Source organism: Pseudopedobacter beijingensis (assembly GCF_042678145.1).
Lineage (GTDB): Bacteria > Bacteroidota > Bacteroidia > Sphingobacteriales > Sphingobacteriaceae > Pseudopedobacter > Pseudopedobacter beijingensis.
In genome coordinates, this window is sequence record NZ_JBHUDG010000002.1 from 115,343 (window position 1) to 230,685 (window position 115,343).

The following is a 115,343-nucleotide window of genomic DNA, read 5'->3' on the forward strand; positions in this document are numbered from 1 at the left end:
TTTTCCTTCCCGGTCTTCTTTAACTACGTAACCTCTGTTTTGTATGGTAGAAATGGTAGGCGCATAGGTGGACGGACGTCCAATGCCCAGTTCTTCCAGTTTTTTTACCAAAGAAGCTTCGCTGTATCTTGCAGCAGGTCTGGTAAATCTTTCAGTGGCCGACATTTCGTTCAGGTTTAAGGCCTGTCCAATTGATAATGGAGGTAAAATCGCATTATCAGTTTTGTCATCTAAATGCGCATCGCTTTCTTCGTCTTCAGACTCGAGGTAAACTTTTAGGAAACCATCAAATTTCAATACCTCACCATTGGCAACCAGTTCTTCTGGTCTGGTAGATATATTAATTTTTGCTGTTGTTTTCTCAAATTGAGCTTCGCTCATTTGCGAGGCTATCGCTCTTTTCCAAATTAATTCGTAAAGCCTTTTTTCGGAAGCATCGCCATCGATAGAGTGCCATTCAAAATGTGTTGGCCTAATCGCTTCGTGTGCTTCCTGCGCCCCTGCTGTTTTGGTTTTAAAAACTCTTTTATGGTAATATTTATTCCCGTAAGCACTGTTTATCTCACGTTCCGATGCATTTAAAGCTGTTTCAGAAAGGTTAACCGAGTCTGTTCTCATATAGGTAATCTTTCCTGTTTCGTAAAGCCTTTGTGCAATAGACATGGTTCGCGAAACAGAATAACCTAACTTTCTACCCGCTTCCTGTTGCAAGGTTGATGTGGTAAATGGTGGCGCTGGATTTCTTTTTGTAGGTCTTACATCCAGATCCTTTACTTTGAAAATAGCGTTACGGCAATCGTTTAAAAATGCTTCCGCTTCTTTTTCGGTAGCATATCTTTGTGGCAGTTCTGCTTTTAATAATTCCCGACCTTTTCCGGTAGAAAAGATAGCAACAATTTTATAAGCTGATTCTGTCTCAAAACCATTGATTTCACGTTCTCTGTCTACAATGAGACGCACTGCAACAGATTGTACTCTACCAGCAGATAATGATGGTTTTACCTTTTTCCAAAGTACGGGAGAAAGTTCAAAACCAACTAACCTGTCCAATACACGTCTGGCTTGTTGTGCATTTACCAGATTGTAATCTATTCTTCTGGGATTCTCTATTGCTTTGGTAATCGCAGGTTTGGTAATCTCGTGGAAAACAATACGTTTGGTATTGTCTTCTTTAAGACCTAAAGATTCAAAAAGGTGCCATGCAATGGCTTCCCCTTCGCGGTCCTCATCCGATGCTAACCATACTGTTTCTGCGTTTTTTGCTAGTTTTTTCAGTTCGGCAACTACCTGTTTTTTGTCAGCCGGTATTTCGTAATGTTGTTTGAAATTATTATCGACTTCTATAGCACCATCATCCTTCTTCAAATCCCTAATATGTCCATAACTGGACTTAACCAGGAAATCTTTTCCTAAATAACCTTCGATTGTTTTTGCTTTTGCCGGTGACTCAACAATGAGTAAGTTTTTCGCCATTAATATTCTGATTTTACCGCAAATAAAGTATAATATATTTTTTATCCCAAAAAATAACTCAATTAAAAGCAAATAGTAGGTTCAATCTGGGCATTATGATATAATTACAACAATTATCTATGCTCATTTAAAGTCATGGTGTAAATATAGCCATGAATAATTATGCCACTCTGTATGTTCTTTTCTATTTGCCGATCTTCTTTTTTTACCAAGCCTATTTGTTTGGCATAAGTTTCCAGCGTGTATTCTTCGTCAATCAGGTTGAAGTCGTCTATTTGTAATACATCTACAACATCATATTGCTGGTTGCCTATTTGTCTGCCTTGTTCTATATTATCTATTCTATAGATCTGTTTATCAAGTGTATTCCTTGAATTTCCGTTCCAGCTAGCATATATTTCTGGCGGAAATATAATTTTTATATGTGTAAGGTTGTCTGAGGTTTCTTCTCCCGACCTTAAATGTATACTTCTGGTAAAGTTTTTTTGATATATCCACAGCTGCTCATTCTCATTCTTTTTATAGCGTTCTACCCGGTATACCGGGTCTCCCACAGTATTTAAAAAAGAAGAGGTTATACTATCTTTTAGCTGAAATCTGTAATTGGTGCTCTTGCCTGTGAATTTATCGTAAAATGTTGAATCTACATCGTAAATCCAGACCATTTTTTCTTTCAGGGGAAAATAATCAAAACCCAAATCACGTTTAGGGGCATCTTCTTTTTTACATCCGAAGAGTAATAAAGTTGCTGTAAAAAATAGAGTTACCCTAAACATAGTTTTTTATAAATGAGGAACTAAGATAAAATAATACTGTTGATGTTTGAAATAAATGCAGAAATATCTTTGTAAGAAAGTAATGTGTGATTGCTTTGTAGGCCGTCATGTGCTTTTTAGCACCTCAAAATTAAATATTGTTTCATCTACATTCCTTTTTGCGGGTTCTGTTTTTAATAACTTTAATTCAATGTCTATCGTAATTAAAGCTAACTAGCAGGGTTTAAAAAAGAATTAACTGATCAGAAGGGACATTTTATGAGTTGATTAGCATTCTGTACAATTGAAATAGAGCTGTCGCCACAATAACTCCCAATACGATATATCGGAATGTTTTTTCTGATGTTTTATTCAAAATGAGTTTTCCTAAATAGCTACCTAAAATACTTATCAGTACCAAAAAGGGAATGAGGATTAGATTTTCTTTTTTGAAATAACCATTACTTGTGTATACAATAGCCCGGCTGAGATCGACACCTAAGTCTATAAATGCAGAAGTTGCAATAAAGGCATCTTTAGATAGATGAAATGCGGATAGAGTAATTCCTCTGATAGCACCTCCTGTTCCTGCTACACCAGCAATAAAGCCAGAAGCAATACCTCCGGCATAAAGGTTGGCATTGCTTTTTTTTAGTTTTTTATCAAAATTAATAATCAAGTAAATAGAAAGAATAATCAGGATGATATTCATTGCCAGTTCTATCTGTTCTGTAGGAAACCATGTGGTGATAAACGCACCTATAGTCACAAAAATAACCGCAGGTACACCTAGTTTGATTACAATGTCTTTTTGGATTCCTTTTCTGAAAAGCGCAATCTTGGAAAGATTACTAAAAACGTGAAATATGGCCGTAATACCTAAGACTGTTTTGAAATCAAAATAAAGTGAAGCGACAGGTACAAATAGTATGGAAGAACCAAAGCCTGAAATAGTACCCAGTACTTCTGCAATGAAAGCCAGAAATATAAATACAAAGTATTTTTCCATGCTTTTAACCTAAAGAAACGGTTTTCATATAAACTTTGTGTTGATTACATCAAAAAACCACCTCCTAAAAGATCATTTCCTTCGTAAAATACTGCGGACTGTCCGGGGGCAATACCAGTAACTGAATGATGAAAATTTACTTTCATTACATCACCTTCCTGATGGATGTGACTTAAAGTTCCCGGGTCTTTATACCTGATTTTTGTGACTGCTTCCAGAGGTTCAGGAATAGAATCGTATTTTATTAAGTTAAGGTTTCTTACTATTGCTTCTCTTTTTTGGAGATCGGCTTCATCACCTAAAACAACGGTATTACTTTCTGGCAATATCTGCGTTACAAACATGGGTTTTCCTAAGGCGATTCCTAAACCTTTTCTTTGGCCAATGGTATAAAAGGGATAACCTTGATGTGTGCCTACTTTGGTCCCGTCTACTAACACAAAATCTCCGCCAGCTACTTCTGTTTCTAATTCAGGAACGCGGTGTTTTAAGAAAGAACGGTAATCGTTCTCTGGTACAAAGCATATTTCGTAACTCTCGCTTTTTTTTGCTAGTTCTTCCTGTCCCATGTCTAAAGCCATTTGTCTGATCTCTGCTTTAGTAAAAGAACCCAGAGGGAACTTTGTACGAGCCAGGTTCTCTTGCGAAACTCCCCAAAGTACGTATGATTGGTCTTTGTTTTCGTCTTTACCTTTAGATATTACATGTCTGCCATTATCTTGCAAACGGATATTGGCATAATGTCCTGTAGCAATAAATTCGCAATCCAGTTTGTCGGCGCGCTTTAGTAATGCTTCCCATTTAATATGGGTGTTACATAAAACACAAGGGTTTGGGGTGCGTCCGGCCAGGTACTCATCTACAAAATTATCAATTACATAGTCGCCAAACTCGTTACGGATGTCCAGGATATAGTGCGGAAACCCATAGCCCACCGCCAAAGATCTGGCATCGTTTATAGAATCTAAGCTACAACATCCGGTTTCCTTAGAGTTTGCACCGGAAGAGGCATAATCCCATGTCTTCATGGTTAGGCCAATAACTTCATATCCCTGTTCGTGAAGCATCACTGCCGCTACCGAACTATCTACACCACCACTCATGGCTACCAATATTCTTCCGTGTTTACTCATGATAATTTTTTTGCAAAGATAAAGCTTTAGCTACAGAAATTATATCCTGGTAGTCAAGAAGAAGTAAAATGTATGTTGGATATAAGTTTAGGTGAGAATGCGGCTGTCTCATAAACAGGAATGTTATATTGAGGCTGAGTATATTGTAATATAAATCAATATAAAATGACTTTTGAATTGTATTTCGGTAATCAAGCTAAAGCAGGTTCAACCGTTCTGCTTAAATTCCACATCAGCACAATTCGGTTGGCAGAGGTTACCTAAGTATAATCTTTCAAAGAATTGTGCGTAGCGGAGAGTTTTTGGTTCCTTTTTGCGGGAACATGCGAAGCATTCATGAATACTTTTTAAAAAACAAATAAAAACCATGAATAAAAGGAACTTGACCTGGTCGGTCAAGAGGACGGAGAGGTAAGATCGAAAATGCTTGATTGTGAGCTTTTTGTAAATAACGTCAATGGTAGTGGAGTCGAAATATGCCTTGAATCGCACTATACAGGGTTCGACTGAGTTTATCCTGAGCCCTTCGGCGGGCTCAGCCTGACAAAAAAAAACACTAATTTGAGACAGCCCTATTCTCTGCCTTAGTATTAGCCAATAATCAAATGGGGAAGATTTTCCTCCTCAAAAAAAGGTCTTATTGCTCTTTCTGCTTCTTTAATGATTTCGCTTAATGTGAGGTTACTTTCTGCATATTTATGAATCTCCTGAGTGGAAGGTTCTTGTGTACGAATGGCTGTTAATGCTTCTTTGTAAGCTTCCAGCTTGAGACCTTCGTCTTTTAATCTACCTACTTCTGCAATAATCCAGCTTAAAGAAAAGAAGTAATGTTTGTCCAGTAATATGGGGTTGTCCACCGTGATGAGATCAGGCAGCTTAGTAAATGATGAGTTTACAATTTTTGGCGTCATGTATTTTTCGAGATGAATGTCTGCTGAGGCCCTTGAAGCGTATTGAAACACACCCATAAATGCCGCAGGATAGATAGAAAGCCAGCGTAGCTTCCGTCTCATTTCATGAACATCGTCTTCAATATCATCAAATTTAAAGTCTCCGGATTCACTAAAGTCATTTAGTTTTTCGATGATATTCAGGTAGCAATTCTTTATATCAGCAACTTCCTCTTTCTCTTCCTGATAAGGGATTTCTGCTAGTTTTTTTCTTGTTTTTGCGATGCGTTCACCGCTTAACCACCCTTTTTCTGTCAGTATATCATTTAAGATGTTTTCTTTTTTAAGGGCTTCCGCTACAAAATAGTTTTTTATTTCTAGGCTGTCCTTATTGTTCGTGTTTATCTCTTTTGCAAAAGTATCATAATAATCTATCTGTCCTAAAGCATCTTCAACCATTTTGAAGTGGGTATTCAATTTATCAAACAGCTCTTTGTTGGCTATTTTTTTATATACTCTGCAAAGAGCTTCCAGCATAAAGAAAGGAGTACGCAGGTTATTGGTGTATAGCCACCTTGCCGGGTTTTCTTCTCCACGGGCTTTTTGTAAAAGGTCTTCAACTACGGAAAGGTGATGTTTGAAAGTTTGCTGGAGAATTTCCATATAAGTGATGTTGTTGTTTACTGGATGTATACTGTTTTGATGTTAACAAATTCTTTGATGCCTAAATAACCTAGCTCACGTCCATAGCCTGATTGGTTGATTCCTCCAAAGGGAAGTCTGGGGTCCGATTTTACAAATGTATTCACAAAACAAGAGCCCGCCTGAACTTTGTATTTAGCCAGATATTCCCCTTTCTTCAGATCTTTTGTGAAAATTGCGCCACCCAACCCAAAAACGGTATCATTAGCAATCTGCACCGCCTCGTTTTCGTCTTTTGCGGTGATAATAGATGCAACCGGACCAAATATTTCTTCATGGTAAGCCAATATACCTTTTTTTACATGAGTAAGAATGGTTGGCGGGTATAAAGCACCTTTTTCTTGGGGAATATATCCACCCAAAATACATTTAGCTCCTTGTTGTATAGATTGTTGTACCTGTTGATGCAGTTCATCCCGCAGATCTGCCCGAGCCATTGTGCCCAAATGATTTTGTTCATTTGCAGGGTCTCCAAAGCGTTTGGCCTCCATTTTCTCTTTAAATAATCTGATAAACTGCTTTTCTACGGTTTTTTCTACAATAAATCGTTTGGCCGCAATACAGCTTTGACCATTATTGATAAGTCTGGAGTTTACGCATATTTCTGCGGCGAGTTCTAAATCAGCATCTTTAAGGATAATATAAGCATCAGAACCTCCTAACTCCAATACGGTTTTTTTGATTAGGCTTCCTGCTAATTGGGCCACTTTTATACCTGCTTGTGTACTTCCGGTAAGTGTAACAGCTTTTACCAGTGGGTTTTTAATAGTGTCTTCTATTCTGCCGCCTGATACCAACAAAGTTCTGAAACTGTTAGCAGGAAATCCTGATGCTGCGATAATTTCTTCGATGGCTAGTGCACACCCCGATGCATTGGACGAATGTTTCAATAAGCCAACGTTTCCGGCCATTAAGGCCGGTGCGGCAAACCGGAATACCTGCCAGAACGGAAAATTCCAGGGCATAATGGCTAACACTATACCTATAGGCTGATAGCTGATATAGCTTTTTTGAGCTTCTGTTTCTATGATTTCGTCCTGTAAAAAAGATTCGGCATGTGTAGCATAGTATTCACATACCGATGCACATTTTTCTATTTCCGCAATTCCATCTCTCAAAGGTTTTCCAATTTCGCTAACCATGAGTTCTGCTAATACTTTTTTTTGAGATAATAGTTTGGTAGCTATATTTTTCATCCATTGTGCTCTGTCTTTAAATGTAGTTTCGGACAGATTTTTCCATGCTTTTTGGGTAGCATTTACAATGGATTCTACTTTTTTAGGGTTGTATTCCGTATAGCTTTTGATTAGCTTTCCGGTATATGGATTGATACTTTTTAAAGACATTGTTCTACAAATTACTAACTGTATATACAATGGTTAAAATAAAGCCTTTGTTTTTAAAAAAAGGATATTTATTCGAATTATTTGTGATTTTCCATTATTCGCTTTTACCTTTTTTCTATTATGCAATCCTAAATATGGAGGAGGTTGAGTCTGTATCAGAAATATAGTTTATGGTTTTTCCGATGAATAGGGATTACCTCTCAGGATAACAATCCATACAATAATGATGGGGTTTTTAAAAGTAAAGATTGTAGCTACTGGTTTCCTTTCCTTTTTAAGGAGCAATAACTGCTAAAACTTTTTCAAGGTCTTCCGGGGTGTCTATAGCCAGAGTTTCAGAATCCGTAAAAGAAACTTTAATGCGGTATCCGTTTTCCAGCCATCTAAGCTGTTCTAAAGATTCTGCTTTCTCCAGAGAACTTACAGATAGTTTGGCAATTTGTTTCAACACATCCACGCTGTACCCATAAATGCCTATATGTTTATAAAAAGTGTGATGTTTTAGCCAATCTTTTTTATCGTAATTTCTTAGGAAAGGCACAGTTTCACGACTAAAGTACAAGGCCTCGTTTTTAGTGTTCAATAATACTTTAGGAGTATTGTGATTGAAGAGTTCTTCCTGCGTTTTGATTTTTTTTACTAAAGTAGCCAGTTGAGTGTCTGCGGAATTGAAGCAGGCAGCTACCAGATTAATTTGGTTAGGGTCTACCAGTGGTTCATCACCTTGTATGTTAATAATAGCATCATAACCTGTGATTTTTTCGGCAACTTCTGCACATCTGTCCGTCCCGCTTTGGTGCTCAGAAGAAGTCATAATGGCATTTCCGTTAAAAGCCTTTACCGCATTGTAAATTCGTTCATCATCAGTAGCTACCACTAAATCGTTAAGGGTAGTGGCAGAGGCCGATTTCTCGTATACTCTTTGGATCATGGTTTTTCCGGCAATATCAACCAAAGGTTTACCCGGAAATCTGGTTGATGCAAATCTGGCTGGTATTATCCCTAATATCTTCATTGTAGGCAGTGTTTTCTGGTTTAATCTAATATAAACTTAAAACAGACCGTGAAATTCACGCTCTATACTATTGATAATAAAACCTAAATCATCGTTATTGTTTGCAAAATCTAATTTATCCTTATCCAGGATTAAAAGCTTTCCGGAATTGTATCCCTTTATCCAGGCATCGTATTTTTCGTTAAGCTTTTGAAGGTAATCCAGTCTGATGCTGGCTTCGTATTCACGCCCCCTTCTCTGTATGTTTTCTACTAATGTAGGAACCGATGCTTTTAAATAAATCAATAAATCAGGAGCTTTTATATAGGCCGTAATATTGTCAAAAATAGCTCGGTAATTGTTGTAGTCTCTGGACGTCATCAGACCCATTTCATGTAGGTTTTCTGCAAATATGAAAGCATCCTCATAGATGGTTCTGTCCTGTACTACATTTTTGGTATCGGCCTGTATATCTCTAATTTGCTGGAACCTGCTGTTCAGGAAATAAATCTGCAGATTAAAACTCCACCTTTTCATGTCGTTGTAAAAATCCTCCAGATAAGGGTTGTTATCTACCGTTTCAAAAAGAGCCTCCCAATTATAGTTTTTGGCGAGCATTTCGGTAAGAGTGGTTTTTCCTGCACCAATATTACCTACAACAGCAATATGCATATTTCCTGATCTTTTACTTTTTATTAAAATGATTTGAAACCAATGATTTCTCTAACATCTTTAAGCGTTTTAGAAGCGCTTTCATGCGCTTTATCCGCACCTAATTTTGCTACTTTTCTAAGATAATCATTATCAGCAGAAATAGCAGTTATTTTTTCACGGATAGGTGTCGTAGAAATAACCATGTCTTCTGCCAATTGTTTTTTGAAATCGCCATATCTTATAGCGCAGGTATTGTACAGGTTTTCGAAATGGGCAAGCGTATCCGCAGTGGAAACCAGCTTCATCAGATCAAACAGGTTTTGTATTTCCTGAGGCTTTTGTTGATTTTCTTCTGTGGGACCACCATCCGTTACTGCTTTCATTACCTTTTTTCGAATGGTTTCTGGAGAATCCGAAAGATAAACAGCATTCATCTCACCTTCAGATTTTCCCATTTTCCCTTTTCCGTCTAAGCCAGGTATTTTTACCAGTTCGTTGGAAAAGTTAAAAGCAAATGATTCTTTAAAATAGTCTACGTTATACATACGGTTGAAACGATTTCCGAAAGTACGGGTCATTTCAAGATGTTGTTCCTGGTCTTTGCCTACAGGTACTTTAGTCGCATGGTGAATGAGTATATCACAAGCCATCAGTACGGGGTAAGTTAGCAAGCCTGCATTTACATTATCAGGGTTTGCTCTCACTTTATCCTTAAAAGAAGTAGCCCTCTCCAGTTCGCCTAAATAGGCGTTCATATTCATGTATAAATATAACTCGGCAACTTCCGGTAAATCAGACTGAACGTATATAGTCGATTTTTCAGGATCCAGTCCTGCAGCTAAATATTCAACCAATACATTGCGTACCGTTTCCTGAAGATTGTTTGGCGTAGGATGCGTGGTTAATGAATGTAAATCTGCGATAAAGAAAAAGCAGTTATACTGCTCCTGCATCTTTACAAAGTTATTTAAAGCACCGTAGTAATTTCCTAAATGCAGTTTTCCTGTCGATCTTATTCCGCTAACAACTGTTTCCATAATGAGGCGAAAGTACGGAAAATTTATATTTTTGATTATATGAAACCGAGATGTTTGAATAAATGTTGACAGCTTTGCATCTACAAATATTTAAATGGGCCAGAGTTTATTTGCTTACCGTAAAAAGATAAAAACAGAAGAATGAAAAGAAAACTTAGGGTTTTGCATAGGTATTATTACCTGTTTCAGCTGGCAGTTTGGTTTTTTATACTTTATCCTTTTCTGTATTTTTTTTCACAAAAAAAATCCCGTTACAAATCCCTTAATTTTATTCGGAGAACAAATGCCTATATGGCGTCCCTTTTTTCGGGGATTATCTATAAAGTTCATTATAAAACAATATTAAACTGGGATAAAACCTATATCTTTTGTGCTAACCATAGCTCTAACCTGGATATTTTTGCATTGAGCGCAACTTTAAAAGGGAATTATTTTTTTATGGGAAAGCATGAGCTGCTGGATAGTATTTTTACCAGAAGGTATTTTCAGACCATCGATATTCCAGTAGATAGAGAAAGTAAAATTGGCGCATACAGAGCATTGAAAAAAGCAGAACAGCGTTTGCAGGATGGGTTAAGTCTGGTGATTTTTCCGGAAGGAGCCATAGAGGATCATTACCCGCCTCGCTTAATGCCCTTTAAAAACGGAACCTTTAAATTGGCTATTGAAAACAAAGTGGCCATTGTTCCTGTTAGCCTAAGAAATAATTGGGAGTTATTATGGGATGATGGAAAGAAATATGGAAGTAAACCAGGTATTAGCCATATTTATGTTCACGAACCTATAGAAACAATCGGGTTGACATTAAAAGATGAAGAAAATCTTAAAAATAAAGTCTTTGAAATCGTACATTCGAAACTGAGTTATAATAAGTAATCAAGAGGTATTCTGGATTTAATAGTCATGGAAATAGATAAGCAAACAGTAGAAAAAATAGCGCATTTGAGCAGATTGGAACTCAGTGAGGAAGAAAAGGAACGTTCAATTATCGAGTTAAATAAGATTTTGTCTTTTATGGACAAGCTGAACGAGGTAGATGTAACAGGCGTAGAACCCTTAATTCATTTGAATGAAGAAATTAACGTGTTAAGGCCCGATAAAGTGGTGCAGGAAATTTCAAAAGAAGATGCGCTTTCTAATGCTCCGAAAAAGAATGATGACTATTTTATTGTTCCAAAAGTGATAAAATAGAGGCTTTTTGTAACATTTAGGTTAAAAGTTTAGTCAAATACATATTTGAAGCCTGTGAGGCACAGTATTTTTAAGATGACGGAAGAAATCATTAAAATTAAAAACATAGGAAGAAAGTATGTCATTGGTACCGAAGTGATACATGCGCTTAACTCGGTAAGTCTGTCTATACAGAAAGGTGAATTTGTAGCTTTAATGGGGCCTTCGGGATCTGGAAAATCTACATTGATGAATATTTTGGGATGTTTGGACACGCCCAGTCAAGGCGATTACATACTCAATGGTACCAATGTAAGTCACATGACGGAGAACCAATTGGCTAACATCAGAAACAAAGAAATAGGCTTCGTTTTCCAGACATTTAACCTGTTGCCGCGTTCATCGGCACTGGATAATGTGGCATTACCCTTGATTTATGCAGGTATAAATAAAAAAGAGAGAGATGAAAGAGCAACTCAAGCGCTTATTAATGTAGGACTGGAGCACCGCTTACACCATAGACCGAACGAACTTTCTGGCGGTCAGCGACAAAGAGTGGCTGTTGCCAGAGCTTTAATTAACAACCCTTCGATTATACTGGCAGATGAACCTACCGGTAACCTGGATACCAAAACATCTATCGAAATTATGGGCTTACTGGAAAATATTCATTCGGGAGGCAATACCATCATTTTGGTGACCCATGAAGAAGATATAGCCCAACATGCTCACAGAATTGTAAGAATGCGAGATGGTTTGGTAGAAGACGATAGTTTAATCAAAAAAACTTAATTTATTTGCGGTCGTAAATGATTTGAAAGAAATACAGGTGTTGTTTGCCACCTCATGGTAGACCTCATACTGCTTAAATTAAAAGTTTATTTAGCATAGATGAAGATTTATACAAAGACGGGAGATAAAGGGCAAACCTCATTGATTGGAGGAACCCGTGTCTCTAAATCTGATCTAAGGATAGAAGCTTATGGAACAATAGACGAGTTGAATAGCTATATCGGTTTGATTAGAGATCAGGAACAAATTGATCATCATACTAAGGAATTACTGAAGGAAATTCAGGATCGGTTATTTACTATTGGTGCGATATTGGCTACCGATCCGGAAAAGGGGCATAAGAAACTCCCGGATTTAAGGGAAGAAGATGTTTTATTATTGGAAACAGAGATGGATAAAGCTTCTGAAAAATTACCTGTATTAAAACATTTTGTACTTCCCGGAGGTTTTGCTGCATCATCATTTTGTCATCTGGCAAGATGTGTGTGTCGTAGAGCCGAACGTTTGGTGGTTGGTTTAGCAGAAGTTTCACCGGTAGAGGATATTGTTATAAAGTATCTTAACAGACTTTCTGACTATATTTTTGTACTTTCGAGAAAATTGAATATAGATAACGGTATAGAAGAAAATAAATGGATTCCTAGAATATAAAAATGTGGATAACTTTTTTAGGAACTTTTAAATATTAAATTAGTTTTGCGAATAAATTAAAATTCTAAATATATGTATTGGACGTTAGAGTTAGCATCACATTTAGAGGATGCACCATGGCCTGCTACTAAAGATGAGTTAATAGATTATGGTATCCGTTCTGGTGCTCCTGTGGAAGTTATAGAGAACTTACAGGCATTGGAAGATGATGGAGAACCATACGAAAATATAGAGGAGATTTGGCCAGATTATCCGACTAAAGACGACTTCTTCTTTAATGAAGATGAGTATTAGGCAAGGAATCTTAAACATTCATTTTAGCCACAAGGTACATCACAAGATGTCAGGTGATTGTCTGAAAAGAAGGTTTTTTAAAGTCGAAGTGTAGGTCATTTCGGTGACTTAACAGAGTTTATTCCGATTTGTTGGAGAAAACTTGAAGCTTTTTGAGAAAGTTTTGGACTTCGCTCAGGCTGGCAGTAACCTTTTAGACGTTTCCTTTTTTGATTGCTGTACTTTGTGGCTTTTCACTTTTTGTGGTTTTTAGAGCTGTCAGCTCTAAAACTCAATGAAATAGAGTTGACACAATGTCTGGTGTTTTTATAAGTGAAATTCTCACCATAAAATACATGACCCAGGTGAGCCTTGCACTGAGTGCAAATGATTTCTATCCGTCGTCCGTCTACATCCGGAATTCGTGTAACAGCCCCTCGTATTTCCTCATCAAAACTAGGCCAGCCAATCAGCATCAAACTTGTTGGAAGAACGATATAACGGAGCATTACATCTTTTACAAAGGTATGTGCCCTGTTGTTTATGGTATAAGTATTTGCCAGAGTAAGGAGCTTCTGTACCTTTGTTAACTATTATCCGTTCTTCCTCTTTAGTGAGATTGTTGTAAGCTGATTGTTTTTCGTTAGCAGGTGTTTTATCCTGTGCACAGGCGTTCAGGCCTATACCTAACAGCAAAAAATAAAAGAATAGTCGCATCGCTTTTATATTCCAATCAAATAACAAAGTTAACGTATAAAAAATGGAAACGGTATTTCTTTACTGAAACTTATCAGAAGATGGAGGTACAGGAACAGAAGGAAAGAAAAAAGAAAAGGAGTTGTATGAAAAATAAAAACGTTGTCATTTCAGTGAGTACAGCAAAGAGAAAACTCTTCTCTAAGTATTTCTGAAAAAGATCCCTCAACTACGTTCGGGATGACAAGGTCCTTTTAATACAACCCCTTTCTGATAAAATATTTTAAAGAACAGTTATTTACCTAATAATTTAGCCATAGCAGCACCAATCTCTGCCGGGCTTTCTACTACAGTAATACCACATTCTCTCATAATTTTCATTTTAGAAGCAGCAGTATCATCTGCGCCACCAACAATAGCACCCGCATGGCCCATTCTACGTCCCGGAGGCGCAGTTTGACCAGCAATAAAGCCCACTACAGGTTTAGTGCCATGTTCTTTAATCCAATGAGCAGCCTCAGCCTCCATTCCACCACCAATCTCACCAATCATGATGATACCGTGGGTCTCAGGATCGTTCATTAATAATTCTACAGCTTCTTTAGTAGGAGTTCCAATAATAGGGTCACCACCAATACCTATAGCAGTAGTAATACCTAAACCAGCTTTTACTACCTGGTCTACCGCTTCATAAGTTAAAGTACCAGATTTAGAAACTACACCTACGTTACCTTTTTTGAAGATAAATCCAGGCATAATACCAATTTTGGCCTCGTCAGCGGTGATAATACCCGGACAGTTAGGTCCAATTAAACGGCAATTTTTATCGCTGATGTATTCTTTAACCTGAATCATATCTTTTGTAGGGATACCTTCAGTAATACAAACAATTACTTTAATACCAGCCTCTGCAGCTTCCATAATAGCATCTGCAGCAAATGCCGGAGGTACGAAAATAATGGATACATCTGCACCCGTTTTTTCTACCGCATCTTTTACAGTATTAAAAACAGGTTTGTCTAGGTGTGTTTGACCACCTTTACCCGGCGTAACACCTCCAACAACATTGGTTCCATATTCGATCATTTGGGTAGCATGGTAAGTACCCTCGTTACCGGTAAAACCCTGAACAATAACTTTTGAATCTTTATTTACAAGTACACTCATGGTTGAATTTTTGTATGGGCAAAACTAAGATAATCGCATTGAATACCAAAAGATTTCTAAGAATAATGCGAAGAAGTGGGATTTACATGACCAACCTTATTAGTTCATAGTCCATTGTTCATAGTCGATAGTTCATCATTTCAAACATTAAGCATTAAAAACTCAACATTCTAATCCATTCATCATTCATAGTTAATAAAGCTAGGAGTCTGATAGTTCATAGTTAAGGATAATTCATCATTCATAGCTTAATAGTCCATCATTTCAAACATTAAGCATTAAAAACTCAACATTCTAATCCATTCATCATTCATAGTTAATAAAGCTGGAAGTCTGATAGTTCATAGTTAAGAATAGTTCATCATTCATAGTTTAATAATTCAATCACTTAATAACTAACTACCCGCCAGGCAAATCACAAATTCACCTTTCACGGTTCCATTCATAAAATGCTGTTTCACTTCAAGTAGGCTTCCCCTTACTGTCTCCTCGTACATTTTAGTTAATTCCCTGGAAACAGAAACTTGTCTGTCCTCCCCAAAATATTCGATAAATTCATCCAACGATTTAAGTAAGCGGTGCGGCGATTCATAGAAAATCATAGTTCTTTTTTCAGATGCCAATTCTTTTAATCGGGTTTGCCTTCCCTTTTTGACAGGTAAAAAACCTTCAAAAACAAAACGATCATTGGGAAGTCCCGAGTTTACCAATGCCGGTACAAATGCAGTTGCCCCCGGTAGGCATTCTATCTCGATCTCATTCTTTATGGCCTCTCTGCTAAGCAAATATCCCGGATCTGATATTGCAGGAGTACCCGCATCAGAAATCAATGCTATAATTTTTCCCTCATTCAGGAATCTGATGATCTCGTTAACAGCCTTATGCTCATTATGCTGATGATGAGAGAATAATTTCTTATCTATACCAAAATGCTTAAGCATGGGCGACGAGTTTCTGGTGTCCTCTGCTAAGATAATGTCGGCCTCTTTCAATACTTTTACCGCTCTGAATGTCATATCGTCTAAATTGCCAATAGGCGTGGGTACCAGGTATAGTTTTCCTTTCATATTACTGTCGTTGCTCGTTTGTCGTTCATCGTCTCTCGTTTATCGTCTGCCGTTCATCGAACAACAAACAACGAATAACGAACATCGAAAGACGAATATCGAACAACGAAAAAACAAATTTAAATTCTATTTTTGTCAAAAAAACAAAATATGCTGCAAGTTAATTATATCCGCGAAAATAGAGCGCATGTCCTTGAACGTTTAAGTGTAAGAAATTTTGGTCAGCCCGAATTGGTAGACGAAATTATAGCTATAGATGAAAAGAGACGTTCTACGCAATCGCAGGGAGATGCATTACAGGCAGAAGCAAATGCCGCAGCTAAAAAAATAGGCGAGTTAATGAAAGCTGGCCAAAGAGAAGAAGCAGAAGCCATAAAAGCCAAAACTACGGCTGCAAAAGATGATATTAAAAGGCTAAGCGAAGAGTTAGCGGCATTAGAACAGGAAATGCATGATAAGATTGTGCAGTTACCTAATCTTCCGCACTCATCTGTTCCAAAAGGTATTGCTGCTGAAGACAACGAAGTGGTATTAACCCATGGCGAAGCCCCTGATTTACCAGAAAATGCACAAGCCCATTGGGACTTGGCTGCAAAATACGATCTGATAGACTTTGAATTAGGTACTAAAATTACCGGAGCAGGTTTCCCTGTATATAAAGGTAAAGGTGCAAAGTTACAACGCGCACTCATTAACTTTTTTTTAGCAGAAGCTGATAAAGCAGGCTACGAAGAAATGATGGTACCTCATCTGGTAAACGAAGCCTCAGGTTTTGGAACCGGACAATTACCAGATAAAGAAGGACAAATGTATTTTGTAGGATTGGATAATTTATATCTAATACCTACCGCAGAGGTACCTATTACCAATCTTTATAGAGACGTAATTTTAAAAGAAGAGCAACTTCCTGTAAAGAACTGTGGGTATACCCCCTGTTTCAGAAGAGAAGCTGGTTCTTACGGAGCCCATGTAAGAGGTTTAAATCGTTTGCATCAATTTGATAAGGTAGAGATTGTACAGGTGGTACATCCGTCTCAATCTTATGATGTGTTGGAGCAAATGAGCTTACATGTACAAGGTCTACTCCAAAAATTAGGTTTGCACTATAGGGTGTTAAGATTATGTGGCGGTGATATGGGATTCACATCTGCCTTAACCTATGATATGGAAGTTTGGAGTGCTGCGCAGCAACGCTGGTTAGAAGTTTCTTCTGTATCTAACTTTGAAACTTACCAGTCTAACCGTCTGAAATTACGCTTTAAAGGAAATGAAGGCAAACCACAATTGGCGCATACCTTAAACGGTAGTGCTTTAGCTTTACCCAGAATTTTAGCTTCTATATTGGAAAATAATCAGACAGAAGATGGAATTAGAGTACCAGAGGTGCTAATCCCTTATGTAGGATTTGATATTATTAAATAGTTATTTCCCCGGACTGATGTAAAAACGGAAGTCTGGGGAAATACCTTTTCAGGTATTTTGGTATACTAGTTCTTTGAGTCATTAGTTGAATTAGTTTGGAATGACTTGATGGATATCCGAGTGGCTATATTGTTCTTTTATCCTTATTCTGTACCCTTTGTTAATTTATTTTTTTCATAACCCACTCAACTATTGCATCACAATAAATTAAATTAAACTCAAAGAGTTCCTGGCTGGAATATGCTTTTTCTATCTCGCCTCTTAATATGGCTTTTGACCGATTGAGTCTTACTTTAACATTACTTTCGCTGATGTTCAATAAATCTGCAGTTTCCGATATGTTAAGGCCGTTTATCTCCCGTAATGAAAACACAACTCTATAGTCGAAGGGAATCTTACTAAGAGCTTCTTCTATTATACGCGCCAACTCCCGATTTTGAATGACTTTTCCCGTATCATTATTTGAATTACTAAACATAGGCTTTGCGTTGTCATTTATATCCTGTACCATTTCATTTTTGAAACTCGATTTTTCTTTCTTTCTGTAGCAATTATTCATCATGATACGAATAATCCAAGTTTTAAAGTCCGAACGTCCTTCAAATTGCGATAAACTTTTATATGCGCCAATAAAGGTTTCCTGTATGAGGTCTTGCGAGTCTTCATGATTATAATTATATGATCGACCTACTTTATACAGAAACGGGTTATACCTCCTCACTATAATTTCATAAAGAGATTTTTCTCCTGCCAGAATTCGTTCAATGATATCTGTTTCGCTAAGTTTTTCCGAGGTTGTTATCATGTCACTAGGGAATGATTGATTTTAAAGTGTTATATCTAAAATACATAATAAATTAAGGTAAGAGGTTGTTTTAGGATGTCTTAACTTTTTAAAACAACCTCTTTGCATTTGTAAGGGGGTATCCCGTAGTTTATGCAATTTATTTAATGAACTTCGATATTCTTGCCATAGAAAAAGCTGAGATTGCCATCACAAGATCGCGAATAGCTACATCTACATAATGGAATTCGATTATTAAGCTTAAGGCAATAGCTGTGAGCCATGCAGCTACAATGTATCCTCCAATTTCGGCTTTTCTCAGGACAATTATACCTGCTATAATTTCTATTACTCCCACAATCATCATGAAGGTAGAGGTGGAAACAGGAAGCAATGTTATTATAGATGGATTTAGATACTGATCCCAATGGGTAAGTAAATTCGTGAATTTATCTGCTCCTGCGACAATGGGAACAATTACAAATGTAGCTTTTAACAGGTTAAGCGTTTGCAATAATGACTGTTGAGAATTTTTACTTTCCATTTTATTTATGTTTTTATATACCCTTAGGGTAAGCGAGGAAAGAAAAAGTTACAAAAAGAGTAGTTTTTTGAATGCTGTAATTAAACTTTTCTATTCGGTATCAATGGCTTAACAAACAAATAATTGTTATACTAATCTTATTCTGGTTTGAGATTCTTTCGAAACCAAGGGATGATATATCAAATCATATCCAGAGCGGGAGTATACAGTGATTGGACCAAGATTGTAGCAAGCCCTGTATATAAATGGACTTTTGCGGACTTTCACAGAGTTTAGCGGACTTTTATGGACTTTAGGTGTTCTAGAAGAATAGTATGTTTAAGAAATACTGAATATAGTTAGATCTAATTTACTAAAAAACAGGTTTTAAAAGAAAGAGTGGTTAGTTCGTAAAGTTAACGAGATCATTTTTGTGTATTGTTATATGAAAAAGAACTACCCGGCTTATTATCAGTTTGTTTTGAGTGGTTATACTATGCTGATTTGAGTGGGAATGGTATATAGCTAGCCTTTTAAGGGGACGGATTATTTCCTTAAAAGGCTAGTCATAAAAAGTATGACCTTTTAATTATTTACCAACTTTTTCGAGATGATAAACGATGTAAGCAGTACTTCCGTTGTTTATTGGAAATGGCGAACTGAGCACCATATGTGTTTTATCTTTTATATCGATTTCCATTTGGTAACCTTCTCGTATGTTTCTTGCCTTTTCTCCGTCAGGAACCTTCTTGAACTGGAAAAGAGGTTTTGTGCCATTGTCTATTAAATCCCAATAAATATTTTCACTATTACCGTTAGTAAGAGTGATATAACCTTTTGCGCTGCCATATAACTTCCATGAACTACCTTTAAAAGATTCGTATGGAGCCATGTCAAAAGCATTCCTGATAGTATAATCAAAAGGGAAACCCTCTGTATACACGTCTGTTACTGTCCATAAACCACTGATGTTTTGTTTGGATACGCTTGTGGTTTGTTGTTGAGTGGCACCTTGTTTTGAAGCGCAAGACATTAGTCCTGTAGTAAGAATAAAAGACAGGCTGAGTAGTTTGATTAAATTTTTCATATTAGATATCTGTTGTTTAATTACCTCTATAACGTTTAAAAGGCGTAATTGATTGTTCTGAATACAGCTTTTTGTAAATAATAGGGTTTGATGAGTTGTAAAGCTACTCCTGAAAAGAATAAAGTTTTTTTCTTGCTCTTATCTGATTTAGAGTAATTACTTTATTACTATTTGTTGAACAAACAAGCAAATAGATGTTCTTTAACCAAGCCACCCATAGAACGTATTTTTCCGAATAATCCATTCTGATGATAAGCCGTTAACTCTTTTCCCAGGCTGATGATTTTTTCTTCGGGTGCCAGTTTTTCTTTTCCCATGATATAAAAAATTTCTTTCAGTCTTTTCTGTCCCAGTCTGGCCCGGTGTCTTATAATAGATCGTTCTTCCTGTTGGTATTGCAGCATAGACGTTTCGCTCACGAGTCCTATTCCCATAAATACAATCTTATTATTTTCTTTAAAGAAGTGGGGGAGATAGAACTTTAATCTTCCTTCATAAGATTGCTGATCAAAATCTATAGCGCGGATACGATACTGGTTTCCTTCTATGTCTGGCGTAATATCTACTACATAATTATAAGAGCGCATATCTCCTAAAAGCCGTACAAAGCACCTTTCATTAAACTTGACAAATTCTTTGCATATTCTGGTTTTATTGAAGACGGTGTCTTTAACTGCCTGTTTAATAAAAATATCACCGGGCATACCAGCTATATGCTCTTCTATAAGTGTGTCGCCATCAGTAAGATAATTGATACGGTTGGGAGATAGTACATGTTCAAGTTCCAGTCCGTAAACACGTGAGGCATCAGCTACTTTAACGTAAAAATGGTCGTAATTGTCGTTAAATCTGTTAATGATGCGCACACGAAAAGGTTTGGAGTTACCAAAAGAACAGTAATCTATCCGGGCTACAGAAAGGTGTTCCATAACTTCCATGCGGCCTGATGCTCTCAATAAAGCATAAATGTATTCTAATCCTGGAAATAGATCCTGCATTTCGGACTCGTCGTAATACACGGTATGCCATAATGTATCTACACCATTATTATCTAAAAGTGGAACTGACAGATTAAAACGTAACATGTCACTATACCTGACAGGTAGCTTTACCTCTCTATCATATTTTTCAAGGTATTTTCTAAGCGTTGCATTTACCGGGTAGCTAAACTTTTTCTTGGAGGGAACGTCTTTTCTGTCTTCAAGTACCATATTCAAATATAAGGTACATTTTTTAGTACATGATAAAAAATGTCTGATACTGATAGCTCTTTTTTCGGAATGATGAGCAAGTGCAGTTTTAGTGTGAAAAAGGATATGGATTTGACATCAGTAAAAAAGCTGTATCAAAAAAAGAACTTGCCATCCCGATCGCAGTGGAGGAGGCTGTTCCATGCGCACTTAAGAAGGAAATTTCTCTTTGATACAGCTCTTTGGCTAATTGTTTATTGAGTTATTAGCTTTTTTAATTACTTAATTTCGAAAGTAGCATTGATAGAGTACTGCAATTTTATTTTTTTGAACTCAATATCTGATGACTCTTCACCAGCACCGCTACTATCCATTGCTTTTGCTGCCATCAGAAATTCTCTTACAGGTTGATTATAATCGCTATTATAATCCTGTATAATCAATACAGAACCCAATTTGTCACCTAAAGCATCTGTTAATGCTTTTGCTTTATTCTTAGCATTCATTAAAGCTTTTACCCTTAAATCGTTTTTTAATTGAACAATGTTAGAGTGGCTATAACTATCTATATGCGTAGAAGCAATTCCTTTTGGGTCTACAGATTCTATAATCTGATTATAGCTGTTAAGATCTTTTACTTTTAACTTGTATTGTTTGCTGGCTAAGAAGCTAGGGTCTTTCTTTTTGTTCCAATAATCTGTACTACTGGATACATTGTTAATCATAAAATCTTCTTTTGCTATACCAGCTTTGGTTACGGCAGTTTGCAGTTGTTTTTCTAACTCAACAATTGTTGTTTTACGTTTGTTGTCTCTAAAATACTCTTTCAATGAAATAGAGATGTAAATTTCATCGGGAGTAATCTCTGTTTCTGCAGTTCCGTTTACTTCAACTTTTTTTCTAAGATCAATGTTCTGAGCGAATGCTGAGATACTTGTACAGGCAATGATTGCCGCAATTATTAACTTTTTCATAATACTTCTTATTTTATGTTTTCTGTAAGATGCAAGCATTATACAAATTCCATAAACTTTTTTATGTTTTTTTAGAAAATACGCTATAGTCTTGCCTTGTGCGACAGTATAGGCCCGTAAAAACGACAACTATTGTTTAACGAATTGTAAATCAGCATTTATTTTTACTTCATCGCTTACCAATACACCGCCTGTTTCCAGAGCGGCATTCCAGTTAAGTTCCCAGTCTTTTCGGTTTATCTTACCAGATACAGAGAAACCGGCTTTTTCGTTACCCCAGGGATCTTTTCCTATTCCGCCAAACTCCACTTCCAACTTAATCTCTTTTGTAATATTCTTAATGGTCAGTTTTCCCTTGAGTTCGTATTCGTCATCATCTTTCTGTTTAAATGAGGTGCTTTCAAATATCATTTCGGGATATTTTTCAGCATCAAAAAAATCTGCACTTTTAAGGTGGTTGTCCCTATCGTTACTATTGGTGTCTACAGATGCTGTTTTAATTTTTGCCGTAATACCTGCGGTCAAAAGATCTTGCCCATTGATATGAACGTTAAAGTTTTTAAACTCGCCTTTCACATTACTGATCATCATGTGCTTTACTTTAAAAGTAAGCTCGCTGTGTGATGGGTCTAAAACCCATGAAGCTTTATTTTCCATAATTATTGTTTTTAATGGATATATTTAACAATATAAATCACCTGTTTGTTTCTTTGAGGGAGAGAAATTAGTTGTGTTTTTATTGTTTTGTTTTTGGAAAATAATAGCAAGGTATTGAAGATATGGACTGTATCAAAAGTAATTTGTTCATAGAAATCAACATCACAAATGTCGAATTATGGAAATGATAATTTTTATGATACAGCCCAGTGTTTGTATGGGGTTTGTGATACTTTGAAATTATCTTAAACTATCGGATACTCTACAAAATTCCTTTCCGTTTCGAAAAGTCTTACGTATAAATCCAGTTCAGCAGCTATATGCGGTCTGATTAGATTCCAGATAACAATAGCAATATTTTCAGCCGTTGGATTTAGATTTTTGAATTCTTGTGTGTCCAGATTAAGATTTCTATGGTCAAATCGTCTGACAACTTGCTCATGTATAATATCTGATAGTATTTTCATATCTATCACATATCCGGTTTGTTCATCGGGGTAGCCCACAACCTTTAATTCTAAAATGTAGTTATGCCCGTGGTAATTGGGATTATTACATTTTCCAAAAATCCTTTCATTCTCTTCAGCAGATAAATCGGGATTATTTAATCGGTGTGCAGCATTAAACTGCTCTCTTCTGAAAACCGCAATTTTCTTTCTCATAAAACAAATTTATGAAAGTATACGTATTAATAGGGATAGAAATGTAGGAGATATGTTTGTTTGGCGTAAAAATTATTTTTATTTTGTCTAAATAGCAGAATTTAATGCCAAATTGCGTTTCGTTAATAAAATATTACTGATTTCTTCTTGGTATGGCGAGTAAAACAATATTAGTTTGGTTTAGGAATGATTTACGCATTCACGATAATGAAATATTGATAGAGGCTACGTTAAAAAGCTCGCAAATAATTCCTGTTTATATTTTTGATCCGAGGTATTACACAGAGACTCCTTTTGGCACAAAAAAGACAGGTGTTTTGAGGGCGAAGTTTACGATAGAGAGTGTTTCTGATTTAAGATCATCATTAAAAAATCTTGGTGCAGACCTTTTAGTATTTAAAGGAATTCCTGAAGAAATATTACCAGAACTTGTTAAGCAATACAAAGTAGATGAAGTCTATCATCATCGAGAAGTAGCTTCAGAAGAAACAGATATATCCTCAGCGGTTGAAGATGCGCTGTGGAAGCAACAGATTAACCTCAAACATTTTATAGGTCATACGCTTTACCACAAAGAAGATCTGCCTTTCCCGATAAAAGATATTCCTGATTTATTTGCGAAGTTCAGAAAAAAAGTAGAACGTGAAGGCGAGATTAGAGAACTTTTTGCAACACCCGACAGGATAAACATTCCTCAAGGCTTAACAGAAACGCAGATACCCAATCTGGCCGACCTTGGCTTCACCGATGATATGGTAGAGAGTCAGGAAGAAGCTATGAAAGGCGGAGAGACAGAAGGTCTTAAGCGACTGAATAATTATTTGTGGAAAACAGAAGACCTTCGTAATTATAAGCAGAAAAGAAACTTATTAACCGGATTTAACTATAGTTCCCAATTATCGCCATGGCTGTCTTTAGGATGTATCTCGCCACGGGAAGTGTACTGGGAACTGAAAAAATACGAACGTGAAAGAGGTGCTGCGGATAGCATCAGTCTGATGATTAATGAGTTGTTGTTTAGGGATTTCTTTCGGTTTATGTTCAAAAAACACAGTACAGCCTATTTTATAGATAATGAGGCCGAGCTTGTTCTTAATGAAGCTCAAACAGAGCTTTATCAGAAGTGGTGCAATGGCAATACAGGGGTCGAAATTATAGATGCCAATATGCATGAACTTAACCAAACAGGATTTATAGCTAATAAAGGAAGACAGTTGGTTGCATCCTATTTTATTTACCAGTTGAATCTTCCCTGGGTTTATGGGGCGGCTTATTTTGAAGAAAAGTTAATAGATTATGCTCCTGCCAGTAATTGGGGCAATTGGTCTTTGTTTGCGGGTATAGGCACTCCGCAGAAAGAAATAAAACCGATATTGGATATAGAAAAGCAATCTAAAGAATCAGATCCTAGAGGAGAGTATATCAAAACCTGGCTCACCGAGCTTACAGAACTTTCTTAGGAGAAAATAAAAAGATTCATTCTATTGGTTGTTGAGGTGTTATACAACTTTATTTAGATATAAGAAATTGTTTTTGTCTTTGATAAGGGAATATCAAAGTGTCTTGGTTTTAGGATAAAATATGTCTTCACTTATTTAAATTCATCCTCACCTATTTAATAATAATTTTGTTACCTATCCCATAAGTCGTACTTATTAGTATACCAGATATAATTTTATACATCGTTCAAACATTTTAGGTGTTATTTTGTCAATAAAAAGTATAAAAACATAATACTTTTTAAAAATACACTAAGGGCACCTGAAAATATAGTATTTTAACACTTTAAATTGGTGGTTTACAAACGTAATTTATACTTTTGCCAAACCAACAGAGTATGGACGAAATGGATAGTTTATCATATTTAAGTAACGCAGACTCAGCATATATAGATTCATTATACCAATCTTATAAAGAAGATCCACAATCAGTAGATTTCGGCTGGCAAAAATTTTTTGAAGGGTTCGATTTTGGTTTGCAATCAGATCAGGATGGTAACGTACCTCAACCGGTTATTTCTGGGGCAACTCCAGATCATGTTTTAAAAGAAATTAATGTACTTAACATGATCAATGGTTTTAGAACCAGAGGGCATTTATTTACCAAGACCAATCCGGTTAGGGAAAGAAGAAAATATTACCCTGGCAAAGAACTGGAGACTTTTGGATTAAGTGATGCAGATTTAGATACCGTGTTTAATGCGGGAGTAGAATTGGGGCTTGGTCCGGCAAAGCTTCGTGACATTTATCAACTGCTGAATGAGACTTATTGTGAGTCTATCGGTGTTGAATATAGGTACATGCGTAACCCGCTTAAGTTTAAGTGGTTTGAGGAGCGTATGGAACTGTCGAGAAACAAACCGCAATTTGATGTAGAGAAGAAGAAAAGAATTCTTCAGAAATTAAATCAGGCCGTTGTTTTCGAAAGCTTCTTAGGAACTAAGTTCTTAGGACAAAAAAGATTCTCTCTTGAGGGGGCAGAGGCCCTGATTCCTGCCTTGGATTCTGTAATTGAAAAAGGAGCAGAGTTAGGTATTGAAGAGTTTACAATAGGTATGGCTCACCGTGGGCGTTTAAATGTTTTAACAAACATCATGGGGAAAACCTATAAAGATGTATTCTCTGAATTTGAAGGAAAGTATAATAAAGATCTTCCATTTGGAGGTGACGTTAAATATCACTTAGGTTTTTCAACCGATGTAGAAACTTCTTCCAATAAAAAGGTACACTTGAGTTTGTGTCCTAATCCATCGCATTTAGAAACTGTAGCTGCCGTAGTAGAAGGTATTACAAGGTCTAAAACAGATATGAAATATGGAAAAGACTACACTAGAATTGCTCCTATTGTTATACATGGTGATGCTTCTGTGGCTGGACAAGGTTTGGTTTATGAGGTATTACAAATGTCTAAATTAGATGCATATACTACAGGTGGTACTATTCATTTGGTTATCAATAATCAAATAGGTTTTACGACTAACTATAAAGACGCCAGATCTTCGACATACTGTACAGATATAGCAAAAGTAACGCTATCACCTGTTTTCCATGTCAATGGAGATGATGTAGAGGCATTAGTTTATGCTATTAACATGGCTGTAGAATATCGTCAGCGTTTTCATAACGATGTTTTTATAGATATTCTTTGTTATAGAAGATATGGGCATAACGAGTCTGACGAGCCAAGGTTTACACAACCCTTGCTTTATAAGCAGATCGAAAAACACCCTAACCCCAGAGAAATTTATGTAGATAAATTAAAAGCTCAGGGAACTGTAGATGCCAATCTGGCAAAACAAATGGATAAAGAGTTTAGGGAGTTGTTACAAGAGCGCTTAAACGAATCTAAAGAAGATCCGGGAGCTCCTGTAAATCCAACATATTCCGGTGCTTGGAGCGAATTACGATTGTCTACCAAAGAAGATTTTCTGGAATCTCCGGATACGAGTGTAGACGAGAAAACATTTGTAGAAATAGCTAATAAGATTACTACACTTCCTACCGATAAAAAATTCCTTTCTAAGGTAGACCGTTTGTTCTCTGACAGAAAGAAAATGATTGAACAAAAATCATTTGATTGGGCAATGGGAGAGTTAATGGCTTATGGAACTACAGTTAACGAAGGAAGAAGAGTAAGGATCTCCGGGCAGGATGTGGAGAGAGGAACATTTTCACACAGACATGCGGTTCTGCGTGTAGAAAAATCAGAAGAAGAGTACACACCATTACATCATATAAAAGAAGGACAGGGGTCATTTGAAATATATAACTCTCACCTTTCGGAATATGGAGTATTAGGTTTTGAATATGGTTATGCAATGGCAAATCCGTATTCATTAACTATTTGGGAAGCACAATTTGGCGATTTTGCTAATGGAGCGCAGATTGTTATAGATCAGTACATCTCTTCGGCAGAAACAAAATGGCAAAGAGGAAATGCGCTGGTAATGCTGTTGCCACATGGTTATGAGGGGCAAGGACCGGAGCACTCTTCGGCAAGGATCGAACGCTTTTTAGAGCTGTGTGCGGAGGACAATATGCAAATAACTTATTGTTCTACGCCTTCTCAACTGTTCCATGCCTTACGCAGACAGTTAAAAAGAGATATCCGTAAACCGTTGATTAACTTCTCTCCAAAATCTTTATTGAGAAATCCTAAATGTGTATCGCCTTTAGAAGATTTTACAAAAGGTAAATTCAGAGAGGTAATAGATGACGCAGGTGTAAAAGCAAAAGACGTAAAACGAGTAGCAATCTGTTCTGGTAAAATCTACTACGATTTGCTGGAAGAAAGAGAAAAGAATAATAGAAAAGATGTTGCTTTAGTTAGGTTAGAGCAAATTTATCCTACTCCATTTGAACAGCTGAACGCACTTCGTGAGAAATATAAACAGGCAGAATTTTATTGGGTACAGGAAGAACCTGAAAATAATGGACCTTGGCCTTTTATTTGCCGTGTATTCAGAAAATCGGAATTTAATTTTGAGGTAATTTCAAGAAGAGCAAGCAGTAGTCCGGCAACAGGTTTTGCAAAACAACATGCGGCAGAACAGAATGAAATTATTTCAAAAGTATTTGATGTAGATGGTGCCAAAAAAGAATCGGCTACAGTAAAAAAAGGAAAAACTAAATAGTATTATATTATCACATATATAACGTATTATGAGCTTAGAAATAAAAGTGCCTGCCGTAGGAGAATCCATCACAGAAGTGATTTTATCAAAATGGATAAAGTCAGATGGAGATCAGGTAGAAATGGATGAAGTTATTGCAGAGCTTGAATCAGATAAGGCTACTTTCGAGCTAACAGCAGAAAGTGCCGGTGTTTTAACCACGGTTGCAAAAGAAGGCGATACTTTAGAAATAGGTGCTGTTGTAGCTAAGATAGATGATTCTGGAGCAGCAACTACTACTAAAGCAGAAAAGGCACCTACAACAGAGCAAAAAGAAACATCAGCGCCAGTTCAGGGAGAAGCTAAAACCGTAGAACTAAAAGTTCCTTCGGTAGGCGAATCTATTGCAGAAGTAACTTTAACCAGATGGATTAAAGGTAACGGGGAGCAAGTGGAAATGGATGAAGTTATTGCCGAGTTGGAATCAGATAAAGCTACTTTTGAATTACCTGCTGAAGCTGCGGGAGTATTAACTACCATCGCTAAAGAAGGTGATACTTTGGAAATAGGAGCTTTAGTAGCTACTATTGCAGCAGGAGCAACTTCAGGAGGTGCTACTCCAGCACCAAAAGAAGTTCAGGTAGAGTCTGCTCCTAAAACAGGATCTTCAAGTTATGCAGATGGAACTCCATCACCGGCAGCAGCTAAAATATTAGCTGAAAAAGGAATTGATCCTAAAGCTGTTCAGGGTTCAGGAGTTGATGGTCGTATCACAAAAGAAGATGCTAACAAAGCACAGGTAAGTGCTCCTCAAAAAACTGCTACTTCTGCACCAGCAGTAACGACATCAAATGTTGCTGCAAGTGGAGATAGAAATGAACGTCGTGAGAAAATGACGTCGTTAAGAAAAACAATAGCTAAGCGTTTGGTTTCAGTTAAAAATGAAACAGCTATGTTAACCACTTTTAACGAGGTAAACATGGCGCCAGTTATGGAGCTTAGAAAAAAATATAAAGACTCTTTTAAAGAAAAACACGGAGTAGGTTTAGGCTTTATGTCTTTCTTTACCAAAGCAGTTACCGAAGCATTGAAAGATTTTCCTGCTGTAGGGGCAAAAATAGACGGTGATGAGATTGTTTATAGCGATTTTGCAGATGTTTCAATTGCAGTTTCGGCACCTAAAGGTTTAGTTGTTCCGGTGATTAGAAATGCAGATAAGTTATCTTTAGCTGGAATAGAAAAAGAGGTAATTAACTTGGCAACCAAAGCCAGAGATAATAAGTTAAGTATTGAAGAAATGACCGGAGGGAATTTTACCATTACTAACGGTGGTATCTTTGGTTCGATGATGTCAACACCGATTATCAATGCGCCGCAATCCGCTATTTTGGGAATGCACAATATTGTGGAAAGACCCGTGGCAGAAAATGGACAGGTGGTTATCAGACCAATGATGTACCTTGCATTATCTTATGACCACAGAATAATAGACGGAAGAGAGTCGGTAGGATTTCTTGTAAGAGTAAAACAGCTATTAGAAGACCCGGCAAGATTACTATTGGGAGTTTAAAATAAGTTGTTGAAATCATAATAAAAAACCTTCGGATATTTTAAATTCGGAGGTTTTTTGCTTTACGGGATGCGAACCAATACTTTTTGTAATATCTTATTTGAAACCATATTTCCCGTTTAAATAATCAGGTAATTTTCAATAGCTTTTGAGCGAAGAATCCCTATTTAATTCTTAATTTTGGCTTTATATGTATCTAGAGAAAGTTTCAAACCAACATACGGCAGAAGAGTTTATCAAATTTCCGGTAAAGCTTTATAAAGAAGATTCAAATTATATAAGGCCTTTAGATAAAGATATTCAGTTTGTTTTTGATAAAGAGCAGAATAAGTACTTTAGGCATGGAGAGTGCGAAAGGTGGCTGTTAAGAGATTCTTCCCATAATGTGATTGGTAGAATTGCAGCGTTCATTAATAGAAAAACATTAAATACTTATGATCAGCCTACAGGAGGTTTAGGCTTTTTTGAGTGTATAGAGAATAAAGAAGCAGCTTTTTTACTTTTTGATACTGCTAAACAGTGGTTGGAAGATAAAGATATGGAAGCAATGGATGGCCCTATTAATTTTGGAGAAAGAGATAAGTGGTGGGGTTTGCTTGTAGATGGTTTTTATGAACCCTGTTACTGTTGCAACTATAATCCGAAATATTATCAGGATTTTTTTGAAGAGTATGGCTTTCAGCTGTATTTTAAGCAATTTACCTATTATAGGAAGGTTGGAGATAAATTGGCCGACAAGTACCTTAATAAAGCAAATCGTATATTTCAGGACCCTGATTACACATTTGAACATATCAAACTGAAAAATCTAGCGAAATATATAGAAGATTTCAGAACTGTATATAATAAAGCATGGGTAAAACATGCCGGGATAAAGGAAATGAGTTTAGCACAGGCTAAGGTAATTATGAACCAGTTACGACCAATTTTGGATGAGAAAATAGTATGGTTTACTTATTACAAAGGTGAGTGTGTTGGTTTTTTTGTGAGTATTCCTGAGCTCAACCAATTATTCAAACATGTTAACGGAAAACTGGATTGGATAGGTAAACTTAAATTGCTTTATCATAAATGGAGAGGTACTAACAAAACAATGTATGGTATTGTCTTTGGTATTACGCCCGAACACCAGAGAAAAGGTGTTGAAGTTGCTATGATTGTTAAAGCAGCAGAAACCATTCAAGATACTGATAAAGTATTTTATAAAGATTTTCAGATGAATTGGATTGGAGACTTTAATCCGAAGATGATGAATGTGGCAGAACAAATTGGAGGGCGTGTTTATAAAACGCACCATACTTACAGATATCTTTTTGATAGAACAAAAGAGTTTGAACGTTATCCGATGCTGTAACATATTTGTGTAAAATGTAAGTAAGTTTGGGTAAAACAGATTGAGTAATAAGATTATATCTTTTAATAGTAAAACAAAATCATCCCTGTAAGTATTATTTTTATTTTGTCTAAATTAGCGATAAGATAAGGATAATGAAAGAAGTAAACAGACAAGCACAGAAAGCAAAAATAGTATCCTGGTTAAAAAAGGTAGGCTTTTTAGGTTTTCTATTTTTCCTGATTAAGGGATTGATATGGCTTGTTATATTTTATTTCATAGGAACCAATATTTAAAAAGAATATTTTTTAGTAATGACAAAACTCTCAGTAAACATTAACAAAATAGCGACGCTAAGAAATTCGAGAGGGGGAAATAACCCTGATGTTTTAAAAACAGCTTTAGATTGTGAACGTTTTGGTGCCGAGGGGATAACAGTACACCCACGTCCGGATGAGCGTCATATTCGTTATCAGGATGTCTATGATGTTAAAGCTGCAATAAAAACAGAATTTAATATAGAGGGAAATTGTCAGGAAGAAAAGTTTGTAAAACTGGTTTTAGACAATAAACCCGCACAAGTAACTTTAGTTCCCGATGCTTTAGGGCAGATAACCTCAAATCATGGTTGGGATACTATAAAACATCAGTCTTACCTGCAAGATATAATTGGTGTTTTTAAAGAAGCAGGTATCCGGGTTTCTATTTTTGTAGATCCGGTATTGGAAATGGTTGAGGCAGCCAAAACAACTGGGACAGACCGAATAGAACTTTATACAGAGGCCTATGCTACGGGGTATAAAGCAGATCGGGAGCAGGCAATTGCGCCGTATGTAGAGGCGGCTAAATTAGCGAATAAGTTAGATCTAGGGTTAAATGCGGGACACGATCTTGATTTAGAAAACCTGAAATATTTTGCAGATAATATCAGCGGCCTGTTAGAAGTGAGTATTGGTCACGCTTTAATCTGTGATGCATTGTATTTAGGTTTAGAGAATACTATCCAGAGATATTTGTATCAATTAAGAAAAGGATAGATACCAGAAAGTTCTATAAAACAAAAAAGCCTGAATTAAATTCAGGCTTTTTTGTTTTATAGCTTATTGATTAAAGTCCAAATTTTACAGTATATACTGCTGTTAATTTAGCAGGCATAGGTGTATTGGTTGTGCTGTGTGCTTTCCCTTTAATGGTATAGCTAAATGTGTTTTTAACGAAATCTTGAATATTAATGTTTCCCCCTGTTACAGGAATATCAATAGAATATTTGTTAGTTGAATAATCAGTATTTGTAACGCTGGCTAAAACTTTTGATTCTAACCCGGCAGAACTTATTTCAACAGATAGTTTTTCTAAAACTTTAAAGTTTACATCCGGATTTTGTTCCTTTAATTCAACTTTGATAGACTTTAGTGTTACGCTTTTTATTCCGGAATATGAACTTAAGTCAATAGCAGAAATATTATCAGTACCGGCAATTTTCTGTTCACCAGTAGTTTCAATTTTTGGGATATCAATATTAATTGTTCCTGCAGGGATGTCTACATCCGCTTGAATGGCATCTTTTATTTTACTGCATGAGGTTAGTGCTATAAAAGCTATAACCATTAATCCCAGGATAGAATGTTTTTTGTGAGTTCTCATTTTTTTTTGGTTTAAATAATATTTTACAAAAGTAATATAAAGTATTTTACTTTAATACATGTTTTTTGTGAAAATTTATTTATTTAACACCTTGGCTATCAGTGCTGTTTTAAAAATATAAGATTGAAACTTCTGTCCGTTTTTTCGGGCCAACGTAAAACCTTGATTATATAAGCAGTTTTTTAAAATACGAATTACTTAAAGCGTTTTATTTTAGCTATTTTTGCCCGAAAAATTCAGATATTCAATGAAACTTAACGCAGATTATCAGGAACAGTTTTCTAAGCGACATATTGCTACAAACGAATCTGATACACAAGAAATTTTATCGGTTATTGGGGTGAGTTCGGTAAATCAGTTAATTGATGAGACGGTGCCGGAAAATATCAGATTGAAAAAGAAATTGAACCTGCCCAAGGCGAAAAGTGAAGCTGAGTATTTGGCCGCATTAAAACAAACAGCATCTAAAAATAAAATATTCAAATCCTATATTGGACAAGGATATTACGGGGTAATTACTCCAGGCGTTATTCAAAGGAATGTATTGGAGAATCCAGGATGGTATACACAATATACCCCCTATCAGGCGGAAATTGCACAAGGGCGTTTACAAGCTTTATTGAATTTCCAAACCATGGTTTCTGACCTTACAGGTATGGAAATAGCTAATGCTTCTTTGTTGGACGAAGCTACAGCAGCAGCAGAGGCTATGTTTATGCAGTATAGCCTTAGGAAAAATGCTGCCGCACATACATTTTTTGTGTCGGAAGAGTTATATCCTCAAACTATTGACGTATTAAAAACGAGAGCGGAGCCTTATGGAATAAACCTGTTGATAGGCGATCATCAATTGGTAGCGCTAACAGATGATATGTTTGGAGCTATAGTACAATATCCGGCAGGAGACGGTGAGATCTATGACTATAGTAACTTTGCAGAACAGGCACATGCTAAAAACGTAAAACTAACTGTTGTTGCTGATTTAATGAGCTTGTCATTGTTAACTCCTCCGGGAGAATGGGGAGCAGATATTGTAGTTGGTTCTACACAAAGGTTTGGAATTCCAATGGGATTTGGTGGACCACATGCAGCTTATTTTGCAACAAAAGAAGTTTACAAACGCTCTATGCCTGGAAGAATTATAGGGGTAACTATAGATTCGGCAGGTAATTATGCCTTAAGAATGGCACTGCAAACCAGGGAGCAACATATCAGGAGAGATAAAGCTACATCCAATATATGTACAGCGCAGGCACTTTTGGCCATTATGGCTGGGATGTATGCACAATACCATGGGGCAAGCGGAATAAAAGCAATAGCTACAAGAATACATTCTTTAGCGGTATTATTGTCAGATGCATTAACAAAGCTGGGTTATAAACAGGAAAACACCATGTTTTTTGATACGTTAAAGTTTAACGTAGGAAATCTGGTGGGCCCGTTACATGCCGAAGCTTTGAATAATGAATCGAACCTTAATTATAAAGGAGAGGAAATTACTATTTCTATAGACGAAACAACAACCTTACAGGATGTAGAAACCCTGGTTAGGTTTTTTGCAAAAGTAAAGGGTAAAACCTTGAATGATATAGATCTTGAGGATATAAAGGAAAATATAGGAACCAACATACCAGAGATTTTACAACGTACTTCGGAATACCTGACTCATCCGGTATTTACAAGTTATCATTCAGAGCATGAAATGTTAAGGTATATTAAATCATTAGAAGCAAAAGATTTGTCTTTATGTCATTCTATGATAGCCTTGGGATCGTGTACAATGAAACTTAATGCGACCTCAGAAATGGTAGCTATTACCTGGCCGGAGTTTAGCAATTTACATCCGTTTGCGCCAATAGATCAAACTGGCGGCTATATGGAGGTTATCAATGAGCTAAACCAATGGTTAAGTGAAATTACAGGTTTTGCACAGATGAGTTTGCAACCCAATGCTGGTGCGCAAGGTGAGTATGCAGGTTTGATGGTTATTAGAGCTTATCATTATGATCGAGGAGATGCACATAGAAATGTGGCATTAATTCCTGCATCAGCACACGGAACAAACCCTGCATCTGCAGCTATGGCAGGTATGAAAATAGTAGTAGTGAAATGTGATGAGAGGGGAAATATAGATGTAGAAGATTTAAAAGATAAAGCCATAGAGCACAAGGAAAATTTAAGCTGTTTAATGGTGACTTATCCTTCTACACATGGTGTTTTCGAAGAATCTATTATAGAAATTTGTGACATTATCCATGAAAATGGAGGTCAGGTTTATATGGACGGAGCTAATATGAATGCACAGGTAGGTTTAACCTCTCCTGCTTCTATTGGAGCTGATGTATGCCATCTGAATTTACATAAAACATTCTGTATTCCTCATGGAGGAGGAGGGCCGGGAATGGGGCCAATTGGAGTGGCAAAGCACTTGGTTCCGTACTTGCCGGGACATAGTGTGGTAGATATCGCGCAGCAAAAATCAATACATGCAGTATCGGCAGCGCCATTTGGTTCTGCACTGATCTTATTGATATCTCATGCTTATATTGCCATGATGGGAGCAGAAGGTTTAACGGATGCAACCAAACATGCTATTCTTAATGCTAATTATATTAAATCTCGGTTAGAGCAACATTACCCTGTATTATATTCAGGAGCAAATGGACGTTGTGCTCACGAAATGATTTTAGATTGCAGACAATTCAAGAACTCTGGTATAGAGGTTGCCGACATAGCCAAACGTTTGATGGATTATGGTTTTCATGCTCCAACAGTTTCATTTCCAGTAGCAGGAACTTTAATGGTTGAACCTACGGAATCTGAACCAAAACAAGAACTGGATCGTTTTTGTGATGCAATGATTTCTATCAGGAAAGAGATTAATAAAGTAGAAGCAGGAGAGTCTAGTAAAGACAATAATGTGTTGAAAAATGCACCTCATACAGTAGCAAAAATACTTGCGAGTGATTGGAGTTATGATTATACAAGAGAAGAGGCTGCATTTCCGCTACTTTATGTTTCAAAATCAAAATTCTGGCCGTCAGTAGGACGTGTGAATGATACATACGGAGACCGAACTTTGATTTGTTCGTGTCCACCAATAGAAGAATATGTATAAGAATCAAAAAATCCCGAGAGTTCAATCTGTCGGGATTTTTTTTGACTAAAATTTCATAAATAGAATATATTTTAACTCAGGATAACTGTTCTTTATTTGAATGCTTTTGTGTACATTGCATGTGCAGAAATAAATCCATGAAAAGCTTCGTATCTTTTCTTTTAACTTGCTTTTTATCACAAGGCTTTAGTCTTTCGCTTTCAGCGCAATCCTCTAAAAAAGTAGATCTGCAATTAAAATGGTATCATCAGTTTCAGTTTGCAGGCTATTATGCAGCCAAAATTAAAGGTTTTTATAAGGACGAAGGTTTGGATGTAGATCTTATAGAGGGAAATATCAATAAATCGCCTTTATTAGAAGTAGTTAATGGACATGCAGATTTTGGAGTAACCGGAGCGGATATTTTATATGATTATATAAGAGGAGTACCTGTTGTGGTTACCTCTGTAATCTACCAGCATACGCCTTATGTGTTTATGGTTCTAAAGCAATCAGGAATACGCAGCCCGGCTAATTTATATAAGAAGCGGGTAATGGTTTCTAATGATCAGGGGTGGCTTTTACTAAGAGCATTGTTTTTTAGAGAGGGTGTGCAATTAGATTCTGTTAAATTACTAAAGCATTCATGGAATAACAAAGATTTGATTGCAGGAAAGGTGGATGCTATATCTGCCTATTCTACAGCAGAACCTTATCAGTTTACCAAAACAGGACATGATGTTTTTCTGATTAGTCCCAGAGATTACGGGTTGGATTTTTATGGAGATTTAATTTTTACCACAAAAGACTATGCCAGAGAAAATCCTGAAGTAGTAGAGGCATTTAACAGGGCAAGTGCTAAAGGTTGGGAGTATGCATTACATCATAAAGAAGAATTGATTGCATATATCCTTGCGCTTCCAGGTGTTAAAGAGAGAGGTATAACACAGGATAATCTGGAATTTGAGGCCAAAGAAACGGAAAAACTTATTTTGTCTAATCTGGTGGAAATTGGACATATTAATATAGGTCGGTTTCAAAATATGTTAGATGTTTACAAAGAACTAAAGATGGTCTCTCCTACAGCATCTATAGAAGGTCTTATTTTTAAGAAGAACGATTTAGATTGGGAACGGGTTAGTTTAATTATCATCATTAGTGCCGCATTAGGAGCTAGTTTGTTGTTACTTATTTTTATTTGGAACAGGCGTCTGGTAAAAACAGTGGACAAAAAAACCAAAGAGTTACAGATTGAGATAGAAAGTAGAAAAATAGCAGAAAAAACAGCCAGACAAAGTGAAGAGCGATTAAAGCTTGCCATGAAAAGTGCTAATATTGGTTTGTGGGAATGGAATGTAAATACCCATGAATTTACATTAAGCAAAGAGTGGTGTTTCTTGTTGGGAATAGATCCATCTAAGCTGCCTATGCGTAAAAATATTTTTGATTTTATATATCCAGAGGATATTCCTGCTCTACGTAAGGCCTTTAATACAAGTCGGGTAGAATTAAAACGATTGAGCATGTACGAACTGCGTTTGCTCAAAGAAGGAGGGGGAGATATTAATGTATTGGTTTCTTTCAGGATAATTAAAGTTGGAGGAAAAAAGATCAAGAAGCTTTCGGGGGTAGTTGTTAATATAGATAATATTAAGAAACATGAACAAGTATTGCGGCAGTTATCAGAGGAATTGATGTTGAAAAACCGGGAACTTAAAAAATTTGCCTATATCACTTCCCATAACTTGCGTGCACCAGTCGTCAATATAGTTTCTTTAATGGAGATGTTTGATAGTCGAGAGTTGCAAAAGGAGAATAAGTTGATTTTTGATAACCTGGATTTATCTGTAAACAGGTTGAGTAATACGTTGAATGATCTGATAGAGATTATATCAAGTTCAGCGAATGAAACTCCTGAATTTTCTACTTTGGATTTTAATTTAGTTTTTGAAGATACCTGTAATTCTATTAAGGTAGACTTAGAAAGAGTTTCGCCTCTTATAGTCAAAGATTTTCAGGTGAGTAATCTTACTTATTCAAGGGTATATTTAGAAAGTGTTTATCTGAACTTGGTAGTTAATGCTATAAAATATAGAATGGAAGGGCGTAGTCTCTGTATAAATGTTTCTACCTTTGAAGACCATGATTATGTATACCTGAAGATTACGGATAATGGGATAGGTATAGACCTTAAGAAAAATAAACACCGCTTGTTTGAATTATATCAGCGGTTCGAACCTCAGATAGAAGGGAAAGGAATGGGATTGTTTTTAGTTAAATCTCAAATAGAATCTTTATCAGGGAAAATAACTGTAGAGAGTGAAGTAGGTGTAGGAACTGCGTTTACAATAGCATTTTTGAAGAAAGTTTAACTGTCAAATAAATGTAATTAGTTTTTTATTTCATATATAGATGTTGTAACATCTATTTCTTGTGTTTATGTTTGTGCCACATAACAAAGAAAATAAAAATGAAAGTAAAATCATCACTAATAGCTTTAATCGCTGTATTTACAGTATTTACAGCAAAAGCACAGGTTTATAAATTAGATACAGAAAAATCTACTATCGAGTGGATAGGGCGTAAAGTGACGGGAGCTCATACGGGAACTTTGAAGTTTGGATCTGGATCAGTTAATTACAATGGAGCATTAAAAGGGGGGAATTTCATTATAGATATGACTTCTATTAAAACTACCGATTTGCAAGGTGAATGGGCAGAGAAATTAGAAGGTCACCTTAAAAATGAAGATTTCTTTGCAACAGATAAATTTGCAACAGCAAAATTTGTAATTACCAAATTAGGAAAAGCAAATGTAGAGGGAGTACAAAACATAGTAGGTAACTTAACTATAAAAGGAATTACCAAGGAGTTGTCTTTTCCAGCAACTGTTAAAGTTAACAATGGTGTACTTACAGCAACCGCAAAAAGCGTGAAAATAGACAGAACAAAATATGATATAAAATATGGGTCAAAAAACTTTTTTGATAGCTTGGGAGATAAAGCAATCGATAATGATTTTGAATTGAATATCAGTATAGTAGCTAAGAAATAATTAGCAATCAGTACATGAGTTTTAAAGCCCGCATATCAATGCGGGCTTTTTTAGTTTATAAGAAGTATTATTGAAATTTCGATTTTTTTAAATAGTTTAGTTGACATTTATTAAAACTTCGTGATGATTTTCTTCCGTAGCTTTTTGTTATTGCTGGTATTTCTATTGTCTTCTCTGAGTGAAAATGCGTATTCACAGGAAGATGAAGTAGTACTGCAATTAAGATGGAAGCATCAGTTTCAATTTGCCGGTTATTATGCTGCGCAAAAAAAAGGATTTTATAAAGAGGAGGGGTTAAATGTAAATATTAAAGAGCACAATGAAAAATATAAAGTACTCGATCAGATGTTGTCAGGAGAAGCCCAATACGGCGTTTTGGCCAGTGATGTTATGCCTGATTATATGTCAGGTAAAAAAGTGAAAGTTCTGGCTAGTATCTTTCAGCATTCTCCTTATGTTATTATCAGTACCAAAGAACGGAAGGTAGCCAGAGCTACGGATATGTCTGGGAAAAAAATTATGGCTGCAGAAATGGGAGAGATTATTGTTAAATCTCTTTTGTTTAATGAAGGAATAGCACCAGACTCGGTCCAGATAGTCCCTTATGACAGAAATAAGTTTCTTTCTGCACCCGATGTAGATGCGATAGTAAGCTATAAAACTGTGGTCCCTTATCTTTTTGAACGACAAAAAGTAGATATAATTACCATAGAGCCATCGGATTATGGAATTGATCTTTATGGAGATATATTGGCTACAACGGAAAATGAAATAGATAATAATCCAGATAGGGTTGAGAGATTTACCCGCGCATCTTTAAAAGGATGGGAATACGCTCTTCAAAATCCAGACGAGATGATTGAATATATCTTGAGCCTTCCAGGAGTACAGGAGAGGGGTGTAGACGAAGAGCTGCTTAAACAAGAATATCAGGTTATGTTGGGGCTGATAAGACCTAATTTGGTAGAGATAGGACACATGAATAGAGGCAGGTGGCAGTTTATAATGAAGCAATTGTCTTTGATAGGTGTTCCTAATGTTCGCAAAAATGTAGATGATTTGCTTTACTTTCCAGATCAGCATAAATTAAAACATGCGAAATGGTCAATTTACATTGTATCTGTTTTGGCATTGTTTGCATTGTTTTTTATGATATGTAATGCAGTTACCCGAAGGCGTCTTGCTAAAGAAAAAGAAAGGTCTGCTCAGGTTGGTAATAAAAGCAGGTTTAATGAAGAAAGTATAAAGTTGATTCTCGAAAATGCGGGGATTATTCTTTGGGAGTGGGATGTTAAGACTGGAAAATATGAACTTTTCGGAATATGTGATCAAGAGAATAAATCTATCCAGGATTTTGCAAGCATGTTGCATCCTGATTTATTACCCAAGTTTGAACTCTTTCTGGATTTACTTCCCGATAGTTTTTCCGAAGAAATATGTCTTAAAATAGATGGGTATTATCAGTGGAGACAATTGACTATAAAAGCCAGAAAGTACGATCAGGACAATCGCCCAATGGTTTTTACTGGTATGGTCATAGATATATCAGAAGTAAAGAAAAAGAAAGAACGTCTTGATAAATTGTCAGCAGAGTTGGAGGCGAGTAAATCGGAGCTTGAAAAGTTCGCCTATATCACATCTCATAATCTTCGGGCACCTATTGTTAATCTGGAATGCTTAATCGATTTCTATGATTTTAAAGCCAAAGACACAGATGCTAATCACGATATTGTGCAAAAGATAAAAACATCCATTAATCGTTTAAAAATCGCTTTAGAAGAATTGGTTAACGTAACCACTTCAAAATAATATAAATAAGTTTGTTTTTTTAATGTATTTTTTAAAAAAATACATTAAGATTAATTAAAAAATATTTTATTAAAAAACATTCTTAATTCCTATATCGTGCCAAGTTCTAATAGAAGTTGAATTAAAAAAAATAACTAATTATAAATAAATTATATGTGATTGTAGGGCTAAGTTCCTGATTTGTCAAACAACAATTTATTGTTTTTTTAGTTATCAATATATGATATGGTTATGTATATTTTAGTAAAGCAATAAATCTATCCGAATAAAAAAATAAAACTTTTAAAAGAAATATCCGTTTAAAGAGAAATATCCGAAAATAGAGAGGAATGACGAATGAAGTTTTGAACATATTGATTATTGATGATGACGAAATAAACAATTTCATAGCGGCAAAGTTGATCGATAAGATACATCCGGTTGCTCATATCTCTATTTGTTTAAACGGTAAAGAGGGGATAGATTTCTTAGCTTCACGTATTCATAAAGAGGAAGAATTACCAGATATTGTTTTTTTGGATATAAATATGCCTGTAATGAACGGGTGGGAGTTTTTAGAGGAATTTGAAAAGATAAAAAATAGTATTAAGAAGAGAATTATGATAAACATGTTGTCTTCTTCTGTTTATAATGATGATATAACTAAGTCACAAACCTTTACAACTGTAAATAAGTTTATATCTAAGCCACTTACCACAGATAAAATAAAAGATTTATATAATAGCCTCGGATATTAGAGAAATAGCAAAGTTAGTGCTTCTAGGAGTTCTTCGTCTAAAAGAGGATATCTCAAAGAGGTTTCGTTATCAACTCCGTTCAAAAATTACTTTAAATGTTGGTGATGATCGCGAGTTTCTTTTGATACACCCTCTTGTATGCCTTTTAAAAAAGAGCAGTCAATAAAATTTTCTAAACTTCTGTTATCTGGAACCCATCATGTTCGTTACCAGATACTTTTCCGGAAGTAATACCCTTAGAATGATAGAATAAACATATCCAGTCATTGCTAACAGCCTGTTTTCCATATTCGGTCCTAAGATCACGGGCTAATCTACCATCAAAGTCATATTTTGCAATAAAATTCCTTTGCAATTGTTCGGGTTCAGGTAAGATATCTCCACCATAAAAATAGTGTTTACTTTCTGATTCAATATGGAAAACCTGGTGAAATTCGCAATGTCCTCCGGTAAGCTCATAGGATATTTCATCAGTTAACTTTCCGGAACCTTCTACAAAAACAATTTGCCCGGAACGTTGGATAATATCAAATATTTGAGTCCGGTAAGAGCTGGAATCTTTGGAGAATGCAGTTTCCCATTCATTTCTGTTGATAATATATTCTGCATTAGGAAAAGAAGGTTCCAATTGTCCGTTTTTGTTCCATACCATGCCGCCACTATGATCATAATGCAGATGACTCATCAGTACTTTAGTAACGTCTTCGGGAACAAAACCCGCTGCTCTGATATTTTCATGGATGATAAGATTCCCTTGTTCGTTATTAAAACCCAATCCGGTGTCTATCACTAAAAGCTCGTTTGGAGTTTTGAGTAAAAAAGGGTTCACATGTATAAATAAAGAACCCGGTCTATCACTTGTTTTGTGAATGAGCGGATCAAAAGGTATAAATTTCTTGGAAGAGTCTACAGAATATGATCCTTCCTTTAAAGCATATAGTTCCAAAACAGATAAATTATTTTAAAATCCCTAAAATCAATGGCTTATAAATCGTGTTATGATGATGCCGCCGATTGTTGTATATTTACTGTGTTACACAATGCAAATATATGGAAAAAAGGTGGGCAGAGCACTTAACAACAGATATAGATACGGTTAACAAGCTTGCAGAAGAATTAAATATAGACGAAATTCTTGCCCACATGTTGGTGAGCAGAAGTGTAACCACGTTTTCAGAAGCAAAAGAGTTTTTTAGACCCGAATTAAGTCACTTGCATGATCCTTTTTTAATGAACGGGATGACTGAAGCCGTTGACCGTATAGAAAGGGCAATTGCTAATGGCGAATCTATCCTGATCTATGGAGATTATGATGTTGATGGAACCACTTCTGTAGCCTTAGTATACCTGTTTTTTAAAAAATATACATCTCATATTAACTATTATATCCCAGACCGTTATTTAGAAGGCTATGGAGTATCCACCAAAGGAATAGACTATGCTGCTGAAAATGGATATACACTGGTGATAGCTTTGGATTGTGGGATAAAAGCTGTAGAAAAAATAGAATATGCCAAATCAAAAGGAGTAGATTTTATTATTTGCGATCACCATTTACCGGGAGATGAGATTCCGCAAGCAGTAGCAGTATTAGATCCTAAACGAAAAGATTGTGAATATCCTTATAAAGAGCTTTCAGGGTGCGGATTGGGATTTAAATTAACACAGGCTTATAGCATTAGGAAAAATATAGAAGAAAGTGAAGCATTACAATACCTGGATTTGGTTGTAGTGAGTATAGCTTCAGATATAGTTCCTATTACGGGCGAAAATCGTGTTTTAGCGTATTACGGACTTCAAAAACTGAATACAAACCCGTGTAATGGTTTAAAAGCATTGATAGAATTATCCGGAAAGACAGATTTTTTCACCATTACCGATATAGTGTTTTCCATTGGTCCCAGGATAAATGCTGCGGGGCGTATAGATGATGCAAAACATGCCGTAAAACTTTTGACGGCAAACTCAACACAATTAGCAGAAGATGCCGGTTTCATCATCAATTTAAAAAATGCCGAGCGTAAAGAGTTTGATACCAATATAACCGAGCAGGCATTGCAAATGATTGGCAATTCTCCGGAAATGATTAGCAGAAAATCCACCGTAGTTTATCATCAGAACTGGCATAAAGGAGTGATAGGGATAGTTGCGAGTAGATTAACAGAAAAATATTATCGTCCAACTGTAGTATTAACAGAATCAAATGGCCATGTAGCCGGGTCTGCCCGTTCTGTAATTGGTTATGACCTTTACGAAGCATTGTGTGCATGTAGTGATTTACTGGAGCAATTTGGTGGACATAAATATGCAGCCGGACTTACCATGAAGCCCGAAAATGTAACCAAATTTAGCCAACGCTTTGAGGATGTAGTGGCATCAAGCATAACAGAAGATATGCTTATACAACAAATAGCCGTAGAAAAAGCGATAGAATTAAAAGATATAACCCCTAAATTTTTTAGGATACTCAACCAGTTTGCACCTTTCGGGCCGCAAAATATGACACCTATTTTTATGACAAGAAACGTATATTCGTATGGGTACGGAACTGTTGTAGGCAATAATCATTTGAAAATGAGTATCAGGCAAAAAGATAGTATCGTATTCGATTGTATAGCATTTGGATTGGGAGACTATTTTGAGCAAATAAACAGAGGGACGCCATTTGATGTTTGTTATACCATAGAAGAAAATGTTTGGAAAGAAAGGCGCAATATTCAACTGAATATAAAAGGAATAAAAACCTATTGATTTGTATTTATGATACTAAGAGCAGAAAACCTGATCAAAAAATATAAGCAAAGAACGGTGGTAAACAACGTTTCTTTCCATGTTTCACAGGGAGAAATAGTTGGTTTATTAGGTCCAAACGGAGCAGGGAAAACGACATCTTTTTATATGATAGTTGGGTTGATAAAACCTAATGAGGGGCATGTTTATCTGGAAGATGTAGAAATAACCGAAGACCCTATGTATAGAAGGGCACAAAAAGGTATAGGTTATCTGGCTCAGGAAGCATCTGTATTCAGAAAGCTATCTGTAGAAGATAATATTAAAGCAGTGTTGGAAATGTCCACTCTTTCAAAAGCAGAACAGAAAGATAAATTAGAACAGCTGATAGACGAGTTTAGTTTACATAAAGTAAGGAAAAACAGAGGGGACCTTTTATCTGGAGGCGAACGCAGGAGGACAGAGATTGCAAGAGCACTTGCGGCAGATCCTAAATTTATTTTGCTGGATGAACCTTTTGCCGGAGTAGACCCCATTGCGGTAGAAGAAATCCAGGCTATAGTAGCGCGATTAAAACACAGAAATATAGGCATATTAATCACAGACCACAATGTTAATGAAACTTTATCTATTACCGATAGAGCTTATTTATTAACAGAAGGAAAGATTATGCTTTCTGGAACACCGCAGGAAATAGCCTCTAACGAAATGGCGAGGAAATTCTATCTGGGACAGCATTTTGAATTGAAAATTAAAAAGTTTGAAGTAGAAGGGCAATTGAAAACGGTAGGGAGACCTGATGAGGAACATGATTAGATGCTGGGAAATAAAGTATAGTAGCAAAATTCATTAAGATATAACAGAGGTAATTAGCAAGTAAGATTTAAGAAGTCATAAACCCTCAATACGTATAAAATGACCATAGTAAATTCATTTCTTACCTGGATAATGAAAAAGCGGATGCATCAGATTGAGCTTTTTATGAAATATCCAGACGAAGTGCAGGAAGAGTGGTTTCATACACTCATCCATTCTGCAATAGGAACCGAGTGGGGAAAGAAATACGAATACAGATCAATAGAAACTATTGAACAATATAGAGAAAGGGTACCCATCCAAACCTACGAAACGCTTAAACCCTACATAGAAAAAATGTTAAAGGGAGAGCAGAATGTACTATGGCCATCAGAAATAAAATGGTTTGCCAAGTCATCAGGAACAACAAGCGATAGAAGCAAGTTTATTCCGGTTTCTCAGGAATCATTAGAAGAATGCCATTTTAAAGGCGGTAAAGATATGCTGGCAATTTATTGTAATAACCAGCCAGAAGCTAAGATATTTACAGGGAAAAGTTTGGTTCTGGGCGGCAGCCACCAAATCAATCAGTTGAGCCCAGACTCTTTCTATGGCGATTTGTCTGCCGTTCTGATAAAAAATATTCCCATTTGGGCAGAATTAATGCGTACTCCAGATATGTCCATAGCGCTGATGGATAATTACGAAGAGAAAATAGAACGGATGGCTAGGGTAACTATGAATGAGAATGTTACCAATATCGTTGGAGTTCCTACCTGGACCATTGTACTAGCCAAAAGAGTGCTGGAACTTACTGGAAAATCTAATTTGTTAGAGGTTTGGCCTAATCTGGAACTCTATATACATGGAGCCGTAAATTTTGAGCCTTATCAGGAACAATTTGCCTCTTTGGTTCCCAATCCGTCAATGTATTATTTAGAAACTTACAATGCTTCGGAAGGTTTTTTTGGAATACAGGATCACAGTACAGAGAAAGATTTGTTATTGATGCTTGATTATGGTATCTATTACGAGTTTATCCCCATGGAAGAAATAGATAAGGAATACCCTAAGGCACTTTCTTTACATGAGGTAGAGTTAGATAAAAATTACGCTATAGTAATTAGTACTAACGGGGGGCTTTGGCGCTATATGATTGGTGATACCGTTAAATTTACTTCATTAAATCCTCACCGTATAAAAATTACTGGAAGAACCAAACATTTTATAAATGCCTTTGGCGAAGAAGTGATTATAGATAATGCAGAAAAAGCATTAACAAAAGCTTGTGCAGAAACCAATGCACTTATTCAGGATTATACTGCTTGTCCAATTTATTTTAAGGGTAAAGATGTAGGAGGACATGAATGGGTTATAGAGTTTGAAAAACACCCGAATGAATTTGATCGTTTTATAGATATTTTGGATAATACCCTCAGAGAGGTAAACTCCGACTATGATGCTAAACGATTTAAAGATATGGCTTTAAAACGCCCGACAGTTCACAAAGCACCCCAAGGCACATTTTATAACTGGCTTAAAAGTAAAGGTAAGTTAGGAGGGCAGCACAAGGTTCCGCGTTTAGCCAACGAGCGTAAATATGTAGAAGAAATACTTGAACTTATGCGGGCCTGAAAAAATATTTTTTCTCTTGTAACCTTTTATAACAAACAGTCATCTATGGATATAGAAACTGTATGAAATTGCAACACAAGTACTCACTCGAAGATATAATATCAGGATGCCAGAAAGCAGAAAGACGTTCACAAGAAGCGTTATATAAGCTCATGGCCTCCAAAATGTTTGGAGTGTGTATGCGGTATGCCAAAAATCAGTTCGAAGCAGAAGATATGTTGCAGACAGGTTTTATAAAAGTCTTTCGCAATATTGATAGTTATAGAGGAGATGGTTCATTTGAAGGCTGGGTACGGCGTATTATGGTGAACACTTCAATCGAATTCTATAGAAAAAATTTGAAAACTCTGGGAGATGTAGATGTTAATGATTTTACAGAAAGCGTGTCTGTAGAATTTGAAATTAGCAATCTGAACGCAAGAGATCTTATGTGCTTGGTACAAACCTTACCAGACTCGTACCGAATGGTATTTAATATGTATGCTATAGAAGGTTACTCGCATAGAGAAATTGGGCAGATTATAGGTATAACAGAAGGAGCATCAAAAGCTCAGTTAAGCAGAGCCAGGGCAATTTTGAGGGATGAAATTAAAAAAATGGAGGGACAATCATATGAAAGCAATGTCGGATAACGAATTCGATCATGTATTCAAGTCCAAATTTGAAGAACTAGATATACAACCATCCAAAGATCTTTGGGCAGGCATTAGTAAGTCATTAAATGAGGGAAATCAGCAACAAATAAAAAGAAGAAAGTTTCCTGTAGTTTGGTTGGCCGCTGCCAGTGTGTTATTTTTTGGAATAGGGGTCAAGCTATTTATGCCGAAAGAAGAGACCATTAAATTAAGTTCATCTAAGCAGATAGAAGAAGAAAGTAAAGATGTAGAACAACTTAGAAATCTTCATATAAAAATCGAGAAAGAATCGCTCCATCATTACGATAAAGAAGCCAATGAGAAACGCTATCTGGAAATGATGGCGGCACTGGATAACGACGAATCTCTTAAGCCAAAATCCAAAACGGAGAAAGTAGCAGTAGCCATGCCGAAACAGGTGAAATTTCTAGCAGTTGCAGAATCAAACCAAGATCAGCAGATAAGCCAATCAACACTCGAAAAGGCTATAGATGATATTTTGGCTGAGCAAGAGGAGAAAAATGTGATGATGGCTGCTATTGGTGAAACAACAGGAACAGAATCAAAAGATAAAATTAAGAATGTAAGCGATCTGTTGAATTTTGTGATCAGTAAAATAGATAAGCGGGAAGAAAAGATAGTTAAGTTGAGTAAGACAGAGGAAAGTGATATGGAAGTAACAGGAATAAACCTAGGTCTTTTTAAGTATAATAAAAAGTATTGATGTGTATGAAAAGAATATTTATAATAGCAGCATTTGCTTTGACAGCCGTTTTGGCAAAAGCACAGGAAGAAGTTAAGGTAAAACGCAAGCACAAAATAGAAATTGGTTCTGAAGGAGTTAGTGTAAGAATAGGTGTAAACGATAGTTTAGAAGCTAAGCGGAAATCTAAATATCCAAGGGTCTATTATGGAATCAACTTTGAACATTTCGACCTGGGAATGAGTAAATACCATAATGGTAGTAATTTTGACTTCCCGGATAATTATAAGTTTCTGGATCACGAGCAATGGAAAACGCACACCTTTGGATTTGATGCTTTGCAGTTTGGAGTACGCTTTAATCCTAATTTTAAGATTATGATAGCGGCAGGTCTGGATTGGAATCATATCCGATTGAAACGAAAAGATATCACTATTCTGGCAGATAATCCGGTATTGGATTATGTTGTAGACCCAACATTGGATTTGAAAAAAAACAGGTTTAGCAGCAGGTATTTACGACTTCCACTTTATTTTGAATATAGATCATATTTGTCTAATGATAAAAAATTTACGCTGGTAGGAGGGCCTGAAGTAGGTTTCCTGATAGATGGAAAGCTGAAGCAAAAATCTCAGAATGGAGACAAAACAAAGATTAAAGACAATTTTAACTTTGAGAAATTCAGATATGGAGCCAATATAAGAATGGGATATGGAGCAGCGGGTTTGTTTTTTAAATATTATTTCAACGATATTTTTGCCCGTAATCAGGCTCCCGGCTTAGAAGATTACAAAAACCTATCATTTGGGTTAACCTTCGGATTTTAATAAAACCTTAAAATCCAGATAAAAGCTTTGTATTTTATACAAGGCTTTTTTGTTTTTGTATATTTACCGCCTTTAGATATCACGGTATATGGATTCTTTCATTAAGTTTACAGATGTTCACAGAAATTACAGTCCAGAACAACATTCAGGAGTATCTGGTATTAATCTGGAAATAAAAAAAGGTGAAATTGTAAGTATTGTAGGAGAAAGCGGTAGCGGCAAAACAACGCTGCTGAAATTGATATACGGCTATCTGGTTCCGCAGGAAGGAGAGGTGACTTATTTAGGGAAGCGTATATTGGGGCCGGCAGAGAAGTTAATTCCCGGACATGATGATATGCGTATGGTAACTCAGGAAGTTACTTTAAATCTTTATGCAAGGGTTTTTGACAATATATCTGGACAACTTTCCAATACCGATCTGAAAACTAAAAAGGAGTTGACCTTGCAAACAATGGAGTTCCTGCGGATAGATCATCTGGCAAATAAAAAGATTGTGGATCTTAGTGGAGGCGAGCAGCAACGCGTAGCTATAGCCAGAGCGATAATAACAGAACCTACCGTATTGTTATTGGACGAGCCCTTTAGCCAGATAGACACCATTTTAAAAAAACAATTGAGAGATGATATTGAACGTTTATCAAAGTTTTTGAACATAACGGTGATTATGGTGTCTCACGATCCGTCAGACGCTTTATCTGTAGCAAATAAACTGGTAATTATTAAAGACGGTAAAATTGTAAGACAAGGCTGTCCTAAAGAAATATACGCTAACCCTGAAAGTGATTATGTGGCAAAGCTATTGGGCAAAGCCAATATCTTAGAAGGTTTTTCTTTTTTGGAGTCCGGGAAAATATTCGCTGCTTATCCACAAGATATAAAAATAGAATCATCAGCAAGCGGAATCTCTGTAAAAGTGAAAGCAGTACATTTTAATGGGATATACAACGAAATCACTTTTATTTTAGAAGAAAAGCAACTGATAGCCTATGATTTTGATTTTATGGAAATACAGCCTCATACAGAAGTAACCATCAGCTTTAAAAAGCTGAAACCTTTAGACAAGCTTGCTTAGTTAGGATTTTCGGAACTTCGTTTTCTTTATATTCCGTTTTCTGTGATGAATATCTTGTGCTTATATAAAATACTCAAACAAGGTTTCATCCTGATTAATCTCCTTAAAGTCGAAATTGTAATGTGCCATTCTTTTCACTAAGGATGCATAGTCTTTAGCGGTTTTTAGTTCTATTCCCACCAATGCCGGCCCTCTTTCCCTTTCGGTTTTCTTGATAAACTCAAAACGCGTAATATCATCATCCGGACCCAAAACCTCATTTACAAAAAGTTTTAAAGCCCCAGGTCTTTGTGGGAAACGGACAATAAAATAATGTTTAAGACCTTCGTATAGCAGAGAGCGTTCTTTAATTTCACCCATGCGGTCTATGTCATTATTTCCACCGCTAATAATGCAAACTACCCTTTTTCCTTTAATCTGATCTTTATAATGATCCAGACTGGCAATAGAAAGGGCACCTGCAGGTTCTACTACAATGGCATCCTCGTTATATAGTTTTAAAATTGTGGTGCATACTTTACCTTCAGGGACATTGCTTACATCATCTACAAGTTCTTTACAAGTTTCAAAATTTAGCTTACCTACACGTTTGACGGCAGCACCATCAACAAAGCGACTGATTTTTTCTAATGTAACCGGTTCGTTGGCTTCTAATGCAGCCTTCATAGAAGCCGCTTCTGCTGGTTCAATACCGGCAATAAAAACCTGCGGTTTATTCTTTTTAAGATAGAGCGAAATACCGGAAATCAGTCCTCCTCCTCCAATTGGAGCAATAACCATATCAACACCAGGAAGATCCTGTAAAATCTCAACTCCAACTGTACTTTGACCTTCTATAATGGTGGCAGAGTCAAAAGGAGGAACAAAAACCATATCATGTTTTTTTGCATAAGCTAAGGCTTCCTGCTGACAATCGTCAAAAGTATCTCCTGTTAAGATGATTTCAACTTTGTCCTTACCAAACATGTTGGTCTGGTTTATTTTCTGTTTAGGTGTAGGCTGAGGCATGAAAATAATGCCTTTAATACCTAAACGCTGACAGGAATAGGCCACTCCCTGAGCATGATTGCCAGCACTGGCGCATACCACTCCTTTTTTTGCCTGTTCCTCTGACAATGCGCTGATAAGATTATAAGCACCTCTTAACTTATAGGATCTAACAACCTGTAAATCTTCTCTTTTGAGGTAAACCTCACACTGATATCTTTCAGAAAGCCTTTGGTTATATTCCAGAGGGGTTTTCTTAACAATTCCCTTTAATCTTTCGGCTGCGGCAAATGGATTGATAGATATCATTTTACTTTAATTTGATAAGAGGGTAAATGTAGTGAAATCTAAATTTTTATAAGAAATTTTTGAACCGGGAAAGTCATGGTTTTACCGGCTCAAAAATACCAATTTATAGGTATTGATACTCAATCATGATAAGTTTAATTTTGGTTGGTACATTACTTATGAATACTTAAATAAGGAAATAATGAAAAAGTCATTTCAAAATTTTGCTTTAACGGGATGCATTCTTATACTAGCTTTTGCTTCATGTAAGAAAAACTCTCCATCGGAACCAGAAAAAGCTAAAAGTGAAACTGTAAAAGAGAACGTGGCAACAGAGCTTGCGAAAAAAACAGAGGTAGCTACGTTTGCAGAAGCATTTAAAAACATTGTATTAACAGATGATGAGGTTAACGAAGGCTTAACCATATTGGCGCCTACGAATGAGGCGCTAAAAGATTATAGGCCTCGTACAAGTTTTTCTAAAAACAGTATCAAGCTACTTGCGGATACCAATGTAGAAAAGCTTACTCAGGAACGATTGAAAGATCATATTGTTAAAGGTATTTTAACCAAAGCCGATTTTACCCACGGAAAAATATTAATAAGTTTAAGTGGTAAAGAGTTAAAAGTAACGGTAGAAGGGGATAAAATCAGCATCAATGGGGTCGAGCTTACGCTTGTTTCTTCCTCGGGGTCTCAAATGATATACACCATTCCTGAGGTATTGACAAATACAGAGTCTAAAATATATTTACCGGTGAAAATTTCATATACTATTGACGATACTATTAATGCAGGAATTACTAATATAGCCTATGTTGGAAATACCTCATTAATAGCGTCTGTTGAAGATAATATGTTTAAAGAAGAATTTGTGTATAATGAGGGTAAGATTCAAAAGGCTACTCGTTTTCAAAAAAATGGAGCAAGCTGGATTAAACGATATGATGTTAATTATGAGATTAATGGGGAAGGAGAAATCAGCAGGATGAATATAATGAGGGCAGATACACTTAATGATTACATGTTGGTTTCTTACAATTCTTCTCAAAAAGTTAGCTTGATTAAATACTATAATACTCATGCTGCTTTATCTCACAGGGAAGCTAATTATGAATATGACGTGAAAGGGAACGTTGTGAAATTTACTGATTTTTATCCGGGAGGGGATAAAGGAGTTGTAGGTTATCAATATGACAACAGAAATGGAATATTTAAACATGTTAAAAATCAAGCTTTGTTAATCAACTCTCTTTTGTCGGACGGAATTTTTTATATGGGGAATAATGTAGTCAAAAATCAGGTAGATAATCCGGGCATGATTACATTTGAAAATACCAATTATGAGTATAATGATTGGGGATATCCTGTGAAATATATAAAAAATTCTTCTACATCATCGGTTCCGGTAACAATTACTATAGAATATGATGTAAAATAATCTGACATAATCTACTAGATTAATTAGAGGTGTGTGTAAATAAAAACCGGCATTTTTGTCGGTTTTTTAATACCATTATAATTTTAAACTACTGATTATGGAGAATATCTTAACTTTAATTGAGTCTGTAACTTACAGAACTAGCTAATTTTGTGATAGCAATTCTACAAACCGTGATACATGATAGTGTTTATCAAAGCAGATCTGAGAGTTGCCTTCCGAAGAAAACCTGTTATTTCTCTTGTCTTGCCTTACAACCTCAATCTTTCGGTCTGACATTCCCGATACGTGTATTTGAATAGGAGTTTTATCCGTCTTCTATTTTTTGAAATGTTTGTCAAAACAGAAATAAATAGTTAAATTGGTACATAAGTTTATCCTCCGGGAGTTATTAAAAATCAGAGTAGTTCCATCTTTCGTTCATCCTTCGTTTGGAGATGCTTTAAAGAAGCTTTGAAGTTTTATTTATAAAAGCTCTCAGAATTAGGTGAAAGGCAATTTTTTTCTTTTCTATTTAGGCAATCTACGGATTTATGAATGCATCTTTTATGCATAAAGAGTATAGCTCTCATTACGTGCTTTATAGTTTTGGAGCAATATAGTGTTGTTTAAGCTATAGTTGTTGGAAGAGTACTTAATAATCGACACTGTATATGGGATGTGTTAGTAGGAGCAGCTGTAGGGGGATTTCTACAGAAGGCGGAATTTTGTAGTGGATGAACTCAAATAAATCACTCGGGCTGTCAGTATTTTTTGTTAATTTTTTTTATTACCTCCCCATCCCAACTATAATATTCTGTACTGTAGTTTTTACTGGCTATTTTGTATGTTCCATCTTCATTTTCTATGGGGTCATCATTTTTATCAAGTTCATATTGTATGTCTTTATTTTCGATTACAATAAGGTTTTCAATAGGAACGCCAATGTCTTTTGGATAGGGGAACACATTTAGCCTTCCGGTTTCAAGATTAAAGATGTTTTCAAAACTTCCGTCGACGACTAACATAACTTTACCATTACCAAGTTTTTTGGGAATGAATACAGTAGATGATTCATACCAACTTGATTCACCAGAACTACTTCCTTTGGCTAATAAAATTAACCTAGTCCCGGTGTCTATGATAAAATAATTTTCGGTAAGTCCTGGGCATTCTTCACTATTAGTCGTATATCTTAAAACTTTAGAAGCTGATATTAGAGTGGTGGATGAAATCTCGGTAACAGATGGCATGCTTATTAAGGGAAGTCTTAATGTTTCTATTACTTTGTTGTCCTTCAGATTAATACGATTAATAGCCACTATTCCTGATCCTAATTGAATCTTTTCTCGTACTCCTGCAACTAATTTATATCCTTTTTGTTTATTCTCAAATTCTCCAAAAACTAAATCCTGAACATCAATAAAGCCTATTCGCTTATCTTTTGTTTCTACTTTATACCATTCAATACCTTTTGATAAATTAGGACGGTTCCCAAAAATAGTCAAACGAGTAAGCACAGGGAGTTTAGCAATAGCTAAACTGTTGGTGTCCGGTTGACTATAAATATAGCATGAATCTGAAAACGTATATCTTTCGGATTTTTCCAGCAAAGCTTTATCTGTGAATTCACTCATCTGTAAAGAATCCCTTAGTTTTTTAACAGAATCTTCCGCAAAAGTATTATCTGATACAATACTTTTTGTCTGATTGTTATTACACGAAAATAGAAATAAGAATATACTGAAATGAAAAAATAAACTTAGTTTCATGCTGTTGCATTAATTATAGATAAAAGTACATTTTTCTTAACAAAAAAACCGACGCTATAAACGTCGGTTTCAATATATCAAGTCGTAACTTTAAACCTATAACTTAAAACTTACAACTCAAATTAGATATTCTCTGCTAACCAGTTACCTACTTCGCTGGTTTTATAAGCTTTGTTAGTACCTGCTAAATCTTCAGTAACAATTCCGGCAGCTAAAGATTTGTTAACTACTTCTCTAATTGCTTCTGCTTCGTCTTTTAAACCGAAAGCATCTTCGAACATCATAGCAGCAGATAAAACAGTAGCTAACGGATTAGCGATGTCTTTTCCTGCAGCTTGTGGATAAGAACCATGTATTGGCTCATACAATGATGTATGAACACCTTTAGATGCAGAAGGCATTAATCCCATAGAACCAGAAATAACAGAAGCCTCATCAGTTAAAATATCACCAAAAAGGTTTTCTGTAATCATCACATCGTAAGAGTTAGGCCATTGTACCAAACGCATAGCAACAGCATCTACAAATTCGTAAGATACTGTAACTTCCGGATAATCTTTTTCCATTGCCTGTACAGTTTCTCTCCATAGGCGAGAGCTTTCCAGTACGTTCGCTTTATCTACACAGCATAATTTTTTACCTCTGGTCATCGCTAGTTCGAAACCTAGTTTTGCCAAACGTTGAATCTCTTCTCTGGTATAAGTACAAGTATCAAAAGCAGTATTCCCATCGTCTTTTCTACCTCTTTCACCAAAATAAATACCACCGGTTAATTCACGTAAGATAATTAAGTCGGTACCTTCAATTCTTTCTCTTTTTAAAGGAGAATTGTCAATTAAAGAAGGGAAAGTGAAAGTAGGACGTACGTTTGCGAACAAACCTAATTTTTGACGCATTTTCAATAGTCCTTGTTCAGGGCGAACTTTAGCTTTAGGATCGTTATCGTATTTAGGATCGCCAATAGCACCAAAAAGTACAGCATCAGCGGCCATACAAACTTCATGTGTTTCGTCCGGATAAGGCTCTCCACAAGCATCAATTGCAGAAGCTCCTGTTAATGCTTTTGTCCAGTTAATTTCATGATTAAATTTTTTAGCAATAGCATCACAAACCTTAACTGCTTGGTCTACTACTTCCGGTCCGATACCGTCACCCGGTAAAAGGGCAATATTTAACTTCATTTTATTGTATTTATTTTATGATCAAGTGTGATACTTGGATTAAATTATATTCAACATTTTCTGTGTAGCAATAATAGCACAAACCGTTTGGTCAGAATCTAAACCTCGTGTGGTAAACGTTTTATTGTCTGTTTCCCACATTATTGTAGTTTCGCAAAGGGCATCGGAATTACTTCCAGGGGCAATCCTTACACTGTAATCTGTAAGATTAGGTAAAGTTAGCTTTTTCTTCTTATAGACCTTGTTTAATGCATTCATGAAAGCATCAAACTGACCATCACCTTGTGCGTTTTCTTCAAAAACCTCATTTTCTATGCGAACGGAAATGGTTGCAGAAGGACGTAAACCCTTAGAATGGGTTAAAACATAAGATTCAACAGTAACTTTTTCGGTATAAGAAGAGCTTTTGTCCAATACATCAGAAATAATATAGGGAAGGTCTTCTTTGGTTACAGTTTCTTTTCTGTCTCCCAATTCTATAACACGTTGCGTAACCTTTCTTAAATCTTCATCGTTTAATTTAAGGCCAAGTTCATTTAGGTTCTTCTCTATATTGGCTTTGCCAGAGGTTTTCCCAAGTGCGTACTTACGTTTTCTACCAAAACGTTCGGGTAATAAATCACTAAAGTAAAGATTCTTTTTATTGTCTCCATCGGCATGTATTCCCGCTGTTTGCGTAAATACATTATCTCCGGTAATAGGCTTATTATGAGGGATGCGAACACCAGAGAATGTTTCTACCAGTTTACTTACCTTATAAATGGAAGACTCTTTGATATTAATCTCAATTTCGGGTAAGAAATCGTGAATTACGGCAACAGCACTTTCGATTGGTGCATTTCCAGCTCTTTCACCCATTCCATTAACAGTTAAATGCAATCCGTTAACACCGCATTTAACTGCTTCCAGTATATTGGCAGTAGCTAAATCGTAATCGTTATGCGCATGAAAATCAATATGCAAATTCGGGTAGCTGATTCTTACTTTGGATATAAACTGGTTGGTTTCCCAGGGAGTTAAAATACCAAGAGTATCTGGTAACATAACCCGTTTTACGGGTTGAGTGCTTATAAAGTCAAGATATTGAAAAACGTAATCCTGCGAATTGCGCATTCCATTACTCCAATCCTCTAAATAAACATTGGTGGCAATTCCGTTTTCCTGAGCAAGTTTTATAACCTGTTCTATTTCCGAAAAATGTTGTTCCGGTGTTTTCTTTAATTGATAGATCAGATGGTTTAATGAGCCTTTTGTTAAAAGGTTTTGCACTTTTACACCTGCTTTAAGCATCCAATCAATAGACACTCCTTTATCAACAAAAGTAAGTACCTCAATTTTGTCCAGGTAATTGTTTTCCTGAGCCCATAAACAGATGTTTTTTACAGCCTCGAATTCGCCATCCGAAACTCTTGCAGAAGCAATTTCTATACGATCTACCAGAAGCTCTTCCAGCAAAAGTTTAGAAATGGTTAATTTCTCTGAAGCGGAAAATGAAACTCCTGATGTTTGTTCTCCGTCTCGGAGAGTGGTGTCCATTATTTCTATTTTCCTGTTACTCATATATGTGTTTATTGTAAACACAGAGGACGCAAAGATCACAAAGTTTTAAACTTTTCTTTGTGCTCTTTGTGTCCTTTGCGGTTAATTCAATTTCAATTAAAATGGTCTTGTTTCAGCAAAAGCTTCGATTTCAGAAGTCATGCTTTTCAAGTAATCTATATCGTCAAAACCGTTTAACATATTTCCTTTTTTGTAGCTGTTGATATCAAATTTCTCTGACTCGCCAGTTGCCAATAAAGTAATGGTTTGCTCTGGAAGGTTTACTTCTAATTCAGTTTCCGGATTATCGTAAACTACAGCGAATATTTTCTCTAAAAACTCAGGGCTGATCTGAACAGGTAATACACCAATGTTAAGACAGTTATTTTTAAAGATATCTGCAAAGAAACTGGATACTACACATCTGAAACCATAATCGTACACAGACCATGCAGCATGCTCTCTGGAAGAACCTGAACCGAAGTTTTTACCACCAACTAAGATTTTTCCCTTATAAGTGGCATCGTTTAAAACGAAATCTGCTTTAGGAGTGTCGTCTGAATTGTATCTCCAGTCACGGAAAAGGTTGTCACCAAACCCAACTCTTTCTGTTGCTTTTAAGAAACGAGCAGGAATAATTTGATCGGTATCCACATTCTCGATAGGAAGAGGAACCGCTGTACTTGTTAATATATTGAATTTATCGTAAGCCATTTTTTTTAGCCTCACCCCAACCCCTTTCCTAAAGAGAGGGGCTTATAAAGGGTATTTAATGTTTGTAATTATATTATTTACGTTTGCTGCTTTTGCTTTAAGCCTATTGCTTTCTGCTTCAATTCAGCTTAAATTAAAGTTCTCGGATCTGTAACTTTTCCAGTAACAGCAGCAGCAGCAGCTACTAAAGGACTAGCTAACATAGTTCTGGAACCAGGACCTTGTCTTCCTTCAAAGTTTCTGTTAGAAGTACTTACTGCGTATTTTCCAGCAGGTACTTTATCATCGTTCATGGCCAAACAAGCAGAACAACCAGGCTGACGTAATACAAATCCAGCTTCTGTTAAGATATCTAAAATACCTTCTTCTTTAATTTGGGCTTCTACGATATGTGATCCGGGAACTAACCATGCAGTAACATTATCAGCTTTTTGTCTTCCTTTTACAATAGAAGCAAAAGCTCTGAAATCTTCGATTCTACCATTTGTACAGCTTCCAACGAAAACATAATCTACTTGTTTACCTATCATAGTATCACCTTCGTTGAAACCCATATAGTTTAGAGATTTCTCATAAGTAGCTACGCCGCCTTCAACTTGTTCTGCATTTGGAACAGACTCAGAGATACCAATTCCCATTCCCGGGTTAGTACCGTAGGTAATCATGGGCTCAATATCAGAACCTGCATAAGTATGTTCGATATCAAAAACTGCATCTGCATCAGTTTTCAATGTTTTCCAATACTCCATTGCTTTGTCCCAAGCTGCTCCTTTAGGCGTAAACTCGCGATCTTTGATATAATTAAATGTTGTTTCGTCAGGAGCAATCATACCACCACGAGCACCCATTTCTATGCTTAGGTTACACACAGTCATACGGCCTTCCATACTCATTTTTTCGAAAACTTCACCTGCATACTCTACAAAGTATCCTGTAGCACCAGAGGTGGTTAATTTAGAAATGATGTATAAAGCAACGTCTTTTGGTGTAACGCCTTTATTCAGACCTCCAGTGATGTTGATCCTCATTTTCTTAGGTTTTGGTTGCATAATACATTGCGTAGTCAAAACCATTTCCACTTCTGAAGTACCTATACCGAAAGCGATAGCTCCGAAAGCACCATGAGTAGAAGTATGAGAGTCTCCACAAACGATTGTAGCGCCAGGCTGCGTAATTCCATACTCGGGACCTACAACGTGAACGATACCATTTTTTTGGTGTCCTAATCCCCAGTGGCTAATGCCATAATGGTTCGCATTTTCTTCCAACGCTTTTAATTGGTTAGCAGAAAGTGGATCTGCAACCGGTAAGTGCTGGTTAATTGTTGGCGTATTGTGGTCTGCGGTAGCAAACGTACGTTTAGGATAAAGTACAGAGTTTCCTCTGTTTTTTAAACCTAAGAAAGCTACCGGACTCGTTACTTCGTGTATTAAATGTCTGTCAATGAAAAGAACATCTGGTCCTCCTTCAATTTTACGAACCACGTGGCTGTCCCACACTTTGTCGAATAACGTATTGCTCATCTTTATGTTGTGTTTTCTTTTTTTACTGATTAAATAAACTTATTTACTGCATCTAAATACGCTTGCGCCGATGCTTGTACAATATCTGTATGGAAACCATAGCCTATGTACGTTTTTTCGTTATAAACTAAAGTCATGGTTACTTTACAGTTGTCATTACTTCCGCCGTGGATAGAGTCGATATGCAATTCTTTTAAGTTGATATCTTTTCCGATGATGGCATTTACCGCATTGATAGTGGCATTTACCGGTCCGTTTCCTGTTGCAGAAGCTTCTTTTACCTCGTTTTTATACTCAATCTGAATGGTTGAAGTAGGTACCAAAGGATGTCCGCATTGTACTTGTAATAGTTTAATGTGGATGCCATCTTTATAATTGTTATCTCCTTCACCCATCAACGACAATAAGTCGTCATCATTAATCTCTTTCTTTTTATCTGCTAAAATTAAGAATCTTTCGTAAACTTCTTCTAAATTAATCTTATCTGCTACATATCCTAAACGCTCTAAATGGTGTTTTAATGCATGACGGCCACTTCTTGCTGTCAATATGATTTCAGATTGATCAATACCCACATCTTCCGGATTGATAATTTCGTAATTCTCTCTAAACTTTAATACACCGTCCTGATGGATACCTGAGCTGTGTGCAAATGCATTTTTACCTACAATAGCTTTGTTAGGTTGTACAGGCATACGCATCATCCGGCTAACCATAGCGCTTAACTGTGCAAACTTTTTGCTGTTAATATTGGTGTATTTACCCAAAGAGCTGTGTGTTTTTAGTACCATGGCTACTTCTTCTAAAGAAGTGTTACCCGCTCTTTCTCCAATACCGTTAATGGTACACTCTACCTGTCTTGCACCATTCATGATACCGGCAATAGAGTTGGCCGTTGCCAAACCTAAATCGTTATGGCAATGCACCGAAATAATAGCCTGATCAATGTTTTTAACGTTTTCCATTAAATACTTGATTTTAGCACCATATTGGTCTGGTAAACAGTATCCGTTGGTATCCGGAATATTAACTACTGTGGCACCGGCAGCAATTACAGCCTCTACCATTTTTGCCAGATATTCTATGTCTGCTCTTCCCGCATCTTCTGCATAAAACTCAACGTCTTCAACAAACTTTTTAGCATATTTTACTGCGTCAGACGCTCTTTGCAGAATGTCTTCTCTTGTACTGTTAAATTTGTATTTAATATGCATATCAGAAGAACCTATACCAGTATGTATTCTAGGTCTTTTAGCATATTTTAAAGCCTCCGCAGCTGCATCTATATCTTTTGTGTTAGCTCTTGTAAGCGCACAAATGATAGGATCTTTTACTGCTTTTGATAGTTCTACAACACTTTGGAAATCACCAGGGCTTGAAATGGGAAATCCAGCTTCAATAACATCAACACCCAGTAACTCAAGTTCTTTAGCAATCTCAATCTTCTCGTTCGTTGTTAACTGGCAACCAGGTACTTGCTCTCCATCTCTAAGAGTGGTGTCAAATACATAAATGCGGTTCGGATCGTGTATCATATTTTCTTCTATTTTTTAGAGGCCTAAGCCTAGTTTTACTTTTTTGGTGGAAGGATTGTATTGTCATCCCTCTTTGTATCTGAAAGCCGATTACTCGACTGTTGATTTCAATTTTAATTTAATAACCGAAGCTTTAAGCATCTTCAGCAAAAATGTTGATGTCTTCAATTATTTTTACATGACCTTTATCTAACAAAATCCTTTTTTCAAGTGTATTGGGTAATGCCGATTCGTAATGTCCCACGTAAATCAATGTCATTCCGTTACTACATAACTCATCTACCAACTGGTTGAAATATTTAGTTTGTTGTTGATCTAATCCCTGACAAGGTTCATCCAGAATTAATAATTCAGGATTTTTGATAATTGTTCTGGCTAATAATACCAATCGTTGTTTACCTAATGGCAGTGTGCTCAGGGTTTCATTTTTGATATCGGTTAGGCCAAAGTAATTAACCAAATCGTCAACCTGTTTAGCTTTGCTATAAGGCAATTCCAGCTTTAGTCCAAAGTTATCGTAAAGACCGGAAGCGACGGTTTGCCAAACAGTAGAAGAGGTGTCGAAATACCAATGAAGTTCAGGAGAAATAAGACCTATACGTTGTTTAATGTCCCAAATACTTTCTCCGCTGCCTCTTCTGTTGCCAAAAAGATAAAGTTCGTTAGCGTAGGCTTGTGGGTGATCTCCATTTACTAAGCTTAATAAAGTAGATTTACCCGAACCATTATGACCTTGTAAAAGCCATCTTTCACCTTTGTTAACTTCCCAGTTTATGTTTTTTAAAACCTGTTTTTCACCGTAGCTGATATTGATATTAACCATATTTACAATGCTATCTGATGAATAATCAGGAGAAACCTTTAAGAAGTCGGGCATCTCTCTTAAAGTTTGATTTGTTTCTGATTGCAACTCTTGTAGAGAACTAACTTCTGTGATTTTGCCATTTTCTAATAATGCAAAACGATTAATGGCAGCAGGAAGCTCGCTATCGTTACAAATCAATATCAAATTTACACCATCTGCTACAATCTCGTCTAAAAGCTGATTTAAGCTTTTACGGGAGTTTACATCTAATCCGGTATAAGGTTGATCGATAATTAAAAGCTGTGGTTTAAGCCACAATGCTTTTATCAGTTGAAGCTTTTTATGTTCTCCGCTTGATAATTCTATCAATTGGGTGTTTCTTTGAGCAGAGTAGCCCAAAGCATTGATTATTTTTTCTGCTTCTGCAAAATCTAAATTATTCTCTTTACCGAAAAGTTTTAAATCCGCTTCAACAGTTAATGTTTCTTTAACCTGTAAACTGGTATAGCGTTGTTGGTAATAGAAATTAGCAACACCTTCTACATTTTTAAATTGATACCAGCTTTCTACATAAAGTACCTGTGCCGGATGTTTGCTATTGCTATCAAAGTTAATCGCTATGTCTCCGGGTGCATTTTGTAAGCCGGCAATTATTTTAGCTAAAGAGGTTTTTCCACTCCCGCTAATGCCATTTAATAACCAATTGTCTCCACGATTTATGGACCAATTCAAATCCTTTAACACAATTTTGCTTTTGTATTTTAGATTCAAGTTTTGGATATAGACGACTGGTTCAGACATTTTAATTTTGTTTTAGCCTCACCCCAACCCTCTCCGAAGGAGAGGGTTGGGGTGAGTGCTATATGTTAATTTTTGCAATAAAGTCACTCTGTCCCAAAGTCCCCTCTCTTTCGGAGAGGGGGTTTAGGGGTGAGGCTTTTTATGCAGTTTTGATAGCTTTCATAGCAGTCATTGCTTTACGCAATTTTCTACCTACTACTTCAACCTCATGATCACGTAAAACTTCGTTGATAGCAACTAATTCTGCATTGTCTACAGAACCGTCTTTACCATCATTGAAGTTTTTACCTACTAAGTCAGTATCAACAGTTTTCATGAAATCTGCCAATAGAGGCTTGCAAGCCTGGTCGAATAAATAACAACCGTACTCAGCAGTATCAGAGATTACACGATTCATCTCGAATAATTTTTTACGAGCAATTGTGTTCGCAATTAGAGGAGTTTCGTGTAGAGACTCATAGTAAGCAGATTCTGCTTTGATACCTGCTTCAACCATTGTTTCGAAAGCTAATTCAACACCAGCTCTTACGAAAGCAACCATTAAAGTATAGTTGTCAAAGTATTCTTGCTCTCCAATTTTAACTTCTCCGGCTGGAGTTTTTTCGAAAGCAGTCTCACCTGTTTCTGCTCTCCATTTTAATAGGTTTGCATCTCCGTTAGCCCAGTCTTCCATCATGGTTTTGCTAAACTCACCAGACATGATATCGTCCTGATGTTTTTGGAATAATGGACGCATGATGTCTTTCAATTCTTCAGAGATTTTGAAAGCAGCAACTTTAGCAGGATTGCTCAATCTGTCCATCATACCGCTCACACCACCGTGTTTTAATGCTTCGGTGATTACTTCAACACCATATTGTACTAATTTAGAAGCGTAACCAGCATCAATTCCTTTTTCAATCATTTTATCGAAAGAAAGGATAGATCCTGTTTGTAACAAACCACAAAGAATAGTTTGCTCTCCCATTAAATCAGATTTTACTTCGGCAACAAAAGAAGATCTTAACACACCTGCTCTATGGCCACCAGTACCCACACAATAAGCTTTAGCTTGTGCTAAACCTTTACCTTCAGGATCGTTCTCTGGGTGAACAGCAATTAAGGTAGGAACACCAAAACCTCTTAAATACTCAGCTCTAACTTCAGAACCCGGACATTTAGGCGCAACCATAATTACAGTGATGTCTTTACGAACTTGCATACCTTCTTCCACGATATTGAATCCGTGAGAATAAAGTAGGGTAGAACCTTGTTTCATAAAAGGCATTACTGCATTTACTACCGCTGTATGTTGTTTGTCAGGAGTTAGGTTTACTACTACATCTGCAGAAGGAATTAACTCTTCGTAAGTACCAACTTTGAAGTTGTTTTCTGTAGCATTTTTCCATGAATCTCTTTTACCTTCGATAGCTTCTTTACGTAGAGCGTAAGAAATATCTAAGCCGCTATCTCTTAAGTTTAAACCTTGGTTTAAACCTTGAGCACCTGCTCCAACGATAACAATTTTTTTGCCTTTTAAAGCATTTATGCCATCTGCGAATTCAGAGTTTTCCATAAACTCACAAACGCCCAATTGGTTCAATTGCTCTCTTAATGGTAAGGTGTTAAAATAATTTGCCATTTTTTAGTTGTTATTACTGTATTAAAATTCTACTGTTTCTTTATTAAATTCTTTTGAGCTAAAGCATAACCCAAATGGATGTTGTCATGTCCGGCAGTAGTTGTAAGTATTTCTTCAAAAGATGTCATTTCTACTTTATAAGTTAAGGTAGCAAACGATTGTACTTTTTTAAAAACACCTTGCTCATAATCTTCCCGAATAGACTCGATGGTTGATATAGCAAGAGACTTTAACTCATTAATCTCTTCAGCATTTATATAACGGGAAGGTTTTGTATCCCTTTTATAATCATCGTTATACTTTACCTCAGTTGCATCATTTTTAATTCCGGTGCGAACATAGCAAAGCGTTTGTGTACTTACAACTATGTGCCCAAAATTCCAGATGATATTATTCCTGAAACCTTCAGGAATTTGGTTGAGTTCTGCTACTGAAAGAGAGTCTACCAACTGAATAAATGCCTGTCGTGTTTGGATAATGAAATTAAAAACTTGCTCTGTCATATCATTACATCGTAAACACTTTATCTCTTTTATTCAGGTATTCGTTTTCCGAAGCATGTTCACCAGGAAGCCTGTTTTCAAATTGTTTCAGTTTGGAGTGGAACCCCTCACTATTTTTAATAATAGCAACTTTTCCACTTCTCACAAACTCAATTAAACCATAAGGTTGCAATACCCCAATCAATTTATCAGTTTCTTCCCTGTGTCCGGTAGTTTCAAAAACAGTGTAGTCTTTTCTGATAACTACAGCTCTGGCTCCATGTTCTCTTAACAAGCGTTCCACACTGGCTTTTTCTGCAATAATATCTGTAGGTACTTTATAAAGTGCCAATTCTTGCCAGATGATTTCTTCGTTCTTATTAAAATATACTTTCAGAACCTCTACTTGTTTTTCCAGTTGTCTGGCTACTTTTCTAACCACTTCCTCCGTTTCATGTATCACAATAGTAAATCTATGAATGCTGTCCACTTCAGAAGGAGAGGTGTTTAGGCTCTCAATATTTAGCTTTCTACGGCTAAATATAATCGCAATTCTGCTCAGTAAACCAACTTGGTTTTCGGTATAAACTGTGATGGTATATTCCTGCTTTTCTATTTTTGCGTCCATAATGATTTACTAATTATTTAAGCCTGATTTCACTTACGCTGCATCCTTGAGGTACCATAGGGAAAACATTGTTTTCTTTGGTAACCATAACCTCTAAAAGGTAAGAGCCTTTGTGGTTTAACATCGTTTCTAAAGCAGATTGTAACTGTGCTCTTTCAGAAACTTTTTGCCCGTCTATATAATAGCTTTTTGCTAAAGCAACAAAGTCAGGACTGGTGATATTTACGAAAGAATATCTTCTGTCGTGGAAAAGCTCTTGCCATTGTCTAACCATTCCTAAGAACTGGTTATTTAAGATAACAATTTTAACATCTACCCCGCTTTGCATAATGGTACCCAATTCCTGAAGTGTCATTTGGAAACCACCATCTCCGATGATAGCAACAACGGTTCTGTTCTGTGCGCCAAATTTAGCTCCAATAGCAGCTGGAAGCGCAAACCCCATAGTGCCTAATCCACCACTGGTGATATTACTTCTGGTATGATTGAACTTAGCATAACGACAAGCTACCATCTGGTGCTGGCCCACGTCAGTTACAATTACAGCATCTCCATGAGTAAGTTTATTCAGTAAATTAATCACTTCGCCCATAGTCATCTCACCTTCTTTCGGGTTGATTTCTTTGTCTATACATTCAGAAACTTCTTCTTTTTCGTAATCTCTGAACTTTTGTAACCAGGCTGTATGTTTCTTTTTATCAACCAATTCGGTTAAAAGTGGTAAAGTTTCTTTACAATCTCCCCAAACCGGAACGGTTGTTTTTACGTTTTTGTCAATCTCCGCCGGGTCAATATCTAAATGGATCACTTTAGCCTGTTTAGCATATTTGTCTAAACGACCGGTTACACGATCGTCAAAACGCATCCCAATAGCAATGAGTACATCACATTCGTTGGTTAATACGTTAGGGCCGTAGTTTCCATGCATACCTAACATACCTACATTTAATTCGTGGTCTGTAGGGATTGCACCTGCTCCCATAATTGTCCATGCAGAAGGAATACCTGCTTTTTCTACAAAAGCTTTAAACTCTGCCTCTGCATTACCTAATAATACACCTTGTCCAAATAAAACAAAAGGTTTTTCAGCTTTATTGATCAATTCGGCAGCCTGTTCAATATATTCTTTTCTTACAATTGGAGCAGGTCTGTAACTTCTGATATGGTCACATTTTTTATAACCGTAATATTCTGTCAGTTGTAGCTGTGCGTTCTTAGTTATATCAATCAATACCGGCCCCGGTCTTCCTGTTCTTGCGATGTAGAAAGCCTTAGCCATAACTTCTTCAATTTCGGAAGCATCGGTAATTTGATAATTCCATTTAGTTACCGGTGTGGTGATATTAATCACATCAGTTTCCTGGAAAGCATCTGTTCCTAATAAGTGGGCAAATACTTGTCCGGTGATAGCAACCATTGGGGTGCTATCTATCTGCGCATCTGCCAAGCCTGTAATTAAGTTAGTAGCACCGGGTCCGCTGGTAGCGAAAACTACACCTACTTTACCCGATGTTCTGGCATAGCCTTGTGCGGCATGCGTAGCACCCTGTTCGTGTCTAACCAGAATATGTTGTAGCTTATCTTCGTAATCAAATAAAGCATCGTATATAGGCATAATAGCACCACCGGGATAGCCGAATATTGTATCAACATTTTCCTCGATAAGGCACTTAAGTACAATTTCTTGACCTTTTAGCTGCTGAGCTGCTACTGTAGCAGTTTCTTCTGAACTAGTGGTCAGTAACACATCCTTTTGTTGCATTTTCTACACTTTTAAAATATTTATACAATACCCCTCTTTTAACCGGAGGTTCTGGTTGTTTCCATTCTGCTCTTCTGGCTGCTAATTCTTCGTCAGAAAGCAATACATTAATGGTGTTGGTAGTGGCGTCAATTTCAATAATATCCTCATCCTGAATTAAGGCAATATTACCACCTTCATAAGCTTCAGGTACAATGTGACCTACAACGAAACCATGCGTACCACCAGAGAAACGTCCGTCAGTAATTAAAGCTACAGAAGCCCCTAAGCCAGCACCTATAATTGCTGATGTGGGTTTTAGCATTTCTGACATTCCCGGCCCACCTTTAGGTCCTACATAACGAATGACCACAACATCCCCAGCTTTAACTTTTCCAGAGGAAATCCCCTGTATTAATTCTTTTTCACCATTGAATGTACGGGCTGTTCCTTTAAAACGCTCCCCTTCTTTACCCGAAATCTTGGCTACAGAGCCTTCACTAGCGATGTTTCCGTAAAGCATTTGCAGGTGTCCGGTTGCTTTGATAGGGTTTTCCAGAGGGAAAATAACTTTTTGATTCTCAAATTCGATATCTGGTACAGACTCTAAGTTCTCAGCAATCGTTTTTCCGGTTACTGTTAAACAATCTCCATGAATTAATCCTTTTTTCAAAAGATACTTCATCACCATAGGAACACCACCAATATTGTGAAGATCTTCCATTAGGTATTTTCCGCTTGGTTTTAAATCTGCCAATACCGGAATTCTATCACTAACATTCTGGAAATCTTTTAGCGTTAATTCGAGACCTACAGAATCAGCCATAGCAATCATGTGTAATACGGCATTGGTACTTCCTCCTAAAACCATAATTACCGTAATTGCATTTTCAAAAGCTTTTCTGGTTAAGATATCGCTTGGCTTAATGTCTTTTTCTAATAAGATTTTGATGTATTTTCCTGCTTCTTTACATTCATCTATTTTTTCCTGGCTTAATGCCGGATTAGATGAGCTGTAAGGTAAGCTCATGCCCATAGCTTCAATTGCTGATGACATGGTATTAGCAGTATACATTCCACCACAAGCTCCGGCTCCGGGACAAGCGTGTTCAATAACTCCCTGGTAATCATCATCAGATAAATTGCCTGCTAGTTTCTGGCCCAATGCTTCGAAAGCAGAAACAATATTAAGCGCTTCTCCTTTATATTCTCCAGGGTGGATAGAACCACCGTACACCATAATAGAAGGGCGGTTTAATCTGGCCATTGCAATTAAAGAACCAGGCATATTTTTGTCGCAACCAGGTACGGTAATCAAACCATCATAAAAATGTGCTCCAGTAACAGTTTCTATTGAGTCTGCAATTAAATCTCTGGATACCAAAGAATATCTCATACCGGTTGTACCGTTGGTAATACCGTCGCTTACTCCAATGGTATGGAATGTTAAACCGACCAGACCATTATCCCAGACGCCTTTTTTAACTTCGGCAGCTAAGCCGTTTAAATGCATGTTGCAGTTGTTTCCGTCGTAACCCATGCTGGCAATACCAACCTGTGCTTTAGACATATCAGCTGTAGTTAAGCCTATGGCATAAAGTTGCGCCTGAGAGGCGGGTTGTGTTTTGTCCTGAGTAATTGTCTTACTGTACTTGTTTAATTCCATTATATAATCACTTTGTAACTTAATTTATCTAGTACTAATTTTTTATACGCTCTTTGTAATGTAGCCCCAACGCTATCTTCGAAATTTAATCGGAAAGGGATATTGTCCACCGAACCGATGCCTACAACTTCTGCAGCGGTGCTGCATAGAAATGCACTGTCTGCATCTATGAATTCTTCTGGGGAAATGTTTTTTTCTACGACTTCTATCTCTAAAGAATGTGCTATCTTAATGATGGTGTTGCGTGTAATCCCTGGCAATATGTAATCCGATACTGCAGGAGTATAAATAATACCGTCTTTTTCGCAGAAAAGATTTGCACCCGGTGTTTCAGCAACATACCCACGTTCATCAAGCTGTATGGCATCATCGAATCCTCTATTAACAGCATCTGTAGTGGCAATAATAGAGTTTATATAATTGCCTGTGATTTTAGCATTAATAGGGGAGGTTGTAGGGCTGGGTCTTCTGTGCGGTGATATACAGGTACTTAATAGTTTATTGCCATTATAAAAATCCCACTCCCATGCAATAATGGTAATTTCAGCCGTGTCATTCACCTTCAGATCCATGCCTCTGCCTGTTGTTACTATTGGCCTGATATAGGCATTGTCTAGCTTGTTAAGCTCTAAAAGGTGGTAGCTGGCTCTTATTAAATCATAAATATCAGCTTTAAAAGGAATGCCTATTTTTTCGCATGACTTTAGTAATCTTTCAAAATGTTCTTTTGCTTTGAATATCTTGATACCATGATCCGTAATGTAGGAGCGCATTCCTTCGAATACCCCAAAGCCATAATGTATACTTTGACTGAAAATATCTATACCGGTAGAATCAGATTCTACAAATTTTCCTTTCGAGTATATGAATTTTTTCATTTTGTTACAATTATCGCTTTGTCAAAAAAAATGCCTTCTAGTTTTACAGAAGGCATTTCCAAATATCATTTATAGCTTATTTAAAACATGCCTTGCTACTGCCACTCAAAATTAAGAGTAAGACCACTATGTTTAATATGAGAATGAGACCAAGCATGTTTGTTAAAATATTTCTTTTTTAATGTTTGATAGTTGTAAGGTAGTGTATCCCTGATTGATTGTCAATACCTTATAAAAAAAAAATAAAAAAAAATTTAAATTTACATTTATTGTATAGGTGTAGTTTTTGTTTTGTTTTAATTATATTACGCAGAATAATATTCTTATTGATTTGAACCAAACATCAAAACGGTATTCGGTATAATTGCTATGCATACATAATAACTGATCCGATTTCTTCCTGAAATGGGTTGTGTGCTCAAAAAAGTTGATGAAAACACTACTTTGAGGACATAAAAAAAGGTCAGCTTTTCAGCTAACCTTTTTTGTGTTTTTATGTTCAGAATACTATTTCTCAATAGCGCTTTCTGCAAGCAATATAATCTTGTTGTTTATAACTTCAATAACTCCTCCAGTGATACTGAATTTTTGTTCGGTGTTTGCTGCAGTTCTAACCACTACTTTACCTTTATCCAAAGTAGAAATAATAGGGGCGTGGTTTTTTAATACTTCAAATGAACCTTGTGTTCCAGGTACTGTTACCGAAGTAATATCACCGTCAAATACCTTTTTGTCTGGAGTTAATATTTCTAAAATCATATTCTTTAAGTATCTAGTAGAAAGTATTTAGTATCAAGATTCAAGATAATCGAAAACGTCCCGATACTTGATACTAACTACCTGATTCTATTTAAGCAGTTGCCTCAGCTAATAATTTTTTACCTTTTTCTATAGCGTCTTCAATGCTTCCAACTAAGTTGAATGCTGCTTCAGGATATTCATCCACTTCACCATCCATAATCATGTTGAAACCTTTGATAGTATCTTTAATGTCTACAAGAACACCTTTTAAACCTGTAAACTGCTCAGCAACGTGGAAAGGTTGAGATAAGAAACGTTGTACCCTTCTTGCTCTGGCTACAGTTAATTTATCTTCCTCAGATAACTCGTCCATACCTAAAATGGCGATAATATCCTGAAGTTCTTTATAACGTTGTAAGATTTCTTTTACTCTTTGTGCACAAGCATAATGCTCTGGACCAACAACTGCAGGAGTTAAGATTCTGGAAGTAGAATCTAACGGATCCACAGCAGGGTAAATACCTAGCTCTGCAATTTTACGTGAAAGTACTGTTGTGGCATCTAAGTGAGCAAAAGTTGTAGCAGGAGCAGGGTCAGTTAAGTCATCCGCAGGAACGTAAACCGCTTGTACAGATGTAATAGATCCTCTCTTCGTCGAAGTGATACGCTCTTGCATCGCACCCATCTCTGTTGCTAATGTTGGTTGGTAACCTACTGCAGAAGGCATACGACCTAAAAGCGCAGATACCTCTGAACCCGCTTGCGTAAAACGGAAGATGTTGTCAATAAAGAATAATACGTCTTTTCCTTGTCCATCATCTTCACCATCACGGAAATATTCTGCAACGGTTAAACCAGATAAAGCAACACGTGCTCTCGCACCAGGAGGCTCATTCATCTGACCGAAAACGAAAGTACATTTAGAGTCTTTCATTAATTCTTTGTCAACTTTAGAAAGATCCCATCCGCCTTCTTCCATAGAGTGCATAAAGTCATCACCGTATTTAATAATACCAGACTCTAGCATCTCACGAAGTAAGTCGTTACCCTCACGAGTACGCTCACCCACACCAGCGAATACAGAAAGACCACCGTGTCCTTTAGCGATGTTGTTAATTAGTTCCTGGATTAATACGGTTTTACCTACACCCGCACCACCAAATAAACCAATTTTACCACCTTTTGCATAAGGCTCAATTAAGTCAATAACTTTAATACCTGTAAACAAGATTTCGTTTTCAGTAGAAAGGTCTTCAAATTTAGGAGGTGCATTGTGGATAGACTTACCATTAGTTTTGTCTAATTCTTCAATACCGTCAATAGCATCACCAACAACGTTGAATACACGTCCTTTGATGTTCTCACCAATAGGCATTTTGATTGGAGCGCCTGTATCAACTACATCCATTCCTCTCACTAAACCGTCTGTAGAGTCCATCGCAATTCCTCTTACCCTATCTTCACCAAGATGCTGTTGAACCTCTAAAACAATTTTTTGACCATTTTCTTTACGAATTTCTAAGGCATCGTAAATTTTAGGTAGCTTAGAACCTTCGGCAGAGAAGCTAACGTCTACTACTGGGCCAATGATTTGTGCTATTTTTCCAATGTTTGGCATGTTATATGACAATTTTTATTAAAATCACTTGTTTTTAAGCCTTTTAAGGCTTTTACTTTGAGTGTGCGAAATTACATTTTATTACTTTAATTCAAAACCAATTTTCAATAAATATTTTATATTTTTTAAATAAAACAGGCTTGCATTAAAAAATAGAGTATAAGTAAAGATAATTATGGCTTGAATCTTGCTATAAAAACTAAAAAAATATCTACTTATGAAAAACTATATTTACACGATTTCTAGTAGTCCATTGCTTAGATTCTTTAAAAGAATTTTCATTGGACTGAAAGGTCTTTTATTCCGAAGGACTGGTTTTCTAAAGCTCAAAGATGCAGATAGAATGATGTTTATTTGAGTTAAATCTCAATTGCAAAATTCTTGTTACGATTTTTTATTTTTTAATTTTTATTTATTATGTTAGCATAATAAGTTGTCAATTTAAAACCTACAATCAATTACTATGGTAAAAAAACTAATCTTTGGGATGCTTTTTACAGGTATTTCTTCCGGAGCCGCCTTGGCGCAGGGCTTTCAGGTTAATTTACAGGGGCAAAAGCAAATAGGAATGGCGGGCGCAGGGTCAGGGTTAGCCTTAGACGAGGCCGCTGTTTATTATAATCCGGGTGCTGTCAGTATGTTGCAGCGTAATGCTATTTCTGCGGGTATAAGCCCCGTTTTCTTCAAGTCGGCATTTTTGCAATCGGGTTCAAATACTGTAGAGTATAATAAAGACGAAATTGCTACGCCTATTCAGGTTTATGGAGTGTGGGGGCCAAAGTCCGGAAAATATAAACTAGGTTTAGGGGTGTATACGCCTTTTGGAGGCTTAAATAATTGGGGAGACGATTGGAGCGGAAAGTATACAATCACTTCTTTAGACTTAAAAGCAATTTATATACAGCCTACTTTAAGTGTTAAACTTTCAGAAAATATAGGCGTTGGTGCTGGTTTTGTGTTCAATCACGGTATCGTAGATTTGAAAAGAAGAGTGCCTATTTCTAATAATGCAGGCGAAGCCGGTAGTGCACAATTAAAGGGCAGCGGAAACGCTTACGGTTGGAATGCTGGTATTTACATGAAGAGTGATAACGGTATTTCGGCAGGTATCTCCTATAAATCTAAAGTGGTAACAAAAGTTGAAGATGGAGACGCTATGTTTGATGTGGCTAATTCTTTAAAACCTACATTTCCTACTAAGTTTAATTCAGAGTTGCCTTTACCAGGGACATTAACGCTGGGGTTGGGGTACGAAGCGAGTAAGAAAACTTTACTGGCCTTAGATTTGAGTTGGACAGATTGGAAAGTATACAAAAGCCTGGATTTTAAATATGATAATAATACAAGAGTACCCAATACTTCTTCTCCCAGAAATTATGGAGATGGCTATTCTGTGAAATTTGGTTTTCAACACACCACATCTGAGAAATTTGCTTTTAGGGCAGGAGCCGGTTACGTGTTTACTCCGGTAAAGTTAGGTTATGTGACTCCGGAAGTGCCCGATGCGGATAGAATTGTGCTTACAGCGGGTTTAAGTTATAGCTTTACCCCGAAATTTGGTGTGGATGTTTCCTTTATGTATGAAGGACTGAAAAAACTGACAGAGACCAATTATGAAACACAGTTGTCCGGTACATTTAAATCTGATGTTTATATTCCGGGAATATCCCTGGCTTATAGATGGTAATTGTTTTTTACGTATTTAAACCAGAATAAAATGAAAATTAAGAATATACAAACCTGGATCTATAGTCTGTCTTTTTTAGCTGTAGTTTCATGTAAACCCACTATTGATACACCAGAACTTTCTAAAGGGAGTGCCGATTTTTCCAAGTACATTGCTGTAGGTAATTCCCTGACTGCAGGATATGCAGATAATGGACTCTATTTAGAAGGACAGAAGGTGGCTTATCCTAATTTAATAGCTGCACAGATGAAAGCCGTAGGTGGTGGCAACTTTACATCTCCTTTCTTTACAGATGCGCAATCTGATGGATCTGGTTATGTTAAACTAACAGGTTTTAATGCTGACGGCACTCCTATTGTAACTCCAGTGGCAGATAAGTTAGCATATAGAAGTCAACAGCCACTCCTGTTAACCAAACATACAGAGGAGGTGCAAAATTTGGGAATTCCGGGAATGAGGTTAGATTTAGGATATGCTGCACCAACCTTTAGCGGAGCTAATATGTATTTCGAAAGATTATTGAATAGTAATCAAGTCGATAATACCACTTATTTTGATTTCATACAAAACAGAAATCATACATTTTTTTCCTTTTGGTTGGGTAATAACGATATTTTGGGCTGGGCAACCGCAGGTGGCGATGCAGGGACAGATCCTACTAAGCAAAGGACAGATAAAACACAATTTGCTCAATTATACACAGCCTTTATTACCAGCTTAACCAGTAAAGGACAAAAAGGAGCGGTAGCCACAATTCCTGATGTAACATCAGTTCCGTTTTTTAATACCAAAACAGTTGCTTTAATTAATGCTGGACTAAAAGCCAATCCGCAAACGGCTAACTTACCGGGCATATTTATCAATGCTTTAAACCCCTCGACCAATACTTATCAGGCGAGATTAGCTACCGCAGAAGATTTAATCATATTAACTTTTGATACTGGGGTAATTGGTAGTGGGCCGGGTTATGGCTTAGATCAAAATTTACCTATAGAAAATAAATATGTTCTAGATAAAGAAGAGGTTCGTATTGCTAAAGATTATGTGACCAGTTATAATAACTCTATAAAACAAATAGCAGAAGCTAAGGGTTTGGCACTGGTAGACACTTATACAATATTGAATGACATAAAATCAGGTAAGGATTATGATGGGATCCATGTTTCTTCATCTTACATTACCGGAAATGCGTTCTCTCTGGATGGCGTACATCTTACCCCGATTGGAAATGCTGTTATAGCTAATGAATTTATCAAAGCAATTAACGCAAAATACAGTTCAACTATACCACCTGTAAATGTTGCTAATTATTCGGGAGTGAAATTTCCTTAGTCTACCAATACAACAATTTCAAATTTATGAAAGGACACTTGATTGCAGTGTCCTTTCTTTTTTTAGCTGTATTTTGAATTCCAGTATTACATAATGTAATTGTTCCTTTCCGTTCAAAAGATTAATTTCGGAACATGAAGAGAATTTTAGTAACGGGCAGTAATGGCCTGTTAGGTCAAAAACTTACTGATGCCATATTGAAAAATAATCAATTTGAGCTTATAGCTACTGGAAAGGGTAAGAACAGACATCATATTCAGGCAGGATATATTTACGAAGAAATGGATATTACCGATAAAGAAAGCATCGCCTCGGTAGTTTCAAAACATCGTCCCGATGCTATTATTAATACAGCAGCAATGACAAACGTAGATACCTGCGAAACCGAGCGGGATACTTGTTGGTTATTAAATGTTACTGCAGTTCAATATCTGATAAATGTTTGCAGGTCAGAAAATATCCATTTAATTCATCTGTCCACAGATTTTATTTTTGATGGAGCTGATGGCCCTTATACAGAAGATGCGACTCCCAATCCGCTATCGTATTATGGCGAATCTAAATTAGCAGCAGAAAAGCTATTGGAAAAGTCAGGGATAAACTATGCAATATTAAGAACCATTATTGTTTATGGTATTGTGAACGATATGAGCAGAAGTAATATTATACTTTGGGCAAAAGGAGCTTTAGAGAAGGGAAATCCTATTAATGTGGTTAACGATCAATGGAGGATGCCTACTCTGGCAGAAGATCTTGCTGATATTTGTCTGCTAGCCGTAGAAAAACAAGCTCAGGGAATTTACAATGCTTCAGGGAAAGATTTAATGAGTATATTGGAACTCGTGGAAAGAGTGGCAGATTATTACGGGTTAGATAAATCGCTGATCAATCCAATATCATCAGAAAGTTTAAATCAGGCAGCAAAAAGACCGGTTAAAACGGGGTTTGTTCTGGATAAATCTATTAAAGAATTAGGTTATACGCCTCATACGTTCGAGGAAGGTATCCGTATCATGGAAAAACAATTAAAAGATATTTCATAAATTTTTTGTAATTATACAGTAATTAATAACGCATCATAAAAAATAAATAATATGGCATTAAAAGTAGGAGATAAAGCTCCAAATTTCACATTGCTGAATACAGAAGCTAAAGAAGTAAGTTTAAGCGATTTTGCTGGCAAAAAAGTAGTCATTCACTTTTTTCCTTTAGCATTTACGGGAGTTTGTACAACCCAATTGTGTACTCTAAGAGATAATTTTGGTTTTTATGAAGGAATAAATGCTCAGGTTTTAGGTGTATCTGTAGATTCTCCTTTTACCCTGGCCAAATTTAAAGAAGAAAACAACTATCAGTTTCCACTGTTGTCGGATTTTAATAAAGAAGTATCCAAATCATTCGGAGCTTTTTATGAAGACTTTGTGTTAGGATTGAAGGGAGTGGCTAAACGTTCTGCATTTGTTATTGATGAGAATCAAAACATCATATACGCCGAAGTTTTAGAAGATGCTCACCAGTTACCAAATTTTCAGGCCATTGACGAACTGATAAAAAAATAAGAAAGAATGGATGGATCAATAAACATAATTTTTATCATAGTAGGGGCTGTAATAGCTATATCTCTATTCTTTTATATTTTACCGGTAAATCTTTGGTTTACAGCACAGCTTTCTTCAGTAAGGATTAATCTTTTGAATCTGGTACTGATGAGGTTAAGACGTGTTCCACCTTCTTTGGTCGTAAATGCAATGATTACCTCTACCAAAGCCGGTTTAAATATTACATCTAACGAAATAGAAACACACTATTTGGCTGGTGGACATGTGAATAATGTTATTAAAGCATTAATATCCGCAGATAAAGCAAATATTTCACTGGATTTTAAGTTGGCTACAGCAATTGATTTGGCCGGTAGAGATGTATTTGAGGCAGTACAGTTATCAGTAAATCCAAGAGTTATTAATACACCTCCGGTTGCAGCGGTAGCCAAAGACGGTATTCAGTTAATCGCTAAAGCAAGGGTAACGGTAAGAGCAAATATCAACCAATTGGTTGGTGGAGCCGGAGAAGAAACTATTTTGGCAAGGGTAGGCGAAGGTATAGTAAGTACTATTGGTTCTTCTAATAGCCACAAAGAAGTTCTAGAAAATCCAGATACTATATCCAAAGTGGTTTTAGCCAAAGGTCTAGACTCCGGAACAGCTTTTGAGATACTTTCTATCGATATTGCAGATATAGATATTGGTGAAAATATTGGTGCCAAACTGCAAACAGACCAGGCAGAAGCCGATTTAAAAGTAGCAAATGCAAAAGCAGAAGAAAGAAGAGCTATTGCTGTGGCTTTTGAGCAAGAGATGAGAGCAAAAGCACAGGATGCCAGAGCAAGAGTAATTGAAGCAGAAGCACAGGTTCCTTTAGCTATGGCTGAGGCATTCAGAAATGGTAATTTGGGAATTATGGATTACTATAAAATGCAGAATATCCAGGCAGATACGGAAATGAGAGGTTCTATTGCCAAGCCGGGATCTTTAGGCAAAACTGATAAGAAGTAATTGACAGTAGGGCTGTATCAAAAATAAGAAACCTTGTCATCGTAAGTTTGTAGGAGGAGAAATCTCATTCCTAAACGCTCCTGAAAGATCCTTCGACTCGCTCAGGATGACAAATTATTTTTGGTGCAGCCTCTTTTTATTAAGTTATCTTTCTTCGCTTTATTAACAGCGTTCTTTCCTAAGATGTCCTTCTACCTTGGGGAGAAGGTGCCTAAAGGGCGAATAAGGGAGGATATTTCGTCATCCTGAATTTAATTAGCTAATCTTCAAGTCCGGCTAGTTACTGCTCGCTACTATTATCTTGAAACCAGTGCAATACTTCAAAGTGGAACTAAGGTGGGAGTATACTGGGAGTAAAGTGCTGGTATAGTGGGAGTAGCAAGCTTGAAAAGCTTGGATTTTGATTTCATATATCTCTATAGATTGGTTACATTGAGAATGTCGAGCGAAGGAGTAGAGTAAGCCTGAGTTATAACAGCATTCGAACGATAGAAGCGGTTCACAAACATCCGATATTTAAATTTTTAAAATAAAATTTGCAGTAATCATCCTATTGTCTATCTTTGCAATCCCAAATGCGGGAATTAGTGGACATCTTAGATGTTTATTGAGTAAACGGATCTGTAGCTTAACTGGATAGAGCACCTGACTACGGATCAGGAGGTTAGGGGTTCGACTCCCTTCAGGTCCACTGATAAAATCAAAGCCTTTTTGCCTTAGGCAGAAAGGCTTTTTAATTTCAAACCAAAAACTATGCTTAATTTAGTATTATTTGGCCCTCCAGGGGCAGGCAAAGGTACTCAATCTCAGAAGTTGATCGACAAATATGCGTTGGTTCATCTTTCAACAGGAGATATCCTGAGAGCAGAGATTAGCAATGGCACCACTCTTGGATTAGAGGCAAAAAAATTAATGGATCAGGGGTTACTGGTTCCGGATGAAGTGGTTATTGGGATGATTAGCAATAAATTAGATGCTAATAAAGATGCAAAGGGATTTATATTCGACGGGTTTCCAAGAACAGTAGCTCAGGCAGAAGCTTTAGATAACCTGTTAGAATCAAAAGGAGCTTCTATTTCAGGAATGATCGCCTTACAGGTAGATAACGAAGAATTAGAGAAACGTCTTCTTCTGAGAGGAAAAGATTCAGGTCGTCCGGATGACCAAAATCCCGAAATCATTAAAAAGAGAGTAGAAGAATACAACGATAAAACTGCTCCGGTAGCAAATTATTATAAAGGACAGGGCAAACTTACTGGAATTAACGGTATTGGCAGTATAGAAGATATATTTGGCAACATTGTTACTGTAGTAGATGCTTATTAAGCTCTGTTTAGATTACTTTAAGGATTATATTTTACTATTTCAAATTGCAGTTGCTTATCCGGTAACTGCAATTTCTATTTAAAGCAAAACTTAAGAAAATCATGTCACAAGGATCAAATTTTGTAGATTACGTAAAGATATGTGGACGTTCAGGAAATGGAGGTGCAGGGTCAGCACATCTTCACAGAGATGTAAGAACGGCAAAAGGTGGTCCTGATGGAGGAGATGGCGGACGTGGTGGGCATGTGATTCTAAAAGGTAATGCACAGTTATGGACTTTATTGCATCTCAAATATCGTAAGCATGTCATAGCAGAACATGGTATGTCTGGCGGAAGTGCGCTTAAAACAGGAAGAGACGGAAAAGACGAGATACTGGAGGTACCCTTAGGAACAGTAGCTAAGGATTCAGTAACCGGAGAGGTTTTGTTTGAAATTACTAAGGATGGTGAAGAGAAAGTTCTGGTAAAAGGAGGAAGAGGAGGCTTGGGTAACTGGCACTTTAAATCACCCACAAACCAGACACCCAGATATGCCCAACCAGGCGAGTCAGGACAGGAAGAGTGGAAAATATTAGAGTTAAAAGTATTGGCCGATGTAGGTTTGGTTGGTTTTCCTAATGCAGGTAAATCTACTTTACTATCTGTTATTACAGCAGCAAAACCAGAAATTGGAGATTATCCTTTTACAACCATCGTCCCTAACTTAGGAATAGTATCTTATCGTGGAGGCAAATCTTTCATTATGGCCGATATTCCGGGCATTATAGAAGGAGCATCCGAAGGGAAAGGTTTAGGGTTTAGATTTTTAAGGCATATAGAACGTAATTCTGTTCTGTTGTTTATGGTACCTGCAGATACCCATCGTTCAATCAAAGAAGAATATGAAATTCTTTTATCTGAACTAGAAGCATACAATTCAGAATTACTGCATAAACCAAAAATATTGGCCATAACCAAAGCAGATATGTTGGATGAAGAACTGGAAGCAGAAATGAAAATAGACTTACCAGAATTACCTTATGTGTTTATTTCATCAGTAGCGCAGAAAGGACTTCCAGAGCTGAAAGATTTGTTATGGAAAGCGATAAATGAATAGTTTTAGTAAGTATGAACATAGAACTTACAACCTAAAACGTTGAAATAACCCTTTCCCTTACTTTAATCGCTGGATTTCCCTGGTAAATATTATAGGGGTCCAGGTTTTTGGTTGCAATACTTCCAACGCTCAATACAGAGTGAGAATAACAAGTTACTCCCGGACAGACAATGGCTTTAGCTCCAATCCAAACCCCTTCCTCTAAGATTATAGGTTCAGCGACTAAATCAAATTCTGCAGATTTATAATTATGGTTTCCGGTAAGTAGCATAGCACCTTGCGAAATACAGCAGTTGCAGGCTATTCGCACCGTTTCCAGATTCTCAATATAACATTCGGCTAGCCATGAGTGGTCACCTAATTCCAGTTTCCAGGGATATTTAATATGGATGTATGGTTTTACTCTAACATCTTTACCAATTCGGGCGCCGAAGCATTTTAGCATAAAAACCAAAATTGAACTTACAGGGATAATTCCTGATCGGAAAAATAAAACACTGGTAAAATACCATAATAACTGTTTTATAAAGGATGCTCCTATATCATATCCTTTTGTATCAAAATCTTTTTTTAGTTGAACTTTGTTTTTCATAAGTGTTGATTGTCACTGCGAGGAGGGATGACGCAGCAATCTATTTTCATGTTCTTCCTTTACTTTGTTTATGTAGAGATTACTTCGTTGCCGCTCGTAATGACGTTGTGTTGGTTGTCATCGCGAGGAGGAACGACGCGGCGATCTATTCCGGTTCTTGCTTTACTTTGTTTATATAGAGATTACTTTTCTGCCGCTCGTAATGACGTTGTGTTGATTGTCACTGTGAGGAGGAACGCTGCGGCAATCTATTCCGGTTCTTGCTTTACTTTGTTTATGTAGAGATTACTTCGCTGCCGCTCGTAATGACGTTGTATTGGTTGTCATTGCGAGGAGGAACGACGCGGCAATCTCATTTGTAAAGACTCCTCTTATTCATACCAATCTTTACTCAGATCTGTCCAATCAGGATTTTCCAAATTAATTAGCTGTAGCTTCTTTAATCGAGACCCAGCTTTTATTTGCTTCTCTCTTGCTATAGCATCTATTATAGAAGGGTAATCTTCATAATAGACTAGCTTAAAACATTTATATAATGAAGTGAATTTAGAGCCATTTTCAAACTTATGTTCCCATACTCTTCGTTCAAGATCATTGGTTACTCCAGTATAAAGAACTGTGTTTTTTTTATTAGTCATGATATAAACAGAATATTGGGTGATAACTGATTTTATCATATGACTTATATTTTAAAGAGATTACTTCGCTGCCGCTCGTAATGACCTTGTGTTGATTGTCACTGCGAGGAGGAACGACGCGGCAATCTATTCCAATTCTTCCTTTGCTTTGTTTATGTAGAGATTACTTCGCTGTCGCTCGTAATGACTTTGTGTTGATTGTTACTGCGAGGAGGAACGACGTGGCGATCTACTCCGGTTCTTCCTTTACTTTGTTTATATAGAGATTACTTGGCCGTCGCTCGTAATGACTTTGTGTTGATTGTTACTGCGAGGAGGAACGACGCGGCAATCTATTCCGGTTCTTCCTTTACTTTGTTTATATAGAGATTACTTCGCTGCCGCTCGTAATGACGTTGTGTTGGTTGTCATTGCGAGGAGGAACGACGCGGCAATCTATTCAGGTTCTTCCTTTGCTTTGTTTATGTAGAGATTACTTCGCTGTCGCTCGTAATGACCTTGTATTGATTGTCATTGCAAGGAGGAACGACACGGCAATATTTCCACGAAGAAATAGCGAATAATTTACCTTCAAGCTCTTGTTCTTCTTCTGCTCCACCAATAAACACCCAACATCAATAATACATAACAGAAATAATTAAAAAGATCATGATGGTCTACACTCAATTTCTTCGCTTCTTTCATATAGTAAGCAATCAGGAATATTCTTAGAGAATTTAAAACTGTAAAGACAAAAAATCCAATCAGAATAAAATAAACTTTCTGTTTTACCGATTTTTTAGGTATTGCAATACCTATAGCAGTCAATGCACTTAAAATACCATAGCCAACGCATGAGTAGACAATATTGACACCTCCTTTACCAATAATGCGCATTTGGGTAGAATTACTTAAAGTTTGTAAATCAAAAATATCAGCAATCTTAACAGCGAGCCATATCAGTAATTCCCGATACCATTTAATGAAATTCAAATATTGATCAGCAAAAGGCCAATATAAACCACCCGGCGCACATACACCTATCCAGAATTGACAAAAACCATAAACAACCAGGTAAGTGCCAATTAATAAAATCAGAAATTTAATCTGCTCCTTGTTCACGTTGTTTTTGTTTAAGCTCGTAGATTTTTGCATCAATTAGAAACCTGAACCAGAAGCACTGCAAAAAATGAAATATCAATCCTCTGGTGCCATCCAGAAAACCCAATCTCAGGAAATACCGAATAAAGAAATAAATAAACGGTCTTACAAATAATGGGAATTTCTGATAGATATTCTTCAGCATTCTGCGTTGTGCAATGGGGTTATTGGCGGATAAACTCCCCTTAATGACTTTTTCGTTGTAATCGGTATTAGAAAATTGTTCTGAGGCTTCTAAATTTGACCATTTATCATGCCTTAGGGTAAAGGTGCTTAAAGATTCAGTAATCAAATCAATAATATCTCCCTTTAACTTAAGGATCTCTCCCTCAACTTTAAAATGCTGATCATATAGCTTATCCTCACATAATCCAAAACCTTTTCTAAATAATACCGCATGGTAGGTGGGGTAATGGCCTCCGTATTTAATCCACTTCCCCATAAATATGGTTTTTCTACTAGCCAAAAAGCCATTGGTGTTTGAGGAAATACCAGTTTGAAAACGTTGCGTTACATCCTGCTTAAACTCAGGAGTCAGTCTGTGATCTGCGTCCATATTCAATATCCATTCTGTTGAAAATGGGAGATTGTTGATGGCCCAGTTCCGTTGCTGACTGTAGTTCTCAAAAGGATGATTGATTACCTGTATATTTTCATATCCAGACAAAATAGCCAATGTTTGATCTTTAGACCCCGAATCAACAACAAAAATCTCTTCTGCAAAACCATACACGCTATCTATACAGTCTTTAATATTATTTTCTTCGTTATACGTAAGTATTACGGCACTAATAGGTGCTGTCATTTTTTATTCTAAAATTTAATAGGTAATGCTGATGTAGATTTACGAAGCAAGCTGTGTAAAGCTTTAGACATCAATTTTATTGGGATTAAAGTACTTTATTTCAGGAATCCTTAAAAAGTCTTTATCATTATCAGACACTAATATCAGTTTATTGCTGTTGCAGCGATAATAGCGTCCGGTATTTTAATATTATACAACTTTCTAATTCGGATAGTTTCTTTTATAACTTGATCATCAACATAATAAATTGATGAATTTTTAATAAAGATCCTATACACTTCAATATCTTCTTGATTGCTTGGATTCCAAACTTGAAGCTCAATTTCAGTTATAAACGAAAGCAGACATTCTTTATCAACAATTTTGTCCAGGAAAGACAGGCCCTTAGAAGATAAAGAATTGTTTATATATTTTATTACTGCCGAGGTATCGATTAAATATCTCTTTGCCATTGATTTCTAATTATCTCCAATTGTTCATCAATTGCTTCTTTGCCCATTGGGGTTTTTATTTTTTTTCTTAAATCTGACAGTTTTGCAGACTCTTTTTTTACAACGCGTATTAGCTGGAGATCCTCCAGGTGTTGCAAAAGTTTTAATGCTTTTTCATTTGTAAGTTCTATAGTCAACGTTGTCATAATATCAAATATAACAAAAACTATGCAGTTTATTTAGTATCTAGTCTACCACTTAATACCTATAACTTACCCCTTAAAACCTCCCCATACATCTCCCAGTACCTCTTAATCAACTTATCTTCTTTAAAATCTTCTGTAATGGTATCCTGTATCCGCTTGCTGTGTGTTGCCTGTTTGCTTATCTCTGTATATGCTTCATTCAGTTTTTCCAACAGATTCTTTTTCGTTCTTTTACATACCCAGCCTAAATCGTTCTCTAGCACATAATCACTTAAACCAACATTCTCGGTAATTAAAACGGGTGTACCGGTAAACAGAGATTCTATCACTACATTGGCAAAATTTTCATCGTAAGAAGGAAGAACAAACAAATCATTCTCTGCCAGCTGTAAAAACTTCTCTTCTTTATTCAGCATTCCCAGCCAGGATATCTGTTCTGCAATTCCTATTTGTTTACTAAGCTGTTTTAATTCCATTATATAATCGGTTTCCCCCGTTCCGGCTATTTGTAAGTGAAAAGGATAGGCTATTTTAGAAAGCACTGTGAATAATAGTTCCAAACCTTTCTTTTGCTCAATTCGGGAAAGGAATATCATCTTCAAACTATAGTTAAAATCCTGATGTCTTTGCACCAAAGTATCCGCTTGTTCCCATGGCAATTCTACCAAATTGGGTAGCGTAGTAATACCTTTTGGATTGAAGAGAATTTGCATATCGATCTCTTCTCTCTTACTGGTAGTATGGATATGGCATTTTTTCAATAAAGGCTTTCCGATATATTGATGAAAAAGCTTTTTAGCTGCACTGGTTCTGTTATTAAAAGAATAAGTACTTAAGGTTCCTCTTGGGGTAAAGACTACCTTTTTTCCTTTCATCACCGCAATTAGACAAGAGAACACAGATACCAGATTCCACCAGGCATGAATATGAATAATGTCAAAATCTTTAGCTGTTTTCCATAGCTTCCAAAACAAATCCGGGGAAAAATGGCTATGGTCTTTTGTCCAGCGTTTAAAATAATGAACTTCTACACCACCTACCAGTTTTACTGTTCCGGAAGGATAGGGAAGTTCTTCTTTACCATTGGCCAGCGTAGTGTATACGACAACTCTCATGTCAGGCTGAGGCTCTCGAAGCCCCTTATTCTCCTCTTCCTTGTTGTTCGGTGGAGGATAGACGAAAGACGACTCTATTTCCTGCTTCTTATTTCTGCTTTCAGCTTTATTAAGCTCTTCACACAGTTTCGCTACAGACATAACTGGCCCGCCGTAAATATATGCGGGTTTATAAGATGCTACGATGTGAAGGATTTTCATTTGTCAGACTAAGGTACTCGAAGCCTCTTCGTTATTCGTTGATAAGGTGAAATTAAATATTGTCATCCCGATACTTCGTTAATTGTCATGCTGAGGTTCTCGAAGCATTTATATAAGTTTATCTAAATTATTAATGCCGCTCTAAGTGGAAGCGACTTGATTTTTAAGGTTACAAAGGCACAAGAAACAGCTTCATTCTTGCGCCATTTTAGGGGGCTTTAAATGGCACTAGATAGGCTTCGACTGAGCTTGTCCTGAGCCCGACGAAGGGATCATCCAAAAAAACACTAATTTGAGACAGCCTCCTGTCCTTAATTCTGGTATTATATTTAAATTAATTTTAGACCTTCAATTCTGATGAAGTGCTTTCTGTTATGAGTAAGAAGAGGTAAATCATTTACAATGCAAGTGGCTGCAATAAAGATATCACGAAATTCGATCATTTTATTTTTCTTTCTCAAAAAATGATATAAAAAAGCGGACTTACTAGCAATTTCTTTTGTGAAATCTAATTTAATCAGATCTTCGGTTAAAATCTTTATATCATTTTCCTTCTCTTTTGTAGTAGCTCCCATATAAAGCTCGTACAAAGTTACTGTTGAAATATAAATTTCAGGATTTTCTGGCAAAAGGTATAAAGTTGTGGTGTGTTTATCTTTTGCTCTGAGATGATCTATAAAGATGCTAGTGTCTATTACCATTGTTCCGACTTAAGATCTGAGAAAGCTTTATGTCCATCTTTTAAAGAATCCAGATCTTTTTCATTCCAAACAGCTACTTCTGTAAGTTTCTGTTTATAATTAGATACTTTACCCGAAGTTGTTGTCTTCATGGTTACGCCCAATTCTTTAAGTAGCTGCTTTACCAAACCACTTTTGTTTTCCGGAATACTGATGATCAAAGTTTCCATATCTCAAATATAACAAATTCTGTACAGATTATATCCATTGATCGATTAACGAAAGACGACAAACGGTAAGCAATACCACCGTTCAACATGCCATTTCAGAGCCCTCCTAAACAACCATTTATCGTTCGTCATCCTGAACTTGTTTCAGGATCTCTTTTTCCTTAATTTAGCAAGATGGGGCTCCCTTACTACTAATTCTTTACAGAGCTTCGCCACAGACATAATAGGTCCGCCGTAAATATAGGCGGGTTTATAGGATACTATAATGTGGAGGACTGTTTAGTGTCTTATAAAAAGGTTAACCCTATCTTCTTATTTAAACCAAGTTCAAAAATCCTAATTAATGTAGAAATTTGAATATTACCTTTACCATTTTCTATTTTTGAAATGTAACTTTTCTTTGTGCCTGTTTTTTGGGCTAACTGTTCCTGAGTTAAATTTGCATTTTTCCTTGCCTCTTTTAGCATTTCACTGATAATAAACATTTGAGAATTCTCTTCATATTTATTCCTGCTTTCAGTACCCAGTTTTCCGTGTTCCAACTCGATCAACTGATCGAAATTTTTTATATTATCGTATTTTTTCATCGTATCTACTTGTTACTGAAATATTCTTTCATTAATAGAATTGCTTTATCTAATTCACTTTTAGGTGTCTTTTGAGTCTTTTTTTGAAAACCATTAAAAAGAACTACCAATCTACCCTCATCGAAACAACAAAATATTCTATAAATATTTGATTTGACCTCTACTCTTATTTCGTATAACCCATCTGTTCCATCCAGGTGTTTAAGAAACTTTTCTGGTACTCGATCTATTTGTTTAATAAGCTCAAGTGTATATTGTATTTTAGATTTTACTTTAACATCTTGTTTCAGATAAAATTCTATAAAATAGTTCCTATGAAATATTATCGTTCGAGTCACAATGTAAAGTTATCTTAAAAGATAACAAAAGCAAAATTTTCATCTTATTTTCTTTTAGAAGAGTATCTCTGATTATAAATATTTGATTGAAACCCTACTCTTATTTTATATTATACCATCTGTTCAAATATTATATGCCATACCTGTTAAATTAAATCAGTATAGAACTTCAAGTGGTACTAAGGTGGAAGTAAAGTGCTAGTATAGTGGGAGTAAGGATATAGCTAGTTTCCTTGATTTTGTCACGCTGTAATTAGCAATTGCTTGTCTCTTATATAGCCCACCGCACACATTTCGAGTACCTCAATATGACTTGTTTTTATGTCAGGCTGAGGCTCTCGAAGCCTACCTCGTTGCTCATTGTTTGTTTTTCGTTGTATAATTGATAGACGATGGACGAAGATCGAATTCTCCAGTCTAGCTACTTGATACTTCCTACTCGATACTCAAATTTCCCCACTGCACACATTTCGAGAACCTCAATGTGACCTCTCTTTTTGTCAGGCTGAGGCACTCGAAGCCTATTTAGTTTATTAATATTTTCTTGCTACACTCCCCTTGCTGTCATTCTGAATTTATTTCAGAATCTAAATTGGAGCGAAGGATTCAACTTGAAGCCTTCGCAGTTATAAATATGTTTAAGCGAAGTTATGGCTATAGAATAGTTATAACTCATCTCTATTTCTTTATATGCTCGCTTTAATCAACATAGACTTCCATAAATAAGGTAATCTGCCGCATCCTTTAAAATCAATTACCTCAAAATCTTGTTCTTCTAATAAATAAGAAAGAGTCTTTCTCGACCATAGTTTGATATGCCCTCCATCCCATAATGGGTTGGCATGAAAATCCCATTTACCGGCCAGACTCAATACTAAATTTTTTAAGTAGCCATGGTAAGGAGTGGTTAAAATTAATTCACCTCCTCCATTTCGTAATAATATTTTTTTACAGAAAGACACAAAGGAGCGCGGATCATAAAGATGCTCTATAACTTCAGTGGAAATTATGGTGTTAAATCTGATTTGTTGAAATTGATCAGGTAAGTCATCTTTAGCTAAATCTTGCAGCTCAAAATGAGCAGGATTCAGTTTTTTAGCAATATTGATTCCTTCTTCAGAGGCATCGGTCCCATAGGCTTTAAAGCCCAGTTGTAGCAAATGTCTAACCAAAGCCCCATTTCCACAACCAATATCTAAAATTATTCTATTATCTTTTTCACTTAATGATGCTAATATTGGATTGAGGATATAAGAATGCGAATGGGTAGGCTTGGTGTCGGAGTAACCGTATTCTTTATAATTGGTCATGATTTAATAATTTCAAAAATCGAAGAATGTAGTAAATTAAAAAAAGTGAAAGAAGCCCATAAACCATATTGTTTAAAATAAACTCAAAGTTATTACCTCTCCATAGTGGTTGAAAAATACCATTAAATATGACTATGCCACCCAATTCATAACCATTAAATAAATTTTCCGATTTATTATAAGCCCATTGTACGAACATTCCATATAAAAAAATAGAAATAAATATACCAAAGGCTCCAAAAGATAAATAGCCATCTACCACAGGACGGGTTTTCGCAGAGGCTATGGAATTTCGGTTAATTACCTCGGCATCATAAACACGTTCCATAGCTACTAATTCCGTAATTGGTTTGTTAGGCCAAAGGACACGAGGGATTAAAGCTTCCAGACTGTTTTCTACTATTTCGAGATAATAGTAATCTCTTTTTTGGGGAACAAAGCCGACAAATTGATTAAACATACTGATTTCGGAAAGTCTTTCAGTTAAAAATTGCCAATTGGTCTCTTTTATCTTTTCCTGATTGTTTTCATCCAATATTTGTTCTAAGGCCATACTTCTGGCATCTTCCACAGTTGTACCGCCGGACCAGGATTCTTGTCGTATAATGCCTGCATAGGTTGGTAATATATAAACCAATAAATAAACGACAGGAATACTTAAAATAATGACTGTTTTTTTGTATAAGGGAAACAATAGTACAAATAAAATCAATAAACTAGTGATAATACTTTCTTTAAATCCGGTTAACGTAGCTGATAGAAAGTTGAATATAAAAAAAGTTAAGCCTAACCAGATAAATTTGGCCTGTTGATTTGTTAGCCCTGCTACCAATAGAAAAACGCCAGCGATAGAGGAAATATTGAATAGGTATAGTGCAAATTGATTCAATCCGGACATCCAATTAAAAACAAACCCTAAACTATAACATAATAAGGTGAGTTTAAGATAAAAGGCAGGTGTATAGGTATTATTTATTCTGACTGATTTATCTTTATACCCATATAAGCTTATTATGCCCAGAACCAATGCAATATGAGCCAATAAACTCAATCTTTGACTTTTAGCCGTCAAATAAAGTTCCTGAATGTATTTAGGGTCACTTAAGCTGTGTTGATAAATATCGTAAAAATAGAATATAGAGGTACAGCACATAAAACCAGTAAATATGGCTTGTATAAGAAATATAGGATGCATAATTCCTTCGGCTATGGGCTGCTCGTTAGAAAATTCATAACCATATTGTACCCAAGTAACATAAAATACATAAAAAGAACCCAACCAGGCAATTAAATAGGACCAGAACGGAGTCTCTTTTAAAAAAACAGCGATTAATAGTGGAAAGAAAAGAATAAGGTATTTTCTTAGCATTTTTTTAATTCTTTAGTCAAAGCTTTAATCTGTTTTTCAAAAGACCAATTCTCTATAATTTTTTTTGAGCTTTTTCCGTATTCTACAAGGTTAGTTTTTAGTAGGCATTTTAATTTCTCCTGCAAGTCGACCTGATCACCCGATTTAAAAATAAATCCATTCACCTCATTTTGAACTAAATCAGCCGCACAACCTACTTTATCAGATGCTAAAATAGCTTTGCCTGCAGCCATTGCTTCATTTATGGCCAATCCCCAAGTTTCTCCAGGGCCTTGAGATGGCAAGCAAAATATATTACAAGCTTGATATACAACTGGCATCTGGCTTTGATTTTGAAAATCTATAAAATGTACTCTATTTGTCATTGCGAGGGACGAAGCAATCTCGTCATTAAAGTTTTTGGCTTTCAACATTAAACTTTTCTCCAACACTCCATTCCCTACAAATAACAAATGCACTTTCCTATTGGTCATTTCGAACTTAGTCGAGAAATCTGTTTCATTTTTCTTTACTAATTGTATAAAAGCTTCTATTAATAATTCAGGGTTCTTCTTTGGCTCTAGTTTACCTGCAAATAGAATAAGGGAATCATCAGGGAGTACTCCTAATTGTTTTCTTAGTTGTAGAGCTTCTTCGTTTCGGTTTTCTCCAAAGCGATTGTTATCAATAGCGTGTGGGGCAAATACCAATTGTTCTTCTTTTAAACCATATTTTTTAAAATAAGCTTTATTGTTGTTGCCCACATAAAAAGCTTTGTCTACATACTGGTAAACCCATTTCAGATAAATACTTTTTAATATGGATTTTAAAGCACCACCATGATCTAATAAAGTAGAATCCCCTCTAAACCAAACTGGTATTTTATCCTTAAAGTATTGCATTGCTTTAAAATGGCTATGATAAGCATAGCCATATACCAGTAAGGTATCTGGCGCAAACTCCTCGATACGTTGAATAATACCTGAATTAATAATCCCTTTTCTATGATGAGAACCTGGGTTTTTAGCTTTGTTATCTAAAAATTCATATTCATAACCTTCTAATAAAGGAATATCCCATGCTATGGTTTGTCCAAATCCTGGATCGTGTTTCGGTTTTAAGGCTGCGGTACCCCAGGTGTAAAATACTTTTATTGTACATTCGGTTGCCAATAACTTATATACAGGAGCATAATATTGGATAGGGTGAGTACTAATGATAGCTAATTTGTTCATTAAAAACTAATACCTAGAGAAGTTACCAAATGGGCTTTATTGCATCTATCTTTTACAAAGATAAAATCTCTTATATATATAGTATTATGTGTACCAAATTTATTTATTAACGTAAAGTTACGTGTAAAAGGATCGTATATATAAGGTAAGAAACCATTTTTAGTAAGAAGTTGGTGTATGTGATTTTCGTCATAACCATATCTTGAACCAGAGCCATTTAATTCAATAATAATACCTTTAAGGGTAGGTTCTCTTAGTAATACTTTTCCTCCATTTAAGACCTCTGTTTCAAACCCTTCAACATCTATTTTTAATAAAATAGGGCTTTTTTTTATGAAATCATCTAATTTCTTTACTTCAACTATAATATTGTTGTTGCCATTTTTGTCAATAGTAACAATATGGTTGCCCGTGTCGTATTTAGTGGTAAATGCCAATTTACCACATTCTCTGCCCAAAGCAAGTTGAAGAGGAGATATTTTTGTCTCTAAATTGTTTAGCTTAATATTTCTTAATAATATATTGAATGTTTGTAGAGACGGTTCAAATGTTATCGAATTAGCTCCTACAAATCCTGAAGCAAGTAAACTATAAGAACCTACGTTGGCCCCTATATCAAAAAATGTATCTTCTGGTCTTAAAAAATGTAATAAAAAACTCATATCTTCAAACTCATGAAGACCTGTATAAATATTTCCTGTGATTCCCGTTAATCCTTTTTTTGCATAAAACCTAACATTGCCTATGAAATTTTTAACAATAAGTTTTTGGGTGAATGATGACTGGAGCTGCCATAATATAAATCTTCTATACGCAGTAAAAAGCTTTTTTCGAGCCAATGAATGGGCATTAATAAAGCCAAATGTTCTTTGCATCTTTTTTAACATACTATGATATACTTTTATTAAATAATTCACATTGTTTTCTTGTCATTTCTTTGGCCGAATAGGGAATAAAAGCCTCTGATGAATATTGTGTATAGAGATTATCAAAGTTTTGTAGGTAGTTTAATATTTTTCTCATTTGTACGTCTGATACCTCATCAAAAGTTATTACTTCGCCTGCTTGACATTCTCGAATTATTTTAGCTGCGCTACTTTTAGGATGAAATATACTTAATAACGGCTTTTCTGCTAAAATGTAGGGGTATATCTTAGAGGCCGTATATTTGTCATCATTTGAGCCACAAATAAATAATATATCAAAGCTTTTTAGTGTATTCAATGTCTGGTAAAAAGGTAATCTATCTGTTTTTTCTTCTACATAGTCTGTCATTCGCATTCGTTCTGCTAAGGGAGTAATAGTTGGTATACCTGTACCATTTTTTGCATAACTGGTACCTATAAAATAAAAACGCATTCGTTCAAAATATTCAGGATTCAATTCTAACCCATTTTTAAAAGCAGTAAATAAAATCGTTAAAGCATCATGCATATCATATCCACCTCTTCCAATATAACCAATACTAATTTCATGAACAGATTTTTTTTTCAATATAGAGGGAGCAGATATTTTACTCTGTTTAGCAATTTCAAAATCCACCTCAAAAGCTCCAAAGGTAATTACTCTGGTTGGAATTTGCCTTAATTGGGGATAGCGCTCTTGTAATGTATCAATATAAGATTGTGAAACAGCAATTATGCCATCTGTTTTTTTCATGGCAATAGGTTCCAGCCATTTGTTCAAGCGGTAAGAAAACCAATATTTCGGAGGCCTCTCATGCTTTGGCTTGCTCATATAATAATCAGAATGCCATGGGTCCTGCATATCTATTACATAAGGTATACCAAACTTCTTCTTCCAGTAATTACCTAAAATACATACCGGAAATTGTGTGGTAGAAAAGTATATGAGATCAAATTGTTCCTTTTTCAGAATGGCATTTACTGTTTTTCTATAGTTGTTTAAAGACCTCAGGGCAATACTTCCCAAACCAAATTTAGCAGTCCATTTTTTAGAGATGGGTTTTATGTAATAAACCGGTATTTCAGAAGGAATTGTTTCTAAGAGCAGTGGGTCTTTATTAACCTCGCAAAAAACAGGGTCGACGCAAACAACACTGGCATTCCAGCCAAAACGAGAAAAAAAAGGCAGGCTCATTCTTATCCTTTGCATATCCGCAGCATTGCATGGCGGAAAGTATGGAGATATGATCAGTAACTTCTTCAAAATCTTAAACTAATTTTTCAGGATGTTTTTCCAATGCTGTTGCAATTACCTGCCGTATTTTTTCACCGTAGTTCTCCCAGGAATAGTTTTGGGCTTTTACATGGGCATTTTTACCTAATTCTAATCGCAGTTCTTTATCAGCATATAATCTCATTACAGCTTCTTCCAAAGCATGTATATTATTGACCGGGATGATAATACCGCAGCTTTCATCAACCACGCTACCACAATTAGGAGTAGTAATAACAGGTAAGCTTAAACTCATAGACTGGTAAACTGCATAGGCGCTACCCTCGAAATACGTGGGGAAAACCATCATATCACATAGTTCCAGCTTTTCTTTTAGTTCTTGTTGCGGTATAAATCCATGAAAAAAGGTGTTAGAACCAAATTTTGCCTTGGAAGCCTTATCTGCTTTGCCGAAAACGTGAAGTTCAATATCCCCGTAATTTTCCAGATTCTTCATCAATTGCTCTATCAGGATGGATCCTTTTCTTACACTAAAATTACCTACAAATGCCATTTTGAATTTACCGTTCTTTTGTAAATTTGGTGTTGGATTGAAAAGATCAAGATCTACACCATATTCAATTACTTTTAAACGGCTTTCAGGGATACCATAATCCAAACAGGATGATTTTACAAACTCAGAACCGCAGAGAATAAGATCTGCCAGTTCAATTTCCTGTTTGTAAATAGAGAGTTCCGGTTCTGTGGAAAAGTGAAAATCTTTGGGTTTCAAATTAGGATTTTCATCAATGGCTGCCTGATAAACCTTATTTCTATACTGTGGCAAGGCAATTACCAAATCTAAGATTAAAAAGCTTTTATTTTTCCATTGACTGAAAATGTAACCGCAGGCAGTATCTACACCAATAAAAACTTTGGGAGGCATGAAGTTTTTAATCACCCAATGTTCAAACTTACGGTTACCTTCATAATAATTATAGTTTTGTTTGCGCAGCTTTTTCCGCATTATTTCCAGCTCCGTAGCCGGGTGGGTTATGACATATTTAGATGCTAATTTTGAATGGGATTTTTTAGATAAGAATTGATAGATTTTTTTTGAGAAAGGTTTTATCAGCTTTAACCAGATAGGGTTAATAAATACCGAGGTTAAAAAGCGGATATCATATTTCTGTGATATAGCGTGAGCCTGTTCGTAAAAATGATGTTTCGCCGGGTGACAGGTAATGATATCGTATTGTTTTTTAGGCATACATTTTTATATACTAAAACCTCGTTTTTAAAAAAGGCTTTGAAGAATAATTTCCTTATATTTTTCCTTTTCAATTTCCCAGCATAGCTTATGCTCAAATATCTCGAGAGATTTTTTTTTCGTTGTCCTCAGTTCATCAGTTTGTGTAATCAGGTTTTCGATGTGCTTTGCCAAACCAACTGCATCATCCTGATTAAATAACCTGATGCAATCATTGGCTTTTTGAGCTAATTCAGACTGTCCTTTGGTATTGGAAGCTATGACAGCTAGGCCAGCTTGCAAATATTGTATAATTTTATTGCTAATAGTTAGATTTGTGTTTAGTGGATTGTCCGGTTCTAATGCCAAGCCTATATCATGCTGTGCAAGACGATAAGGTAATTCATCTGGATTTATAAGTTCATGAAAATAAATTTTGTGTCGGGTATTGTTGAAAGTTGAAAGCAATTGCTCTTTATAAATTAAATTTACCCTGCCTCTTAGATGCAGTTGGACAGGTGTATTTATCATATTTAGCGCCTCAATTAATTTTTCTAATCCCCTGCCGGGGCCTATAGTTTGTGAGAACCAAATAAGAGAAGGTATTATATTATTGTTCCTGTCTTTTTCAATAACTTTCTGGTCGGGTTTTCTTTTTTTGAAGGTGTTATAGACTACGCTGGGTTTGGATGTACGGTAATATTCTGCCATTGCCTCTGCCATTGAATTTGAGGTAGTTATACAAAATAACCCTTGTGTTAAAGCAATCTTTTCATGTTTTTTTAATAATGTTATAGGCCGTTCTGCTCTTGCATTTTCCGTTAAATCTTCCGAATACCAGTCTTCCAGATCAAAAGCGACTTTCTTCCCTTTTTTTATCAATGCCGTTCCGGCAATAGTAGCCATTTCTTGATGGCAAATGTATAGATCAGCATTTTCTTGTAAAGCTTTCTTTAACAGCAACTGATAACCATAGCCTAAAGCACCCGGGGTTTTTATATTTAATTTTTTAAATGCTAAAATGGAAGTCTTACGTTTCATCTTTAAAATGAACGTTTTCAGTTTTTTATTGGATAAATCTGCAAATGGCTTTAGCTCAACCGAAGAAGGTATTAATTGCTTGTCCGCCAGAAATACCTTTTCTTCGTATTTGCAGGTTAGAATACTAACTTTAAATCCCATTTCGGCTAAAAGGCAGGCTTCTTTTACAACTCTGGGATTACTGCATAAATGGGCCTGTGTAACAATGCAAACGTGTTTATTTACCATTCCTTATCTTACTTATAGACACTCCCATAAAAGGCTTTTCGATAACATAATGTAATAGCCAGGCTACTAAAATAGACAATGAGGTTCCGGCAATTACATATCCGAAATGAGAAGGCAACTTTCCATCTCTTTTCATTAAATAACCGCTTATAAATACCAGTATGGGAGAATGTATAATATATAGGGTATAAGAACATGCTCCTAACCATTGTATTTTATTAAATGCTTTTGTTTCCACATTTTTCTCATGCAGGCAGAAAAAAAGAGACAATATACCCATCCAGCCAGTGCCCCATAAGAAATTCCAATAAATATCGGGAATACCGGTTTTAGATTTAATTATTATGGCTATCGGAATAAATACGATTAGAGGAACGAGATAGGAAAACTTTATTTTAATTCTTCCGGTATAAATATCTGCTAAAATTACACCGAACCACCATATAACCATATAGGCGAATATCTCCTGTAATATTTTTAGCGGCCATAGTTTTGGAAAAAAACTCGTTATAAAGAGCAAGATGATGCTTGTGAAAGCCAAACTATTGTTTTTTCTGACAATGAGAAAAAACAATGGATAGAGCATATAAAACCACCATTCAAATTTTAAAGACCATAAAGCAAAATCACTGCCCCAACTCTCTACATAGCTATTCATCAAAAACGCAAGATTTCCCAGCAGGGTAATCCAACTAAAATTATCTTTTACAATTCTGAAAGGAGCAACTCCTTCATAAATAGAGAAACCTAAATGTTTTCCGTATGAATCCAATAAAAATGTGAATACTAATGCAAAAACTAATGGAGGATATATCCTGCTGAATCGTCTTATGAAGTATGGCCAGAAATCGAAATTAATAACTCCTTTATTTAGGTTACGGGCATAGCGTAAATGGATTACGAATCCGGATAATAAAAAGAAAAACAAAACCATTTCATGTCCATAGATAAATATAGACAGAAAATAGACAGTTATCTTACCAATGAGGCTATATTCTTCGGGATGTTTAAGATAACCCTCGCTATAACCTTCCCATAAAAACCAACGGGCATGATGGATGACTACGTATAATGCGGCCAATCCCCGAAGACCCTCTAAGAAAAGTAGCTTTTTAATTGTAGTAGTATTAACTTTTTCCAAGCTTGAGTTTTAATAATTTAGTGAGTTTCCAACCTAAAATATTGACGAGCATTTTAGTGTAGCCTCCTGACGGGAAAGGAAAATCTGCCCCCCCTAAGATAGCTGTTTTTTTATGAGCTTTTTTTAATAAGGATTCAGAATCTGGATAACACTCATAGATGAAATTTTGAAGCATATTGGCACAAGCCTTTTTTACTTCGTGTTGAGGATATTTGCTGATTGCCAACTCTATTCCTTTCATTAAAGCGTTGAAGTTCGATAGCTGATATTCATATCCTTTTTTCTGGGTTGATAATCCGCCAATTCCTGTTCTATACTTAAATACTGAGTTACCATTGTATATGATAGTTTTTGCATAGTAAAACAAGGTTGAAAAAAACTGAAAATCATCATTGAGGCTCAGACCTTCATCCCACAATCCGCTTTTAAGGGTTAATTCTCTGGATGCCATTACCCTGCCGGGAGGAGTTGTGTGCCTTACATTAGTCCAATATCCAATAATCCATTCATAGAAACTTAAATCCTTTTCGATAATGTAAGGATCCGTTTTACAATTATCCGGATGATCCGAAAATCTTCCCCATGATGAAACTACAACGTCTTCTTTATGATAATGAAGTGCAGCTAACTGGCTTTCTATAAAATTTTCTTCTATGATATCATCAGCATCAAAAAAAACAATAAATTCTCCTTTGCTTAAAGTGAATGCCTGATTTCTTGCTGCGGCAGCTCCTTTCTTCTGGGCTGTTTCAAATTGCAAAAAAGGGTACTTTTGGGAATAATTTTGCAGTATGTTGAGGCTATTGTCTGTGGAATGGTCATCTATAACAATAATTTCCAGATTTCTATAACTCTGTTTTCCGATACAATCAAGCGTGTCTTTAATATATTGTTCTGCATTATAGCAGGGTATGCAGATTGAAACTAAAGGTAAATTCAATGAATTTTTTTCCATGCTGTTTTAAAGTAACCCTCTTTAGATAAATCTACATAATGGTGTAATATACCTTCTGTATTTTTGATTTGTTCTGGAGAAGGGTTTACAATATAGTCTTTCTTGTTCAGTATCTCGCTATGTTGCCCGGCAATTAACATAGCTGTTAATGCTTGCTCTAAATAATAAGAAGTCCCTTCTTTTTGTTCTAAAGTGCTTCCCCATTTTTCCAGGATTTCCCAATTGATAATTTTACTGGAAAAACCTATTGCCCCAACATTCATTAATTCAGGAACCTGATGCCCGCAAAGTTGAAACATTAATTCTCTGGAGTATCCATAAGATTCTTCACAATCTAGCATATAGATGGAGTTGTTAGGTTTTTTAAGCCATTCAATGATTTCTTCAGGCTCTTTCCAAAACAACATGTCAGAGTCTAACACAATTTTATAAGGATTATCTTGTAGGGTATGTATATCTGTTAGTTTCTTAATGTGTGGATATACTTTCCTTTTATGATGTAGAAAAGGGAATTTTTTAACAGGTAAAATTTTTTGTAAGTTTTGGGCTATTTCTTCTTTTAAAACCAGTTTAGCGTGTGGCATTTTAATCTGCAAATGAACTATATCTTTATCGTCAAAAGAACCATCATCTACCAAGATAAACTGAAATATTTCTTTACTATGTTTTACCAGAGAGTATGCACAAAACAAAGTTTGATAAATGAATTTCTTTCCGGTGAGGAAGTAAACAGGTAAGCCATTAGAGAATGACGGAATTTTGGGCAAGTCATAGCTTGCTTTCATCATCATTTTCTGGCCTCTTATTATACGTCGATAATTGAGGAGACCGCCCAATCGCTGCATTTTTTTCCAGTTCGATTTGGGATATCGGTAAAGTTTGTTTATGATTTTTTGTATCAAGAGATGGTTATTTGAGTCTTTAAGTTAGACTTGGAAAATCTTTTTCCCATTTTCATGGAGGGTAGTTCAATATACCTGAAAAAGAAATAGGATATTATACAACAAAGAGAATAGTTAAGTAAGTCATATAAAATATTCCATCCTATGTTTTCTTGGATAAATGGTGTTTTCAATTTACCAAATAGATAAATACCTATTGGAACATGTAACAGGTATACTGCATAAGAATAATCTCCTAAACGCGTAAATATGTTTTGGGAAATAGAAATATACGGACTCACAACGATGAGCACAAAAGTAAAGATGGATACATAAGCATATTCCAGCTGCCCTTTTAGTGCAAAATTTGTAACCAGTCCATAGATACTTAAAACAGCTAGTGCAAAGAAATAAGAAAGACGTTCTTTCCCTTTTAAAAAGTGAAAAGCATAAACCGCTAGACCAAGACTAAAGGTGGGCCAATGGTTAAAGAAAAAGAAAAAACCTGAATCTGATATGGGAATGAATATTGAGATCAAGGTAAACATACTAAGAGCTAACATCCAAAAACGGTATGGAAGTAAAAGTACGATCCCTATAACCATGTAGAAAAACCACTCATAAGTTAAAGACCAATACACCCAGTTAATAGTCTCAATCTTGCTGAAAGGCTTTGTGAGTAAGCTAATATTAGCTAGTATTTCCTGTAAATTAGTGGGTATAAAATTAACCGAATTATAGCCGGTAATTATTTTTTGTAAAACAGCAGCTAATAGTACAATAATCAAGCTTGCCCAATAAGGAGGGAATATTCTAAAAAAACGTTTTAAAATAAACTCTTTGGAATTACTGGTTTTAAAGGCCGACATCATGATACAGTAACCACTTATAACAAAAAAAATAGGGACACCTAACCAACCTAATTTTACGATATTTCTATACCAGTTATCTATATGGGGTATTGGTTCGTTCAAATGAAAAACTACCACGATAAAAGCGGCGAAAGCTCTTAATATATCTAAGGTATAATTTCTGGATGTTTGATTAATCATATTTCTGACTGCCCTTTGAATTTTCCCAAAGCAGCTTGATATTGAATGGATTTTTCTTCAGATTGCCAAGGTCTATGGGTAATAAAAGCCTTTAAGGCTCTTAAAGGCAAACTGAATTTACTGATTTTTTTCCACGGGTTTATACTGTGTATTTCTAATACTTTTACCCAAGAACGATTACTTTCGTAGGCCATTTTTTTTAGATAGGTTAGGCTGTATCTGTTTTGGGGAATTAGATGGGTTACCATCAATGACGGTACATATGCAATTTCATAACCTTTTTTTACAAGGGTTAATATAATGTCATTGTCTTCTCCAGAGGTTAAGGCTTTACCTTTTCTGCCTAAAGCCATTCGTTTGGCATCGTTTTGTGCTTCTTCCAGATATTTCATAAATGCAGATTTTAAGATTACCATTCCTGTCCCAATGGGAGCCTTAATTGGATAATTCTTTATTTTAAAAGATTTAGTTCTATAATCCGATATATAAGGCTCATCTCCATATTCCTGACAGCCGAGATTTATACCACATTGGAAAAACCATTTAGGTGGTTGCGATTCAAATTGTGGAATAGATTTTCCTCCAAAGCAGCCAACTTGAGGGTATTGTTGGTGAAACTTTAATGCTTCTTTCAGATAGTTTGGATTCAGTATATTATCATCGTCTACAAAAATAATTAAATCTGATGTAGAATGTTGAACACCAAAAATCCGGGCATGGGACAATCCTAATTTTTGTTCTAAAATTATTGTAGCATTTGGATGCCAGGACAAATTAAGCCACGAGCTAATGTTTGGTATACTCGAGTTGTCCACTAAAATTAATTCCCAATTATTAACTCCCCAAGTTTGAATCTTCAATGAATCGACAACTTTTGTAAGAATATCCTTCTTAGGATTGTGTGAACAAATGATAACCGATAGTTTCACTTTGAAAATTTGTTTAAAATCAATTGAAATATTTCCCTTATACTTAGCTTTCTTTTAAATATCTCTTTTGTGGAGACAGCTTGTAGGGAATTGTCTATAAACTGAATTTCGTGATTTTTGCTTACGGGCTGATTGATGAGATTTTTATAAACAGAAATTCTATCAGTTATCAATTGACCATTATTGAGTAAATTTTTTATAGAAATATGAGCATTCTTAGCTATGTCAGAAAGTTGATGATCTGTTTTTTTTAAATAACTATTAAATGCGTCCATTAAAGAATTTAAATCGTTGTTCTTATAAACAAATCCATTAATATCATTTTGAACTAATTCACTTGCGCCGGCTCCGGTTGATACAATTACAACTTTTTCTTTCCACATTGCTTCGGTAATTACAAAATTAAATGTGTCCCAAGTGGAAGGAATCAATACAAAATCTGCATTTTCAATAGCTTTTTGTGTTTCTTCATAAGAAAGCCTGCCTTTAAAATTAATATGATTATCAATTATGTCAGGATACTGTTTCTTCAAATGGGAAAGCATAGATTTTGAGTGATCTTTATAGTAATTGTCTCCGCCAATCCAATCTACTTTGGGCGCGCTGGGATATTTTTTGTAAAACTCGCATAAGAACACAGCTCCTTTCCATAATTGCAACCGTCCTACTACTACACCTCTGCATTTTTCTGTTTTTTTATCTGTTGCATCAATATTAGGATAATTAAGATAAGGCAAATGAAGAAAAGATTTTTTTGATAAAAGCTTATTCCAATAGTCAATGTTCAATTTGCTTAAGCCGATGATATAGTCAGCTTCATTGATCAGGTATCTTTCTATACCTAGTAAAAGAATATTTTCTATATGATCTGAATCACGATGTTCATGAAGTTCTAACTGTCCAGAACTTCCTGCCAATCGAATAACTACAGGAACAATCTTATTAGTCAAAAAGCTATAGAATAAGAGATTGTAGTCTGTTATTTCAATAATATCCGAATTTAGTTTTTCGGCTTTTTTATAACAGGCATAACTTAAAGCGCATTTATGCCTTATATTAGGAAATATGTCTAATCCTATATATTTTCTCCATCCTTCCTGATAGTCGTTTTCTGTTATTTGTAAGATATTTCCTGGAAAATCATGATTTGAAATATCAGATTTATAATCTCCTAAAACAATATTTACTGAATTTCCGGTATCTACTATTGGAGTAATAAGGTTTTTATAATAAGTAGCAATACCTCCGCCCGTAATTTCCGGTAGAATATAGGTGATTTTCAATGGGTTTTATTATTTATTAAGTAGACTTTGATTCCCTGTGGGGTAATAAGTGTAATCTATTTGGAAATGAAATTTATTATAAGCTGTGTTACCTGTTTTTATTCGATAGATAACTTGCCTTTGCTTTTGGATAGATTTTGTGAAGAAGCCGATAGTAGTTTATAAAATCTTTAATACCATAACTGATATTTCCCTTAATAATTGACTTTATTGATTGGCGTAGTTTTTTTATTAATTCGGAACGATAAATTTTATCAATGTCCTTATTCAGAATATTTGTGAGTTTTAGTTTTATTTTTAACTCACTATCGCCTTCCCATGTGTTTTTTTCTCTTTCTTCTCTATCGTGGTAAACAAGCGTATCTGTTATTAACCCTATCTTATAATTATGGTATTCGAGACGGTGACAATAGTTGTTGTCTTCTCCGTAATGATCGAAAATTTCATCAAAAAAACCTATTTTTTCAATGCAATGCCTGTCAATTAACCAGCATGCAGCGTTCATATACGTTAAGTCGTATATTTTATCTGTATTTTTTTTAGATACCAGATCAGAGAAAACAGATCTTCCTATGGGATGATTGACGATGTTTTTATAGAATAATTTATCTATAAGCCGACCTTCTCCATTCATCTGTAAAGGGCTTAGAATTCCATAACCTTTATTCTTTTTAAGCGTTGCTGCTAATTGATGTATTGTATGAGGAAGGACAAATGCATCTTGATTCAGTAGAAACGCAAAATCATAATATTCATCTATACATTTTCTTAGACCTATATTGTTAGCTTTCCCAAAGCCTAAATTTTCTTTACTCTCTACTAAGGAAACTTGAGGGAAATTTTCTTTGATGAAATTTACAGTATGATCGGTAGAATTATTGTCAACTACTAAAATATTTGTATTTATGTTTGAGCTTATTACCGAACTTAAACACTTATATATCCAGTTATTTTTAGTGGCATTATAAGTTACAATAATTGTTAATATTTTCAATTTAATTTTTTTATCAGTTTATTATAAAATAATTTACATCGCTTTGATGTTATTATAAAATAATCTTTCAGTGTAAACTGTAAGGTCTGCATCTTATTGAGATCATACAGTTTTTGTAAATCTGAATGGTTAAGATAGTCTTTTTGGTCTGCTTTTGAAAGAAAATCGGAAACCCTTTTAAATGCTGTTATCCTAAAGAAAAGTTTACCTGCTATCCTGCTATAAAAATACCAGTCATTAAAATTGTTGATTGATTTTCTGTAGTTTTGAGCAAGCGCATTAGGGGTTATATTTTCTCCTGTATCTGATGATGAACTAGTTGCCCAACCAAAGTCAATTAAATAGATATTGAAATCTGCATCTATTAATAAATTATTAGGGGTAAAATCCCGGTGAATAATATTGTGCAGGGTTAATATGGAAAGAATGTCTAATATTTGAGAATGAATTTTCTGAATATTTTTTGCAGTCCAAAAAGAGCTATCAGTAATTATTTTCTTTATTAATTTCTCTCCATGGATATAGGATATTTTTATTGAATGTATTTCGTTTTTGTTGCTATATTCATAGATTTTAGGGAAATATTTATAGTCTTTTAATAAACTTAGATATTCAAATTCATTTTTAATAATATACGGGCTACCTTTTTTTAATATGGTTCTTTCATCATATCTGAAAACTTCACTGAAATAAACTTTTTTTCCATATCTGACGATATTTCTGGATATCAACTTATACGGTTCTTCTCTGTAATTTTTTTCTATAATTTTTTTGAAATGTACAGTTTCGTCTAGGGGTATTGTATATTCATAACCTTGTTTCACCATAAAATGGTGCAGAATATTCTCATTTTCTGTTTGGTCATTTCCATATTTCAGAGATGCATTTTCTGCGATTTTTTTTAATCTGATTTTATAGTCTTCCTTTACAGTATGTTTTTGGACATACGCATGATATAGTAAACTATAAAAATGATTAATTTCATTAGGAGTTTTGATGCAGTTATTAAAAAATATACTGGTGTTTAGTATTTCATTTTGCCAGTTTACATCATAGTAACCATCTCCTAAATATCTGAAATCGAAAGGAATGTCTTCTTTGTCAATTTTAATAGTATAATGTACCCTGTAATTTTTATCAGGGAAGACAGGTTTGGCATTAGTAAGATAAACAATATAATTCAGGTTCTCAACTAATAAGTCTATATCGCCATGTCCCTCTAATGTATATTCATTAGGGAGACATTCAAAGTTTCTTAATACGCAGTATTGAATGGTATTATTCAGCAAATAGAATAAATCTTCTATTTGATTGAACCCGTTGAAACCTAAACAATTTTGCTTGATTTTGATAATATTTTGGTCATTCCCCTGATGTTCTTTATAAAAATCATCCTTGTTTTTATGGAAAATCAGCGTTAAATCTTTATTGCTTTCAAAAATATTGTTGGAACAATGTATCTTATGGCCTCCTCCTGTTAACTCTCTAAGGTTAGTTTTGAGGTCAAAGATATTTGTGTTAACTATTTGTTCCCCATTTGATGTTAAGCGATAGTCGTAATGAGGAGTATGATCTTCTATGACGAAAACATAAAATTTGCCGTTACCGCAGTGTGCAATTTTATTTTTTAAAATTTTTAAATAATCATCGCTGCTTTTTTCTTTTTGAGAGTGTGCATAAAATTGAACTAAGTTGCCTAAGAAATCTTTATTGTCCCAAGAATTACAGAAAATCCTTTTAATCGTGAAGTTATCAGATATTTGCTTTTTTATATCATCTAAGAGAGTGGTAGCATTATGCCAGGTAATAAGAAGGTGGGTTTCTGTAAGATTAGATAATGTCATAATATCGCCATTCATGGGGTTTGTATAATAAAGGAGCGTCGTTTAACGAAATTCTTCCATAACCAAAAATATCTGTCTCTTGTATTTCAAATGATAATACTCTGATAATATGATCATAAACTGTTCTGTTGTTTTTAATAGATATATTTACAAAGTATCTGTCTGCTTTTAAATTCAACTTTTCAGTGATATGACATTCTATTTTTTTCTTCTTTTCTCTTGTAATGAAAAGAAGGTCATCGAATGATTCATTTGAATCAAAGGTTAAACACCGGACATTATCTTCGTTGAAGACTGTGATTCTAATGTTTATATTTGTTGATATTTTACTTAGGAGTTCGAGTTCAAAGATTAATTTGTTGTTACTACTAATCCTTTCTTCTTTATTTTCGTTGTATAGCTTGAACGATGTGAACTTAACTTCATAGGTTTCTAATCTGTGTTTTTCAAAATTGTAATTATTTACATTTATATTTTGAAGTTTGTATTGTAATATACAGTCTTTGGTATTTCCGGTATGGATGATTGTACCGTTATCTAAGAAAATACCTTTTTTGCATAATGTTTCTACTGATATCATATTATGACTCACAAACAATACCGTCCTTCCCTCTCCCTTACTTACATCACCCATCTTACCCAGACATTTCTTCTGAAACTCCGCATCGCCCACAGCTAAAACCTCATCTACAATTAAAATTTCAGATTCCAGATGCGCAGCCACAGCAAAAGCCAGACGCACATACATTCCACTGGAATAACGTTTTACAGGAGTATCTATATAACGCTCTACCCCGGCGAAATCTACAATTTCGTCAAACTTACGGGTAATCTCTTTTTTGCGCATGCCTAAAATGGCACCGTTGAGGTAGATGTTTTCACGCCCGGTCAGTTCGGGGTGAAAACCCGTACCTACTTCTAATAAACTTGCTATGCGTCCTTTGCCGGTAATACGCCCGGTAGTAGGGGAGGTGACCCGGCTTAATACTTTTAATAAAGTAGATTTTCCGGCGCCGTTACGGCCGATAATGCCTACAGCATCGCCCTGTTCAATCTCAAAATTGATGTCTTTTAAAGACCATACAATATCAGAAGATCCTTTGCTGGTTCGGTCGTTGGTTTCTCCAATTTTTAAAAAAGGGTCTTCTTTGCCTCGTATACGGGCGTACCAGCGTTCAAGATCACGGCTGATGGTTCCGGTACCTATTTGGCCGAGTTGGTAGGCTTTAGAAAGGTTTTCTGCTTTTATGGCTATGTTGGGCATTTGAGGTTGAGACTGAGGTTGAGGTTGAGGTTAAGACTGAGGTTGAGGTTAAGAGTTGCGCATGGTTTTGATTATTTTGTTTAATTCAAAATGTATCTGTGCTTGTAATGTGAATAAATCTGTCACCAATGTTTCATTAAAGTAACTCACCTTAGTGCCGTAAATTAGTTGATTTTTTGTTTCTAAAGCTGATCCTCTCGCAATTACATAGAAATGTTTTTTATCTCTGGCGGTCTCTCGTCCGAAACCTTCAGCAATGTTGTCGGAGATAGATAGTGCAGCCCTTCTGATTTGAGAAGTTAAGGCATAGTCTTCTTGCTTTGGCAAATTTGTAGTAAGCTCAAAAATTTTTACCGCATAATCCATTGCAAGTTTCCATACGGGCATTTCTGTGAAATCTTTGTACATGTGCGGGGGATGGAGGTTGGGGCTGAGGTTAAGATTTGCTTAACCTTAACCTTAATCGTGATCTTTTATCCTGCCAGTTCTTCGCGTATCTTGCGGACAAATTCTGCTGTAACATTCGCTGCTTTAGCGGCCTGCTCGTCTGAAAATCCGAAGCCCGTAATCAGGTTGCGGACGAATTCTGTTTTGCTTTCCGCTCTACCTTCTGCTCTACCTTCCACTCTACCTTCCACTCTACCTTCTTCTAGTCCACGCTGGCGGGCTGTCTCCCTTACATTGTATTCGTCCCAGCGTCTTTTTAAACTTACATCGTACATGGTTCTTTCCTCCGTGTTTAGTTTGCTGTATTCTGATATATCAAACAGTTTTTCAAATACAGGCTTTCTAAGGTACACCGGCAGTTTATCCATTTTAGACATGTTGGTGAGTACAAATAGCCACTTGTCCAGGTCTGTTGCCAGTTCCTCTTCGCCTTTAACAAAGTTAACCAATTCTATGTAGAAAAATCCCAGTTCTTCATAAAATACTTCTCCTGTTTCACGGTTACACAGGCAAATATCATGCAGATACCTGCTGCCGTCTCCATTTTGCAGCGCAAATCCGTCTAACAGCACTATCACGTATACCTCGCTTATCTGGTAATTCCATTCGGAACGCCTGCCTTTGGGAGCCTGGTCAGCTATTAGCTTGCCTGAATAGTAGAGCATCCTTTTTTTTAGGTTAGCCTGGTCTGTGCGCTGTACCTCTATCAGGAACTGTGAACCGTCGTCTCCGGTACATGTTAAATCGAAGATGACCGATCCTATTGATTCTGCTTCTCCCGAATGTTCGTTCTTATTGTACACAAGGTCCACAACGTTTTTGCGCCCATGGAATATACTGTTGATAAAGCTGATCAGAATATCCTTGTTGGGCTCTGAACCAAACAGGCGCTTGAAGGAAAAATCGGTTAAAGGGTCTATGTATCTGGGCATATTGCTTCGCTATTTAGACTTGATGGTTCAAGGTTGAGGTTAAGACTGAGGTTGAGATTTGCTTGGCCTTAACCTTATTCTTAGCCCGTTAATCTGTTCTATGGTTAAACGGAATAACTTCAATCCCATTCAGAACGTAATTTCTTTTGTTCTTTTAAAGCATCTCCTTCCCATTCTAATTTTCCGGCAATATCAGAAAAGTCGAATTGATTAGCTGGGTGTTTTACGGTGTTAGCTTTAAAGTTTACGTTTAATGCTTTAAGAAAAGCTTTAATGGCAGCCAATTGCTCTTTGCTCTCTGGTTGTACAATCAAAGTTTTCATTTCTTAATCAGTAGGTTAGATACAAATATAACGAATTTTTCTGCTCGATATCTACTGTTTGTCTGTTAAGGGTGTACCTTGCGTACCACATTTCGAGGGCCTCAATGTGACCTTCCAGTGTTTTCATAATTTTATGGTCACCCTGAGGTTCTCGAAGGGTCGATATTTAATATCTCTTTTCAGAGTATATGACAAAATTTAAAAGCACATATAAAAACGCGTCATTGCGAGCGCAATCGAGTGATCTGTATCAGGAGTACTAGGGAATAAGATATCTCTTCGTTGTACTCATCGAAACGACAACATTTTTACTTTTGATACCTCCTTTATATAGGCTAATCAGATGCTGAGACCAGTTCAGCATGACGAACGTTTGTATACTAAGAGCTTGTCCAAAAGATATTAATAAATACGTATTGTCATCCTGAATTTAGTTCAGGATCTGATATTTAGATTCCTCTCTTCGATCGGAATGACAATGCATAGTGCGTTATTCGAAAGACGAAAGACGACAAACGAAACTCAATAGACGATTTATCTGTAATAATGTCCCATAGCGGAAATAACAAAGACGCAAACAATATCCTCCTCTACTTTATAAATTAGTCTATCTTTTTGATTTATTCTTCTAGACCAAAATCCCGATAATTCATGTTTCAGTGGCTCTGGGTTTCCTATTCCGATGTATGGAGACTCCGAAAGCTCAATAAAAATCCGCTCAATTCTCTTGAGACTAGCCTTATTTCCAGATTTAATGTGTTTTTTAAGCTGCTCTTCGGCTAATTTTTCTATTTTGATTGTAAACTTTCCCATAGATTATTTGGGTCAATGGTTTTATAGTCAGCATTTTTTTCTGCCTTTTTCACCATTTCAACAAATTCAGGATTGTATTGCCCCTCATCCAATTTTCTCTCAAAATTGATTTTAAGGGCTTTAAGAAAAGCTTTAACAGCAGCCAATTGCTCTTTGTTTTCCGGATGTACAATTAAAGTTTCCATTTCTTAATCAGCAGGTTAGATGCAAATATAACGAATTTTTCTGCTCGATATCTACTGTTTGTCTGTTAAGGGTGTACCTTGCGCACCACATTTCGAGGGCCTCAATGTGACCTTCCAGTGTTTTCATAATTTTATGGTCACCCTGAGGTTCTCGAAGGGTCGATATTTAATATCTCTTTTCAGAGTATATGACAAAATTTAAAAGCACATATAAAAACGAGTCATTGCGAGCGCAATCGAGTGATCTGTATCAGGAGTACTAGGGAATAAGATATCTCTTCGTTGTACTCATTGAAACGACAACATTTTTACTTTTGATACCTCCTTTATATAGGCTAATCAGATGCTGAAACCAGTTCAGCATGACGAACCTTTGTATACTAAGAGCTTGTCCAAAAGATATTAATAAATACGTATTATCATCCTGAATTTATTTCAAGGATCTGATATTTAGATTCCTCTCTTCGATCGGAATGACAATGCATAGTGCGTTATTTGTGAACGAAAGACGACAAACGAAACTCGACACTAAACCGTATCCACAAAATTCTTCTCCACTTTATTAAATATCACTATACCCGCAAAAGTAATAACTAAAGTAACTATACAAGTATAAGACAGCATTTCCCAGGAGAACGATCCGGCTCCCAAGAATCCATATCTGAATATTTCTATAATAGGCGTCATGGGATTATATTCAATAACCCAGGCATAGTCCGGATAATTTTCTATAGCTGTACTTAATGGATAGATTACGGTAGTAGCATACATAAGTAATTGTACGCCGAAAGTGACTAAAAAAGCCAAATCACGGTATTTGGTGGTCATGGCAGAGATGATCATGCCACAACCTAAGCCCAATAAGGCCATCAGTATTACCAGTAAAGGGAATAGTGTGATTGCCCAGGTCACTTGAAAATCTGCACCAATGAGATAGTAGTACAATAGTAAAACTAAAAACAAAAGAAATTGTACACCAAACTTCACCAGATTGGATACCACAATGCTCAAAGGCATAATCAGTCTGGGGAAATAAACCTTACCAAAAATATTAGCATTGTCTTTAAATACCGTAGAAGTTTTGGTCAAGCAATCTGCAAAATAATTCCATGCAGTGATACCAGCCATATAGAACAGAGGTTGCGGTAAACCATCGGTACTAATCCCTGCCAGGTTACCAAAGATAAAAGTAAACATCACGGTGGTTAGCAAGGGTTGAATAAAAAACCAAAGCGGCCCCAGTATGGTTTGCTTGTAGAAAGAGACAAAATCTCTTCTTACCAGTAGCATCAGCAGGTCACGGTAGTGCCAGGTGTCTTTTAGCTTTAAATCAAATAATTTGTTTTGTGGCTCTATGCTCCAGTCGTATTCTTTCATCTGGTTGGTATCAAGTAGCTGGTATTTAGTATCAAGTAATAAGTGCTGTACCCCCCTTTGCAATGACAAAAATCGAACGTCAATGCGAGGAGGAACGACACGGCAATCTATTTCGGCTCTTCCTTTACTTTGTTTATGTAGAGATTACTTCGCTGTTGCTCGTAATGACGTTGCAGTAAGCGTCATTGCGAGGAACGAAGCAATCTCTTTTTTTGTATTTTATCAAACGCTCACATTTCGACAAGCTCAATGTGACATTCATCTATATAAGGTGATGTTATAGTTAGAGATTACTTCGTTGTAATCTCCTCGCAAGGACGAAAATCAAAGGGTATTGCGAGAAGGAACGATGCGGCAATCTATTTCGGCTCTTCCTTTACTTTGTTTATGTAGAGATTACTTCGCTATCGCTCGTAATGACGTTGCAGTAAGTGTCATTGCGAGGAACGAAGCAATCTCTTTTTTTGTATTTTATCAAACGCCCATATTTCGACAAGCTCAATGTGATCCCTAGTCTTTAATGCGTTTTTTGTCACCCTTAAGTTCTCGAAGGGTATATCTATGAATATCGTTTACTTAATTCAGGTAATTTATCCCATTCACCTCTAATAAGGGCTTCTTTCTTTTCTCTCCTCCAGCCTTTTACTTGTTTTTCAAAATTAATTGCTTGTTGTGGATCAGTAAAAGCTTCTGAAAAAACAAGCTTTATTGGTCGTCTTTTAAAAGTGTAAGCTTCATTACTTATTCCTTTTTGATGTTCAAATAACCTTCCTTCCAAATTGTTCGTTATTCCGACATAGTAAGTTCCATCTGCGCATTCCAATATATAAACATAAAATTGCTTCATTAGCTTTATGGATTGTCTCCCTTTGTCGCCCTGAGGTTCTCGAAGGATTTGTTGTCTTATATGTACAGGTCTCGAGTGCCTTAACCTGACTCTTATTTATCAGGATTACGTTTTGTCATATCCTTTGTCGCCCTGAGGTTCTCGAAGGATTTGTTGTTTTACGCACAGGTTTCGAGTGCCTCAACCTGACCCTTATTTATTAGCATCACGTTTTGTCATATCCTTTGTCACCCTGAGGTTCTCGAAGGGTTTGTTGTCTTATACGCACAGGTTTCGAGTGCCTCAACCTGACCCTTATTTATCAGGATTACGTTTTGTCATATCCTTTGTCGCCCTGAGGTTCTCGAAGGGTCTGTTGTCTTATATGTACAGGTTTCGAGTGCCTCAACCTGANTTGTTGTCTTATATGTAGAGGTCTCTAGTGCCTTAACCTGACTCTTATTTATCAGGATTACGTTTTGTCATATCCTTTGTCGCCCTGAGGTTCTCGAAGGGTCTGTTGTCTTATATGTACAGGTTTCGAGTGCCTCAACCTGACCCTTATTTATTAGGATCACGTTTTGTCATATCCTTTGTCACCCTGGGGTTCTCGAAAGGCTTGTTGCCTTATGCAGAGGTTTCGAGTACCTCAACCTGACCCTTATTTATTAGGATCACGTTTTGTCATATCCTCTGTCACCCTGAGGTTCTCAAAGGGGTTGTTGTCTTATATGTACAGGTCTCGAATGCCTTAACCTGACTCTTATTTATCAGGATTACGTTTTGTCATATCCTTTGTCGCCCTGAGGTTCTCGAAGGGTTTGTTGTCTTATACGCACAGGTTTCGAGTGCCTCAACCTGACCCTTATTTATCAGGATTACGTTTTGTCATATCCTTTGTCGCCCTGAGGTTCTCGAAGGGTCTGTTGTCTTATATGTACAGGTTTCGAGTACCTCAACCTGATCCTTATTTATTAGGATCACGTTTTGTCATATCCTTTGTCACCCTGAGGTTCTCGAAGGGTTTGTTGTCTTACGCACAGGTTTCGAGTGCCTCAACCTGACTCTTATTTATCAGGATTACGTTTTGTCATATCCTTTGTCGCCCTGAGGTTCTCGAAGGGTCTGTTGTCTTATATGTACAGGTTTCGAGTGCCTCAACCTGACCCTTATTTATTAGGATCACGTTTTGTCATATCCTTTGTCACCCTGAGGTTCTCGAAGGGTTTGTTGTCTTATACGCACAGGTTTCGAGTGCCTCAACCTGACTCTGCTTTTAACCTTTTGTGATACTATCGGTTCCAGATAACAACCCTTCAATCTGCTTCATGTACTGTTCAAAAGAAAAATTCCTCAAAGCCAGTTCGCTTTGCTTCTCTTTATCAATAGGTTTTTCCAGTACTTGTTTCAGTCCCTGTAATATTTCCTGTTGGTTATTAGGATTCACCAAAATGCCTAGTTGTCCATTGCAGACCGCATCAACGCTGCCATCCTGATTTCCTGCTAATACCTGACAGCCGTTTGCAGCAGCTTCAATAAATGCAATCCCAAAACCTTCTCCTAAACTAGGCATGACGAAAGCATCGCTGACTAAATAGTGCTGTTGTACAACTTCCTCAGGGATAAAGCCAATGAGCTGGACATGGCCTTCAACCTGTAACTGTATAACTTTATTTTGAATACGTTCTATTTCCAGAGAGTCCCCTTTACCACCAATCAAATACCGGATATCCGGATAGGTTTTTTTTAAATCAGGTAGCGCATCTATTACTTTATCATATCCCTTGTATTGTTCGCTAAAAGCCAATCTGGATAAGCTGAAAAGTACGGGTTGTCCTGGTTTTAATTTATATTTCAGGCTTAGATCCTGAGGTTTTTCGAATGTTTTCGGAGCTTCGAAAAAAGGATCCAGGCAGTTATTAAGTACTTTTATTTTATCCGGATTTACCTGATGGAATTTGACAATAGAATTTTTGGTGTATTCACTCACAGCAATAATGAGGTGAACCTTTTTTAATAAAGCTTTCTGAAAGAAGTTAAGTTCTTTCCAAACCTCTATGCCATGTACTTGCAGATATATTCTTTTTGATCCCAGAAACAAATAAAGCAAAGGAGCCAGATGAATGTGACTGGCTACAATATGGTCGGCCTGTAGAATACTTTTAAAAGCATAGACGAAAAACTTGAGCTTATTTCCACTAAAACCTGTAAAGAAAGGGTTATCAATATAACGTTTGTCCGCATATTGATCCAACATCAATAGTGATTTAACTGCGATTTTTCCTTTTTTTTGCAGTCCAGACAAAGCATAAAGCCAAGATTTATTGACTTGCTCTATTCCCCCAAACTGCGAGAAAGCACTAAATCCAAGATATAAGACATTCGGTTTTTTAAGCATGGAATTTTTCTAAAACCATTAGACTCATGATTTTGGACCAATGGATTTGATCACGATCGTAAGCTTCAAAAAAACTGAATTTAGGTGTAGATCTGTATTTCTCTTTCAGTTCCAGATACCTTGGGTGACGTTTGATCCATTGTTGAAAAGGGAAAGTAAAGCCCATTTTAGGTCTATCCCAAATTTCTCTTGGTAAAATACCCTGAAAAGCGCCAATAAGTAAATGTTTAGCTGGGAGTCCTTTTTTGTATAGAATGTCGGCAGGTAAGTTTTTAACCAATGTAACTAAACTTTCATCTAAAAATGGAACCCTAATCTCCAATCCATGTTGCATGCTCATGGTATCGGCATCCTTTAATAATTGATTTTGCATGAAATAATTAAGCTCGTACCATGAAGCCCTTTTTCCATTGTACGCTGGAATTGCAGGACTATGCGGTTCGGCTAAATGGGCTATGCTATTTTGAATGCTCTTATTGCTCATTCCAAAATACTGTTGTAGTTGTATCGGAGTGAAAAAACCTCTCAGGAAAAGATATTCATAAGCCGAATGAGAACGATTTTGAAGGTATGTAACCCTTTGTAAAGCATCTTTGCCTGTTAGCTTAGCTATTAATTGAGCTAAGGGAGCAGCCATCCGCATTATGGGGATTTTAGAAATTCTTTGGAAAGAAGGATATCCGCCAAAAAGTTCATCGGCACCCACACCAGAAAGGACAGCCTTAAGACCAGTGTTGCTTGCCGCTTTAGAAACAAACCAGGAGTTGATTCCATCTACACCTGGTTGATCCATATTCTCTACAATTTCATCGAAATAAGTTTCGAAATCTTTATGCGTAATTTCCTGACTGATGTGTTGTCCCGGTAATTTGTCGCTGATTAATTGCTGAAAACTCTTTTCTGAGAATTGGGCTTCAGGAAAGTGCAAAGATACCGTAATAAGGTTTTCCCGTTGATATTTAGAAGCCTGCAAGGCTAGTAATGAACTGTCTATACCACCACTTAGAAAAACGCCAATAGGAGCATCGGCCACAAGTTGCTGACGGATAGCTTTGTCTAATAATTCATCTACAAGTTGCTGTGCTTCTGTGATAGATATACTAGAAAGATCCCCGAAAGATTCTTCTTGGATATAGCTAGAATACGGTATGGTTTTGTGTGTTAGAGTATGATAACGCAGATAATGGCCTTTTGGCAACATGTTTACCTCCGAGTAGGTTGTAACAGGCTCTGGCAAATGTCCAAAACTTAAAAAATAAACAGGCCAGTCCGGATTATCCGTTAGTTTGATAGGGAGATCTTTAAAAGCTTTGACTTCTGAAGCAAAAATAAGCTGGTCATTTTGCAAATAATAGTACAGAGGTTTTACTCCCTGACTATCTCTAACCAATATCACTTCATTGTTTGCTTTGTCGTAAATCGCAAAAGCAAACATACCTCTTAATTTAGAAAAGCTTCTTGTACCCCAAGCTATGTAAGCCTTTAGAACAACTTCTGTGTCGCTCTGACTGATAAAACTAAAACCGTGTGCTTTAAGTTCATTGCGGATTTCTATGAAATTATAGATTTCTCCATTGAAAACTATCGTGTAGTTTTCATCAGCGGTAGACATAGGTTGCCTGCCAAGATCACTTAGATCAAGTAAAGAGAGGCGTCTGTGACCAAAGGCCAGACCCGCTTCCGCATCGAAATATACTCCTTCACCATCAGGACCCCCGTGTTTTTGGATTTCCGTCATGGAAGAAATGTGTTTCTTTATAGAATCTGAATAGTGACTAGGACTGATAATGCCAGCTATACGGCACATACTTGAAAGACAATGGTTGGAGCCGAATTTTCATGGCTCCGCCTCCTCAGTCCCATTTTAAAGGGAAGAGTTTAGGCTGCTTAGTGCCGCTAAATTATTATAAATTTCTGATTATTTACTAGATAAAGTAAATAAGAGAGGGATTAACCCCGATGAGAAAGATTAGAGGAGAGTATAGTTTTATTGCCGGAAGGCCAACACAAATATTTTTTGGTAAAACTTTTTTAGACTGAGGCTAAAACCACGCCGAAAAGCCTGCTATAAACAATAAAAAAGAACCAAAAAATCAAATTGTCTATTACAAAAATCAAAAAGCTGCTTCGGCAGGCATTATGAAAATCTAAATACGACTTCGAGGGGTGTTAAAAGTTTAATAATAGGGCTTTTATGGTCATTTAAATTTTACTAAAAGTAATAAAGACTATTGCGAATGGATAAAGGTGTGTTTAATTTTAAGGAAACTAAATATGATGTATTATGGAAAAAAATTTCAAAAGACTATTCTTTTATCTTTCCGATTTGAGAAGAATTAGCGGAAAAAGCGAACGTACATGTAGTAAAGTGATACGGGAAATGCGTAATTATTTTAATTTAGGCACACATCAGACACTTACAGTCTTCCATGCCAGTGAATTTCTGGACATTCCCTTAGAAAAACTCCGACCTTACATCCTCTGATTGTTAAAAATAAAGATATGAGACCTTACATCAGGGAGGGGGATCAAAAGGACCTTGTCCCGAGCGCAGTCGAGAGATCTCTTTCAGAAGTACTTAAGGAAGAGATTTCTCTTCGCTGTGCTCATCGGAAAGACAAGGTTTTATTGTTGATATAGCCCCTTTTTTAGTGTTGCCAACCAATTTAACTTCCTCATATATAATCCATCCTGCCTTTTCGTTTATAACCTGCTATTCTATCCTTTTAGTATCCCGTTTCAATAGTTTTATTTGATGTTAAAAATACACTAAGTGTCCTTGCTTATATCCAGGATATAGCTATGTTGGAGCTAGGTTATAGCAATGCACCTGAAACTTAAAATAAAAAACTGCATTTAAAGCCAATAGAGGCAGGTCGTAAAAATGTTTTTTTGACATGAAAATACA

Annotated in this window: 106 protein-coding genes and 1 tRNA gene (1 of these 107 cut by a window edge); 33 read left to right on the forward strand and 74 right to left on the reverse strand. The window is 36.1% G+C overall.

The features are described 5' to 3' along the window. From topA to trpS, 9 genes are all read right to left on the reverse strand, one after another. Nucleotides 1-1,473, reverse strand: the 5' portion of a protein-coding gene (gene topA, locus ACFSAH_RS01445) for a type I DNA topoisomerase (protein WP_379660904.1). 1,068 nt of this gene lie to the left of the window's left edge; only the first 1,473 of its 2,541 coding nucleotides appear in the window; the start codon lies at nt 1,471-1,473; the stop codon falls past the left edge of the window. Between the two features lie 113 nt (nt 1,474-1,586). Beyond that, nucleotides 1,587-2,249, reverse strand: a complete 663-nt coding sequence (locus ACFSAH_RS01450; RefSeq protein ID WP_379660905.1) for a hypothetical protein — start codon at nt 2,247-2,249, stop codon at nt 1,587-1,589. A 256-nt stretch (nt 2,250-2,505) separates the two neighbouring features. Further along, nucleotides 2,506-3,237, reverse strand: coding sequence for a sulfite exporter TauE/SafE family protein (locus ACFSAH_RS01455; RefSeq protein ID WP_379660906.1), 732 nt, complete (start codon nt 3,235-3,237; stop codon nt 2,506-2,508). Between the two features lie 44 nt (nt 3,238-3,281). Next, nucleotides 3,282-4,370 (reverse strand): tRNA 2-thiouridine(34) synthase MnmA, encoded by a 1,089-nt coding sequence (gene mnmA / locus ACFSAH_RS01460; protein ID WP_379660907.1) that lies wholly within the window; start codon nt 4,368-4,370, stop codon nt 3,282-3,284. 590 nt (nt 4,371-4,960) lie between these two features. Beyond that, nucleotides 4,961-5,923, reverse strand: coding sequence for a hypothetical protein (locus ACFSAH_RS01465; protein WP_379660908.1), 963 nt, complete (start codon nt 5,921-5,923; stop codon nt 4,961-4,963). 17 nt (nt 5,924-5,940) lie between these two features. Further along, nucleotides 5,941-7,308 carry an NAD-dependent succinate-semialdehyde dehydrogenase gene (locus tag ACFSAH_RS01470; protein WP_379660909.1) on the reverse strand — a complete coding sequence of 456 codons (1,368 nt, stop codon included), beginning with the start codon at nt 7,306-7,308 and terminating at the stop codon, nt 5,941-5,943. 274 nt (nt 7,309-7,582) lie between these two features. Next, entirely contained in the window at nt 7,583-8,323 is a 741-nt protein-coding gene (gene kdsB / locus ACFSAH_RS01475) for a 3-deoxy-manno-octulosonate cytidylyltransferase (protein WP_379660910.1), read from the reverse strand. Between the two features lie 36 nt (nt 8,324-8,359). After that, nucleotides 8,360-8,974 (reverse strand): deoxynucleoside kinase, encoded by a 615-nt coding sequence (locus ACFSAH_RS01480; RefSeq protein ID WP_379660911.1) that lies wholly within the window; start codon nt 8,972-8,974, stop codon nt 8,360-8,362. A gap of 23 nt (nt 8,975-8,997) precedes the next feature. Continuing rightward, complete coding sequence (gene trpS, locus ACFSAH_RS01485; protein ID WP_379660912.1) at nt 8,998-9,993, reverse strand: tryptophan--tRNA ligase; 996 nt, start codon at nt 9,991-9,993, stop codon at nt 8,998-9,000. Between the two features lie 291 nt (nt 9,994-10,284). On the opposite strand from trpS, the gene ACFSAH_RS01490 reads away from it, so the two are divergent. The 5 genes from ACFSAH_RS01490 to ACFSAH_RS01510 all read left to right on the forward strand — a co-directional run bounded on the left by ACFSAH_RS01490 (nt 10,285) and on the right by ACFSAH_RS01510 (nt 12,900). Then, on the forward strand, nt 10,285-10,869 hold the full coding sequence (locus tag ACFSAH_RS01490; protein ID WP_379660913.1) for a lysophospholipid acyltransferase family protein: 585 nt from the start codon (nt 10,285-10,287) through the stop codon (nt 10,867-10,869). Nucleotides 10,870-10,896: 27 nt separating this feature from the next. Then, a complete protein-coding gene (gene gatC, locus ACFSAH_RS01495) occupies nt 10,897-11,184 on the forward strand; it encodes an Asp-tRNA(Asn)/Glu-tRNA(Gln) amidotransferase subunit GatC (protein ID WP_379660914.1) in 288 nt (95 codons plus the stop codon). Nucleotides 11,185-11,259: 75 nt separating this feature from the next. Next, a complete protein-coding gene (locus ACFSAH_RS01500; protein ID WP_379660915.1) occupies nt 11,260-11,955 on the forward strand; it encodes an ABC transporter ATP-binding protein in 696 nt (231 codons plus the stop codon). A 99-nt stretch (nt 11,956-12,054) separates the two neighbouring features. Continuing rightward, the gene (locus ACFSAH_RS01505) at nt 12,055-12,606 is read left to right on the forward strand and encodes a cob(I)yrinic acid a,c-diamide adenosyltransferase (protein WP_379660916.1); all 552 of its coding nucleotides are present in this window, start codon (nt 12,055-12,057) and stop codon (nt 12,604-12,606) included. Between the two features lie 72 nt (nt 12,607-12,678). Continuing rightward, nucleotides 12,679-12,900 (forward strand): DUF2795 domain-containing protein, encoded by a 222-nt coding sequence (locus ACFSAH_RS01510; RefSeq protein WP_017258669.1) that lies wholly within the window; start codon nt 12,679-12,681, stop codon nt 12,898-12,900. Nucleotides 12,901-13,133: 233 nt separating this feature from the next. Here the strand turns inward: ACFSAH_RS01510 and ACFSAH_RS01515 are convergent, their stop codons facing one another. The 4 genes from ACFSAH_RS01515 to rsmI form a co-directional block, all read right to left on the reverse strand. Continuing rightward, complete coding sequence (locus ACFSAH_RS01515) at nt 13,134-13,388, reverse strand: peptide-methionine (R)-S-oxide reductase (protein ID WP_379660917.1); 255 nt, start codon at nt 13,386-13,388, stop codon at nt 13,134-13,136. Further along, nucleotides 13,336-13,596 carry a peptide-methionine (R)-S-oxide reductase gene (locus ACFSAH_RS01520; protein WP_379660918.1) on the reverse strand — a complete coding sequence of 87 codons (261 nt, stop codon included), beginning with the start codon at nt 13,594-13,596 and terminating at the stop codon, nt 13,336-13,338. Before ACFSAH_RS01520 ends, ACFSAH_RS01515 begins: the two co-directional genes overlap by 53 nt. Nucleotides 13,597-13,869: 273 nt before the next feature. After that, nucleotides 13,870-14,742, reverse strand: a complete 873-nt coding sequence (gene sucD, locus ACFSAH_RS01525; RefSeq protein ID WP_379660919.1) for a succinate--CoA ligase subunit alpha — start codon at nt 14,740-14,742, stop codon at nt 13,870-13,872. A gap of 395 nt (nt 14,743-15,137) precedes the next feature. Further along, a complete protein-coding gene (gene rsmI / locus ACFSAH_RS01530) occupies nt 15,138-15,809 on the reverse strand; it encodes a 16S rRNA (cytidine(1402)-2'-O)-methyltransferase (protein WP_379660920.1) in 672 nt (223 codons plus the stop codon). A 150-nt stretch (nt 15,810-15,959) separates the two neighbouring features. On the opposite strand from rsmI, the gene serS reads away from it, so the two are divergent. Continuing rightward, nucleotides 15,960-17,231 carry a serine--tRNA ligase gene (gene serS, locus ACFSAH_RS01535; RefSeq protein ID WP_379660921.1) on the forward strand — a complete coding sequence of 424 codons (1,272 nt, stop codon included), beginning with the start codon at nt 15,960-15,962 and terminating at the stop codon, nt 17,229-17,231. A gap of 160 nt (nt 17,232-17,391) precedes the next feature. Here serS and ACFSAH_RS01540 read toward each other — a convergent pair whose 3' ends face one another. From ACFSAH_RS01540 to ACFSAH_RS01570, 7 genes are all read right to left on the reverse strand, one after another. After that, nucleotides 17,392-18,036, reverse strand: coding sequence for a sigma-70 family RNA polymerase sigma factor (locus ACFSAH_RS01540; protein WP_379660922.1), 645 nt, complete (start codon nt 18,034-18,036; stop codon nt 17,392-17,394). Between the two features lie 139 nt (nt 18,037-18,175). Then, nucleotides 18,176-18,559, reverse strand: a complete 384-nt coding sequence (locus tag ACFSAH_RS01545) for a hypothetical protein (protein ID WP_379660923.1) — start codon at nt 18,557-18,559, stop codon at nt 18,176-18,178. A gap of 568 nt (nt 18,560-19,127) precedes the next feature. After that, nucleotides 19,128-19,625 carry a hypothetical protein gene (locus ACFSAH_RS01550; RefSeq protein WP_379660924.1) on the reverse strand — a complete coding sequence of 166 codons (498 nt, stop codon included), beginning with the start codon at nt 19,623-19,625 and terminating at the stop codon, nt 19,128-19,130. A gap of 167 nt (nt 19,626-19,792) precedes the next feature. Continuing rightward, complete coding sequence (locus ACFSAH_RS01555) at nt 19,793-20,836, reverse strand: hypothetical protein (protein ID WP_379661037.1); 1,044 nt, start codon at nt 20,834-20,836, stop codon at nt 19,793-19,795. A gap of 257 nt (nt 20,837-21,093) precedes the next feature. Continuing rightward, nucleotides 21,094-21,789, reverse strand: coding sequence for an SIMPL domain-containing protein (locus ACFSAH_RS01560; RefSeq protein ID WP_379660925.1), 696 nt, complete (start codon nt 21,787-21,789; stop codon nt 21,094-21,096). Nucleotides 21,790-21,918: 129 nt separating this feature from the next. Beyond that, entirely contained in the window at nt 21,919-22,446 is a 528-nt protein-coding gene (locus tag ACFSAH_RS01565) for a YceI family protein (protein ID WP_379660926.1), read from the reverse strand. A gap of 245 nt (nt 22,447-22,691) precedes the next feature. Further along, nucleotides 22,692-23,108, reverse strand: a complete 417-nt coding sequence (locus ACFSAH_RS01570; protein WP_379660927.1) for a 6-pyruvoyl trahydropterin synthase family protein — start codon at nt 23,106-23,108, stop codon at nt 22,692-22,694. Nucleotides 23,109-23,260: 152 nt separating this feature from the next. Between ACFSAH_RS01570 and ACFSAH_RS01575 the strand changes: the two genes are divergently transcribed. From ACFSAH_RS01575 to ACFSAH_RS01595, 5 genes are all read left to right on the forward strand, one after another. Further along, on the forward strand, nt 23,261-24,568 hold the full coding sequence (locus ACFSAH_RS01575) for a DASH family cryptochrome (protein WP_379660928.1): 1,308 nt from the start codon (nt 23,261-23,263) through the stop codon (nt 24,566-24,568). Between the two features lie 377 nt (nt 24,569-24,945). After that, on the forward strand, nt 24,946-27,741 hold the full coding sequence (locus tag ACFSAH_RS01580; RefSeq protein ID WP_379660929.1) for a 2-oxoglutarate dehydrogenase E1 component: 2,796 nt from the start codon (nt 24,946-24,948) through the stop codon (nt 27,739-27,741). A gap of 28 nt (nt 27,742-27,769) precedes the next feature. Further along, entirely contained in the window at nt 27,770-29,290 is a 1,521-nt protein-coding gene (odhB, locus tag ACFSAH_RS01585; RefSeq protein ID WP_379660930.1) for a 2-oxoglutarate dehydrogenase complex dihydrolipoyllysine-residue succinyltransferase, read from the forward strand. A gap of 190 nt (nt 29,291-29,480) precedes the next feature. Then, nucleotides 29,481-30,644 carry a hypothetical protein gene (locus ACFSAH_RS01590; protein ID WP_379660931.1) on the forward strand — a complete coding sequence of 388 codons (1,164 nt, stop codon included), beginning with the start codon at nt 29,481-29,483 and terminating at the stop codon, nt 30,642-30,644. A gap of 293 nt (nt 30,645-30,937) precedes the next feature. Beyond that, nucleotides 30,938-31,660, forward strand: coding sequence for a pyridoxine 5'-phosphate synthase (locus ACFSAH_RS01595; RefSeq protein ID WP_379660932.1), 723 nt, complete (start codon nt 30,938-30,940; stop codon nt 31,658-31,660). A gap of 70 nt (nt 31,661-31,730) precedes the next feature. Here ACFSAH_RS01595 and ACFSAH_RS01600 read toward each other — a convergent pair whose 3' ends face one another. After that, complete coding sequence (locus ACFSAH_RS01600) at nt 31,731-32,267, reverse strand: hypothetical protein (RefSeq protein ID WP_379660933.1); 537 nt, start codon at nt 32,265-32,267, stop codon at nt 31,731-31,733. 247 nt (nt 32,268-32,514) lie between these two features. Between ACFSAH_RS01600 and gcvP the strand changes: the two genes are divergently transcribed. From gcvP to ACFSAH_RS01625, 5 genes are all read left to right on the forward strand, one after another. Next, nucleotides 32,515-35,385: an aminomethyl-transferring glycine dehydrogenase gene (gene gcvP, locus ACFSAH_RS01605; protein ID WP_379660934.1), complete on the forward strand. Its 2,871-nt coding sequence runs from the start codon at nt 32,515-32,517 to the stop codon at nt 35,383-35,385. 137 nt (nt 35,386-35,522) lie between these two features. Then, nucleotides 35,523-37,736 (forward strand): ABC transporter substrate-binding protein, encoded by a 2,214-nt coding sequence (locus ACFSAH_RS01610; protein ID WP_379660935.1) that lies wholly within the window; start codon nt 35,523-35,525, stop codon nt 37,734-37,736. A 98-nt stretch (nt 37,737-37,834) separates the two neighbouring features. Beyond that, nucleotides 37,835-38,419, forward strand: a complete 585-nt coding sequence (locus tag ACFSAH_RS01615; protein ID WP_379660936.1) for a YceI family protein — start codon at nt 37,835-37,837, stop codon at nt 38,417-38,419. 123 nt (nt 38,420-38,542) lie between these two features. Continuing rightward, nucleotides 38,543-40,228 (forward strand): ABC transporter substrate-binding protein, encoded by a 1,686-nt coding sequence (locus tag ACFSAH_RS01620; protein ID WP_379660937.1) that lies wholly within the window; start codon nt 38,543-38,545, stop codon nt 40,226-40,228. 329 nt (nt 40,229-40,557) lie between these two features. Beyond that, the gene (locus ACFSAH_RS01625; protein WP_379660938.1) at nt 40,558-40,965 is read left to right on the forward strand and encodes a response regulator; all 408 of its coding nucleotides are present in this window, start codon (nt 40,558-40,560) and stop codon (nt 40,963-40,965) included. A gap of 172 nt (nt 40,966-41,137) precedes the next feature. Here ACFSAH_RS01625 and ACFSAH_RS01630 read toward each other — a convergent pair whose 3' ends face one another. Further along, on the reverse strand, nt 41,138-41,911 hold the full coding sequence (locus tag ACFSAH_RS01630) for an MBL fold metallo-hydrolase (protein ID WP_379660939.1): 774 nt from the start codon (nt 41,909-41,911) through the stop codon (nt 41,138-41,140). Nucleotides 41,912-42,015: 104 nt separating this feature from the next. On the opposite strand from ACFSAH_RS01630, the gene recJ reads away from it, so the two are divergent. The 7 genes from recJ to ACFSAH_RS01665 all read left to right on the forward strand — a co-directional run bounded on the left by recJ (nt 42,016) and on the right by ACFSAH_RS01665 (nt 49,365). Further along, entirely contained in the window at nt 42,016-43,716 is a 1,701-nt protein-coding gene (gene recJ / locus ACFSAH_RS01635; RefSeq protein ID WP_379660940.1) for a single-stranded-DNA-specific exonuclease RecJ, read from the forward strand. 9 nt (nt 43,717-43,725) lie between these two features. Next, the gene (lptB, locus tag ACFSAH_RS01640) at nt 43,726-44,511 is read left to right on the forward strand and encodes an LPS export ABC transporter ATP-binding protein (RefSeq protein ID WP_379660941.1); all 786 of its coding nucleotides are present in this window, start codon (nt 43,726-43,728) and stop codon (nt 44,509-44,511) included. A gap of 99 nt (nt 44,512-44,610) precedes the next feature. Beyond that, on the forward strand, nt 44,611-46,125 hold the full coding sequence (locus ACFSAH_RS01645) for a GH3 auxin-responsive promoter family protein (protein WP_379660942.1): 1,515 nt from the start codon (nt 44,611-44,613) through the stop codon (nt 46,123-46,125). A 62-nt stretch (nt 46,126-46,187) separates the two neighbouring features. After that, nucleotides 46,188-46,757, forward strand: a complete 570-nt coding sequence (locus ACFSAH_RS01650) for an RNA polymerase sigma factor (protein WP_379660943.1) — start codon at nt 46,188-46,190, stop codon at nt 46,755-46,757. Beyond that, nucleotides 46,747-47,484 (forward strand): hypothetical protein, encoded by a 738-nt coding sequence (locus ACFSAH_RS01655; RefSeq protein ID WP_379660944.1) that lies wholly within the window; start codon nt 46,747-46,749, stop codon nt 47,482-47,484. The genes ACFSAH_RS01650 and ACFSAH_RS01655 overlap by 11 nt, the downstream gene beginning before the upstream one ends. Before the next feature lie 5 nt (nt 47,485-47,489). Further along, nucleotides 47,490-48,290, forward strand: a complete 801-nt coding sequence (locus tag ACFSAH_RS01660) for an outer membrane beta-barrel protein (RefSeq protein ID WP_379660945.1) — start codon at nt 47,490-47,492, stop codon at nt 48,288-48,290. Nucleotides 48,291-48,378: 88 nt separating this feature from the next. Continuing rightward, nucleotides 48,379-49,365, forward strand: coding sequence for an ABC transporter ATP-binding protein (locus tag ACFSAH_RS01665; protein WP_379660946.1), 987 nt, complete (start codon nt 48,379-48,381; stop codon nt 49,363-49,365). Between the two features lie 60 nt (nt 49,366-49,425). Here the strand turns inward: ACFSAH_RS01665 and ilvA are convergent, their stop codons facing one another. After that, nucleotides 49,426-50,661, reverse strand: a complete 1,236-nt coding sequence (gene ilvA / locus ACFSAH_RS01670; protein WP_379660947.1) for a threonine ammonia-lyase IlvA — start codon at nt 50,659-50,661, stop codon at nt 49,426-49,428. A 181-nt stretch (nt 50,662-50,842) separates the two neighbouring features. Between ilvA and ACFSAH_RS01675 the strand changes: the two genes are divergently transcribed. Beyond that, complete coding sequence (locus tag ACFSAH_RS01675) at nt 50,843-52,081, forward strand: fasciclin domain-containing protein (RefSeq protein WP_379660948.1); 1,239 nt, start codon at nt 50,843-50,845, stop codon at nt 52,079-52,081. 743 nt (nt 52,082-52,824) lie between these two features. Here ACFSAH_RS01675 and ACFSAH_RS01680 read toward each other — a convergent pair. The 15 genes from ACFSAH_RS01680 to atpD all read right to left on the reverse strand — a co-directional run bounded on the left by ACFSAH_RS01680 (nt 52,825) and on the right by atpD (nt 71,305). Continuing rightward, on the reverse strand, nt 52,825-53,832 hold the full coding sequence (locus ACFSAH_RS01680; protein WP_379660949.1) for an SH3 domain-containing protein: 1,008 nt from the start codon (nt 53,830-53,832) through the stop codon (nt 52,825-52,827). A 122-nt stretch (nt 53,833-53,954) separates the two neighbouring features. After that, a complete protein-coding gene (gene leuB, locus ACFSAH_RS01685; RefSeq protein WP_379660950.1) occupies nt 53,955-55,013 on the reverse strand; it encodes a 3-isopropylmalate dehydrogenase in 1,059 nt (352 codons plus the stop codon). A 39-nt stretch (nt 55,014-55,052) separates the two neighbouring features. Continuing rightward, on the reverse strand, nt 55,053-56,573 hold the full coding sequence (locus ACFSAH_RS01690) for an alpha-isopropylmalate synthase regulatory domain-containing protein (protein ID WP_379660951.1): 1,521 nt from the start codon (nt 56,571-56,573) through the stop codon (nt 55,053-55,055). Between the two features lie 96 nt (nt 56,574-56,669). Further along, nucleotides 56,670-57,266 (reverse strand): 3-isopropylmalate dehydratase small subunit, encoded by a 597-nt coding sequence (gene leuD / locus ACFSAH_RS01695; RefSeq protein WP_379660952.1) that lies wholly within the window; start codon nt 57,264-57,266, stop codon nt 56,670-56,672. A 128-nt stretch (nt 57,267-57,394) separates the two neighbouring features. Beyond that, complete coding sequence (leuC, locus tag ACFSAH_RS01700; RefSeq protein ID WP_379660953.1) at nt 57,395-58,789, reverse strand: 3-isopropylmalate dehydratase large subunit; 1,395 nt, start codon at nt 58,787-58,789, stop codon at nt 57,395-57,397. A gap of 29 nt (nt 58,790-58,818) precedes the next feature. Then, a complete protein-coding gene (locus tag ACFSAH_RS01705) occupies nt 58,819-60,324 on the reverse strand; it encodes a 2-isopropylmalate synthase (protein ID WP_379660954.1) in 1,506 nt (501 codons plus the stop codon). 133 nt (nt 60,325-60,457) lie between these two features. Next, nucleotides 60,458-61,930 (reverse strand): ATP-binding cassette domain-containing protein, encoded by a 1,473-nt coding sequence (locus ACFSAH_RS01710; protein ID WP_379660955.1) that lies wholly within the window; start codon nt 61,928-61,930, stop codon nt 60,458-60,460. A gap of 139 nt (nt 61,931-62,069) precedes the next feature. Then, the gene (gene ilvC, locus ACFSAH_RS01715; RefSeq protein ID WP_379660956.1) at nt 62,070-63,551 is read right to left on the reverse strand and encodes a ketol-acid reductoisomerase; all 1,482 of its coding nucleotides are present in this window, start codon (nt 63,549-63,551) and stop codon (nt 62,070-62,072) included. 29 nt (nt 63,552-63,580) lie between these two features. Next, nucleotides 63,581-64,054 (reverse strand): DinB family protein, encoded by a 474-nt coding sequence (locus tag ACFSAH_RS01720; RefSeq protein ID WP_379660957.1) that lies wholly within the window; start codon nt 64,052-64,054, stop codon nt 63,581-63,583. A gap of 4 nt (nt 64,055-64,058) precedes the next feature. Further along, entirely contained in the window at nt 64,059-64,661 is a 603-nt protein-coding gene (gene ilvN / locus ACFSAH_RS01725) for an acetolactate synthase small subunit (RefSeq protein ID WP_379660958.1), read from the reverse strand. Between the two features lie 13 nt (nt 64,662-64,674). Then, nucleotides 64,675-66,423, reverse strand: a complete 1,749-nt coding sequence (ilvB, locus tag ACFSAH_RS01730) for a biosynthetic-type acetolactate synthase large subunit (RefSeq protein WP_379660959.1) — start codon at nt 66,421-66,423, stop codon at nt 64,675-64,677. Continuing rightward, entirely contained in the window at nt 66,392-68,068 is a 1,677-nt protein-coding gene (gene ilvD / locus ACFSAH_RS01735) for a dihydroxy-acid dehydratase (protein WP_379660960.1), read from the reverse strand. The genes ilvB and ilvD overlap by 32 nt, the downstream gene beginning before the upstream one ends. Continuing rightward, a complete protein-coding gene (gene ilvE, locus ACFSAH_RS01740; RefSeq protein WP_379660961.1) occupies nt 68,068-68,946 on the reverse strand; it encodes a branched-chain-amino-acid transaminase in 879 nt (292 codons plus the stop codon). Before ilvE ends, ilvD begins: the two co-directional genes overlap by 1 nt. Nucleotides 68,947-69,453: 507 nt before the next feature. Further along, complete coding sequence (atpC, locus tag ACFSAH_RS01745) at nt 69,454-69,705, reverse strand: ATP synthase F1 subunit epsilon (RefSeq protein WP_379660962.1); 252 nt, start codon at nt 69,703-69,705, stop codon at nt 69,454-69,456. Between the two features lie 91 nt (nt 69,706-69,796). Continuing rightward, on the reverse strand, nt 69,797-71,305 hold the full coding sequence (gene atpD / locus ACFSAH_RS01750; RefSeq protein ID WP_379660963.1) for a F0F1 ATP synthase subunit beta: 1,509 nt from the start codon (nt 71,303-71,305) through the stop codon (nt 69,797-69,799). A 463-nt stretch (nt 71,306-71,768) separates the two neighbouring features. Between atpD and ACFSAH_RS01755 the strand changes: the two genes are divergently transcribed. From ACFSAH_RS01755 to obgE, 8 genes are all read left to right on the forward strand, one after another. Beyond that, nucleotides 71,769-72,992: an OmpP1/FadL family transporter gene (locus ACFSAH_RS01755; RefSeq protein WP_379660964.1), complete on the forward strand. Its 1,224-nt coding sequence runs from the start codon at nt 71,769-71,771 to the stop codon at nt 72,990-72,992. Nucleotides 72,993-73,022: 30 nt separating this feature from the next. Beyond that, on the forward strand, nt 73,023-74,324 hold the full coding sequence (locus ACFSAH_RS01760; RefSeq protein WP_379660965.1) for an SGNH/GDSL hydrolase family protein: 1,302 nt from the start codon (nt 73,023-73,025) through the stop codon (nt 74,322-74,324). 134 nt (nt 74,325-74,458) lie between these two features. Continuing rightward, nucleotides 74,459-75,367 (forward strand): SDR family oxidoreductase, encoded by a 909-nt coding sequence (locus ACFSAH_RS01765; protein WP_379660966.1) that lies wholly within the window; start codon nt 74,459-74,461, stop codon nt 75,365-75,367. A 51-nt stretch (nt 75,368-75,418) separates the two neighbouring features. Next, nucleotides 75,419-75,883 carry a peroxiredoxin gene (locus ACFSAH_RS01770; protein ID WP_379660967.1) on the forward strand — a complete coding sequence of 155 codons (465 nt, stop codon included), beginning with the start codon at nt 75,419-75,421 and terminating at the stop codon, nt 75,881-75,883. A gap of 6 nt (nt 75,884-75,889) precedes the next feature. Beyond that, nucleotides 75,890-76,876 carry a flotillin-like protein FloA gene (gene floA / locus ACFSAH_RS01775; protein ID WP_379660968.1) on the forward strand — a complete coding sequence of 329 codons (987 nt, stop codon included), beginning with the start codon at nt 75,890-75,892 and terminating at the stop codon, nt 76,874-76,876. Between the two features lie 617 nt (nt 76,877-77,493). Continuing rightward, nucleotides 77,494-77,567 (forward strand) — tRNA-Arg (locus tag ACFSAH_RS01780). A 62-nt stretch (nt 77,568-77,629) separates the two neighbouring features. Further along, a complete protein-coding gene (locus ACFSAH_RS01785) occupies nt 77,630-78,202 on the forward strand; it encodes an adenylate kinase (RefSeq protein WP_379660969.1) in 573 nt (190 codons plus the stop codon). Nucleotides 78,203-78,303: 101 nt separating this feature from the next. Beyond that, nucleotides 78,304-79,299: a GTPase ObgE gene (obgE, locus tag ACFSAH_RS01790; protein ID WP_379660970.1), complete on the forward strand. Its 996-nt coding sequence runs from the start codon at nt 78,304-78,306 to the stop codon at nt 79,297-79,299. A 31-nt stretch (nt 79,300-79,330) separates the two neighbouring features. Here the strand turns inward: obgE and ACFSAH_RS01795 are convergent, their stop codons facing one another. From ACFSAH_RS01795 to asnB, 36 genes are all read right to left on the reverse strand, one after another. Further along, entirely contained in the window at nt 79,331-79,891 is a 561-nt protein-coding gene (locus tag ACFSAH_RS01795) for a WcaF family extracellular polysaccharide biosynthesis acetyltransferase (protein ID WP_379660971.1), read from the reverse strand. Between the two features lie 371 nt (nt 79,892-80,262). After that, nucleotides 80,263-80,568, reverse strand: coding sequence for a GIY-YIG nuclease family protein (locus ACFSAH_RS01800; protein WP_379660972.1), 306 nt, complete (start codon nt 80,566-80,568; stop codon nt 80,263-80,265). Between the two features lie 531 nt (nt 80,569-81,099). Continuing rightward, nucleotides 81,100-81,630, reverse strand: a complete 531-nt coding sequence (locus ACFSAH_RS01805) for an exosortase/archaeosortase family protein (protein WP_379660973.1) — start codon at nt 81,628-81,630, stop codon at nt 81,100-81,102. Beyond that, on the reverse strand, nt 81,611-82,474 hold the full coding sequence (locus ACFSAH_RS01810) for a glycosyltransferase family 2 protein (RefSeq protein ID WP_379660974.1): 864 nt from the start codon (nt 82,472-82,474) through the stop codon (nt 81,611-81,613). The genes ACFSAH_RS01805 and ACFSAH_RS01810 overlap by 20 nt, the downstream gene beginning before the upstream one ends. 143 nt (nt 82,475-82,617) lie before the next feature. Next, on the reverse strand, nt 82,618-82,926 hold the full coding sequence (locus tag ACFSAH_RS01815) for a type II toxin-antitoxin system VapC family toxin (protein ID WP_379660975.1): 309 nt from the start codon (nt 82,924-82,926) through the stop codon (nt 82,618-82,620). After that, a complete protein-coding gene (locus tag ACFSAH_RS01820) occupies nt 82,908-83,111 on the reverse strand; it encodes a hypothetical protein (protein ID WP_379660976.1) in 204 nt (67 codons plus the stop codon). Before ACFSAH_RS01820 ends, ACFSAH_RS01815 begins: the two co-directional genes overlap by 19 nt. A 59-nt stretch (nt 83,112-83,170) precedes the next feature. After that, entirely contained in the window at nt 83,171-84,427 is a 1,257-nt protein-coding gene (locus tag ACFSAH_RS01825; RefSeq protein ID WP_379660977.1) for an XrtY-associated glycosyltransferase XYAG1, read from the reverse strand. 329 nt (nt 84,428-84,756) lie between these two features. Next, nucleotides 84,757-85,128, reverse strand: a complete 372-nt coding sequence (locus ACFSAH_RS01830) for a type II toxin-antitoxin system VapC family toxin (protein ID WP_379660978.1) — start codon at nt 85,126-85,128, stop codon at nt 84,757-84,759. Continuing rightward, the gene (locus ACFSAH_RS01835) at nt 85,122-85,337 is read right to left on the reverse strand and encodes a hypothetical protein (RefSeq protein WP_379660979.1); all 216 of its coding nucleotides are present in this window, start codon (nt 85,335-85,337) and stop codon (nt 85,122-85,124) included. Before ACFSAH_RS01835 ends, ACFSAH_RS01830 begins: the two co-directional genes overlap by 7 nt. Nucleotides 85,338-85,624: 287 nt before the next feature. After that, complete coding sequence (locus ACFSAH_RS01840; RefSeq protein ID WP_379660980.1) at nt 85,625-85,924, reverse strand: helix-turn-helix domain-containing protein; 300 nt, start codon at nt 85,922-85,924, stop codon at nt 85,625-85,627. 5 nt (nt 85,925-85,929) lie between these two features. Then, on the reverse strand, nt 85,930-86,262 hold the full coding sequence (locus ACFSAH_RS01845; RefSeq protein ID WP_379660981.1) for a type II toxin-antitoxin system RelE/ParE family toxin: 333 nt from the start codon (nt 86,260-86,262) through the stop codon (nt 85,930-85,932). A gap of 686 nt (nt 86,263-86,948) precedes the next feature. Continuing rightward, entirely contained in the window at nt 86,949-87,572 is a 624-nt protein-coding gene (locus tag ACFSAH_RS01850; protein WP_379660982.1) for a class I SAM-dependent methyltransferase, read from the reverse strand. Then, the gene (locus ACFSAH_RS01855; protein WP_379660983.1) at nt 87,559-88,941 is read right to left on the reverse strand and encodes an exosortase Y-associated Wzy-like protein; all 1,383 of its coding nucleotides are present in this window, start codon (nt 88,939-88,941) and stop codon (nt 87,559-87,561) included. The genes ACFSAH_RS01850 and ACFSAH_RS01855 overlap by 14 nt, the downstream gene beginning before the upstream one ends. Beyond that, nucleotides 88,935-90,155: a glycosyltransferase family 4 protein gene (locus ACFSAH_RS01860; protein WP_379660984.1), complete on the reverse strand. Its 1,221-nt coding sequence runs from the start codon at nt 90,153-90,155 to the stop codon at nt 88,935-88,937. The genes ACFSAH_RS01855 and ACFSAH_RS01860 overlap by 7 nt, the downstream gene beginning before the upstream one ends. Continuing rightward, complete coding sequence (locus ACFSAH_RS01865; RefSeq protein WP_379660985.1) at nt 90,155-91,030, reverse strand: FkbM family methyltransferase; 876 nt, start codon at nt 91,028-91,030, stop codon at nt 90,155-90,157. Before ACFSAH_RS01865 ends, ACFSAH_RS01860 begins: the two co-directional genes overlap by 1 nt. Before the next feature lie 13 nt (nt 91,031-91,043). Next, nucleotides 91,044-92,324: a glycosyltransferase gene (locus ACFSAH_RS01870; protein WP_379660986.1), complete on the reverse strand. Its 1,281-nt coding sequence runs from the start codon at nt 92,322-92,324 to the stop codon at nt 91,044-91,046. Between the two features lie 4 nt (nt 92,325-92,328). Beyond that, nucleotides 92,329-93,543 carry a glycosyltransferase family 4 protein gene (locus tag ACFSAH_RS01875; RefSeq protein WP_379660987.1) on the reverse strand — a complete coding sequence of 405 codons (1,215 nt, stop codon included), beginning with the start codon at nt 93,541-93,543 and terminating at the stop codon, nt 92,329-92,331. A gap of 27 nt (nt 93,544-93,570) precedes the next feature. Next, nucleotides 93,571-94,791: a glycosyltransferase gene (locus ACFSAH_RS01880; protein ID WP_379660988.1), complete on the reverse strand. Its 1,221-nt coding sequence runs from the start codon at nt 94,789-94,791 to the stop codon at nt 93,571-93,573. After that, nucleotides 94,781-95,932, reverse strand: a complete 1,152-nt coding sequence (locus ACFSAH_RS01885; protein WP_379660989.1) for an acyltransferase family protein — start codon at nt 95,930-95,932, stop codon at nt 94,781-94,783. Before ACFSAH_RS01885 ends, ACFSAH_RS01880 begins: the two co-directional genes overlap by 11 nt. Further along, nucleotides 95,919-96,887 carry a glycosyltransferase family 2 protein gene (locus ACFSAH_RS01890; protein WP_379660990.1) on the reverse strand — a complete coding sequence of 323 codons (969 nt, stop codon included), beginning with the start codon at nt 96,885-96,887 and terminating at the stop codon, nt 95,919-95,921. The genes ACFSAH_RS01885 and ACFSAH_RS01890 overlap by 14 nt, the downstream gene beginning before the upstream one ends. Beyond that, on the reverse strand, nt 96,869-97,678 hold the full coding sequence (locus ACFSAH_RS01895) for a hypothetical protein (protein ID WP_379660991.1): 810 nt from the start codon (nt 97,676-97,678) through the stop codon (nt 96,869-96,871). Before ACFSAH_RS01895 ends, ACFSAH_RS01890 begins: the two co-directional genes overlap by 19 nt. 107 nt (nt 97,679-97,785) lie before the next feature. Next, nucleotides 97,786-98,820 carry an acyltransferase family protein gene (locus tag ACFSAH_RS01900; RefSeq protein WP_379660992.1) on the reverse strand — a complete coding sequence of 345 codons (1,035 nt, stop codon included), beginning with the start codon at nt 98,818-98,820 and terminating at the stop codon, nt 97,786-97,788. After that, nucleotides 98,817-99,749 carry a glycosyltransferase gene (locus tag ACFSAH_RS01905; protein ID WP_379660993.1) on the reverse strand — a complete coding sequence of 311 codons (933 nt, stop codon included), beginning with the start codon at nt 99,747-99,749 and terminating at the stop codon, nt 98,817-98,819. The genes ACFSAH_RS01900 and ACFSAH_RS01905 overlap by 4 nt, the downstream gene beginning before the upstream one ends. Then, a complete protein-coding gene (locus ACFSAH_RS01910; RefSeq protein WP_379660994.1) occupies nt 99,746-101,032 on the reverse strand; it encodes a glycosyltransferase family 4 protein in 1,287 nt (428 codons plus the stop codon). The genes ACFSAH_RS01905 and ACFSAH_RS01910 overlap by 4 nt, the downstream gene beginning before the upstream one ends. A gap of 88 nt (nt 101,033-101,120) precedes the next feature. Beyond that, the gene (locus tag ACFSAH_RS01915) at nt 101,121-102,026 is read right to left on the reverse strand and encodes a glycosyltransferase family 2 protein (RefSeq protein WP_379660995.1); all 906 of its coding nucleotides are present in this window, start codon (nt 102,024-102,026) and stop codon (nt 101,121-101,123) included. Further along, on the reverse strand, nt 102,023-103,870 hold the full coding sequence (locus ACFSAH_RS01920) for a protein kinase domain-containing protein (protein ID WP_379660996.1): 1,848 nt from the start codon (nt 103,868-103,870) through the stop codon (nt 102,023-102,025). Before ACFSAH_RS01920 ends, ACFSAH_RS01915 begins: the two co-directional genes overlap by 4 nt. Next, nucleotides 103,857-105,134 (reverse strand): ABC transporter ATP-binding protein, encoded by a 1,278-nt coding sequence (locus ACFSAH_RS01925; RefSeq protein ID WP_379660997.1) that lies wholly within the window; start codon nt 105,132-105,134, stop codon nt 103,857-103,859. The genes ACFSAH_RS01920 and ACFSAH_RS01925 overlap by 14 nt, the downstream gene beginning before the upstream one ends. A 48-nt stretch (nt 105,135-105,182) precedes the next feature. Next, nucleotides 105,183-105,542 (reverse strand): four helix bundle protein, encoded by a 360-nt coding sequence (locus ACFSAH_RS01930; RefSeq protein ID WP_379660998.1) that lies wholly within the window; start codon nt 105,540-105,542, stop codon nt 105,183-105,185. A gap of 65 nt (nt 105,543-105,607) precedes the next feature. Next, nucleotides 105,608-106,513, reverse strand: a complete 906-nt coding sequence (locus tag ACFSAH_RS01935) for an Rpn family recombination-promoting nuclease/putative transposase (protein ID WP_379660999.1) — start codon at nt 106,511-106,513, stop codon at nt 105,608-105,610. 119 nt (nt 106,514-106,632) lie between these two features. Further along, the gene (locus tag ACFSAH_RS01940; RefSeq protein WP_379661000.1) at nt 106,633-106,836 is read right to left on the reverse strand and encodes a DUF2683 family protein; all 204 of its coding nucleotides are present in this window, start codon (nt 106,834-106,836) and stop codon (nt 106,633-106,635) included. 534 nt (nt 106,837-107,370) lie between these two features. Then, nucleotides 107,371-107,649 (reverse strand): Txe/YoeB family addiction module toxin, encoded by a 279-nt coding sequence (locus ACFSAH_RS01945; RefSeq protein ID WP_379661001.1) that lies wholly within the window; start codon nt 107,647-107,649, stop codon nt 107,371-107,373. After that, nucleotides 107,625-107,834: a DUF2683 family protein gene (locus ACFSAH_RS01950; protein ID WP_379661002.1), complete on the reverse strand. Its 210-nt coding sequence runs from the start codon at nt 107,832-107,834 to the stop codon at nt 107,625-107,627. Before ACFSAH_RS01950 ends, ACFSAH_RS01945 begins: the two co-directional genes overlap by 25 nt. Before the next feature lie 528 nt (nt 107,835-108,362). Further along, nucleotides 108,363-109,211 (reverse strand): ABC transporter permease, encoded by an 849-nt coding sequence (locus ACFSAH_RS01955; protein ID WP_379661003.1) that lies wholly within the window; start codon nt 109,209-109,211, stop codon nt 108,363-108,365. A 559-nt stretch (nt 109,212-109,770) separates the two neighbouring features. Next, nucleotides 109,771-110,058, reverse strand: coding sequence for a GIY-YIG nuclease family protein (locus ACFSAH_RS01960; protein WP_379661004.1), 288 nt, complete (start codon nt 110,056-110,058; stop codon nt 109,771-109,773). Between the two features lie 1,255 nt (nt 110,059-111,313). Then, nucleotides 111,314-112,435 (reverse strand): glycosyltransferase family 4 protein, encoded by a 1,122-nt coding sequence (locus ACFSAH_RS01965; protein ID WP_379661005.1) that lies wholly within the window; start codon nt 112,433-112,435, stop codon nt 111,314-111,316. Continuing rightward, complete coding sequence (asnB, locus tag ACFSAH_RS01970; RefSeq protein WP_379661006.1) at nt 112,428-114,242, reverse strand: asparagine synthase (glutamine-hydrolyzing); 1,815 nt, start codon at nt 114,240-114,242, stop codon at nt 112,428-112,430. The genes ACFSAH_RS01965 and asnB overlap by 8 nt, the downstream gene beginning before the upstream one ends. Before the next feature lie 477 nt (nt 114,243-114,719). On the opposite strand from asnB, the gene ACFSAH_RS01975 reads away from it, so the two are divergent. Next, the gene (locus ACFSAH_RS01975) at nt 114,720-114,920 is read left to right on the forward strand and encodes a hypothetical protein (RefSeq protein WP_379661007.1); all 201 of its coding nucleotides are present in this window, start codon (nt 114,720-114,722) and stop codon (nt 114,918-114,920) included. Nucleotides 114,921-115,343 lie beyond the last annotated feature (423 nt).

Excerpts from the sequence above, each read along its gene's own strand:
- ACFSAH_RS01830 (WP_379660978.1), bottom strand. The coding sequence starts at position 85,128 with ATGGTAATAGACACTAGCATCTTTATAGATCATCTCAGAGCAAAAGAT.
- ACFSAH_RS01555 (WP_379661037.1), bottom strand. The coding sequence starts at position 20,836 with ATGGTACTTGAAGACAGAAAAGACGTTCCCTCCAAGAAAAAGTTTAGC.
- ACFSAH_RS01575 (WP_379660928.1), top strand. The coding sequence starts at position 23,261 with ATGGCGAGTAAAACAATATTAGTTTGGTTTAGGAATGATTTACGCATT.
- ilvA (WP_379660947.1), bottom strand. The coding sequence starts at position 50,661 with ATGATATCTATCAATCCATTTGCCGCAGCCGAAAGATTAAAGGGAATT.
- serS (WP_379660921.1), top strand. The coding sequence starts at position 15,960 with ATGCTGCAAGTTAATTATATCCGCGAAAATAGAGCGCATGTCCTTGAA.
- atpC (WP_379660962.1), bottom strand. The coding sequence starts at position 69,705 with ATGATTTTAGAAATATTAACTCCAGACAAAAAGGTATTTGACGGTGAT.
- ACFSAH_RS01900 (WP_379660992.1), bottom strand. The coding sequence starts at position 98,820 with ATGATTAATCAAACATCCAGAAATTATACCTTAGATATATTAAGAGCT.
- ACFSAH_RS01510 (WP_017258669.1), top strand. The coding sequence starts at position 12,679 with ATGTATTGGACGTTAGAGTTAGCATCACATTTAGAGGATGCACCATGG.
- ACFSAH_RS01500 (WP_379660915.1), top strand. The coding sequence starts at position 11,260 with ATGACGGAAGAAATCATTAAAATTAAAAACATAGGAAGAAAGTATGTC.
- ACFSAH_RS01520 (WP_379660918.1), bottom strand. The coding sequence starts at position 13,596 with ATGCGACTATTCTTTTATTTTTTGCTGTTAGGTATAGGCCTGAACGCC.
- sucD (WP_379660919.1), bottom strand. The coding sequence starts at position 14,742 with ATGAGTGTACTTGTAAATAAAGATTCAAAAGTTATTGTTCAGGGTTTT.
- ACFSAH_RS01660 (WP_379660945.1), top strand. The coding sequence starts at position 47,490 with ATGAAAAGAATATTTATAATAGCAGCATTTGCTTTGACAGCCGTTTTG.
- ACFSAH_RS01770 (WP_379660967.1), top strand. The coding sequence starts at position 75,419 with ATGGCATTAAAAGTAGGAGATAAAGCTCCAAATTTCACATTGCTGAAT.
- floA (WP_379660968.1), top strand. The coding sequence starts at position 75,890 with ATGGATGGATCAATAAACATAATTTTTATCATAGTAGGGGCTGTAATA.
- ACFSAH_RS01875 (WP_379660987.1), bottom strand. The coding sequence starts at position 93,543 with ATGCCTAAAAAACAATACGATATCATTACCTGTCACCCGGCGAAACAT.
- ACFSAH_RS01545 (WP_379660923.1), bottom strand. The coding sequence starts at position 18,559 with ATGGAAAGTAAAAATTCTCAACAGTCATTATTGCAAACGCTTAACCTG.
- trpS (WP_379660912.1), bottom strand. The coding sequence starts at position 9,993 with ATGGAAACAGTTGTTAGCGGAATAAGATCGACAGGAAAACTGCATTTA.
- atpD (WP_379660963.1), bottom strand. The coding sequence starts at position 71,305 with ATGCCAAACATTGGAAAAATAGCACAAATCATTGGCCCAGTAGTAGAC.
- ACFSAH_RS01680 (WP_379660949.1), bottom strand. The coding sequence starts at position 53,832 with ATGAAACTAAGTTTATTTTTTCATTTCAGTATATTCTTATTTCTATTT.
- ilvN (WP_379660958.1), bottom strand. The coding sequence starts at position 64,661 with ATGGACGCAAAAATAGAAAAGCAGGAATATACCATCACAGTTTATACC.
- ACFSAH_RS01825 (WP_379660977.1), bottom strand. The coding sequence starts at position 84,427 with ATGAAAATCCTTCACATCGTAGCATCTTATAAACCCGCATATATTTAC.
- ACFSAH_RS01565 (WP_379660926.1), bottom strand. The coding sequence starts at position 22,446 with ATGGAAAATAAAGCTTCATGGGTTTTAGACCCATCACACAGCGAGCTT.
- gcvP (WP_379660934.1), top strand. The coding sequence starts at position 32,515 with ATGAAACTTAACGCAGATTATCAGGAACAGTTTTCTAAGCGACATATT.
- ilvB (WP_379660959.1), bottom strand. The coding sequence starts at position 66,423 with ATGCAACAAAAGGATGTGTTACTGACCACTAGTTCAGAAGAAACTGCT.
- ACFSAH_RS01795 (WP_379660971.1), bottom strand. The coding sequence starts at position 79,891 with ATGAAAAACAAAGTTCAACTAAAAAAAGATTTTGATACAAAAGGATAT.
- ACFSAH_RS01950 (WP_379661002.1), bottom strand. The coding sequence starts at position 107,834 with ATGGAAACTTTAATTGTACATCCGGAAAACAAAGAGCAATTGGCTGCT.
- ACFSAH_RS01550 (WP_379660924.1), bottom strand. The coding sequence starts at position 19,625 with ATGAAAAATTTAATCAAACTACTCAGCCTGTCTTTTATTCTTACTACA.
- asnB (WP_379661006.1), bottom strand. The coding sequence starts at position 114,242 with ATGTGCCGTATAGCTGGCATTATCAGTCCTAGTCACTATTCAGATTCT.
- ACFSAH_RS01470 (WP_379660909.1), bottom strand. The coding sequence starts at position 7,308 with ATGTCTTTAAAAAGTATCAATCCATATACCGGAAAGCTAATCAAAAGC.
- ACFSAH_RS01890 (WP_379660990.1), bottom strand. The coding sequence starts at position 96,887 with ATGGAAAAAAATTCATTGAATTTACCTTTAGTTTCAATCTGCATACCC.
- ACFSAH_RS01690 (WP_379660951.1), bottom strand. The coding sequence starts at position 56,573 with ATGAGTAACAGGAAAATAGAAATAATGGACACCACTCTCCGAGACGGA.
- ACFSAH_RS01765 (WP_379660966.1), top strand. The coding sequence starts at position 74,459 with ATGAAGAGAATTTTAGTAACGGGCAGTAATGGCCTGTTAGGTCAAAAA.
- ACFSAH_RS01835 (WP_379660979.1), bottom strand. The coding sequence starts at position 85,337 with ATGGAAACTTTGATCATCAGTATTCCGGAAAACAAAAGTGGTTTGGTA.
- ACFSAH_RS01655 (WP_379660944.1), top strand. The coding sequence starts at position 46,747 with ATGTCGGATAACGAATTCGATCATGTATTCAAGTCCAAATTTGAAGAA.
- ACFSAH_RS01975 (WP_379661007.1), top strand. The coding sequence starts at position 114,720 with ATGGAAAAAAATTTCAAAAGACTATTCTTTTATCTTTCCGATTTGAGA.
- ACFSAH_RS01595 (WP_379660932.1), top strand. The coding sequence starts at position 30,938 with ATGACAAAACTCTCAGTAAACATTAACAAAATAGCGACGCTAAGAAAT.
- mnmA (WP_379660907.1), bottom strand. The coding sequence starts at position 4,370 with ATGAGTAAACACGGAAGAATATTGGTAGCCATGAGTGGTGGTGTAGAT.
- ACFSAH_RS01465 (WP_379660908.1), bottom strand. The coding sequence starts at position 5,923 with ATGGAAATTCTCCAGCAAACTTTCAAACATCACCTTTCCGTAGTTGAA.
- ACFSAH_RS01615 (WP_379660936.1), top strand. The coding sequence starts at position 37,835 with ATGAAAGTAAAATCATCACTAATAGCTTTAATCGCTGTATTTACAGTA.
- ACFSAH_RS01925 (WP_379660997.1), bottom strand. The coding sequence starts at position 105,134 with ATGCCCAACATAGCCATAAAAGCAGAAAACCTTTCTAAAGCCTACCAA.
- ACFSAH_RS01920 (WP_379660996.1), bottom strand. The coding sequence starts at position 103,870 with ATGACATTATCTAATCTTACAGAAACCCACCTTCTTATTACCTGGCAT.
- ACFSAH_RS01940 (WP_379661000.1), bottom strand. The coding sequence starts at position 106,836 with ATGAAAACTTTGATTGTACAACCAGAGAGCAAAGAGCAATTGGCTGCC.
- ACFSAH_RS01860 (WP_379660984.1), bottom strand. The coding sequence starts at position 90,155 with ATGAACAAATTAGCTATCATTAGTACTCACCCTATCCAATATTATGCT.
- ACFSAH_RS01800 (WP_379660972.1), bottom strand. The coding sequence starts at position 80,568 with ATGATAAAATCAGTTATCACCCAATATTCTGTTTATATCATGACTAAT.
- ACFSAH_RS01450 (WP_379660905.1), bottom strand. The coding sequence starts at position 2,249 with ATGTTTAGGGTAACTCTATTTTTTACAGCAACTTTATTACTCTTCGGA.
- ACFSAH_RS01600 (WP_379660933.1), bottom strand. The coding sequence starts at position 32,267 with ATGAGAACTCACAAAAAACATTCTATCCTGGGATTAATGGTTATAGCT.
- ACFSAH_RS01785 (WP_379660969.1), top strand. The coding sequence starts at position 77,630 with ATGCTTAATTTAGTATTATTTGGCCCTCCAGGGGCAGGCAAAGGTACT.
- ACFSAH_RS01560 (WP_379660925.1), bottom strand. The coding sequence starts at position 21,789 with ATGAAAAAGTTAATAATTGCGGCAATCATTGCCTGTACAAGTATCTCA.
- ACFSAH_RS01625 (WP_379660938.1), top strand. The coding sequence starts at position 40,558 with ATGACGAATGAAGTTTTGAACATATTGATTATTGATGATGACGAAATA.
- ACFSAH_RS01490 (WP_379660913.1), top strand. The coding sequence starts at position 10,285 with ATGGCGTCCCTTTTTTCGGGGATTATCTATAAAGTTCATTATAAAACA.
- lptB (WP_379660941.1), top strand. The coding sequence starts at position 43,726 with ATGATACTAAGAGCAGAAAACCTGATCAAAAAATATAAGCAAAGAACG.
- ACFSAH_RS01840 (WP_379660980.1), bottom strand. The coding sequence starts at position 85,924 with ATGAAAAAATACGATAATATAAAAAATTTCGATCAGTTGATCGAGTTG.
- ilvD (WP_379660960.1), bottom strand. The coding sequence starts at position 68,068 with ATGGAATTAAACAAGTACAGTAAGACAATTACTCAGGACAAAACACAA.
- ACFSAH_RS01505 (WP_379660916.1), top strand. The coding sequence starts at position 12,055 with ATGAAGATTTATACAAAGACGGGAGATAAAGGGCAAACCTCATTGATT.
- obgE (WP_379660970.1), top strand. The coding sequence starts at position 78,304 with ATGTCACAAGGATCAAATTTTGTAGATTACGTAAAGATATGTGGACGT.
- ACFSAH_RS01515 (WP_379660917.1), bottom strand. The coding sequence starts at position 13,388 with ATGCTCCGTTATATCGTTCTTCCAACAAGTTTGATGCTGATTGGCTGG.
- ACFSAH_RS01705 (WP_379660954.1), bottom strand. The coding sequence starts at position 60,324 with ATGATACACGATCCGAACCGCATTTATGTATTTGACACCACTCTTAGA.
- ACFSAH_RS01710 (WP_379660955.1), bottom strand. The coding sequence starts at position 61,930 with ATGTCTGAACCAGTCGTCTATATCCAAAACTTGAATCTAAAATACAAA.
- leuB (WP_379660950.1), bottom strand. The coding sequence starts at position 55,013 with ATGAAGTTAAATATTGCCCTTTTACCGGGTGACGGTATCGGACCGGAA.
- ACFSAH_RS01930 (WP_379660998.1), bottom strand. The coding sequence starts at position 105,542 with ATGTACAAAGATTTCACAGAAATGCCCGTATGGAAACTTGCAATGGAT.
- recJ (WP_379660940.1), top strand. The coding sequence starts at position 42,016 with ATGGAAAAAAGGTGGGCAGAGCACTTAACAACAGATATAGATACGGTT.
- odhB (WP_379660930.1), top strand. The coding sequence starts at position 27,770 with ATGAGCTTAGAAATAAAAGTGCCTGCCGTAGGAGAATCCATCACAGAA.
- ACFSAH_RS01960 (WP_379661004.1), bottom strand. The coding sequence starts at position 110,058 with ATGAAGCAATTTTATGTTTATATATTGGAATGCGCAGATGGAACTTAC.
- ACFSAH_RS01645 (WP_379660942.1), top strand. The coding sequence starts at position 44,611 with ATGACCATAGTAAATTCATTTCTTACCTGGATAATGAAAAAGCGGATG.
- ACFSAH_RS01935 (WP_379660999.1), bottom strand. The coding sequence starts at position 106,513 with ATGCCCAGATACATAGACCCTTTAACCGATTTTTCCTTCAAGCGCCTG.
- ACFSAH_RS01720 (WP_379660957.1), bottom strand. The coding sequence starts at position 64,054 with ATGACAGAGCAAGTTTTTAATTTCATTATCCAAACACGACAGGCATTT.
- ACFSAH_RS01945 (WP_379661001.1), bottom strand. The coding sequence starts at position 107,649 with ATGGGAAAGTTTACAATCAAAATAGAAAAATTAGCCGAAGAGCAGCTT.
- leuC (WP_379660953.1), bottom strand. The coding sequence starts at position 58,789 with ATGAGCAATACGTTATTCGACAAAGTGTGGGACAGCCACGTGGTTCGT.
- ACFSAH_RS01955 (WP_379661003.1), bottom strand. The coding sequence starts at position 109,211 with ATGAAAGAATACGACTGGAGCATAGAGCCACAAAACAAATTATTTGAT.
- ACFSAH_RS01815 (WP_379660975.1), bottom strand. The coding sequence starts at position 82,926 with ATGGCAAAGAGATATTTAATCGATACCTCGGCAGTAATAAAATATATA.
- ACFSAH_RS01820 (WP_379660976.1), bottom strand. The coding sequence starts at position 83,111 with ATGACAACGTTGACTATAGAACTTACAAATGAAAAAGCATTAAAACTT.
- kdsB (WP_379660910.1), bottom strand. The coding sequence starts at position 8,323 with ATGAAGATATTAGGGATAATACCAGCCAGATTTGCATCAACCAGATTT.
- gatC (WP_379660914.1), top strand. The coding sequence starts at position 10,897 with ATGGAAATAGATAAGCAAACAGTAGAAAAAATAGCGCATTTGAGCAGA.
- leuD (WP_379660952.1), bottom strand. The coding sequence starts at position 57,266 with ATGGCTTACGATAAATTCAATATATTAACAAGTACAGCGGTTCCTCTT.
- ACFSAH_RS01580 (WP_379660929.1), top strand. The coding sequence starts at position 24,946 with ATGGACGAAATGGATAGTTTATCATATTTAAGTAACGCAGACTCAGCA.
- ACFSAH_RS01570 (WP_379660927.1), bottom strand. The coding sequence starts at position 23,108 with ATGAGAAAGAAAATTGCGGTTTTCAGAAGAGAGCAGTTTAATGCTGCA.
- ACFSAH_RS01760 (WP_379660965.1), top strand. The coding sequence starts at position 73,023 with ATGAAAATTAAGAATATACAAACCTGGATCTATAGTCTGTCTTTTTTA.
- ACFSAH_RS01755 (WP_379660964.1), top strand. The coding sequence starts at position 71,769 with ATGGTAAAAAAACTAATCTTTGGGATGCTTTTTACAGGTATTTCTTCC.
- ACFSAH_RS01850 (WP_379660982.1), bottom strand. The coding sequence starts at position 87,572 with ATGACCAATTATAAAGAATACGGTTACTCCGACACCAAGCCTACCCAT.
- ACFSAH_RS01665 (WP_379660946.1), top strand. The coding sequence starts at position 48,379 with ATGGATTCTTTCATTAAGTTTACAGATGTTCACAGAAATTACAGTCCA.
- ACFSAH_RS01540 (WP_379660922.1), bottom strand. The coding sequence starts at position 18,036 with ATGATAACAACCTCGGAAAAACTTAGCGAAACAGATATCATTGAACGA.
- ACFSAH_RS01650 (WP_379660943.1), top strand. The coding sequence starts at position 46,188 with ATGAAATTGCAACACAAGTACTCACTCGAAGATATAATATCAGGATGC.
- ACFSAH_RS01965 (WP_379661005.1), bottom strand. The coding sequence starts at position 112,435 with ATGCTTAAAAAACCGAATGTCTTATATCTTGGATTTAGTGCTTTCTCG.
- ACFSAH_RS01895 (WP_379660991.1), bottom strand. The coding sequence starts at position 97,678 with ATGATGATGAAAGCAAGCTATGACTTGCCCAAAATTCCGTCATTCTCT.
- ACFSAH_RS01855 (WP_379660983.1), bottom strand. The coding sequence starts at position 88,941 with ATGCTAAGAAAATACCTTATTCTTTTCTTTCCACTATTAATCGCTGTT.
- ACFSAH_RS01610 (WP_379660935.1), top strand. The coding sequence starts at position 35,523 with ATGAAAAGCTTCGTATCTTTTCTTTTAACTTGCTTTTTATCACAAGGC.
- rsmI (WP_379660920.1), bottom strand. The coding sequence starts at position 15,809 with ATGAAAGGAAAACTATACCTGGTACCCACGCCTATTGGCAATTTAGAC.
- ACFSAH_RS01810 (WP_379660974.1), bottom strand. The coding sequence starts at position 82,474 with ATGACAGCACCTATTAGTGCCGTAATACTTACGTATAACGAAGAAAAT.
- ACFSAH_RS01865 (WP_379660985.1), bottom strand. The coding sequence starts at position 91,030 with ATGCAAAGAACATTTGGCTTTATTAATGCCCATTCATTGGCTCGAAAA.
- ACFSAH_RS01675 (WP_379660948.1), top strand. The coding sequence starts at position 50,843 with ATGAAAAAGTCATTTCAAAATTTTGCTTTAACGGGATGCATTCTTATA.
- ACFSAH_RS01480 (WP_379660911.1), bottom strand. The coding sequence starts at position 8,974 with ATGCATATTGCTGTTGTAGGTAATATTGGTGCAGGAAAAACCACTCTT.
- ACFSAH_RS01455 (WP_379660906.1), bottom strand. The coding sequence starts at position 3,237 with ATGGAAAAATACTTTGTATTTATATTTCTGGCTTTCATTGCAGAAGTA.
- ilvC (WP_379660956.1), bottom strand. The coding sequence starts at position 63,551 with ATGGCAAATTATTTTAACACCTTACCATTAAGAGAGCAATTGAACCAA.
- ACFSAH_RS01880 (WP_379660988.1), bottom strand. The coding sequence starts at position 94,791 with ATGGTAAATAAACACGTTTGCATTGTTACACAGGCCCATTTATGCAGT.
- ACFSAH_RS01620 (WP_379660937.1), top strand. The coding sequence starts at position 38,543 with ATGATTTTCTTCCGTAGCTTTTTGTTATTGCTGGTATTTCTATTGTCT.
- ACFSAH_RS01590 (WP_379660931.1), top strand. The coding sequence starts at position 29,481 with ATGTATCTAGAGAAAGTTTCAAACCAACATACGGCAGAAGAGTTTATC.
- ilvE (WP_379660961.1), bottom strand. The coding sequence starts at position 68,946 with ATGAAAAAATTCATATACTCGAAAGGAAAATTTGTAGAATCTGATTCT.